Below are 115,343 nucleotides of genomic sequence, written 5' to 3'. Positions count from 1 at the left end.
TCAGCATAAAAATTACCAGCCCCAGCAACGCACCTGTACCGCCCGGTGCAATCCATAAATCATAAAATTGCTGAGTGAAGATGTGTGGGATCGGTTGGTTGTGTTGAAACGCCTCAAGATTTTCACTCATGTTCGACAACCAAACCGGCTGAATAAACACCAGCACAATGGCATCGCCGTGCAATCCCAACGTCCACAGAATACCAATCAGCAGTACTGAGAAAATCATTCCAGGCAGCGTACCGCCGACGTGATGCATCGGCAAACCAATGACGGTGGCAATCAGATTGTTGATATCGCCAAACGGCGATGCCTCCACCACCAGACGAATCACCAGCACCACCGCCAGCACGCAGAAACCAGGCACCAGCGCGAGGAAGGATTTCGCTACCGCGGGCGGCACGCCTTCTGGCATCTTAATCACCAGATTACGACCATGCACAAAGCGGTAAATTTCGGTTGAAAGCAGCGCAATCACAATTGCCACAAACAATCCCTGGCTGCCAATCAACGAAATTGGCAGCACGCCCGTCACCAGCTGCGTGGGCGCACCTTCAACGGGAGCGAACAGCGTTTGCTGCGGAATGGTCATCACAAATGCTACTAAGGCCATCGCCCCGCTGGTCAGCGGATCGAGGGTGCGGTATTTCTCCGCCAGGCGATAGGCAATACCGAAGCTGGAGATTAGCGCCATGATGTCGTAGGTGGCGCGCACCGGATACAGCAGTTTGTTGCGCCACGTGTCGCCAAACAGATCCGCCATCAAATGGCCCCATGCCGGAATCGGCAAATAGGCGAAGATCAGGAAGAAACTGCCAATTAGCATAAACGGCATATTAAGAATGATGCCGTCACGCACGGAGAGCACATGCTTCTGACCGGCAACTTTCAGCGCGGCGGGCAAGACATAACGGTCTATAAAAGTATGGTTAGACATAGGTATACCTCTGGCTCAATGGCGCAACAGACTATGGCGTGGCGAACTGCGGCAGCCACGGCTGATTCAGGGTGAGCACTTCTTCCAGCAACGCCTCGGCCGTGGTGACATCACCGACCAACGGGTTGCCAACCAGCGCCAGCAGCGCCTGTTGGCGATCGCCATGCACCGCCGCTTCAATGGTTAAGCGCTCAAAGGATTTGATTTGTTGCGTCAGGCCATTCATCAGCGGTGGCAGTTCACCAAATACCAGCGGATGAGCGCCCTGAGCATCCACCAGGCAATTGACTTCCACCACCGCATCCTCTGGCAGACCATGAATCGCGCCCGCATTACGGCAGTTCACTACCAAATTTTTGCCGCTGTTGTTGTGAATGGCGCTGATCAGTTCGACCGCCACTTCCGAGTAATATGCACCGCCACGAAAACTGAGCTGCTCCGGTTTATGCGCCAGCTGCGGGTCGGCATACAGGGCAAACAGCTCGGCTTCCACTTTCATCACCTGCTCGGCGCGCGTGCCTTCATGCCCGTTTTGCGCTTTCTCCTGCTCCTCCGCCAGCATTTGCGGTGTTTGCCAGTAGTAACGATGATACGGGCACGGAATGGCCTTGAGGGCTCGCAGGAACTGCGGTGACCACGGCATATCTTTGATGTTATTCATGGTTAGCGATTGGCCGTCGCACAGCTGCTCAATCACCTGGGCGGTAACATCCTCACCGCGACACGTCACCTGATGTACCCACACCAGATGATTCAGCCCAGCAAAGCGCAGCTGCACATCATCCCAAGGCGCGTTGAGCATGCTGGCAATCATGTGATGCATGTTGACCGGCACGTTACACAGGCCAATGATCTTCGCCTTGCTATAGCGCGATACCGCTTCGGTAACGATGCCTGCCGGATTGGTGAAGTTAATAATAAAAGCATCAGGCGCCAGCGCTTCGACTTTGCGCGCAATGTTGAGCATCACCGGAATGGTGCGCAGCGCTTTCGCAAAACCCCCAACGCCGGTGGTTTCCTGCCCAAGGCGACCATATTTCAGTCCCAGCCGCTCATCCGCAGCGCGCGCGGCTAACTGGCCAACGCGCAGCTGCGTCAGAACAAAACTGGCGCCACGTATCGCCTCATCCAGTGCAAAATGCACGCTGACTTTTACCTGTTCCAGTCCGTTTTGCTGCAGCATACGACGCGTAAGATCGGCAATAATCTCGACCTTTTCACGCCCCTGCTCCACATCCACCAGCGCCAGTTCGGTGACCGGCAATTGCGCATAACGATTGATAATCCCTTCTACCAGCTCCGGTGAATAGCTGCTGCCACCACCAATAATTGCCATCTTAAGCATCTATTCCTCCTGCCGCAGTGCGGCGGTAGAGTTCAATGATTTCGCCCGCCAAATCCTGTATCAACATGGCGTTCATCAGATGATCCTGGGCATGCACCAGGATCAGGGTTACCGGCAGTTTGCCGCTGCCTTCATCCAGACTTATCAACGCGGTTTGCTGCTGATGCGCAGCGCTGATGCTCGCGTTCGCTGCCGCCAGCTGCTGCTGTGCTTCGCTAAACAGCCCTTCCCGCGCCAGACGCAGCGCGCTGATTGCTGCGCTGCGCGCCGCACCGGCATGCACCAACAGCAGCATAATTTCTTCTTCAAACTCGATTGCCACGGTTTCAGACATGCAAAATCCCCCACAGCACTGGGCCGTGTCATAACAGTCGGATTGGGTAAAACGGAAGGTTAGGAGGCGTGTAACGCCAGCGCTTTATCGAGCACCTGCTCGCCACGCATCATGCCGTAATCCATCATGTCGATGACGGCAACAGATTTGCCCAACGGTGCGGCGATAGCGCTAAGTCTGGGCGCTTCAAACTGGACCTGTGGGCCCAGCAAAACTACGTCGGCATCCGGCAGAATACGTTCAAACTCCGCTACCGGTACCGCTTTGATATCAATTTTCAGCCCGCGTCCTAGCGCGGCGCTCTGCATTTTATTAACCAGCATGCTGGTCGACATACCTGCAGCACAGCAAAGTACGATGCGCATATCTTCTCCTCCGATTATTCGTCATGGGCATTTAAGACCTGTCTCAGAGAGGCTGTAAAGTGGTTGGAGGCAGAGGATTTTCTAATGAAAAATATTTTAAGCATTAATATTCAATTGGTTAATCATTAAAATGACATGAAAATATTTTTCATCAGTGTGATCTGAACCGTAAATTAACAGTCGAAATGCCCTTAGTTGCTTAATGGCCTTCCGGAAAGATGAAAAAAACCTCAACATGAAAAATAATTTCATGCATGATGGGCATTCGCTATTGAGGGAGTGATGATCTGATGGATATTGTCTGGCAGTTGCGGCAGCAGTCGGAGCGCGCGGATGCGCCGGAATCGAAACTGGCGCGTTTTATTCTGGCAAACCTAAAAGCCAGTGCGCACGTCACCATGGATGACCTTGCCGCACAGGCGGGCGTCAGTCAGGAAGTGCTGCGTCGTTTTGCGGCGTCGGCGGGTTGTCGCGATCTCGATGATTTTTTGCATCAGGTGCGTAAAGCGAGCCAGCAGCAGGACAGTGAATTTATTACCGTCATCCGTCAGCGGCATGCCTCGCTCAGTCAGCAGGAGAAGCGCGTCGCCGAAACGATTTTGGGCGACACGGCGTTTGCGGCTTCAGCCACCATCGAGCAGCTCGCCACACGCGCCGAGGTGAGCGCCGCCACCATCACCCGCTTTGCTCGTTCACTGGGTTGCGAAGATATCCGCGATTTACGCATGCGATTGGCACAGGCTTCGCAGTTACGTAGCACCCAGGCCATTGCACCACTTGAGGCAATCAATCAGGCACTGATGCAGCAATACGCGCTGGCAGACACCACCACCTGGCAGCGTGCGGCGGATACGTTGCACCGGGCCAGAAGCGTGTTACTGATTGGTGCATCGGGGCCACAAACGCCGCTGGTGGCTGAAGTTCATCAGCGACTGCATCAGGCCGGATTGGCCATTGCATGGATTCAGGATGACAATTTGCTCAGCATGACGCTAAGTCTTTTGCAGCCGGATGACCTCCTGCTAATTCTCGCGCCTGCCGCCGTAAACAGCCACATGCTCAGTGCGGTACACCATGCGCATATTCAAAAAACAACGGTGATTGCGCTCTGTTCAGCATCGCTGGATCTCGCCAGTCAGGCTGATATCTGGCTACCGCTGCCCGCTACGGAAAATGCGCGTCGCTACGGTATTTTATTTGCGCTGGATCGGCTGGAAGCTGGACTGCAAGACATTCTGTAGTTGGTAAAAAAAGAGGCGATAATTCGCCCCTTCACGCTTACTGCAACGCCGTTAAAATCTGCATCGCGGCTTTTACCCGCTCGGTGTTCGGGTAATTTTTATTGGCCAGCATGACGATACCTAACTGCTTCTCTGGGATAAAGGCGACATAAGCGCCGAAGCCGCCAGTGGCGCCGGTCTTGTGTACCCATGATGCGTTCACGCGCGGATGTGGCTTGGCATCTAATACCGGCTGCGCGCCGAGCGCTACCTTATTGTCTGCGCCCTTCTCAGTCATTGCTGCCTGACCTGGCCAATCCAGCATTTCCCAGCCCAATCCCTGATAGAGAGCCGCGGTGCGGTAAAAACGCGTTTGCGCTAGCTCGAGAGCCTGCTGCAAGGTTTTGTCCTCAACCTGCTGCGGATCCATATTGGCCTGCATCCAGCGCGCCATATCTTTTATCGACGATTTTACGCCATAGGCTTCGGCGTCCAGCATGCCAGGCGAAACGCGCACCGGCTTGCCGTCGCGATAGCCCCATGCATACCGTTTTTGCTCTTTTTGCGGCACGCTGATAAAGGTGTGATCGAGCTTCAGCGGCGTCAACACGCGTTGTTGCATCGCCTGTTCAAATGACAGCCCGCTGGGTTTCACCGCCAGTAAACCAAACAGACCGATGCTGCTATTGGCATATTGTCGGGTGGCGCCGGGCTGCCATTGCGGCTGCCACTGTTGATAGAAATTCACCAACTTATCTTCGTCAGTGACCGCATCAGGAACCTGTAACGGCAAGCCGCCTGCGGTATAGGTCGCCAGTTGCAATAGCGTGATAGGACGCCACTGCGGTGCATTAAGTGCCGGCCAGTATGTGTTAGCAGCATCGCTAAGCTTAATTTCGCCTTTGGTTACGGCCACGCCGCCCAAGACACCGGTGAAGGTTTTACTTACCGATCCGAGTTCAAACAGCGTGTCTGCCGTAACCGGAAGCGGGTATTGTGTATCCGCCTGACCCCAGGTGAAAAAGTAAGGCTGGCCTTTCACTATCACCGCTACGGCCATGCCGGGAATCGCTTGCTGTTGCATTAGGGGTTTGATGATCTGGCTCACGCTGGCTTCAACCTCAGGTTGGGCGGCCATGCTGATTGCGCTAACTGATGCCAGCAGCGACGCTAGCAGGGTGCGAGAAATCAATTTCATATTATTAGTCTTCCGGGTGGTTATTTCGCCTGCAGTTTGCCCAATTTGACAGCGGGCAACAAACGGTTAATTTTAGTGGCAGATAAAAGAAAATCTTACAGGTAAAGCCGTGACTCGCCCTTATATCCCACTTAATGCGCTGAGAGCCTTTGAAACCGCCGCACGTCATCTAAGTTTTACTAACGCTGCAATTGAACTGCACGTTACTCATGCGGCGGTGAGCCAGCAGGTAAAATTACTGGAGCAGCAGCTCGGCTGCCCGCTGTTTGTCCGGGTTTCACGCGGCTTGATGTTGACGCCGCAAGGTGAGAGTTTGCTGCCGGTGTTGAACGACTCTTTCGATCGCATTGCCGATACGCTGGATCGCTTTTCAGCGGGTAGAATGCGTGAAAAATTAAAGGTCGGCGTAGTGGGCAGCTTCGCCACGGGTTTACTGCTGCCGTGCCTGAATGACTTCAATCAACGGCATCCCCATATTGAGCTGCAGCTCTCCACCCATAACAATCGCGTCGATCCAGCAGCAGAAGGTCACGATTACACCATTCGCTTTGGCAGCGGGGCGTGGCACAGCACCGAGGCTAAGTGTATTTGCCCCGCCCCGTTGTCACCATTGTGTAGCCCGTCCATCGCCCGGCAGTTGCAGCAACCTGCTGATGTGCACAAATTCACCCTGCTGCGATCTTTTCGCCGTGATGAGTGGAGCCAATGGTTGCAAAGCATCAACGAGCATCCACCTTCTCCCGCTCATCCAGTGATGATTTTTGACTCGTCATTAACCATGATTGAAGCGGCGATGCAGGAAGCCGGCGTAGCGTTAGCGCCGGTGAACATCTTCAGTCACTTGCTCCAAACCGGACGGCTGGTGCGCCCCTTTAATGCGGAGATTAATCTGGGAAGCTATTGGCTTACGCGATTGCAGTCGCGCAGCGAAAGCGCCGCCATGACGGCGTTTTCAGTCTGGCTGGGCGAACAGTTTGGTCAGCATAAACAAAGCATTTACAAAGCTTAACCTTCAACCTGCTTTGTCTTCGCCAGCGTGCGGGCGAGTAATGAGGAATAGAGCGGTTTACCGCCAAAAAATTGGGCGGCTAATGTTGCCCCCAGACAGGTAATGATCATCGGCAAAATCAGCTGATAGTTATTGGTCATCTCAAGCACCAGCACAATGCCGGTTAGCGGGGCGCGAACCGAAGCGGCAAACAGTGCGCCCATACCGGCCACGGCAAACGTTGCCGGTTCCAACTGCAAGCCAGGCAACCACTGCATACATAATTGCCCGTAACAGGTGCCTAATAAGGTGCCCAATGTCAGCATCGGTGCAAAAATGCCGCCGGGAGCCCCGGAGGAGAAGCAGCAAATAGTGATTAGCGTACGCAGAGCAAAAACAACAAACAGTGCCAGCGCACTGTAACTGCCGCTGGAGAATTCCGGAATAAATGTAACCCCACCGTTAATCGCTTGCGGCAGCACGAGGCCAATTAAACCACAGAGGCCGGCTAACAAGCTCCCCCACATTACCCACGATGCAATGCGCCCTTTATGTAATCGCTGAAATTGGTCTTGCGCGAGAAAAATGGCGCGGTTGAATGCCACGCCAACGCCACCAAACAACGCGCCTAACACCAGATAGAGCCAAAGCGTATTGGTTGGGGCATCCCGTAACTGACCGATATTGATGATTACTTCATTGCCATTACAGATACGAAAGACAACACTGGATACGATAACGCCGACAAACACCGCTTTGATTGAAATCAGGCTATAACGAAACTGTGGTCGCATCTCTTCGATGATGAAAAGAATCCCGGCCAAAGGCGCATTGAAAGCCGCTGATAAACCCGCGGCGGCACCGGTTGCCAGCAATGTATGCCGCGACTCAGACGAGCGAACGCGGAAGAGATCGACACACATGCCGCCGATATTACCGCCCAGTTGCACCGTTGGTCCTTCTCGCCCCAATACCATGCCGGAACCTAATGCGCCCATCCCACCAAAGAATTTAACCGGCAGCACTCGCCACCAGCGCACCGGACGAAGCTCTTCCAGCGCGCCTTCAATTTCTGGTATTCCTGAGCCACCGGCTTCAGGCGCATAACGTCTCACCAGAAAATATCCTATTCCACCAAGTATTGCTGATAACAGAAAAGCGCCGATAAAGGTAAGAATCGGACTGCCGCTCAGGCCATCAAGCAAGCTCAATCGCATCTGCACCACATAATTGACCGCTTTATCAAAGGCAACCCCCACCAGCCCGGTTAACATTCCAACCAGCGCCGCCAATGACAGTAATGCGACAGGCGTTTTATCGCGGCGTAATAGTTTCTGCATCAGCAAGAAGCGCCCTGCGCGTAAAAACGTTTTGGGCTCGGAGACGTGTTCTTTAGCAGGCATGTAAATCCTTAGTTCCGACAGCAGTAATTGAATTGTGCTTTAGAAAATAAGGATTAGCATACTGAGATTAAGGGAGTTATTAACGCATTAATTCGCAAACGAATTTTTCAACTGGCTGATTAGAATTTGGGTACTCACTTGAGCGTTGCGGTGGCAACCTTGCCATCCGCGTTGAATGTCATCAACACGTGCCACGCTGAACGATCGGTAATTTTGAAATAATCGCCATCATTTTCACGCATGAAACCCTGTTCCACCAGTGCCGCAAAAGCACGCGCTTTAGGTTGTGCCACAACATGTGATTCCAGAAAGGAAACGATCTTGCGGCGCTCAGCTTCCTGCGTATTTTTTATCTGCTCAGCAGCAGGACGATTAGCCTCATTCTGCGCTTTGGTTTTGTGAATATCGCACCAGGTTGCCTCTGTTTGCATGTCGCACCCCGAACGTTCAAGGGCAGAACGATGCGCAGCGCTGATAGCCTGTGCCGGGCTAACTGCAATAATCGCCATCAGCAGCAGTGCACCCCGTAAAAATTTTGTATTGATCACTCTTCTCACTCCCGTAGTCATTGCGTGCCAACCGGGTTGACATTTCTTTACGAAGCGTAAAGTAGGCTACCCGCTGTTGCCATACCTTGATCTGAATCAGGCTTTACCGGAAGTTTATTTAAGACGTGAAATAAGGATATGCCCAGTAATGCCGTTAAGATCGCGCAAGTAGCGGAGATGGAACATAGATAGAGTCAATGAGAGGGCTGTCATTAGCAGCATGCGATGTTTGAAGCGTCGAGGGTTTAATCTAAGGCAAGAAGCCTCACGCAGAGGTGCGTAAGGCAAGCTATCTTCACTAAAATCACTCTTGCTCTTCAGCAATCAGCGTCAGTTTTTCGTCGGTGGCTTTTTCTTCTTCCAGCGTTTCACCCAGCAACTTAGCCGCATCCTGATAATCGAGTTTCAGCGCTAATGCGCGTAACGTCCCGTAGGTAGCGATTTCGTAATGCTCGACTTTTTGCGCAGCGCCAATCAGGCCAGCATCTCTCACCGGGCCCTGTTCAACTTCATCAATAATTTCCTGCGCCTCTTCGGCTAATCCTTCCAGCGCATGGCATTTCATGCGTTTAATCTGCACACCTTCGGTAAGCTCAACCAATTGATCAATACGTTCAATTTGACCACGCGTCTCTTCCAGATGCTGTTTAAACGCAGCGACTAGATTAGGATCGGTCGCCGCGCGAATCATTTTTGGCAGCGCTTTAGTGATCTGTTTTTCTGCACTATAAATATCGGATAAATCATGCACGAACAGATCTTGTAATGTTTTAATCGTCATATTATTACCTTTTATAATCGTTAAATCGTCAGATAAAATTGTGGGTGCGGGATAATCTTCATTCCCGCTGGCACATAAGCCTGACTTAATCATGGTTAACAATTGTTAATTCACAAGCGAAGCCTGAAAAATAAACTCGCCACATTATTAAAATTATTGCCAGACTTAGGTAAAGCGAATCTGGAGGCGAACAATGAAAAAGAGTAGCATTCCTGAACTGTGCTGCGAGATCGTTCATGAACGCTCTCTATCGTCACTCAGTTTAATTTCTTTGTATGAAGTTGCCTTTACCAGCGGTAAATATGCCGTGATGCGTTTAGACAATGATCAATCATTTCATCAGGGTGACAAGTTTAAACGTATAAATGACATTTGGTATTGTGATGAGAAATTAATACATCCGCAATCATTTCAATTTGTCGACAAGGCCGAAGCGCAGCGTGCATTTATCGAATATGATAAATAATTATTTTACTGTATTCATATCGTTGGAGGAAAAACCGCTAACTGCTCTGGTTGCGCGGGTGGCAGTGACATCCAGAAAGCGACATCCATACTCACTTCATACTCAGCATGCGATTCAAGAAAAATATGCTCACCGCTACGCGACTGGCCGCCATACAGCCAGCCGCCCTGCACTTCGCCGCTTTCAAATTGCACAATACACTCCTGCTTATAACCTGGTGCTTGTTCATTTAAATCAATCCATTCAAGGATATGGCGCATAGCTTTAACCTTTTCATCAATATTTTGAATACCAGGCCGAATCATTTCATCGATTAACATGCAGAAGTGACGAAGCAATAATATTTATTCTTCCATGATAAATAACGATTTACAGTGCGGGCACAACATTGCCTGACCGCGTGCTTGTTTTATTGAGGATTGTGAGCAAAACTTTTTACACACCGGACATTGCGCTTTTACCTCGCGGCGTCCCAGCGTTTCTAAAAATTGGTTTAACCAGCTCATAATTATTTTCCTTTTTCAGATAACTCATTCTAACACACCAGATTTTTTTCACGCCGACAAACCCTTTACGTTAAGATTAAAACCACTCAACTCCATCAATACGCTCAGTTAAATGTTTTAAATTTAGTTTTACTTTTTAAACCAGACGTTAAATGCATTTAACGCTATACTTCCAATAGAATCATTAATTTCCCTCACCTTCCCTCATGCCGTCAATTTCCTGTTGATAGTGTTGGCTTTTATAATCCATTGGATTTTTTTGTGATGCCATTATGAAAAATAAACTTCCCACCGGGTTGATCATAAACAGTAGTGCGCTGCCGGCAACGGAACGTACCAGTATTGAATTTTTACATGAAAGCGGCATTTATCAGGCGAACCGGCCAGATGTTTTTTCCGAGCAGCAAATGGAAAATTATGGCGCGCGATTAGCAAAAACTCATCACCTCTCTACAGCGAAGAAAAGTTATAAATTATTGCAACGTCTGGCAGAGAACGAGCACGCGCTGATAAAAAGTGCGGAAATATTAAGTACCGGTGATAAGCGTAATCTGACGCCTGCCGGCGAATGGCTATTGGATAATTTCTATATTATCGAAGAGCAGATTCGCATGGTGCGCCAACTACTGCCGACCAAATTTGGTCAGGGATTGCCCGCGTTGACTGAACCTAGCCACACGCTGCGCATTCAGGCGATTGCTGATGAGATGATCAGCCACAGCGACGGTCGTCTGGAATCGGCGGTGTTATCACGCTTTATTCAAGCCTATCAGCGCGTTACCCCGCTGCTAATGGGTGAGCTCTGGGCGCTGCCAGCCATGCTGCGCTTTGCGTTACTCGATAACCTTGCGCGCATTGCCCAGGGCGTAGCCGAAATTCATCTGGAAAGAAGCCAGGCGGGTGCGTGGATTGATGAGATCGTTCATCATTCGGCCAAAGATGCCACCCGCGTCATTCAGGTAATTGCTGAGATGGCGCACAAAAATGAGCAGTTGTCCGGAGCCTTTGTCGCTGAACTGGCGCGCAAGCTCAATGGCCAGAATCACTCACTGGCGCTAACCTGGGTTGAACAACATCTGCTTAATACCGGCCGTAATACCGCGGATGTGATTGAACAATTTAACCGTCAGCTGTCGCTGAGCCAGCTTTCTGTCAGCAACAGTATCACCGGACTCCGTCAGCTGGGTGAAATCAACTGGCAGGATTTTGTTGAATCGCTGAGTCTGGTGGAACAGGTGTTGGTGCAGGATCCGGTGGGGATTTATCCGCAGATGCACTTTGACAGCCGCGATCAATATCGCCATGTGATAGAGGAGTTGGCGCGACAGAGCCAGTTTGATGAGCTTGCCGTCGCCAATCAGGCACTGACGCTGTGTCGTCAGGCTGGATTGCCGCCGCGCCAGCAACATATCGGTTATTTCTTGCTGGATAAAGGGCGCACGCAGCTTGAGCAACAGCTGCAGCCGCGCAGTTCCTTGCTGAGTCAGGCACGCCATCACCTGAGTCAGACGCCGCTTCTCTCCTGGTTAGGCAGCCTGACGCTACTCACCACCGCCTTTAGCGCCGAAACACTGCTGGTCACCCATCACGCCGGTATGTCTGTGGTGCTGTGGATCTTATTAGTGCCAGCGGTGATCTTAATCAGCAGTCAGCTCGCCCTGCAGCTGCTGAGCGAGGTCACGACACGCACCCGCCATCCGGTTCCTTTGCCACGCCTCAATTTCGAACAGGCGGTCCCCGATGGCGACCGCACATTGGTGGTGATTCCCTGTCTGATCAGCACAAAAACCGGCACGGATACCCTGTTACGCTCGCTGGAAACCAGCTATCTCGGCAATGCCCTCGACAACATTTCGTTTGCGCTATTGGCCGATTTCACCGACAGCGTGGCCGAACATGAGGTGCAGGATGATGAAGTCATTGGCTATGCGGTGCTGAAAATTGAGGCGCTGAACCGCCGCTACAGCAGTAAAGCCAACCACGATGTGCTATTTACCCTGCTGCACCGCAATCGGGTACATAACCCGTCGCAGGGCGTATGGATGGGATACGAGCGCAAGCGCGGCAAACTGCATGCGCTGAATCGCTGGCTGCAGGGTGAAGCGGAGATGTTTAACGTCATCGTCGGTGCCAATCAGGCGCAAATGCGCACGGTGAAATACGTCATCACCCTCGACAGCGATACTATCCTGCCGCGTGAAACCGCCCACAAGCTAATTGGCATCATGGCGCACCCGCTGAATGCCCCCGTTTTCGATGAGCGCTTAAACCGCGTGGTGGAAGGCTATGCCATTCTTCAGCCGCGCCTGGCGGAAGAGATTCCACCGTTCGGGCAAGGCCTCTACGCGCGCCTTTCCAGCAGCGTGCCCGGAAATGATGCTTACTCCTCAATGTCATCAGATATCTATCAGGATCTGTTTGGCGAAGGCTCGTTTGTCGGCAAGGGAATCTATGATGTGGCAGCGTTTTCGCGCGCGACGCGTAATACCTGCCCGGAAAATTTGGTGCTCAGTCATGACCTGCTTGAGGGCTGTTATGCGCGATCCGGCGTGGTCAGCAATGTGGTGCTGTATGAACATTATCCTGACAACTATTTGAGCGATGTCGCGCGCCGTTTTCGCTGGGTGCGCGGTGACTGGCAGCTACTTAACTGGTTGCGGCTGCAGGTGCGTCTTGAAGATGGCGGCCATCAGGCTAATCCGCTCAGCGCGCTTTCGCGCTGGAAATTGTTCGATAACCTGCGACGTAGCCTGGTGGCACCGGCATTGCTGCTGCTAATCTGCCTGAGCTTCACCACTGTAGCTAATCCCCTGTTTTGGCTCAGTTGTATCGTCCTCTTCCTGCTACTACCTGGTATTCTGGCGCTGGGCATTGAGGGCATGCGCAAAAGTAAAAAGCGCGCCTGGCAACATCATTTATCTATCCTCGCCACCGATGCATTGACGCGACTGAGCAGAGCAGGACTCACCCTGGCGACCTTACCGCATGAAAGTTACTGGTCGCTGAAAGCGATTATTATCACGCTGTGGCGACTCAACGTGAGCGGGCAATTTCTGAATGAATGGAAAAGCGCCTCGGCTGGCAGTGCCGCAAATGTCCCGACCCTGCGTCATTTCTATCGCGCTATGTGGATTAATCCGCTGGCCGGCGTTGCACTGTCACTTTTGACCGTCCTGCTCAACCCCTCATTGACCGCATTGGTCGTGCCGCTGGCACTGCTTTGGCTGGCAACACCGTGGCTGTTATGGCGCTTAAGTAAACCGGCCGAAGCCCGCCAGAAAAAGCTCTCGGTTGAGCAGCAGCAGTTTTTACGTTCTAGCGCCCGACATACCTGGGCGTGGTTTGAAGATTTCGTCACCGCCGAGCATAACCACTTACCGCCGGATAATTTCCAGGAGGTGCTGCAGCCCACCGTGGCGCACCGCACGTCGCCAACCAATGTTGGCCTGTCACTGCTTGCCACGTTAACGGCCTGGGATTTTGGTTACGTGACGCAGAAACAGGTGATTTCGCGCACCCTCGCCACGCTCGACAGTCTTGATCGCATGGAGCATTTTCGGGGTCATCTCTACAACTGGTATGACACCTACACGCTTAAACCGCTGCAGCCGCGCTACGTCTCCACCGTGGACAGCGGCAACCTTGCGGCGCATCTGGCAACCTTGCAGGCTGGACTGGCGCAGTGGAAACAGCAGCCGCTACTGTCATTGGCGATAATCATGGCTGGCTTAAACGACACCTTATTACTGGCTAAAACGCAGCTCGGTGCCGAACGCAATGACCGCTGGGATGAAGTGGCCGAACAGTTTGTGGTGCTGCAACAGGCTGCACCTGCTGCCATCACTCATCAGCTCTCCGCCCTGATTACGCTGAGTGAAATTTTGCTGGCGCAGATGAAGATGCCGCCGCTGCAGGTGAAATGGTTTGAATTGTTCATCCGTCAGCTTCTCGATTTTCAGCAAGAGTGGGCGCTGTTTTTCAGCTGGATCACTCCTGAACATACGCTGCCTGCCACCTTGCCTTCACTTCTGTGGCTGAGCGAATTAGGTACGCACTATCCTGAGCTGGACGCGCAGCAATCAGCTCCGGTGATGTGGGCGGCGCGGGAACGTATGGCGACCTTACTGGAATTGGAAGGTCGACTGGACGATCACGCCAAAATGGATTTCCGTTTTCTCTATGTTGAGAGCACCGCGCTGCTCAGCGTCGGTTATAGCCTCGACAGCGGCCTGCTCGATAAAGGCAGCTATGACCTCTTCCCCTCCGAAGTGCGGCTTACACATTACTTTGCGATCTCAGCCAATCAGCTTCCGGTAAAAAGCTGGTTCGTATTGGGCCGTTTATTCACGCAGCTTGATAACCAACCGGCGGTGATGTCGTGGAGCGGATCGATGTTCGAGTATCTGATGCCGCATCTGGTGATGCCGGTGTACCCGGATACGCTGCTGGAAAAAATGGCGTTATCCGCAGTGAAGCAACAAATCGCCTCTGGCGAAGCCGCGCAGATTCCGTGGGGGGTGTCAGAATCGGCTTACGCCGCCTTTGATGATAGCCAGAACTACCAATACAAAGCGTTTGGTACGCCGGAACTGGGCCTGAAGCGCGGCCTGAGCGATGATCATGTCGTTGCGCCCTACGCGTCGATGCTGGCGTTAATGGTGCTGCCGCTTCAGGCCATCGATAACCTGATGAAGCTGAAAAAAATGGGTGCCTGCGGTAAGTACGGATTTTATGAGGCGCTCGACTTTACTGCTCATCGGTTGGCGCGCGGTCAGCAATTTGTCGCCGTTAAAACCTACATGGCGCATCACCAGGGCATGGGATTACTGGCGATTTCGCATCTGCTACTCAATGCGCCGATGGTGGCGCGTTTCATGTCGAGTGCACGCTTCCAGTCCTCATACTTACTGCTGCAGGAGCGAGTGCCGGACGACATTGAGCTCTATACGCCGCGTCGTCAGTTTGTCGACAACTCAGATAATAAGCCGCGCTCTGACGCGCCCGAACTGCGCGAATTTAGCGGTGCGGCCGCACATCTGCCGCAATTGCAACTGCTGTCGAACGCCAATTACCACGTGATGGTCACGCAATCCGGCACCGGCTATAGCCTGTGGAAAGGGCTGGCGTTAACCCGCTGGCGCGCGGATGGCACCTGCAACCAGCATGGTATCTTCTGCTATATCCGCGATCGCCAGTCCGGCGAGGTAATTAGCCCGACATTCCAGCCGAGCGGCGTTATACAGGCGCAGCATCTGGCGCGTTTCACCAACGCCGGCGCGGAGTTTGAAGCGCGCAGTGAAAGCCTCAGCGCACGTCTACATGTGGTGGTATCACCGGAAGATGATGTGGAAATCCGCCGCCTGGTTCTGACCAACCATTCACGCCAGCTGCGCGAAATCGATATCACCAGTTATGCCGAAGTGGTGCTGGCGCCTGCTGCCAGCGATCTGGCGCATCCGGCGTTCAGCAACCTGTTCGTGCAGACCGAGATTGTTGCCGAGCTTGAGGCGATTCTAACGCATCGCCGCCCGCGCGAAGCCAAAACCGATCCGGTGTGGATGTTTCACGCCCTGCTGATTCATGGCGCGAGCGAGCGCGACACGCACTATGAAACCGATCGCGCGCAGTTTATTGGCCGTGGCAATACCACCGCCAATCCACAAGCCGTTGCGCCCGGCGGCGTCCTCAGCGGCAGTGCGGGATCGGTGCTTGATCCGCTGCTCTCCATTCGCCAGAAAATTCAGCTCAGGCCCGGTAAATCCATCACGCTCGATCTGCTGTATGGCGTCACCGAGCAGCGTGCCGCCTGCCTGGCGCTGATTGAGAAGTATCGCAACAACGTCTACGCCAATCGGGTGTTTGAAATGGCGGCGTCGCACAGCCAGGTGGCGCTGCGTCAGCTCAATATCGCCGCTGAAGATGCCAGTTTGTATAACCAACTCGCCAGCGCGGTGATTTTTGCCAGTCCTGAAATGCGCGGCGACAGTCAACGTTTGCTGCAGAATCGTCTGGGCCAGACCGCCTTGTGGCGCCACTCGCTGTCGGGCGATTTGCCTATTGTGCTGGTGCGCATTGAAAACGGTACGCAACTCAGTCTGGTGAGTAACTTGATTAAGGCGCATCAATACTGGCGGCAAAAAGGGCTAACGGTGGATTTAGTCATCCTCAACGGTGAGCAAGGAGGCTATCAGCAACTGCTACAAAACCAGTTGGTTAAGATGATTGCCAGCGGAGATGTCCAGCAGCTCACCGACAAACCTGGCGGCATCTTCATCCGCCAAAGCGATCACCTGGTGTTTGAGGACATCACGCTGTTACTCAGCGTGGCGGCCGTAGTGCTGGAAGGACGTCACGGCAGTTTAGCCGATCAGCTCACGGTGCTATTAAAACCTCAGCCCACGCCGCCATCCGCTCACTTCCTGCCCGCTAAACATGCCGCGCCTGCGCCCGTCAGCCTCACGCTGCCTGACACCCTGCAGCTGTTTAACGGCACCGGCGGCTATAACGCGGATGGCAGCGAGTATCATATTTTGTTGCCTGAGGAGCATCAGACGCCTGCTCCCTGGTGTAACGTTCTGGCCAACAAGCAGTTTGGCAGCGTGATCTCTGAAAGTGGCCAGGCTTACAGCTGGTATGAAAATGCGCATGAGTATCGGCTGACGCCGTGGCATAACGATCCGGTAAGCGATACCTCGGGCGAAGCCTTTTATTTGCGCGATGAAGAGAGCGGCGATGTCTGGTCGCCGATGCCGCTACCGCTACGCGGTAAAGGCGATTATTTAACCCAGCACGGCATGGGTTACAGCCGCTTTGTGCATCAGGAGCAAGGCATTTGTAGCAGCGTCACCACCTTTGTCGCCGGTGAAGATGCGGCGAAAATTACCCTGATTCAGCTCAGCAACCTATCCGGCAGAACCCGTTATATGTCGATTACCGGCTACGTTGAATGGGTGTTAGGTGAACGGGTAAGCCAGTCTGCACGCCATGTACAGACCTCCTCAGCGAACGTTGAGTCTGGCAGCGCCATCCTTGCGGTGAATCCTTACGTCAGTGCTGGCTCGACTCGCACTGCGTTCTTTGCCGCATCGGGCAATCAAATCGCCTTCAGCGGCAATCGTCTTGAATGCCTCGGCCGTAATGGCTCGACGCGTAACCCGGCGATGATGCAAGCGCGCGGACTTTCGGGTAATACCGGTGCAGGCCTGGATCCCTGCGCCAGCCTGCAGACGCTGACCACGCTCATTGATGGCGATACGCGCACCTTCGTCTTTGTTTTAGGCGCGGCAGAAGATAGCGGATCGGCTTTGGCGCTAATGCAGCAGTTCCTGCCGACCGATCGCGCGGAAGCCGAGCTGGAGAGAGTCAAAAGACATTGGCGCGGCCTGTTAGATAAAGTGGCAGTGTTTACTCCCGATCGCGCGGTGAATTTGCTGGCGAATCGTTGGTTGCTGTATCAAACCCTGGCCAGCCGATTACTGGCACGCAGCGGCTATTATCAGTCGGGTGGCGCCTTCGGCTTTCGCGATCAGTTGCAGGATACGCTGTCTCTCACCCATGCCGCACCGCAGCTGCTGCGCGATCAATTGCTGTTGTGTGCCTCGCGACAGTTTATTGAAGGCGATGTGCAGCATTGGTGGCATCCACCTTCAGGACGCGGTGTCAGAACGCGCTGTTCGGATGATTACCTCTGGCTCCCCTTTGCGCTTTGTCATTACATCAGCGCCACGGACGATCTGGCGCTACTCGAACAGCAGGTTGCCTATCTCGAAGCGCCTCCTCTGCCTGCTGAGGAGGAATCGGTGTATAGCCTGCCGAACATCAGCCAACAGAGTGAAAACCTGTGGGATCATGCGTTACGCGCCATCAAGCATGGCCTGAATTTTGGTGAGCATGGGCTGCCGCTGATGGGATCTGGCGACTGGAATGACGGCATGAGCGCGGTCGGCATCGCCGGCAAAGGCGAAAGTGTCTGGCTGGGCTTTTTCCTCTACACCGTGCTTACCCGCTTTGCTGCACTCTCAGAACGCCTTGGGAAAACCGAGACCGCCAGCCTGTGTCAGCGCCAGGCCGATGAGTTAAAAACCGCGCTCAACCAGGTTGCGTGGGATGGCGAATGGTTTCTGCGCGGCTACTTCGACAGCGGTGAAACGCTGGGGTCGCACAGCAACGCCGAGTGCCGTATCGATGCCATCGCCCAGAGCTGGTCAGTGCTGTCAGGTGCGGGCGATCAAGCCAAATCTGCCTCGGCGATGCAGGCGCTCGATCGGCAACTGGTCGATAGCGATAACGGATTGATTAGGCTGCTGACGCCGCCATTTAACGGCGTTGGCCCCAATCCTGGCTACATCCGTGGCTATCTACCGGGCATCCGGGAAAACGGCGGCCAGTATACTCACGGCGCGCTGTGGGCGATCATGGCATTTGCCGAAATGGGCCAGGTCGACCGCGCCTGGGCGCTGCTGGCGCTGATCAACCCAATCAATCACAGCCTGAATGCCGCTGATGTAGAAACCTACAAGGTGGAACCTTATGTGATGGCCGCCGATGTCTACAGCGCCGAGAATCATGAAGGCCGAGGCGGCTGGACCTGGTACACCGGCTCTGCGGGCTGGGCCTATCAGCTCATCATCGAGAGCCTGCTGGGCATCACCCGCCATGGCGATAAGCTGCAGCTGCGGCCGCATCTACCGGCGGCATGGCCGGGCGTAAAAGTGATCTATCGCGAGGGTGAAGGCGTTTATGAGATTGATATCACGCGTGCGTCAGGGGATTACCAACTGTGGCTGGATAATGAGCGTTGTGCCGCCGACCAGATCACCTTGAGCATCGCAGCCGAACACCATCAGGTGAGGATTATCTCGGACGGTAACCATCACTCGGCTCATTAGTTTTTGCCATAGCTAGCAGTGGAAAATAGTGCAGCACGCGCTAAGCGGCTATTTTAGGGTAATTCTCCCCTACAAGGAGAATTAGCCATGAGCATCTTATCTCCCGGAAATCGCCGGGATTTTCTGTCAGCGGGCATGAAGCTTACCGCTGCTGGCACCTTACTCAGTGCCGGCATGAGCAGCGGCGCCCTCGCCGCCCAGACTTGCCAAACCGCCAATCTCAGCCGCATCGATGCCAGCCACTATCTTTTACGCAACGTGCGACTGGAAGAGGCGTTTATACGCAAAAATGAGGTAATTACTGCCACACGCACCGGTTTGTATGACATCGAAGTGAGTGCCGGAAACATTGTCGCCATTCATGCTGCGGGTGTCAGTCGCAGCCTGCCCACGTGGGATGCCGCCGGTTATCTGCTGCTGCCCGCCACGCGTGACATGCACATTCATCTTGATAAAACGTTCTACGGTGAAGGCTGGCGCGCGCCGCTGCCGCGTCACAGCGTCATCGATATGATTCATCAGGAAGAGCAGATTTTGCCTGAGCTGGTGCCCACCTCTGAGATCCGTGCCGAGAAGCTGATCGGTCTGTTGCAATCCAAAGGCAGTAGCGCAGCGCGCAGTCATTGCAATATCGACCCGGTTAGTAAGTTACAAGGTCTGGAACACCTGCAGCAGGCGATTGCCCATCATCGCGACGATTTTCACGCCAACATTGTCGCCTTCCCGCAGCACGGTTTATTGCGTTCAAAAGTGGAAGGCATGATGCGAGAAGCGATGAAAATGGGTGCGCATTATGTCGGTGGACTCGATCCCACTAACGTTGACGGCGCGATGGAGAAGTCGCTGGATACCCTGATTTCAATTGCGCTCGATTTTGCGGCACCGATCGATATTCATCTGCACGAAACCGAACCGCACGGCGTGGCAGCGATTCGCTATATGCTGAAAACAGTTAAGGAAAACCCGCAGCTGAAAGGCAAAGTCACCCTCAGTCACGCCTTCGCGCTGGGCACGTTACAGGGTAACGAACTGGCCGCCATGATTGAGCAACTGAAGGAGCATCAGTTCAGCATCGCCACCACGGTACCGATTGGCCGCGTAATCATGCCCTTGCCCCAGCTGCGTGCGGCAGGCGTACCGGTGTGGTCTGGCACCGACACCATAGCCGATCACTGGCAGCCTTTTGGCAGCGGTAGCATGCTGGAAAAGGCCAACGTTTATTCGCAGCTGTATCGTGGCCCGGATGAGTATTCGCTTAGCCGCGCGTTAGGCATCGCCACCAACGAAGTGTTACCGCTGAACAGCGAGGGCGAGCGGCAATGGCCGAAAGCGCAAGACACGGCGACGATGATGTTAGTCAACGCCAGCTGCTCCGCTGAAGCCGTGGCGCACATCGCACCGGTGATGGCGACCTTCTATAACGGCAAGCAGACGTTTGGTGCGCTAGCGAAGGTGTGAATCTCTGGACAGGTGCGCATTATTGCGCGCATTATTGCGCACCTTATAAATCCTCTAAGGGCGCCATTCATAGCACCAAAGTGAATAGTGAGCATGGGAAAATGCTCTACCTAATCGAGTGTATAAGCATTATGGTGATATTCGTGATATGTGTTATATTAACGCAATAAAATCATTTATATCTCGAATATCATCATTATCACTCTCGGAGGGCGTTATGAAAACTCGCACATCAGCAGGACAAGATAATCGCCGCTTCACCCTTTTTTCCGTGGATGAGGTAATGAACACGGCGCCTACAGAAGCGGTCGCGCTGGAAGATATTCCACACGATGAAGCCAGTGAATATCTACTGGTCCGTTTGCCACGTAATAGCGTGTTGCCAGAGTTGATCATCGCGGTAGAGAGCGCGGTCGCCACGTTAGCGGGCATTAAAGCTCGGGTGCCAGCTGTTGAACACCTGTCGGTTAACAAGGTTAGCCAGCAAGAGAATGACACTTTTGCCGATCGTAACTATCATCGCCTTGAGGCCTTCCGCCGCAAGGTGTTTAACGAAGGTCACTGGTTAACAGCCAAAGAACTTAGCGCATTGCGCGGAGATGCGGCGGCTAAAAGTAATCCGGCAGCGCAAGCTAATCGCTGGAAGAAGGCAGGTAAGATTTTTGCCGTCACCGAGGCCGGTCGGGATTGGTTCCCTTCCTGGGCTTTGGACGAAGGGGGTCAGCCGCTGCCGATAATGAAGCCTATCCTCGCCGTTTTTGGTGACAGTAAATCATCCTGGGCAATCGCTTTTTGGTTCCACGCTCCCAATGGTTGGCTAGGTGGTGCGCGCCCGATTGATCTTTTGGCAAAGCGGCCAAGTGATGTTCTCAAAGCAGCGCAGGCTGAAGCTGAAGGCCCCATCAATGGCTGATTGGGTGGACGTCCCTTTTCCGCCTGAAGATGCCCATCTTCGCCCAACAATCTGGCCTGCAGGCTGTCATTTTGATCGCGTACATGCCCGGCAGTTTGGTGCGGCTGAATTTAATCCCGGTTTTGGTCAGGCGCGCTTTAGCCCGCTGATTCTTCGAGATGGCCGCACTGTGCCAACTTTGTACGCGGGCGAGAGTGTAGCCGTCGCTTTGATGGAAACCCTGTTGAGGGACTTACCCTTAAAATGTGCCGGCTATCCTGTAGATATGCATAGGCTTGAACTAGTGATGCATAGCCGATTATTACCCCGCGAACCTCTCGCACTTCTTGACCTTAATCCTCGTAGTCTCAAGCGACTCGGCATCACGTCCACGCTCTTGCTCGGCTCGATGGCCAATCATTACAAAATTACCCAGCGTTGGGCGGCAGCACTTTATGAAGCCAATCCCAATGCACAAGGCTTGAGTTGGGCTTCACGTCAACATGGTGGTAAAGCGCTGATGTTGTTTGGCGATCGCGTTAATCTGCATGCACTTATGCCTGCCGCATCATCTCTGCCGGCATCGAAGTCACAGCCTTTACTAACCGCACTGGAAGATTTGGCTGATGAAATGGCGTTAGTGTTAATAGACTAAAACAAATCCATCCATCAACTATTCAAAGCTAATTTAGTCATTTGCCTCGCTGTTGGCTTTTCCTTAGCCTGCGATCCTCTAAAGGAGAGGACTTATGACAACATCAACATTACCGGTCGCGATTGTTACCGGCGGCAACAGCGGCATTGGTCTGGAAACCGTAAAACTACTGGCGAGCGATCATCAAGTGTATGCCATCGGACGTAATCCGCAAACGTTACAGGCGTTAGAGTCGATAACCAATGTGATTCCACTGGCGCTGGATATCACGGATTATGCCGCCGTGGCTGGCTTTGCCGCGACGCTTGAGCGGGTCGATGTGTTGGTACATTCGGCTGCCATATCAATTCTCAGTACTACCTTCTCGGCTACGCCAGAACTGTGGCAACAGCACTTAAATATTAACGTCATTGCACCGGCTGAACTCACGCGTGTGATCTTGCCCGCCCTGCGCGCATCTCAGGGTAAAGTGGTGTTTATCAACTCCGGTTCGGGCACGTTGGCGCTGGCCGGACACGTGGTCTATTCTGCGTCAAAATTTGCCCTCACCGCGCTGGCGCATGCGCTACGTAGCGAAGAGAGCGAGCATGGCGTACGCGTGGCAACAGTTGCGCCCGGTCCAACCGATACGCCGATGAATCAGGCTTCACGCGCACGCGCCGGTAACCACGCACCGATCAATCCGCAAGAGTATCTCGACGCCTCATCCGTGGCGCGCGCGGTCAGATTTATCGTCGACAGTCCTGAGGATACGCAAATTGCCGATATCGTTATTCGTCCGCGCCGCGATAAAGCGAAACGGTGATTAGGATCTTAATCCAGGGAAGGATTTGGCATCAAACCGTGACTGATTATCCAGCATAAAGGTAAAGTAGCCTGCTCGATAACTAAGGAATGGTTAAGTGATGTACACAAAATACAAGATTGCAGCGATATGGGGATTGGTTTGCTTTTTATTGCTCTATCGGACATTACTTGCCGAGGTGATTTTGTCGTGGCAGGTCATCCAACACTATGAGATCCCTGGCTGGCAGCTCTTTGTTTCCTATGCCACAAATATAGTGCCTGATTTGCTGCCGTTGGGCTGTTTCATATTACTTACGCGTAACGCTAACTTCAGCAAAATTAAGTCAATTGTTCTGCCGCTCATCGCCTGGTTAATTGGCCGCTTTGTCGTGGTCAGCGTAATGTGGATAATCACTTTTAAAATCAGTAACCCACCGCCTTTTTCCGGTGGAGAGCAGAATATGGTTAGCGAGTATCTGGTAAACCTCTTTTGGTCCATTAACACCTTAACCTCCGCGCTTATTATTCTCGTCTGTGGCTATGCTTTCTGGCGTGAGCGCAGAACGTCTTAAACGGCAGCACGCTCTTTTTTAAAAAAAGTTAGCAATATCTTCACCGCTCATTCGTCTACCTCATCACAAGCGATTATCCGTTAATGTAATGAGGAACAAACAATGAGAGATTTTGATATGCGCAGACACCATCGTGGAGATCATTTTGGCGGACACCGCCTGGCGAAACCGCTATTGCTGGGTGCGGTGATTATCGCTGCGCTTGGTTTGCTGGTGATGTCGCTGTGGAATGCGCTACTGCCGGGTATTGTCGGTGTCAAAAGCATCGGCTTCTGGCAGGCGCTGGGATTGTTGGCGCTGTGCCGCATTTTGTTTGGTGGCTTAGGTTTTCGTCCTGGCATGTTCGGCATGGCGCGTCGTCGCATGCACGAGCGTTGGATGCAAATGACGCCGGAGCAGCGTGAAGAGTTTATGCAGCATCGCCGCGATCGCTTTGGTCACCGTGGACATCACGGACGTTGCGATTGGCACGATCGTCGTGATGATCGCGGCGATCGTCCGCAGCCAGACGCGAATGCCGCCAAACCCAGCGATGCCGAGTAGTTGTGATGGCGCAGGATTCACTGCTGATGTCGGCGATCACCGCCTGTCGTACCAAATTGACAGCGTTTATCCGCGGTCGTACCGCAGTGCGTGATGATGCTGACGATATCTTGCAGGAAGTCACGTTTAAGCTGATGCAGCTGGAGCAGCCGGTGGAGAATGTCGCCGCCTGGCTGTTCCGCGCGGCGCGCAATGAAATGACCGATCGGGCGCGGAAAAAGCGTGAGCTGCCGTTGGCCGATTTTTTCAGCGGCGGCGAAGAGGGCGATTTCCCTGAAGATGAGCTGGCCGAAACCTTATTTGGCGTGCCGCAAACGCCTGAAGATGAGTATCTCAAGGCGCTGCTGTGGGAAGAGCTAGAGGAAGCATTAGCGGAATTGCCCGACGCGCAGCGTGAGGTGTTCGAGAAAACCGAACTGCTCGGTTACAGCTATAACGAACTGGCGCAGGAGAGCGGTTACAGCGTACAGGCACTGTTATCGCGTAAACACAAAGCGGTACTGTTTTTACGCACGCGGCTGCGTAATCTCTACGACGAACTCATCCAATAACCCGATTGCCTGGCAATCGGGTTGCGCTTTTACCACCACTTTTCCGCTTCCTGCGGCTGCAAAAATTGCACGCCCTGCCCAATTTTCGGCATCGACAGTTTTATCTGTTGTTGCTGCGCTAACGCGACGATTTGATTAAGCGGATCGTTCCATGGATGAAACGCCAAATCGAAAGTCGCATTATGAATCGGGAATAACCATTTCGCGTTGAGATCTAAGAAGGCTTTAATCGTGTCTTGCGGCAGCATGTGAATGTCGGCCCAGCGGCGGTCGTAAGCACCATTTTCCAGAAACGCCATATCGAAAGGACCGAATTTATGGCCAATCTGTTTGAAGCCGTCGAAATAACCCGAGTCGCTGCCAAAGAACAGGCGAAATTCCTCACTAATGATGCTCCATGAGCACCATAAACGTTTATTGCCATCAAATATGCCGCGTCCGGAAAAATGCTGGGAGGGTGTTGCGACAAATTGAATACCCGCGATATTTTTGGACTCCCACCAATCCAGCTGGGTGATTTTCTCCGGCGCTACGCCCCACGAGGTGATTAGATCGCCCACGCCGAGCGGCGTCAGGAAATAACGTACGCGATCTTTAAGCTGCATGATGGTGTGATAATCCAGATGATCGTAATGATCATGCGAAAGAATGATCCCTTCAATCGGCGGCAACGCTTCCAGCTGAATGGGCGTTGGCTGGAAGCGTTTCGGTCCGAAGCGTTTAAATGGCGATGCGCGCTCAGTAAATACCGGATCGATGAGCCAATACTTTTCCTGCATTTTAAACAGCAATGAAGAGTGCCCGAGACGATAAACGCTATTATTCGCGGCGGCGCCAAGCTGCTGCGCGTCAAGCTTGATCAGCGGAAGTGCGTCATCGGGGACGGTATTTTTCGGCTTGTTAAAGGTGAAATCCCAGAACAGCTTAATGAATTTCCCCAATCCCAGCTGCTGGCGTGGAACCTTATTGTTAAACCTTTTGCCATCAAACTGCGCCGATTGCGGATAGCTTTTAATATTGCAGCGAGAAATGCTCGAACTATTCAACATTGATCTTTTACCTCTGATCGCGGGTGCTTCAGAATATCCACTTTCATTGCGTTGCACATCGCATATTGGGCGGTGTTGTGCTGGCGTTTAACTGCGGATGACATCAATCCTGCAGACGATTAGAGTGACTGTTTTGCTTGAATTTACGAGGGAAAATGAAACGTTTATTTGTTTACGGAACACTGCAGCCAGGCCACGCCAATGCGCATATTCTGGAAAGTATCGGCGGTGAATGGCTAGCCGGATCGGTTAGCGGGACCTTCTACGCGCGTGGCTGGGGCGCGGCGGCCGATTTTCCCGGCATCGTTTTGCAGCAAAATGGGCCACAGGTGCCAGGTTATCTGTTCATCTCTGAGCAACTTGAACCGCACTGGCCGATGCTAGATGAGTTTGAAGAGGGCTACGATCGGGTGGCCGTTGATGTCACCACCAGCGATGGAAATCAGTTAACGGCGTGGATTTATCAGCTGCAGCCGCAACAGTGAAAAGCTCCAATGTAAATGCAACCATGAGTACTGCCTGAAGATAACGAACTGAAGTTCTTCTTCCCAGTCGCCAGTATTCCAGCGTTGCTTTAATCGCGCCCATGTTGATAAAGGGTCATGCGCCCTTTTCTTTTTCAACTCAAATGCATTGCTTGCAACACATACGATCTGAGTAAGCACTGCTATCCTCCTGATAGGAATTTATCCGTTAACGGAACCCATCACGGAGTTCACTATGATCAAAGTCTGCACAGTATGCAGCACCTCTTATGATGAGCAAGACGTCATCATCGATCGCTGCAAAATATGTGAAGACGAGCGGCAATTTGTACCGCCCGCCGGACAGCAATGGATGTCACTGGAAAGCCTGCTCAGCACGCATCGCAATAAATGGCAGCAGCATCACGCCAACTTATTTAGCCTGCAAACGGTGCCTGCCTTTGCGATTAATCAACGCGCGTTTCTGCTGCGCACGCCGCACGGCAATATTCTGTGGGATTGCATCGCTAACCTGGATGACGCCACTCAGGCGATCGTGACGGCTCTCGGCGGCCTTCACGCCATCGCTATTTCCCATCCCCACTATTACAGCTGCATGCAAGATTGGGCGGAGGCATTTGATGCGCCGATATATCTGCACGCTAACGACCGCCAATGGATTATGCGTGATAGCCCGCATATCAAACTCTGGCAGGATGATGAGCAGGAAATTGTGCCCGCGGTGAAGCTGATACGCCTGGGCGGGCATTTCTCTGGCGGCTGCGTGTTGCATTGGTCGCACGGCAACGGCGTGCTGCTAAGCGGCGATATTGTGCAAGTTACGCCGGGCGCTAATGCCGTGTCATTTATGTGGAGCTACCCGAATATGCTGCCGCTGTCGGCGGCGACGGTGAACGACATCCTGCATCGCCTTGCCCCCCTAACCTTTGAGCAGATTTATGGTGCGTTTGAGCATCGTGAAATCCTCGCGCATGCGCAGCATGTCGTCCGGCAGTCGGCGGAGAGATATCTCTCCTGCCTGCAATAAAAAGGGATGGCTGATCGAATTGTAAGCAAACGCACCGAAGATGGATGTACAGACGTCTAGATATCCACTATAGTCCGTTTCCTACGTTAAGAGGGGATCCGGGCAATGAAGAAAATTTTACTCACGACGCTGCTGGCTGCGTCCGTCGCACTGCTTAGTGGCTGTAATAAAGACGATGAAAATCAAATCAAAGTGGCTATTAATACCGGACCTGATCAGGCGTTGTGGGAAACCGTGAAGCAAGTTGCGCATGACAAATATCAGCTGGATGTCGATGTGGTGGCCTTCAATGATTATGTGCAGCCGAATGAAGCGCTGTTCAATAAAGATGTTGATGCTAACGCCTTCCAGAGCCTGCCGTATCTTGAGATGCAATCAAAAGAGCGCGGTTACCACTTTGCCGTGGTCACTAACACCTTTGTCTTCCCGATCGCCGGCTATTCTCGCAAGATTAAGTCGCTGAAAGAGCTGCCGGATGGCGCCACCGTGACCATCTCCAATGAAGCCACCACGCTGGGCCGCAGCCTGCTGCTGCTGCAGGCGCAGGGTTTAATCAAAGTGAAGCCGGAAGCGGGCCTGCTGCCGACCACGCTGGATATCACCGATAATCCGAAGAAGCTGAAAATCGTGGAAGTCGATACGCCGCAACTGGCGCGCACGCTGGACGATCCGCAGGTGTATGTGTCGATCATCAACAACAATTTTGCCGCGCTGGTTAATCTCTCCGCCTCGCGTGATGGCATGTTTATGGAAGGCAAAGCCTCGCCTTACGTTAACGCCATCGTGGCACGTGATGATAATAAAGACAGCGCCAATGTGCAGAAGCTGAAACAGGCCTTCCAGTCGCAGGAAGTGTTAGATAAAGCCAACGAAATCTACAAAGGCGATATTATTAAAGGCTGGTAATCACCCACTAAAAAGGCCGCGCAAACTGACCTTGCGCGGCTTCCTTAACTTCCAGCCCTCCGCATTAACTTATCCTCCTCACTTTCTTACTGATTAATCAGCTACGCTCAGATCATAAAATGAGCGGCAATATAAAAATGGCGTAAAAATATCGGCCTGCGGCGTAAAAATGCTGTCTATTAATTCGCCGCCCCCTGTTCGCTCAGGTCGCAAACAGGTATGTTCGCCCTCATTAGCCACAAACCTGATCATCAACAGGAAATTTATGAGTCAGAGCGAAAAACAGTCCTTGCCTGCGGGCATGCTGGCGGCTGCGGGGATCGTGTTTGGCGACATCGGCACCAGCCCGCTGTATACCCTCAAAGAGTGCCTTTCAATTTTACCTAATGGCGCGGTGTCAACCACGGCGGTGATGGGCTTCCTGTCGCTGATTTTCTGGGCCTTAACGCTGATCGTGACGCTGAAATATGTCTGCTTCGTGATGCGTGCCGACCATGATGGCGAAGGCGGCGTGCTGACGCTGATGTCTCTGGCTCGCCAGCATGTTGGCCCGAAGGCAGCCCACATCATTGTACTGGCCGGATTAATCGGCGGCGCGTTCTTCTACGGTGATGGCGTCATCACGCCGGCGATTTCCGTGCTATCAGCGATTGAAGGCATAGAAGTGGTTTCTCCGGCGCTGAGCAAATATGTAGTGCCGCTGGCGGTAGTAATTCTTACCTTACTGTTCATGATTCAAAAACACGGCACCGAAAAGGTCAGCAAGGTATTCGGGCCGGTGATGTTTGTCTGGTTTGTTTCGATTGCGCTGTTAGGCATTCGCGGCATCTTGCTCAATCCTGACGTGCTTTACGCGCTCAATCCTTCGTATGCGCTGACGTTCTTGCTCAGCCACAAAGCGCTGTCGTTCGCTGCGCTCGGCATGGTGGTGTTGGCGGTAACCGGTGCGGAAGCGCTGTATGCCGACATGGGGCATTTAGGCAAGGCGCCGATTCGGCTGGCCTGGCTGGTGATCGCTATGCCCGCGTTGGTGCTCAACTACTTTGGTCAGGGCGCATTGGTCATCGCCGATGCACAGGCTCTCAATAATCCGTTCTTCAATCTCGCGCCAGCCTGGGGACAGATTCCGTTGATTGTGCTGTCGACACTGGCAACGGTGATTGCGGCCCAGTCGGTGATTTCCGGCGTGTATACCTTAACGCATCAGGCGATTCGTCAGGGATTCCTGCCGCCGATGCGCATCATCTTCACCTCGCATACCGAATCCGGTCAGATCTATATTCCGGTAGTCAACTGGTTGCTGTTCGTGGCGGTGACGGTGATTGTGTTGGCCTTCCGACAATCGTCGGCGCTCTCCTCTGCTTACGGCATCGTGGTGACCGGAACCATGGTGATCACGGCCTGTCTGGCGGGCGTGGTGGCGCTGCGTAACTGGAAGTGGCCGCTGCCGATGGCGCTGATTTTTCTGTTGTGTATGTTGAGTATTGATGTGCCGTTATTCGGCGCCAACCTAATGAAACTGCTCTCTGGCGGTTGGGTGCCGGTGTTACTGGCGCTGAGTATGATGGGATTAATGCTGGTGTGGAGCAGCGAGCGTAATCGTCTGATCCGTAGACTGAATAACGATCCTGACAGCCTGCTGGCGCTGGTGCGGTCGCTGGAAACCAATCCACCCAGTCGCGTCGCCGGTACGGCCATTTTTCTGGCGCGCAAAGAGCATGAGATTCCACAGGCGCTGCTGCACAATCTCAAACACAATCGTGTGCTGCATAAGCGCGTGGTGCTGCTGCATATCCGCACCACCGATACGCCGCGCGTTTACAATCAGAAGCGTTTAAGCATCAAGCCGCTGTCGCCGTCGTTCTGGCAAGTCACCGCTGATTATGGCTGGCGCGAAACGCCGTCAATGGCAGAAATCCTGCATCTATGCGGGCTGGAAGGATTTGGCTGCACCGTGAATGAAGCCTCTTTTTTCACTTCACACGACACGCTGGTGATGAAAAAACGCAAAGGATTGATGCGGGTAAAAGGCGGTATCTTCCACTTTTGCCAGCGCAATGCGTTACGTGCGCATGAACAATTTAATATTCCACCAAATAGGGTGATCGAGTTGGGTGGGCAGCGCGAGTTTTAATACCAGAATGTTTAGCTCGCGCTCGCTTTTTATGGGTCGCCATGAATGGCGACCTTACAGCTGATGTTCGCTAATTTCGTAGGGTCGCCATTCATGGCGACCATTTTTTTAATCCGCCAAATGTAACCAGATGAAAAAATATTCGCAGACTTTGCGTCAGTTGTGGCTGAAGATTTCTTAACATCTAATTAGCAATTAAAGCTAAAACGCTTAACCTCAAAAGGTGTTTATTAGCTCTACCGGCAATCATCACCTGCCGTGAGCATTGAGGGAATGTGAAGCGCTTTATCAACAATTGAACAACTCGCAGCTTTAGCCATTGGCTCAGCTATTATTTCCGAGGAGAATGGCCATGAAACAATTAATTAATGACGTAATTTCTATTTTTACACCGCAATCTGTTAAACCCGTTTTAATTCGCGCTGATTTAACCCATCGTGAACTTTCTTCGATTCATCCGGTAGGATTTACGTCCGTCAGCTGGGCCACCTCGATGGAAGAGTTGAATGACGCTTTCGTGCAAAAAGCCCTTGCTGCTGGCGCGGTGGGTTATCACATCACCGACGTCGAGTCACACGAACCGGCGCACGATGGTCAACATGTTATGGCAGCCACAGCGACTCTCTATCATATCAATAGCAAAGTGGCTTATGGCTAATCCCCGTCTTTCTTCAAGCTGCAGGTGCGTTGGTCGCGTATGCTCACCCCGGTCACTTACTCAAGTAAGCTCCCGGGGATTCGCGTTCTTGCCGCTTTCCTGCATCTGGAATTATTTAAGGTATTAACTCTTAATCTTTCATCATCGGCAGGCTTTTTTCTGCAAAGTAATCAGCGAGAAAATCAATAAAGATCTTAATGCGCGGTGATTCAGAAGCGCGTTGGGTATAAACCGCCCAGATATTTGCTTCCTGATACCACTGTGGTAAAACGTGCACCAGTTTATTTTCGGCCAAATAGGGCGCCACATCCCAGGCAGAACGTAATGCAATGCCGTGTGATTTTAATGCCCAGTTGAGAATGACTTTTCCGCTATTTGATGCGTAATGGCTATTCAGCCGACAAACGATTTTATTATCGCCATCGGTTAAGGTCCAATGACCAAAGGTATTGTTATTTTCATTAATGATAAGACAGCTGTGATCGATTAAATCATCCAGCGTCTCAAGCGGACGCGATTGCGCTAAATAGCGGGCGGATGCACAAAGAATACGCCGATTCGACGCCAGTTTTCTGGCGATATAGGCGTGATTGATATCATCACCCACGCGAATATCCACATCCGTTCCTGATTGCAATAAATCGATATCGCGATCGGTGAGAATCAGTTTGATGTTAAGCGAAGGATGGCGCGTCATGAATTCTGCCACCGCATCGGATAAATAATCCTGCCCAAAGCCAAATGAGCAGGTGACGGTCAAATCGCCGGTTAATTCTCCGCGCCACTGCTGGAAGTTATTCAGGAAAGCATCCATCTCGTGCACCACCTGCAGCGCGCCTTCCAGCGCCTTTTCACCTTCGGGCGTCAGGCGCATCACGCGATTGGTGCGGAAAAACAGCCGGGTTTCCAGCTGCTTTTCGAGGATGGCAATACGTTTGCTGATATACGATGGCGACTGGCCCAGCTCCGTGGCGGCTCGGCCAAAGCCCTCATAGCGCGCCACGCTGATAAACACATACAGATCTTCGACCGAAGGCCAGCCCTGCAGCGGCTTCTGATAACTCTTCCCGGCAAGCAGTATCTTCATAACCATCACAGCGTTAGAGAAATTTTGCTGGTTATAACACAGAATCCAGAAAGCACTGAAGCTGGCTTAAAAACAGTTCCGGTACTTCTTCGTGCGGTGAGTGGCCGCAAGGTAAGGCGTGGCCTTGCACATGACGCGCTTTATCTCGCCAGGTATCAACCACGTTAAAGAGCTGGCCCACCGTGCCCTGCTCTCCCCATAACAGCAATAACGGCGATTCAATCCGTTTATCGCTGTCTTGCGCATCGTGCTCTAAATCAATGGTGGCCGCCGCGCGATAATCTTCACACACCGCATGAATCATCGCTTCATTTTGATAACAGCGCAGATAATCGTTAAAAATTTCTTCTGACGTCGCGCCCGGCGTTTTTAATTGGCCATTAATATGCTTACGCAGGAATAAAGCCGGATCGTGACCGATCATGGTCTCCGGTAATGGCGAAGGCTGAATCAGAAAGAACCACCAAAAATAACGCGTGGCGAACTCTTTATTAGTTAACGCATACATGGTGGCGGTTGGCGCAATATCGACAAATACGCAGCTGGAGAGTTGTTCCGGATGATCGAGCGCCAGGCGATGACCCACGCGCGCGCCGCGATCGTGGCCAACAAAGGCGACGCGTTCCAATTCTAACGCATCAATCAACTGGCTGATGTCTTCTGCCATCACCCGTTTCGAGTAGGGACGATGCGTCTCGTCGCTCGGCGGTTTGTCGCTATCACCATAACCACGCAAATCCGGCAGGATGACACGGTATTTTTGTGCCAGCTGCGGCGCAGTTTTACGCCACGCCAGATGATTTTGCGGATGACCGTGCAGCAACAGCAAAGGTGGACCTTCGCCCCCCATCGCGACGCGCAAAGTTATGCCGTTCGCTAAACGCACATCGCTGAGCGTAAAGCCTGCGATAAAAGGTGAATCGCCGCGCGCTGTTATCTCACTCATGCTGTTCATCCTTCACTGTATTGCCGCGTTTGAACCACGGACGTTGTGCAAAGTGTTGTGCTTCAAACTGCGCGATATCCGCTTCATACTGCAGCGTCCAGTCCACTGCACTGCCACCGCCCAACAACATTTCGCGTTTCAAGGCGCTAACCGAGAATGCAATGCGTTGATTATTGAAGAGGATCGCCTGCTCTTCCAGCGACACGGTAATGCGGTTGTTAGCAGGATCGTTCGCCACCTCGCTTAGGCGCTGATAATCTTCTGCGCTTAACGCCAGCGTCAGAACGCCATTGCGCTGACAGTTGTCGTCAAAGATGCCGGCGAAACTGGTACCAATAATGGCGCGAATTCCCAGCTGATTCAGTCCCCACACCGCGTGTTCGCGGCTGGAACCACAGCCGAAATTGGCACCCACCAGCAAGAAAGAGGCTTTTTCCCAGCCGGGCTGATTGAGGATGAAATCGGGATTCGGGCTGCCGTCAGGCAAAAACCGCAGATCGAAGAACACACCACGATCCAAACCCTGACGATCGATGCCTTTGAGAAACTGCTTTGGCATGATCACATCCGTGTCAATATTGGCCGCCGGTAACGGCGCGAGCGTGCCTGTTATGTGGTTGAAAGCTTCCATATTAAACCTCTTCTGTCATGAAACGACGGACATCAACCAGATGACCGGCAATTGCGGCGGCGGCAACCATCGCCGGACTCATTAAGTGCGTACGGGCACCCGCGCCCTGGCGGCCAGGGAAATTACGGTTGGTGCCAGAAGCACAACGGTCGCCGGGCGCTAATACATCCTCATTCATTGCCAGGCACATTGAGCAGCCCGACTGGCGCCATTCGAAACCGGCATCAACGAAAATCGCGGCCAAACCTTCTGCTTCCGCCTGCTGACGTACCTGAGTTGATCCCGGCACGATAATCCCACGCACATGCGGCGCGATTTTATGTCCTTCAACAATCGCGGCGGCGGCGCGTAAATCTTCAATGCGACCGTTGGTGCAGGAGCCGATAAAGGCGTGGGTAATGGCAATTTCCGCTAACGGCGTGCCGGGTTCCAGTCCCATATATTTCAGCGCGGTACGCAGCGTTTGCTGTTTAACCGCATCTTTCTCCTGCGCGGGATCGGGAACGCAGCCGGTAATCGCGCTGGCTTGATCCGGGCTAATCCCCCAGGTCACTTTGGGTTCGAGATCGCTACAGTCGATGGTGATGCGGCTGTCGAACTGTGCATCAGCATCGCTGCGCAGCGTACGCCACTCCGCGAGGGCTTGCTGCCACAATGCGCCCGTCGGCATCTGCGGCTTACCCGCGATGTAGGCAAAAACTTTTTCATCCGGCGCAATAATCGCGCCACGCGCTCCGGCCTCAACCGCCATGTTGCACAGCGTCATGCGCCCTTCCATGCTCAGCGCCTCAATCGCTGCACCGGCAAATTCGATGGCATAACCGGTCGCGCCTGAAGCACCAATCTCTTCAATCAGCGCCATGATGATGTCCTTCGCCGAGCAGCCAAACGGCAGCTCGCCGCTCACCGTGACGAGCATGGTTTTCAGGGTGCGATAAATCAGGGTTTGCGTGGCAAGCAGATGTTCGATTTCTGAGGTGCCGATACCGAAACCGAGTGCGCCAAACGCGCCGTAGGTAGTGGTATGACTGTCGCCAGCGGCAATCACCATGCCTGGCATCACCAAACCTTGTTCGTGTGCCACCACATGTTCAATCCCCTGGCGCGGGTCCATCACATCAAACAGTTCGATACCGAAATGCGCGGCGTTTTGCCGGAAGTAATCAACCTGTAATTGCCCGCCGGCATCGGTCATCGCTTCATCACGCGCGGGGCGCGTGGGGTTAACGTGATCAACATTGAGCAGAATGGTGCCCGGATTACGCACCGGACGCTGGTGATCGCGTAGGCCGCTAAACGCCTGCGGGCTGGTGTATTCATTCAGAATCGAGCGGTCGATGTAGAGCAGCACATGCCCTTCATTATCTAACTTGCGAACCAGATGCTGATCGATCAGCTTTTCATACAGTGTTTTGTTAACCATGTCGTTGCCCACGCGAAAGTATAAAACAAGTCATTAGAGACGTTAGGGTAATACAGTTTGTCGGCGGGGAATGAACACGCTCCGTGGAGTGATGTTTTATGAAATGTGCAGAACGACTGACAATCGCCTTGAATCATGTTGGGCCGTCATTCATAGCGGCTTAGTTAGCGGCTCATCAATGAATTTGTCTGAGGGTTTTATTTGACCTAAGTCGCGTCTATCGATATAAAGAATAACCGCGCTGCTTAAGCGGTTTATCCCCGTTTTATTTCCTTTTCTGCCTATATTTCACGCTATTTTCTTTTTTGTAAGTTAATTAATTAACACCAATACTTTATTAACTAAAAACAAGTTAATCATTTCGTAACAATCTCTTAATGTGCAAACCGAATTTTTAACGTTCACCTGCATTGCATAATAAGTAGGACTGGAATGACTCACACCAAAAAGATCGTGTCTGCCCTTTCGCTGGCAGCGCTGCTTGTCTCTTCAGCGGTACGTGCTGAAGATGCACCGGAAAAAACTGACGTTCTGCTGATCGGCGGCGGTATCATGAGCGCCTCGCTCGGTACCTGGCTGCAAGAGCTGCAACCGGGCTGGAAACAGCTGATGGTTGAGAAGCTCGACGGCGTAGCGCTGGAATCGTCCAACGGCTGGAATAATGCCGGTACTGGTCACTCTGCTAACATGGAGCTGAACTACACGCCTGAGCGTGCAGACGGTTCAATCGACGTTAGCAAAGCGCTGGAAATCAACGAATCCTTCATGATTTCGCGCCAGTTCTGGACTTCACAGGTGCAGCGCGGCGTATTGCACGATCCACGCTCGTTCATCAACTCGACGCCGCACATGAGCTTCGTCTGGGGCGACAAAAACGTCGAGTACCTGACCAAGCGTTATGATGCGCTGCAGAAAACCACCCTATTCCAGGGCATGAAGTTTTCTACCGATCATCAGCAGATCCAGCAGTGGGCTCCGCTGGTGATGGAAGGTCGCGATCCGAATCAGAAAGTTGCAGCCACCTGGACGCCAGTCGGCACCGATGTTAACTACGGTGAAATCACCCGTCAGCTGATCGGTAGCCTGAAAAAAGATCAGAACTTCAAGCTGGAAACCTCTGCAGAAGTGACTGATTTTAAGCGTAACGGCGACAACTCATGGCACGTGACCATTAAAGATGTGAAGAGCGGTGATAAGCGCTCGGTTGATGCGAAATACGTGTTTATCGGTGCGGGCGGCGGCGCGATCAAGCTGCTGCAGAAAACCGGTATCCCGGAAGCAGACAACTACGGCGGCTTCCCGGTCGGCGGCTCATTCCTGATGACCGAAAACCCAGAAATCGCTAACCGTCACCTGGAAAAAGTGTACGGTCAGGCTTCTGTGGGTGCGCCACCGATGTCTGTTCCCCACATCGATTCACGTACCCTCGACGGTAAGAAAGTGGTGCTGTTTGGCCCGTTCGCGACCTTCTCTACTAAGTATCTGAAGAACGGTTCGCTGTTCGATCTGCTGAGCGCGACCACCACCAGCAACATCATGCCGATGACGCATGTTGGCATCGACAACTTTGACCTGGTGAAATACCTGATTGGTCAGGTAATGCTGAATGATGATGACCGCTTTGCGGCGCTGAAAGAGTACTACCCGAACGCACGCAAAGAAGACTGGAAACTGATTCAGGCCGGTCAACGTGTACAGATCATCAAGAAAGATGCAGAAAAAGGTGGCTTGCTGAAGCTGGGCACTGAAATCGTGACCGATCAGCAGAAAACGCTGGCCGCTCTGCTCGGTGCATCACCGGGTGCATCAACTGCCGCGCCAATCACGCTCGATGTGATGAAAAAGCTGTTCCCAGAACAGTTCGCTTCACCGGAGTGGCAGCAGAAGATTCGCGCTATCGTGCCAAGCTTTGGCCAGAAGCTGAACGGCAACACCGCGTTGACGCAGCAAGTTTGGGATAACACCGCAGCCACGCTGCAGTTGACCAAACCGCCAGTGATTGACATGGGCGACCAGACTGTTGCACCGACGCAGGCTAAACCGCGTACGGAATCAGGCAAGCAGGATATGGCGCTGTAATTCACGCCAGAACGAAATCAAGCCGGACAATGTCCGGCTTTTTTGTATCCACAAATCGCCAGGCGTGGAACGGGTTATTGCGCGTTTAACTTAGATAAATGCCCAGAGCACCCAGGTCAGAGCGAAACCGCTAAGCCCCATAATCGTCGTCAGTACCGTCCAGGTTTTCAGACCATCCGCCACCGACAAGCCAAGATAGCGCGTGACAACCCAAAAACCCGAGTCATTAACGTGCGATAAGCCCAATGCGCCAAAGCAGGCTGCAAGCGCGAGCAATACCAACTGCATGTCGCCCAATCCTACTGCAGCCGTGCTCAATAATCCGCAGGTGGTGACGATGGCCACGGTGGCTGAACCCTGTGATGCGCGCAACGCTAAAGAGAGAATAAACGCAGCAGGAATAAGCGGCAGATTAATCGTTTGCAGCGATCCGGCAAGCGCTTTACCTACTCCAGATTCCACCAGGACCTTGCCAAACGCGCCGCCCGCGCCAGAAACCAGAATGACACCCGCCGCCGTCGAAATAGCGTTATTGGATAAACTTTCCAGTTTGTCTTTGGTCCAGCCACGACGAATACCCAATAACCAGCCCGCTAACGCCACGGTCACTAACAGTGCAATGCCCGGAGAGCCGACCAGCGTTAAGGTATTGAGCAACATGCTATCAGGAGCCAGATATGGAGGAAGTAATGTGCCCAGCGTAATCAGGATTATGGGCAAGACAATTAATCCGGAAATTAACAGCGCGCCAGGTACGTTTTGCTTAGCTTCAACGGCTGGCTTCTGGTCGCAGGATTCCGTTAGTTGCAATTGCTCGAGCACCTGCACCGATAAATTATATTTTTTGCGATTAATCGCTTTGGCAGCGAAATAGCCCACCACCCCGACCGGAACAGAAACCGCAATGCCCAGCATCATTAACCAACCTAAATCCGCATTCAGCAGCGTAGCGGCCGCTGCAGGACCCGGATGCGTGGGTACAGTGACATGCACCATCAACATCATACCGGCCATCGGCAAACCAAATTTCAGGGTTGATACACGCAGCACCTTGGTAAAGCCATAAATCAGCGGGACTACAATGATAAAGCCGACATCGAAAAATACCGGTAATCCAAGAATAAAGGCCACGGTAGTTAACGCTGCTACCATTCTTTGCGGACCGCACAGCTTTGCAAAACGGTTTGCCAGAGCGTCTGCGCCCCCTGAGGCTTCAATAATGGCCCCCAGAATGGCACCCAATACAATGATCAGCGCAATGTTACCTAATAAACCGCCCATACCGCCCAGGATCACTTTCATAATATCGCCAGCCGGGATGCCCGTGGTTATTGCTACGAATAGGCTGGAAACCAGCAAAGCAATAAATGGATGAACTTTGGCTTTTATCACCAGTATTAACAGCAGTAAGACGCTTGCCAGCGCGATGGATAAGAGCAATGTGGTAGACATCTGATAAACCTCTAATAATTTTATTCTGCAGGTAACTATAAAAAAATGGTGTTGGCGTAATGACAGACAAAGCGACGCACACCGATTGGCTATAAATCGATGTGATCAATAATATTTTTAATTTTGTGTGTGAAAGATTGGAAATGGATGACTCTTCGCGTGTGAAGTAGGTAAATCCAGGGTACGTTTCAGCATTATCAATCCTTGATAGTTGGCATTTTATTCGATGATTCTTCTCACCCTGCGCCGTTCAGATGCAGGGTTTCAGGAACAACCATCATGTTAAAATAAGTTAATATTTGTTTGTTAGTGTTAACTTTGCCAGTTCTTCGCGTTAATAAATGCGCTGCAAATCACATTAAATGGACAAAGTTGCTAAATACAACAATTATTCACATAACATTTCATATCTTCACAAATGGGAGTTGGTGAGCTAATCAGGCTGCCGGTCAATAAAGTTTTTTGCGGAATGGAGAGTGTGTGTGCAGAGAGCGAGTAACGACAAGGCGGTTACCTATCCCCAGCAAGGCGGATAGGTGGTGAATTGGCAGCGTTATGCTCCGGTTCCAGCAGGAGGGGTGGCGGGAATGCGTTTCCCTTTCAACATATTTCTCAACGCTGGTTCGGCGTATTTAGTGATTAAGAAAGCGATGTAATACAGCACGGTAGCCACCACAATTGGCATCAACATCATGACAAACTCATTTTTAATATGCACGTTGAGCTTAATCAGCGTAGCGATCATCAGATTTTCATGGATGAGATAAAACGCGTAACTGGCGAAGCCGACTGCCGTGAGAAAACGTAGCGAGAGAATGCGCTCCAGCTGCTTAGAGTAGAAACTCACAATAAAGAACAGCATCACCAGCACCAAAGGAATAAGCGTGATGACTCCCGCATTCTTAACGAAGTAGCTGAAATTAATCAGCAGCGCCAACCCTACAATGGCGTAATGAAACAGTTTATCGCGTGCATGCATGCGCTCATAAACCAGGCAGCCAACCATAAACCACGCATAATGAATGAAGCCAAACTTGGATATAATGTCGATTAACAGCGGGTGGCCTAAGGATTTAAGAACCGAGGACGCGGAAAGCAGCAACATCGGTACTAATAATGCCGGCAAACAATATTTCCTGCCCAGCGTAAAATAGACTGCACCGATAATCAGATAGAAAACCGCTTCGACATACAGCGACCAAAACGATCCCGCCATTGATTTAAACTCAATCCCGGTTAACTGCGTCAGGGTTTCTGGATTGGTGAATATCAGCCCAGGCAACAGATTCCTGACATACGGTGTCATCACCGACCATTCCGGGAAGAAGCCACCCACCGCGAACAGCAGCATACTGGCAATAAACATGGCGGGGAAAAGGCGCAGCCAGCGTTTCTTTAGAAAACTGAGGTAGCTCTCTGATTTATCCAGGGTCATAAAAATGACAAAACCTGAGATCATGAAAAATAACTCTACGCCGAGCCAGCCGTAGTTAAATATTGGAAAATGTTGAGTTGCCGTGACATAGGGTAATAATTCCGGCCATCGCGCATAAGCATGATAACCAATAACCAGCAGAATCGCTAAGCCGCGCATTCCATCAAGATGCGTTATACGTGCGTGCATAATTCCCTCAGGAAAGATGACCGGAAAAAGATAACTCAAATTAACCTGACGCAGTTTTACAAGCAATAAGACTAATTCTGATTAACGACATCATGAATAAACAGCAGACCTAATAAATAGGCTTAGTTATTCACACTAAAAAGTGGCATTGATAAACTTCTTTTTATGGCATCGAATTGAGAAGGCTCATTGCATTTAAATGATTTTTTTCTAAGATAGCGAAAATAAAATAGGCCATTTATGAGTTAAGCATTAGATGGCCTGGAGAGAAATATCGCCTGTAAAATTAATCCCTGCGGAATTTCTACTTTAACTATCACAATTTGTTATGAGGGCCGGGACCTACCGATTCACGCACCATCAACTCACCCGTAAAGGTTTTATCATTACGCATTTCGCCACCATCCAGCATTGAGATCAGGCGTTCGATAGTTTCCTGAATCATCTCGGTCACCGGCATCTTCACGCTGGATAGCGCCGGAATGGTAAACGGAGCCAGCGGAATATCGTCAAAGCCCATTACCGCGACTTGTGCCGGTACGGCAATGTGGTGATCGGACAACGCTTTCATCGCCCCCACCGCCATATCATCGTTACTCGCCACCAGCGCACTAAATGCACGCCCCTGTGCCAACAGGTGTTCCACCGCCGCCATGCCGTTTTGCGCCTGCCATTTGCCTTCGACGATTAACGCCTCATCAACCGCAATACCCTGTCTTTCCAGCGCGGCTTTGTAACCCGCCAGTCGTTCGCGTCCCGTCGGGGAATCGAGCGAGCCGGTGATAAAAGCTATCTCGCGATGTCCGAGGCCAATCAACTGCTCAACCGCTGCGGTGCTGCTGCGCTGCTGATCGGAGTAGATGCAATAGCTGTGGTGCTGACGCAGGCGACGATTGATCACCAGGATCGGGTGTTTGTGCTGTGCAATGATGCTATCCATCTCATCGGTAGTGAGAAAACGCGGATAGATAATCACACCATCGCAGCGCAGATCGAGCAGGAACTGGATCGCGGCGCGCTCCTCCTCGGCGCTGTGTTTGCCATCAACCAGTAACAACTGCCGCCCCTGCTGTTCCATCAGGCGTGCGGAGTGCTGCATCAGTTCGGTGAAATAGCTGCCGGTATACAGGGTATTGGTGATCACCAATCCGATAGTTTGGCTGGATTTGGTCGCCAGGTTTCGCGCCAGCAAATTAGGGCGAAAATCGGTTTCGGCGATGGCCTGGTACACCTTCTCGCGCTTTTCCTGGCTGACATAACCGTTGCCGGACAGCACCCGGGAAACCGTCGCTTTCGATACACCTGCTACTTTTGCCACCTCAAGTATGGTCGCCATGTTTCACTCTTTTTCCATGCTGATGGCATCAGTTTACCTAAGCTGCGAATTATTCGGCAATTTTTCTACCCTCACGGATTCATGCCCTGCCGCTGGTAACGATCTACTTCACACTTTCATCCAACAGTTTTTTAAATTTCTTGCCTGATGCATCTGGCATCTTCATGATTTTGTGAAACCGGTTTCTCATGGCGAACAAGCGCGCAGAAAACCGCTGTACCTCTACTTAAAAAAATCAGAGACCCAAAATCCATGGCTAAAAATTATGCGGAAGTCTCACGCGCCATCGTGGCTGCGCTCGGCGGCTTAAACAATATCGAAGCGGTGACGCACTGCATGACGCGCCTGCGTTTCGTGGTGAAAGACAGCAGCCAGATCGATAACGCCAACCTGAAAGCGATTCCCGGCGTCATGGGCGTGGTGCACACCGACACACAGTGTCAGGTGATTATTGGCAACAACGTTAACCTCGCCTATCAGGAAGTGCTGAAGCTCGGCACGCCAAACAGCGATGGCGCCGCGCCGGTGAAACGCAAAATCACCCTGCGCAGCATCGGTGCTGGCATTCTTGACGCGTTGGTTGGCACCATGTCGCCGCTGATTCCAGCCATTATCGGCGGATCGATGGTGAAGCTGCTGGCGATGATGCTGGAAATGAGCGGCGTGCTGGAGAAAGGTTCATCGACGCTCATTATCCTCAACGTGATTGGCGACGGTGCCTTCTTCTTCTTGCCCATTATGGTGGCAGCTTCGGCAGCGTTGAAATTCAAAACCAATATGTCGCTGGCCATTGCCATCGCCGGCGTGCTGGTGCATCCAAACTTTGTTGATTTGATGGCCAAAGCGGCGCAAGGCCAGGCGGTGGAGTTTGCCGCTATCCCGGTAACCGCGGTGAAGTACACCTACACGGTTATCCCGGCGTTGGTCATGACCTGGATTTTGTCACACATCGAATACTGGATTGATCGCATCACACCTGCGGTGACCAAAAACTTCCTTAAGCCCATGCTGATCGTGCTGGTGGCCGCGCCAATCGCCATTGTGCTGATTGGCCCGCTCGGCATCTGGATTGGTAGCGGTATTTCCGCGCTGGTGTATACCATTCACGGTTATCTTGGCTGGTTATCGGTGGCGATCATGGGTGCGCTGTGGCCGCTGCTGGTAATGACCGGCATGCATCGCGTGTTTACCCCCACCATTATTCAGACCATCGCCGAAACCGGCAAAGAAGGCATGGTGATGCCTTCGGAAATCGGTGCCAACCTGTCGCTCGGCGGCTCTTCCCTCGCGGTGGCGTTTAAAACCAAAAACCCTGAGCTGCGCCAGACGGCATTTGCCGCCGCGGCTTCGGCGATTGTCGCCGGTATTTCCGAGCCCGCGCTGTATGGCGTGGCGGTAAGGTTGAAACGCCCGCTGATCGCCAGCCTGATCAGCGGCTTTATCTGCGGCGCGGTGGCCGGTATCGGTGGACTGGCCAGCCACTCAATGGCTTCGCCCGGATTGTTTACCAGCGTGCAATTTTTTGATCCCGGCAATCCGATGAGCATTGTCTGGGTCGGCGGCGTCATGGTGCTGTCGGTGGTGCTCTCTTTCATTCTCACGTTGATTCTTGGCTTCGAAGATATTCCGGTCACGGATGCCGCACAGCCAAAAGCGGCCGTCGATGAGACCAAGCCAGCCAACGTTAAATTATCCAAGGTGTAATTTTATGTCTGAAGTGACATTTCCAGCAGGATTTTTGTGGGGCGGCGCGTTAGCCGCCAATCAGTCAGAGGGGAGCTATCTGGCAGACGGTAAAGGCTTAACCACGGTGGATATGATTCCGCACGGTGAGCACCGCATGCCGGTAAAACTGGGACTGGAGAAGCGTTTTGCGTTACGCAGCGATGAATATTATCCCAGTCATGACGCCATCGATTTTTACCGTCGTTATAAAGATGATATCGCGCTGATGGCAGAAATGGGCTTCACCGTATTTCGCACTTCCATTGCCTGGAGCCGCATTTATCCGCAGGGCGATGAAGTAGCCCCGAACCCGCAAGGCATCGCCTTTTACCGTAGCCTGTTTGCAGAGTGTCAGAAGTACGGCATCACGCCGCTGGTCACGCTAAGTCACTTTGACGTGCCGATGCATCTGGTGACGGAATACGGCTCGTGGCGCAATCGTAAAATGATTGAGTTCTTTAGCCGCTACGCGCGTACCTGCTTCGAAGAGTTCAATGGCCTGGTGAAATACTGGCTGACCTTTAACGAGATCAATATCCTGCTGCACAGCCCATTCTCTGGCGCCGGTTTGGTGTTCGAACCGGGCGAAAATCCGGAGCAGGTGAAATATCAGGCAGCGCATCACGAGCTGGTCGCCAGCGCGCTGGTAACGAAGATCGCCCATGAGATTAACCCCGACAATCAAATTGGCTGCATGCTGGCGGGCGGTAATTTTTATCCGTGGTCATGCAAGCCGGAAGACGTCTGGGCGGCACTGGAGAAAGATCGCGAAAATCTGTTCTTTATCGATGTGCAGGCGCGCGGCGCTTACCCCTCTTATGCGGCTCGGGTATTTCGCGAAAAAGGCGTTGAGATCGCCATGGAGCCGGAAGATACCGCCACGCTGCGGCATACGGTCGATTTCGTCTCCTTCAGCTACTACGCCTCACGCTGCGCATCGGCAGAGATGAATGAGCAAAATAGCAGCGCCGCCAACGTGGTGAAATCGTTGGCCAATCCGCACGTTAAGCGCAGCGATTGGGGCTGGGGTATCGATCCGCTCGGCCTGCGCATCACCATGAACATGATGTATGACCGCTACCAAAAGCCACTATTCCTGGTGGAAAACGGTTTAGGCGCCCACGATGAAATCAACGCCGACGGCGAAATTAATGATGATTACCGCATCAGCTATTTGCGACAGCATATTCAGGCGATGGGTGAAGCGATTGCCGACGGCATTCCATTGATTGGTTATACCACCTGGGGCTGTATCGATTTAGTGGCGGCATCGACCGGAGAGATGAGTAAGCGCTACGGCTTTGTCTATGTCGATCGCGACGACAAAGGCAACGGCAGCCTGCAACGCATTCGCAAAAAATCGTTCTGGTGGTACAAGCAGGTGATCGCCAGCAACGGACGTAATCTGGAATCGATTTAATTACGGGTATAAACGAGGATTTTGTAGGGTGCGCATTAATGCACACCTGGTGGCCATAAATAGCACCCTACCGATCCCGATTATGACCACCCACCGACAAAACGTTGTCGCTGCAGGATTTCCGCCTGGCGCGGCGTGGCAATTGGCCAGGCTTGCTGCGGGAACAGATACAGCCGAATACTGAACAGATGAAACAGCGGCGTTAGTATCCGTTCATCGCGCTTCGCTAGCTGCTCCAGCATTAGCAGCAGCAAATCCAGTTCATCCTGTAAATCCGCATGCGGCGGCGTTTGTAGCGATTTCAGACGTCGCTTCAGAAACAGCGCCAGCTCATGAAACATCTGTCCGCTATCCAGCTGATAGTGCTGCAGCAGCGCTTTATGCCGTGCGTAATAATCAAAGCTGTTGACGCCTAGCCACACTTCTTTGAGCAACATCCCGGCTGAGCGCATATCCGGATGCGGATCAAGCCGTAAACGCGGCAACACCACGTTAACCTTATCCAGCATCAGGCTAATAAAACGTTGTCGTCCCAACAGGGACGAACCATTACGCTCGGTCTCTTTAATAAAGCGCAGCAGCTCGCGCAGACCTTGTCGCACCGCACGGCGCGCGGTCCAGGACGGCCGTTTATTGCGCATAATGGCGGTGACGATCACGGCGATCAGCACGCCCGCCATCGTGGCGATGGCATTGTTGATCAGTAAAATCAGATCGGGTTTCAAATGGTGACCCAGCCCAATAAAGCCGGGAATTTGAATCGCTACGCTTAGGCCAATCATATTGGTGGAGGGACGGGCGATCATCAATGCAAGCATCATCAGGCCCGGCGCGAGGCAGATCATCAACGCTTCAAACGAGGTGGCCTGTGGCAGCAACAGCGCCACATAAATCACGCTGATAATAATTGCGACGATAACGCCACGTACAAACAGCTTCATCGATGTCAGTGGCGTATCCTGGCTCGCCAGCAGCGAGCAGAGAATCGCCGCCATCACCGGCGCTGATGCGCCATCACGCCAACCCGACGCCATCCACAACAGACAGGATCCAAAGGTGGCGCAAAACGCGGTTAACGCCGAAAGTCTAATCAGCCCTTTGTCGAAAAAGCGGTGGGTGCGTTTGCCGCGCGCCAGCGTGGTGTCGCCAGAAAGATCGCTCACCAATCCCCCGACACTTTGATACGCCCCGGCAATACGTACGAAATCCGCCAGCCGCTCCATTAATCCAGTGAACAGCAGCCAATTTTCCGTGGGCAACGCGCCCTGCTGCCATGCGGCGTTGAGTTCAGCCTGGCAGTCGCTCAGCGTCTGCTGGATCGCGCTGGTTTCCCCTACCGCTTCGCCGTCGTTAAGCCAGTGCAGAAACAGTTGGAAAGTGTGCGCGACGTTTTCGGGAAAGGTGATTTGCAGGGTGGATAGGCGCTGCAGGCGCATCTCGATCGCCGTCAGCGTCGGAATTAAATAGGAGAGATGCTGGTATTGCACGCTCACCAAACGAATCAGCCGCCGTGCGGCATCTCCCTCATACACGCAGTGCGTAATCAGCACTTCCACCTGCTGTGGATGAGTAGCCATACGAATCAGGATGTCATCGCGCTCGGGCGAGTTATCGCCTGGAATGCCGGACAGCAGGTCGCTGCAGAGCTTGCGCGCATTGAGATACCAGTGACTGACGCTCTGCTCCAGCAGGCTGCGCATCGATACCGGGAACAACAGCGCATGCACCAGGCTGCTGCAGACAATGCCGAGCGTGATCTCTTCGATGCGTGATATCACCGTACTGGTGATGGACAGCGGCGTAGCGACTTCCGGGAAACCCATGATCGCCGCGCTGTAACCGGCGAGCATAAACACGTAACTTTTTGGCGTACGGTCATGCAGCGACAAATATAAGCAGACGCTGACCCATAACGAGACGCAGAAACAGAACAGCAACGGATGCTGTACCGTCGGTGGAAAAATAAAGAAGATGAATACGCCGCCCAATAAGGTGCCCAGCAGGCGAAACACCGATTTAGAGATGGTCGAGGCTGAATAGAGCTGAGAAGCCAGCAGCACGGTAGTGACGGCCCAGGCGGGTTTATCCAGGTTGAGTTCAAGGGCGAGATAGAGTGCCAGAAAGGCGGCCAGACAGGTTTTTACAGCAAAAAAAACGGCGTTTTTTGAAAACCACTGCATGACACAAAGACCAGGATGTACTGAATGTTGCGTATCCTGCCAGAATGTAAAAAACCCTCACCCCGATAAATACGTCAAATTGTTTCGTAATCGAAAAACATGTTCATCAACCGCATTGTTAGCACGGATGAAACGTAAGCGTGGCTAATGGAGTTAGCCTGATGAGCCCCGTATTTCCGGCTAAAATGCCCACTACCCGCCGATTCACCTGTGGGAAACAGGGATCAGTTATCAGGCAAATAAATGTGTACTGGATCACACTTTGCTGCAACCCGCCCTGTTGTTCTGGTTATCCATAAAATAATTTCGCGCATAAATCTCCCTGGTAAAAGCGATAGCGCAGCAAGAACGTTCGCCAGTAATGGCAAACGGAAGCATCAGTACATTTTTAAGCGCAGCGATGTTAATATTTACGCGCTTAATCAGGCGCTGATCCTTGCGAAGAACTTTCGGGAACGCAGTATGTTATGTAAACAACTTCATCATCGGCAAGCTGACTTGCTCCTCTCCCTGCTTCACGCCTGCAAGATTTTAATTAATGCCGTTTTTGTGCTGTTGTTTATTTCTCATGCGGCTTTTGCTGAAATAAAAGACGATAAAGCCAACCGTATTGTCAGCGGCATTATTAGCTTTACCCATTGGCCGGAATTAACCCGTGCCCCGCAACTCTGCGTATTCTCTTCGGCCCAGCATCTCTCCTTGCTGCCCAAAGCTGCGCCTGCGGCAACACCCTTCAGCGTGGTCTATTTGACCAATGAAAGCGAACTGGCGTTACAACACTGCGACGCGGTCTATTTCGGCGACCAGTCGCCGCAGCAACAGTTAGAACTGGCGAAACAATTCCAGGGTAAAGCCGTACTGACGCTCGCGGAGAACAACGCAGACTGTACTGTTGGCGCCGCGTTCTGCCTGATCTTCAATACCGATCACACGCTGTTCTCCGTTAATCTTGATTCGCTTGCCCGCAGCGGCGTCAAGGTGAGTCCGGATGTGCTGTTGCTGTCGCGCAATGGAAGCAAATAAGATGAAATTCGAAAAATTAAGTCATGAAAAATCATCGATCCGCAATACGCTGCGCAAAATTAGCACCATTAACTCTGCGGTTATTTTACTGCTGTGCTGGCTGTTGCTCTCGTCTACTTCCCTGCTGTTTATTAAAAGCTACGAGAAAAGAAATCTCGAGTTGATTGCCGCCACGCTCAGCACTACTTTGACTGCCGCCACGGTATTTGAAGACAGCTACGATGCGCATAATAAAATCGCGCGATTGGGCAATGAAGGGATGTTCGACTCGGCGAAACTGGTGACGGACGATAACACCGTGCTGGTCGACTGGCATGATCAACAAGAACAAACCGGCTGGTTCTCGCGTTTATTGCGCGAGTGGATTTATCTCAAACCGCTCACCGTTAATATCAACCACTCTGAAGCCACCGTCGGCATGCTGACGCTGGAAGGCACCGTGACCGGCGCTGCCGAATTTATTCGCTACTCTCTGATGATTTTGACCAGCGGTATGTTGTGCGTTTTAATTATCTCCTTCCTGCTGAGTGAATTCCTCCATCGCGGCATTCTCGCCACGCTGCGTAACATCACCAGCTCGATTCATTACGTGATTCAATCTGGCGATTTTTCTTTACGTATTCCGGAGAGCCCGACCCGCGAATTCCAGCTATTTTCCGATGACCTCAACTCGCTGCTGAGCGAAATGCAGACGCTGCAGACCTCGCTAATGCGGGATAATCGCTCGCTGGCCGCCAAAGCGCTGGAAGATCCGTTAACCGGTCTGGCGAACCGCACGGCGTTTGTCGCTCAGCTCACTCGATTACTCGATCAACAATTTGCCAAAGAGCGCTTTGCCTTGCTGTTTCTTGATGGCGATCGCTTCAAAAGCATCAACGATAACTGGGGCCACGCCGCCGGCGATGAAGTGCTGAAAGCCATTGGATCTCGCCTCTCCTCTTTGGCTTATCAGCAGGATTTGGTCGCCCGCTTAGGTGGAGACGAGTTTGCCATGCTGGTAAGCAGCCGGGCCAGCGAGGCACACCTGCAACTGCTGATGCAAGAGATTCATGAAAGCATCAAGCATAAGATCGTGATTGCGGAAGGCACGCCAATCACCACGTCGGTGACCATTGGCTACGCCTGGTCGCAGCACGGCGACACGGTCGAGTCGATTCTGGAGCGCGCCGATATGAACATGTACAAAAACAAGGGAATGAGTAAGGTACGGATATGAAGATAAGAATTTTGCTGTTGATGGCGATGTTGGCGCTGGTCGGCTGCCAGTCAAAAGGACGTTTTACTGATGCGCAGATTGCGGCAATGCGTGATGCCGGTTTCAGTGAAAATAACGAGGGCTGGGGATTGGGCTTATCGGACAAAATACTGTTTGGCGTCAACGAATCGGAACTGACGCCCGCCAGTAAAAATACCATTCAGACGATGGCAAAAAATCTGGCGACAACCGGCATTACCCATGTGCGCATTGATGGCCACACGGATAATTACGGTAAAGCGGATTACAACCAACAGCTATCGTTGAAAAGAGCCAACGCCGTGGCAGCGCAGTGGGCGCAAGGCGCATTGATTTCGCGTGACACTATCGTTACGCGCGGCTTAGGCATGAGCGCGCCGGTCACCACGAATAATAGTGCGCAAGGCCGCGCCCAAAACCGCCGTGTAGCGATTGTGATTACCGCGCCGTAATCAATTGGCGCTCGAGCGCATAGTGATATAAACGGTCGCGCGCCAAATTCTTCATTTTTACTTCGCACATTATATCGAACGCATTAAACGACAGCGCCCAATCATTTAACGTCTGATTAAAGTAGTAATCAGAGTGTGCGCGAAGTTTCGACTTCGATATGGCTAAATCCTGCTGATCGGGAAAGCCGTGATCGGGGATGATGCCTTCCTGAGCAATTGAATAATGCAGCACCGGTCGCACACCGCGCCATGACTCGTTGATCAGTGCGATGCGTTCATCATCCGCCTGAATATAGTGGTTCTCTTTCACCCAATGATGGTGAATATCCAGCACCACCGGGCAGAGATCGCGCGCCTGTAACACATCATCCAGCGAGCAGGATATTTCATCATTCTCCACCGTCAGCATATTGCGCGCTTCCGGACTCAGGCGGAGAAACGCCGCGCGAAATCCATCAATGCCCTTTTTACCGTTCATATGGATGTTGATTTTGAAATCCTGGAACTGCCGACCAAAGCCCATTAACACCGCGCAAGTGGCGTGATACTCCACATCCTCTATTGCCCGATCAACCACGCCCTCATTATCGGACGCCAGCACCGTATATTGGCCGGGATGAAACGAGAGACGGATATGATGACTGCGCGCCAGATCACCGCAGCGGCGCAATAACGGCGTGAGTTCGGCTAACAGTTCGCCATACAGCTGGGTTGCTTCAGGCACGGTATAGAGCGGCAACAGATCGCTGCCAATACGCATCATGCGGAGAGCCTCAGGTTCTTTCGCCAGCTGCTCAAGTGTCAGGTATAGGTTTTGTAGATTGTTTTGCGCCAGCAGGTTCAGCAGCGTGATGCGTGCATCATCATCCAGACTGAGAAAGCGCGTGCGGGTGGTACTTTTAAAGGGATACGGCTGTTTAGCCTGTTGATCCAGATACTTACAAGCAAAGCCTAATTTCATTTTATCCCCCATTTAATCAGCTTGAAAGCTTAGCTGTGATTGGGGAATGTGCCAGGTGCAGGATGAAGCTGCACCTGGCGCAAAGCGTAGGTCACCATTTATGGCGACCACCACAGGTTACACGTCCGGGAAAGTCATGCTACTGCCCGGCGCTTCGCGATGCAGATGGATAAAGTTCAGGTGACGTTCGTACTGATCGAGAATATCGATGATCACCTGCTCTTTGTTGTAATCCATCAAATCATTGCCCTGGCTGCCTTCCAGCAGGAAGGTTTCGAGACGGTAGTAGGTCGATTTACCGCTGCGAGCGCGGTAGGTGAAGCCCGGGACCGAATACTGCTGAGGCCAGATCTGATAGACGAAGTCCTGCTCTTCACCCAGCAGCACGCGCAGATCAAGGTGGCCCAGCGGCTGCGCTTCATCGGGTTCAACGCGCTCCAGCGAAACACGTCCGCCGCGTAGTTCCAGCTCTTTCGCCACATCCTGCATCGCCGGGAACAGCACCTCTTCCATCATTTTCTGCGTATAGCGCGTACCCGGATAGTTCATCAGGCGCGACAGGCGCTTCTTCCAGCTCAGACGATCGTTACTCGCCGGAATGTAAGGCGCAGTATCGCGGCTGGCGCTGGCGCGACGATGATCTTCGACCTTGAGCGATTTATACAAGCCGGCCATCACAAAGAAGATCACGAAGCTGAACGGTAAGCCCATGATCACCGTGGCGTTCTGCAAGGCCGAAATGCCGTTGGTCATCAGCATGCCCATGGTCAGCACACCAATCGCTATCGACCAGAAGATACGCAGCCAGTTTGGCGCATCGCTATTGATGTCTTTCAGCTTCGAAGTGAAGTTACCCAGCACCAGCGAGCCCGAATCCGCCGAGGTCACGTAGAACAACATACCGGTGATGGTGGCAACCGAAGCACTGAGTTTAAACGCCGGATACTGCGCCAGCAGGCTGTAAAAACCACGCTCAGCATGCGCCATCACTTCCTGCGCAAAGCCCGCATCGCCGTGAATAATTTCATACAGCGCCGCGTTACCAAACACCGACAGCCACAGCAGCGTAAAGGTGAACGGAATAATCAGCGTGCCCAATACGAACTCACGAATGGTACGGCCGCGCGAAATACGGGCGAGGAACAGACCGACAAACGGTGACCATGCCACCCACCAGGCCCAGAAGAACAGAGTCCAGCTGTTCATCCACTCTTTCGGTTGATCAAAAGCAAAGGTGTTGAGCGTCATGCCCATAAAGCGATTGACGTAGTCGCCGACGTTCAGCACCAGCGCGTTGAGCAGGAAATCCGTTTTGCCCATAAACAGCACGAACAGGATTAAGCCCAGCGCCAGTGCGACGTTGAGTTCCGACAGAATACGAATGCCTTTATCGACGCCGGAGGTTACAGAAATGGTGGCGATAATCACCGACAGCACAATCAATGCCGCCTGGGCGGTGAATCCTTCGGGGATATCAAACAGCACGTTGAGGCCGTAGTTCAGCTGCACCACACCAATCCCCAACGTGGTCGCGATACCAAAAATGGTACCGATAACCGCGGCGATATCTACGGTATGGCCAATCGGGCCATTAATGCGTTTGCCGAAAATGGGGTAGAGCGCCGAGCGGATGGTGAGCGGCAGGTTGTAACGATAGCTAAAGTAGCCGAGCGCAATACCCATCAACGCATACATCGACCAGCCGGTAACGCCATAGTGGAACAGCGTCCACACCATCGCCTGGCGCGCGGCTTCCATGGTCTGCCCGGCCCCTTCCGGCGGCTGCATGTACTGCGTTACCGGTTCGGCAACTGAGAAGAACATCAGGTCAATCCCGATGCCAGCGGCAAACAGCATTGCTGACCAGCTCAGCAGGCTGAATTCAGGTTTGGATTGCTCCGGTCCGAGCTTGATCGCCCCATAGCGTGAGCACGCCATATAGACCACGAACACGATATACACCGTGGCAGCGAGCATGTAGTACCAGCCAAACGTGGAGGTGACCCAATTCACGGTGGTCTGGATCCAGCTGGCAGCTAATTCGCTGTAAAAAATCGTGACAAGTGAAAATGTCAGAATCAGTCCGGCTGAGGTGAAGAACACCACAGGATTGATTCTGTCTTTTTCACTGGCAGGTGGATTAATCATCGATTACCTCTGGTTAATTTCCTGTAATTCATGCCAATAAAGCCCGTTTTAGTCGCCATTGATGGCGCTCCTACGCGGGAAAGTGCGGTTTTCGTAGGGTGCGCGTTAATGCACACCTGCTGAGTTCCTTTCAACTCACCGCTCCGTTTTTGTAACAAACGAAGCACAGCATCCTAACAAATTTCTTTTTTATATTGAACGTGCAATCAAAAAAAGTTTTAATAGTGTCCTTACATTGCGGTGGAGCTGGAGTTTTATGCCAAAGGTGGGAATGCAGCCGATTCGTCGTCGGCAACTGATTGATGCGACCCTGAGCACCATTAACGAAGTCGGGATCAACGACGCCACCATTGCGCAGATTGCGCGCCGTGCTGGCGTATCGACGGGCATCATCAGCCACTACTTCAAAGACAAGAACGGTCTGCTGGAAGCGACGATGCGCGACGTAACGCGTCAGCTGCGCGATGCGGTCGCAGCAAGGTTGAAGCCGCTGGCCGATGCCAGCACCGAAGCGCGTCTGGTGGCGATTGTGGAAGGCAACTTTGATGATTCGCAGGTGCACAGCGCCGCGATGAAAGCCTGGTTAGATTTTTGGGCCAGCAGCATGCATCAACCACAGCTCGGACGCCTGGAACGCGTCAGCAGTCGTCGACTGTTTTCCACGCTGGCAGCCGAGTTTCGTCGCGCAATTCCCCGTGAGCAGGCGCGTCTGGCGGCACATGGCCTCGCCTCGCTGATTGATGGCCTGTGGCTGCGCGCCGCGTTAAGTGGCAAACCGTTCGATTTGGCCATCGCCAGAAGGCTTACCACCCAATTCATTCGTCAGCAGTTGGCTGACCAGAATCACTGAGGAAGGAGAAATCATGTCCCGATTCACCGAGCAACACCTTTATATCGATGGCGCACGCGTTCCGGCTGCAGCTGGCAACACATTCCAGACCATCAACCCGGCAAACGGCGAAGTGCTGGCCGAGGTTCACGAAGCCGAGCGCGCGGATGTTGATCGCGCTGTCGCCGCGGCGAAAAAAGGCCAGAAAATCTGGGCGGCGATGACCGCAATGGAACGTTCACGCATTCTGCGTCGTGCGGTGGATATTCTGCGTGAGCGCAATGATGAACTGGCTGCGCTGGAAACCCTCGACACCGGTAAACCGCTGAGCGAAACCCAATATGTCGATATCGTCACCGGTGCCGATGTGCTGGAGTATTACGCCGGCTTGACTCCTTCGCTGGAAGGCCAGCAAATCCCGCTGCGCGACACCTCTTTCGTCTATACCCGTCGTGAGCCGCTGGGCGTGGTGGCCGGTATCGGCGCGTGGAACTACCCGATTCAGATCGCCTTGTGGAAATCGGCACCCGCGCTAGCTGCCGGTAACGCGATGATCTTCAAACCAAGCGAAGTTACGCCGCTGACCGCGCTGAAACTGGCAGAAATCTATACCGAAGCGGGCGTGCCGAACGGCGTGTTTAACGTGGTGAACGGCCGCGGCGCGGTGACCGGCCAGCTGCTGACCGACCATCCGGGCATCGATAAAGTCTCCTTCACCGGTGGCGTGGCCAGCGGTAAGAAAGTGATGGCGAATGCCGCGGGCTCAACGCTGAAAGATGTCACCATGGAACTGGGCGGTAAATCACCGCTGATCATCTTTGATGATGCCGATCTCGACCTCGCCGCAGATATTGCCATGATGGCCAACTTCTACAGCTCCGGCCAGGTTTGCACTAACGGTACCCGCGTCTTCATCCCAGCCAAACTGCAGTCGGCATTTGAAGCAAAAATCGCCGAGCGCGTGGCGCGCATCAAAGCGGGTGACCTGAATCATCCTGACACCAACTTCGGTCCGCTGGTCAGTTTCGCGCATCGCGACAACGTGATGCGCTTTATCGAATCGGGTATCAGCGAAGGTGCGCGTCTGCTGTGCGGCGGTAAACGCCTGAGCGGCGCAGCATTCGACAAGGGTGCGTGGGTAGAACCGACCGTGTTCACCGACTGCCGCGATGAGATGACCATCGTGCGCGAAGAGATCTTCGGGCCGGTGATGTCAATTCTGAGCTACGAAAGCGAAGAAGAGGTGGTTCGCCGCGCGAACGCCACTGAATTCGGCCTGGCTGCCGGTGTCGTGACGCAGGACCTTAACCGCGCGCACCGCGTGATTCACCAGATTGAAGCCGGTATCTGCTGGATCAATACCTGGGGTGAATCCGCCGCTGAGATGCCAGTCGGAGGCTATAAGCACTCTGGCGTTGGCCGCGAAAATGGCCTGATGACGCTGCAAAATTACACCCAGGTGAAATCAGTGCAGCTCGAAATGACCCGTTTTCAATCCGTATTTTAATTTTGGCTTTTTAACCTGAGGAACGACTAATGGAATTTGATTACATCATTATCGGAGCCGGATCCGCAGGGAACGTTTTGGCGACAAGACTGACCGAAGATAGCAGCGTCAATGTGCTGCTTTTAGAAGCGGGCGGCCCAGATTACCGCTTCGATTTCCGCACGCAAATGCCTGCGGCGCTGGCTTTCCCATTACAGGGCAAACGCTATAACTGGGCATACGAAACGGAACCTGAGCCGTATATGAACAACCGCCGCATGGAGTGCGGACGCGGCAAAGGTTTGGGCGGCTCATCGCTTATCAACGGCATGTGCTACATCCGCGGTAACGCGATGGATTTGGATAACTGGGCGAAAGAACCTGGCCTCGAGAGCTGGAGCTATCTCAACTGCCTGCCCTACTATCGTAAATCTGAAACGCGCGATATCGGTGCCAACGATTATCATGGCGGCGAAGGCCCAGTAAGCATCACCACCTGCAAACCCGGCAACAATCCGCTGTTTGCTGCGATGATTGAAGCGGGCGTGCAGGCCGGTTATCCGCGCACGGACGATCTTAACGGCTATCAACAGGAAGGTTTTGGTCCAATGGACCGCTTTGTGACGCCGAAAGGTCGCCGTTCCAGCACCGCGCGCGGTTACCTTGATACCGCGAAAACGCGTCCGAACCTGAAAATCATCACCCATGCCACCACAGACCGCATTCTGTTTGACGGTAAACGTGCGATTGGCGTGCAGTATCTGCTGGGTTCCAGCAATACCTCACATAAAGTGCAGGCGCGTCGTGAAGTGCTGCTGTGCGCGGGTGCGATTGCATCGCCACAAATTCTGCAGCGTTCCGGTGTCGGTTCGGCTGAGTTAATGAAGCAGTTCGATATCCCGCTGGTACACGATTTGCCGGGCGTGGGCGAAAACTTGCAGGATCACCTCGAAATGTACCTGCAATATGAGTGCAAAGAGCCGGTTTCGCTCTATCCGGCACTCAAATGGTGGAACCAGCCGAAAATCGGTGCCGAGTGGCTGTTTAACGGCACCGGTGTCGGCGCCAGCAACCACTTCGAAGGTGGCGGCTTTATCCGCAGCCGCGAAGAGTTCAGCTGGCCGAATATTCAGTATCACTTCCTGCCAGTCGCGATTAACTACAACGGCTCGAATGCTGTAGAAGCACACGGTTTCCAATGCCACGTTGGCTCAATGCGCTCACCAAGCCGCGGCCATGTGCGCCTGAAATCACGCGACCCACGTCGCGATCCGGCGATTCTGTTCAACTACATGTCGCACGAGCAGGATTGGCATGAATTCCGCGATGCGATTCGTATCACGCGCCAAATCATTAATCAGCCGGCGCTGGATAAGTATCGTGGCAAAGAGATCAGCCCAGGCCTGGATTGCCAGACCGATGAGCAGTTGGATGAATTTGTGCGCAACCACGGCGAGACCGCTTATCACCCGTGCGGCACCTGTAAAATGGGTACCGATGAAATGGCAGTGGTAGATGGTGAAGGTCGCGTGCACGGACTGGAAGCCCTGCGCGTGGTGGATGCCTCGATTATGCCGTTGATCATCACCGGCAATCTCAACGCAACCACCATTATGATTGGTGAAAAAATCGCGGATAACATTCGTGGTCGCCAACCGCTGCCGCGCAGCGAAGCGGATTACTTTGTCGCCGGCGATAAACCGGTGCGCGCTGAACCGATGCGCGGATAACTACGCCGTTCGCAGGGTAACGTTCTGTTACCCTGCTCTTCTCTTCATACCTACCAAAATCAATCAGTTATTACGCCGTCTGGCTATGCTATGTCTTAGCCGTTACCATGTCTGCAAAAGTAACTTTGCACAGTGATTGACGGAAAGTGATATGACTTCAGTGAATAGCGATCATCATGATTTAGCCGATACGTTCGCCTCGTTTTCTTTTCATCAGAGCATGCTGCTTAATCTGCTGGCGGTGATGGCGCCCTTATCGAAAACGGCGATCATGGCGGCGTTAAACGCTTTTGACAGCAAACCCTGTCGTATCAATCATCCCGAGTTAGATGCCTTATTGGAGGAGTTTCAACAAGCGGGTTTGATTGCCCTGGTGGAACAACGCTGGCAGCTCACTAAAAACTACGAAAATAAGGTTGTTTTGCAGCTGTTACGCCATCCCGAAGTCCTACACGCCGTTCTTGATCATTGCAGTACCTATCGCACCAAAGTCGTCGATATTCATAAGACACTTATGTGGATGTCTGCGCTGGCGGGAATGATGGATCAGCTCACAGAACACACTATCCGTTGGCGCTATTACGGAAATTTCCAACTGGACGATCATCCTGCCATTAAACTGATTGCGGATGAGGCGGGAAGAGAGGCTTTTACCCTGCTGCATCACGATGTGCAAATCCTGCTGCTTTCCACCGCGCTTAGTGATGCCAGCGAGCAATTCAAGGTCAGCCCGCAACTCTGGCAGTTCGCACGTAACTTCGCCGCAGCGTTACCGAACATTCCTGGGATGATGATTGACGCCTTAGCGCTTGAAGCACTCTGGCGCGACGATCGTGACTTCCTGAAAACCGAATTACCTTATGCAGCTCAATGCTGGTTGGCTTTGTATCAGGGAGAAACTCAGTCAGCGATGCAAGCCTGGCAGCTACTGGTAAAACAGCTGCGTAAGCTTACCGGCAAACGCAAACTGCAGCTGCCGCCGGAATTGGCGATATTAGCTGCCATCACCCTGTTTTCCCGTACTGAACCGCAACAGCCGACCGAATTACTTGAACTCACAGAACAGAGCAAAAATGACAATATTGCCTGGTGGTTATTTGAAGGATTAATCACTAAGCGATTTGGTATCACGCCTAAACAGCGCAGTTTTGAGTACATCGATAAGCCGCTCATCGGCATAGCCGGTATGTTTCAGGCCCTGATTCTGTACTGGCTTGGCGATATGCAGCACCCCGAGCAACAGCGTTCGCGCCTGCTGGAATTTGCGAAACAACTGGAAGAACGGGGTTATACGCTTCCCGCATTTGAAATGCGTACCCTTTTACATCATCAGTTCGCTGAACCTGCGCCTGAAAAACCCCGCCAGCGTCAGGCGATTAGCCAGCTTTGGCAACGCAAAGAGACATGGGAATACGCGCTGGAAGCACTGGCGCAACTTTCGCCAAAGAGTAGCGAAAGCACGTCACGCCTCGCCTGGCTCTTGTCGCATAACGGCTATGGGATTGAGATGATTCCCGTGGAACAGAAACGGAATCAGCAAGGCTGGAGCAAGGGACGCTCCATCGCGTTAAAACGCCTGCGCCACGAATCCGATAAGCTGACGTGGCTGGTGGCGCAGGATCGCCAGGTCGCCAAACATATCATTTCGCACTACAACTATTACGGTTCGGATAGATATGAAGTTGACGCCAACAAAGCGCTGCCGCTGCTGGCCGGACATCCCGCTGTTTTCTGGCAAGATGCGCCGGATGTCCGCATCGATGTTGAGTCAGGACAAATCCAGCTCTCGATCAGCGAAAAGCACGGCCAACTTTGCCTTAGGCTCAACCCGACTTTCGACAGCCGCGATCAGGTGGTGATCGTTAATGAAACGCCGACCCGATTAGTCGCCTATGTGGTGAACGAAGCACACAGAAAAATTGCTGCGGTACTCGGCGAAGAGCTGCGAATTCCCGCAACCGCGCGCGATAAAGTTTTGCGTTCGATTACCGCCGTTGCGCCGTTGCTGCCTATTCAGGCCGATCTGCCTGAGTTCACTGCCCACATTCCACACGTCGATGCAGATGAAAAAATTTATGCGCAGCTATTGCCGCTGGGCGAGGGTTTACGCTTGCAACTGCTGGTTCGCCCTCTCGTCAACGGCAGCTGGCTGCCGGTAGGTCGTGGCAATGAGATTGTGCATGGTAAGCAAGACAAGCAAGCGGTGCAGACCCGACGCGATTTGAAACGCGAAGAGGCCAGCATGCAGCAAATTTTGCAAGCCTGCCCCCTATTGACGGAAACGGAGCAGGACAATCAGGAATGGCAATTTAACCAGACGCAGGATGCACTGGAAATGCTGAGCCAATTGCGAAGTGTCGATGGCAATTTACTCGAATGCGTCTGGCCCGAAGGTGAGCGGATGCGCTTTACCGGCCGCCGTGATATGCGTGCGTTAACGCTTAACGTGAAGCGTCAGGGAGAATGGTTCGCGTTATCCGGCGAGTTGAAGCTGGATGACGGTAAAGTGCTAAAACTGCGTGAACTGTTGAAACTGGTTGAGGAGAGCGAGGGACGTTTTATTCGCCTTGGCGATCAAGAGTGGCTGGCACTGGATCATCAGCTGCGCCAACGTTTGCAACAGTTAATGCTGATGGCGGTAAAAGACAATAAAGCGCTGACGGTTAATACATTAACCCTACCGTTTATCAAAACGCTCGCTGAAGAAGTCGGCGATTTGCGTGGCGATAGCGATTGGCTGCAGCAGTTGCATGAATTGAAGGCCAGAGAGGAACATCTGCCTGTCCTACCGAGCACGCTCAAAGCCGAATTACGCGATTATCAGCTGGAAGGATTCTATTGGCTTTCACGTCTGGCGCATTGGGGTGTGGGCGCCTGCCTGGCGGATGATATGGGACTGGGGAAAACCTTGCAGACGTTAGCGCTGCTGCTGGAACGTGCTCCGCATGGCCCACAACTGGTTATCGCCCCCACATCCGTGACCTACAACTGGCTGAGCGAAAGCGCCAAATTTGCGCCAACGTTGCAGATGCGCGATTTTCGCTATCACCGTGATATCTCTGATATCGGCGAATTTGATGTCGTGGTTGTCAGTTACGGCATGCTGCTGCAGGAAGCTGAACGCTTTGCCGCTACGCAATGGCACAGTGTGGTTTTGGACGAAGCTCAGGCGATCAAAAATGCGCAGACCCAGCGCGCAAAAGCAGTGATGGCATTGAAGGCCGATTTTCGCTTAGCGCTCAGCGGCACGCCAATTGAAAACCATCTTGGTGAGCTGTGGAGTTTGTTCCGTTTCATTAATCCACGTTTGCTGGGCGATCAAAAATCCTTTAGCCAAAAATTCACAGTGCCGATCGAGCATGGCAGCAAGCTCGCCGCTTCGACGTTGAAGCAACTGATAAAGCCGTTTGTCCTGCGCAGAACCAAAGCTCAGGTGCTTGACGAGCTTCCGCCGCGCACAGATGTTCTTCATCAAATTCCCCTGAGCGAGAGTGAAAAACATTGGTACGAGGCGCTGCGCCAGCAGGCCATCGAGAACCTGCAAGAAAGCAAAGACCTCAGTACCATTCAGGTGCTGGCGGAGATTACGCGCCTGCGTAGATTCTGCTGCAACCCTTCACTGGTTCTGCACGACGTTTCGCTGGAGAGTAGCAAGCTCAAGGCCTGCCTTGAAATCGTTAATGAATTACGCGAAAACCACCACAAAGCTTTGGTGTTTAGTCAGTTTGTTGACCATCTTGCCCTGCTGCGCGCAGCACTCGATGAACAGAATATCGCTTATCAATATCTGGATGGTTCAACGCCTCCGGCTGAGCGGAAAAAGCGTGTAAATGATTTTCAGGCGGGTACGGGCGATCTGTTCCTCATCAGTTTGAAAGCCGGTGGTACCGGACTTAATTTAACCGCGGCAGATTACGTTATTCATCTCGATCCGTGGTGGAATCCTGCGGTAGAAGATCAGGCCAGCGATCGCGCCCATCGTATCGGTCAGGATCGACCTGTGACTGTCTATCGGCTGGTAATGGAAGGCACGATTGAGGAACAGATTGTTGGCCTGCATAACCGTAAACGTCAGCTGGCAGCCGACTTACTGGAAGGCAGTGATAGCGTGGGGAAAATGAATACCGAGACATTGTTGGCGGTGTTGCGTGGGGATTAAATAAGATGCTCATGGGCATATACCACCTTATATGCCCATTTAATTCTTTATAGAGCGGCCGCAACAGAATCCAACGTCAATTTCGCTGATTGAAAGACCACAGCAATGTCGCTAAAGCCCGGATCAAAAAATCACATTAAAGTATGTTGTAACTACAATCGTTAATTTGCCTCGTCGCATTTAGTAATACAAAGCCGCGCCCACCTGCTGGCTTTTCTGCTTCAATGGGCCTCCCATTTCATGAGGATCCACCATGAATCGCCGCCATTTTTTATCCTGCCTTTCGCTTTCGGCGCTGGCCATGCGCAGCGGGATGACGTTTGCTGCTACCACGCAAGTAACCACTAAAATTTTATCGCTGTGGTCCGATTTACCGCCAGGTGGCGGCGGCCCTTCTGGCAATGTGGTGATCTCAGACAAAGGCGCCCAACGCAATATTGTGCAGCCCACGCTTACGCTATTAACCCCTGCTAAACCCAATGGTCGCGCGGTCTTAGTTGCCGCAGGTGGCGGCTATACGCGTATTGAGATGGGTAAAGAAGCCTGGCCCGCCGCCGCCTGGCTGACGGCACGCGGCTACACCGCCTATGTGCTGAGTTATCGCTTGCCGCATGAAGGCTGGAAAGATGGCGCGATAGTTTCATTGCAGGATGCACAGCGTGCGTTGCGCATGGTTCGGCAGCGTGAAAAGCATGTCAGCGTGCTGGGATTCTCGGCTGGGGGACATCTGCTCGGCATGGCCGTGACCCGCGCGGATTTTCGTTCTTATAGGGCAACCGATGCGTTGGATAACCAACCGGCTACAGCCGATCGCGCAGCGCTCATCTATCCGATTATCACGCTGGAGCCGCCCTACACGCATACTTCAACCCATAAGATTCTGGTCGGCAAAAAAAAACCCACCAGTGAAGATGCACGTTGGTCAGTGCAGGAGTTCGTGAATCCGCAATCTCCGCCCTTCTTTCTGGTGCAGGCTGAGGATGACCCGATCTCCGATCCCCACAACACGCTGATCATGGCCGATGCCTGTCAGCAGCAGCATGTACCGGTTGAGATGCATAGCTACAGCAGTGGCGGACATGGCTTTGGTATGGGCAGGCCCGGCACACCCACCGTGGCGTGGCCGGAGCACTATGAAAAGTGGTTGAGGCGTTAACTTACCTCAGCCGCTTGTTTGCTGGCTAACCCGGCCAGCAAGGTCTGTGAACTGGCAACCGCGCCAAAAATCCCGCCCTGCATATGAATCATGCTGAGTGCCGCTTCGTGATGCTTTAATTCGGTCGCGGCACAGCAATCGGACAACACCAGGCACTCGAAACCGCGATCGTTGGCTTCGCGCAGCGTGGTATGTACGCACACATCGGTGGTGATACCGCCGATGATCAGATTGCGAATACCGCGACTGTGCAGGATGAGCTCCAGATCGGTGGCGTAAAACGAGCCTTTCCCCGGTTTATCAATGATGATTTCACCCGGCAGCGGCGCCAGTTCCGGAATAATTTCCCAGCCAGGTTCGCCGCGAACCAGAATGCGCCCGCACGGACCCGGCGCCCCAATTTCCGCCTGCATGCGTTTCGAGCGCCAGCGCTTGTTGGCCGGAAGATCGCTGAGATCCGGCCGATGCCCTTCACGGGTATGAATGATCGGGAATCCTAACTCGCGCATCTTCGCCAGCACCTGCTGTAGCGGCTTGATTGGCGCGCGCGTCAACGTGATGTCGTAACCCATGCTGTCGACATAACCGCCCTTGCCGCAGAAGTCGGTTTGCATATCAATAACCACTAGCGCAGTATCCTGCGGGCTGCAACGACCGTCATACGGCCACAAGTAAGGAGTTGAATCAATCGCATAATCAGGCATTTTTTTCCTCCATCACCTTCACTACGCTTTCACGTTTGAATTTGACAATCAGCGTGTAACTGGCCGCGGCAGTGACCAAACCAATCACCGCTTCACCGAACTGCGGGAAGGCAATGTGCGCAATTACCGCACACAAACTCCCTATCGCCCAACCGGCGAAGGCGCTACCACGCAGACGGCGCGCCTTACGCTGCTCGCTGATTTTGGCCATAAAGATCAAATCGACGATCATCACCGCGCCAAACGGCGGTACCACAATGCCAAGCAAACTTAGCCATTCAAGGAAGTAGGACCATACGCCAGCCAGCGCCAGTGCCCCGCCGATGACGCCGAGAATCACCGTCCACAGACGCATCTTGCTGCTGAACAGATGGCTGAAGCCCACCGCGCCGTTATACAGGCAGTGCGTACACACCGAACCGAGGTTGATGAATACAAATAGGAAGGCGATGACTGAAAGCAGCATGCCGTGACCCATTAACATCGGCAGGAAGTTGCCACCGTTGCTCGCCGGATCAACTGCCGCGCCGACCGCGACAATCACTACGCCAAACAGGTAGGAGATGACGTTCGCCATCGGGAAAGCCGAAAACGCCGCGATCACCGCTGATTTACCGTCTTTTGACCAGCGGGTAAAGTCAGCAGTCATGGTACCCGAATCAGCGAAACCGGCCACCACCATCGTCACCGCAGTGCCCATACTCATCACGCCCACCGCGCCGCTGCCCCCTTTAAACTGTGTAATGGTGCTGAAATCATGATGCTGGCCAATCAGCCATAAAGCCACTAAACCCAGCACCACAAACAGCGGCGCGGCGATAAGGCCGAGCACCGACAGCGCGCGCACCCCGAGAAACGTAATCGCGGTATACAGCACCATGGCGAACGCCGTCACCGCCAACGCATTCCAGCCAAAAGTTTGATTGATCACCGTGCCCGTTAAGCCGGTCTGGAAGGCGTACCAGCCAATCACCACCGTCGACAGGAAGCCAGAGACTAGGATGTAACCTTTAGTGCCGAAGGTACGCTTCGCCTGTAGCGCGAAGTTCATGCCGGTATTGCCAGCAAACCAGCTCAGCGCGCCGACATAGGCAAACAGCACCAGGTTGCCCAGCAAAATCGCTATCAACGCGGGCCAAAAACCGAGATGCCAGGTAATGATGCCGCCGAACAGCGCGTTGGTGAGGATCATGGGAAAACCGAACCACACTGCAGATACCGAGCCGGTGGAGTGGCGATGGCTGAGCGGTACCGGCTCGTGTTCGAACTCCTGCTCCAGAGCAGGTGAATTTTTGTTAGTCATGGGCAACTCCGATTGAAACAGGATGAAGGTGATTCCAGGGTTGAATGCGCTCGAATGCGGCACTGGCCGCCAGCACCAGGCCATCGTCCAGATGACGACCCACGATTTGCATGCCAATCGGCAGGCCGCTGGCGGTGAAGCCCGCAGGCACGGACGCCGCCGGTTGGCCGGTAAAGTTGAACGGGAAACAGAAGGAGAGCCAGTGATCGCTGCGCACCATGCGGCCATCAATAATCTCCGGCCCCTGCATATTGAGCGGGAACGGCGGTACCGCCAGCGTCGGTGACAGCAGCAGATCGTAGTGCTGCATAAAGCGCCACATCTGATTGCACAGCTTCTTGCGCATGGTATTGGCATCAGTAAAGTTTTCGGCACGCCAGTCGCGTTGCAGCATGGCGCTGAGGTGTGGCGACATGCGCGAGCCAAGTTCAGCGTGCATCTTGCGCATGCCGGTCAAATCGCTTTCAAAAGCCACCAGCGCGGCGAACGTCGCACCTTCATCGGCGATGCCGGGATCGACTTCATCCAACTCGGCACCCAGCTCCTGCGCAAAGCGTCGTGCCGCCTTAGTGACAACGTCACGCACTTCTGCATCCACGGCGATATAGCCAAAGTCAGCGCTAAAGGCGATGCGCAGTCCATTGAGCGGCTTGTCCAGAGACGCCAGCCAATCCACATCACTGCAGGGAATTGAGTGGCGATCACGCATGTCTGGCCCCGCCATCACCGACATCATCAGCGCGCTGTCACGCACGCTGCGCGACATCGGACCGATGTGCTCTAAGGATTCCCAGCTGGATACGCCGGGATAGCGCTCGTCGCGACAGCCCGGCCAGAGCGGCACGCGCCCCATTGATGCTTTCAAGCCAAACACGCCGCAGTGGGCAGCAGGAATACGTACCGAACCGCCGCCATCGCTGCCTAGCGCAATCGGACACAGGCGCGCCGCCAGGGCAGCACCGGAACCGGCGCTGGAACCGCCCGGCGTTTTGCTCAGATCCCACGGGTTGCGCGGTGAAGGGAATAACGGATTGTGTCCCACGCCGCTATAGCCAAACTCCGGCGCGGTGGTTTTGCCCAACAGCACGGCATCGGCAGCTAACAGGCGCTCAACGGTAATGTCATCTTCTTCCGGGACGAACTCGGCATAAGCATGCGATCCGGACGTGGTTTTTACCCCTGCGGTGCAAATCAGATCTTTCACCGCCAGCGGCACCCCCGCCAATGCACCCAGGGTTTCGCCGCGTGCGCGTTTGGCATCAATAGCCGCCGCCTGCTGCAGCGCCAACTCCGGCGTGGCGGTGCAAAAGGCCTGAATCTGCGGCTCGCGCAGTGCCATGCGATCCAACGCGGCCTGCGTCAACTCTTGCGCCGTTACCTCCCCGCTACGGATCAACGCCGCCAGCGTCGTGGCATCTTCATCCAACAGTGCATCAAACATGCGAATACTCCCGATTTATCAACTAACGGGGATATTGCAGATTACGTGCCAATACTTTCCAAAAAATGACGCGTTTGAGCCAAAGCCAGATGGGATACGCTCTTGGATACAAGATCGAATACTTATGTTTCTTTACAATGCAGGCCGGGATGCGCAAAGCACAACAATGGCGCAACGCTGCGCCATGTTGAGGTGCAGACTTTGCCAAAATTGCGATGGAAATTAATCCTGCATCATTGATGAGAAAAACCGCGCACTCGCTATATAATCCCTTGCATATCGAAGCAAGGAGCGTTTTATGAATACCACTTACAGCCGACTTCTTCTCGCCGGCTTACTCACTTTTACCGCGCTATCCAGTTACGCCAGCCGTGTAGTGACCGATCAGATTGGTCGCCAGGTGACCAATCATGGTTTTATGCCCCGCACTTAAACCGCAATGGCGAACAGCACCACGCATAAAAGCGCCACGTACACCCGGGCATGCCACACATCGGGAACGGCCGGAATGCATCGGCGAGCAAACATGATGCCGCTAAAGCCGGCTATCACCAGCAGCAACAGGATTTTCAGGCTGATAAATCCCAGATAGCCGCTAGCGGCTATCTTTTGCCAACCGCTGATGGCGTAAGTGATAGCACCACAAATGGCCACCGGCAGTGACAGCGGATTGGCCGCGCTGACGCAATCGCGCATTGCGTAGCCGTGTCGGCGCAGTAGCGGCACGGTCATCACGCTGCCGCCAACGCCCAACATCGCGGCGATGATACCCATCGCCGTGCCACCAGCACTGGCGGTCAGACGAGAGAGCGATCGCGGCGTGCTACGGCTGAAGAACCCTTTGCGCAGCAGACAATCGGCGATGGTTACCAGCATGTAGATGATAAACAACCTGCGTATCCAGTTATCATCCATTTCGCCAGCCAGCGACGATCCGATCACCGCACCCAGCGCGATGAACCACAGCAGTGGGAGCAAGGTGGCTTTATTCAACTTGCCGCCGCGCCAGTTGTGGTAGCTGGCCCAACCGGCGTTGAAGATCATCACTGCGGTCGAGGTGGCCACTGCTATGTGCATCGCGTCTGCCGCCAGCAGCGGTTGTTGCGCCAGCAGCTGGTAGACAAATGGCACAACGACAAAGCCGCCACCAAAACCAAATAGCACCGTGGTAATGCCGGTAGCAAACCCCGCCAGCACAATAATTAATAGCTCATTCATTACCGTTCTCAGCATCAGCAAATAAGTTACGCAGCTTACGCAGCCACCTGCCCGCTTCCCATTTGTGCAGCGCTCAATTAACCTTGCAAACCGGTCAATCTGAGACAGATAGCTAACATGCGGAATGGTCACATAGATGCATTCGATCAACTGGAGCGTGATGTGGTGGCGCTTGGCAATGACTATGCGCAGGGCTTTGTGCTGCCAGAACATCGCCACCGCCGTGCACAATTACTGTATGGCGCAACCGGGCTGATGCACGTTGCCACTCAGGCGGGAGAATGGGTAGTTCCGCCGCAGCATGCAGTGTGGATCCCGCCGAACACCGCGCACAGCGTAAAGTTCGTTGGCGTCTCGACGCGCAGTTTGTACATCGAACCGCAGTGCGCGGCAACGTTACGCGCCAACGATCGCTGCAGCGTGCTTAGCGTTTCACCGCTAATGCGCCAGCTGCTGATTGAAGCCGTTGATTTACCGCCGTTATATGCATCCGATCGCGATCGATCGCTAATAACATTACTGCTGCTAGAGCTGGCCGCGATGCCGACACGTGAGTTCGATATTCCGCTGCCGCAGCAGTCCGCGCTGCTGGCGCAGTGTCAGGCTTTTCTTCAGGCTCCGAGCATTCATGATGCCGCCGAACGCTGGGCCAGCGCGCTGTTTATGAGTTCCAGCACCTTCCGCCGCCATTTCCTGCAGCAAACCGGCTTGTCTTTCTCCGCCTGGCGGCAGCGCGCCTGCGTTGTGACAGCGTTAGCGATGCTGGTCGCCGGGAAATCGGTGAACGAAGTGGCGCTGTCGCTGGGTTACGATAGCAGTTCGTCATTCTCCACCATGTTCCGCCGGGTTACCGGGCAGGTGCCGTCCTTTTACATTGACAACCGCTGAGTGAAATTTCGCCACCCTCTGGCGATTTCAGGCTGAAAACCCTGAGTTTCGAGCCGGAATAATCACCCTAACCTGCTGTTAATCATCGCTTTCCACGTTTATTGCAAGCTTGTCGACGTTTTAGGTCATTAACTGCTGCTGCACCGCAGCTAAAAAGGCGCGCAGCGCAGCGGGTTGCCGTTCGCGCGACATATAGAGGCCATAAATCGCCAGCGTTTTGGCCTGATAGTCAGGTAGCACGGTTTGCAGCTGTCCGCTGGCGATGCCGTTACGCGCTTCCATTTCCGGCACCATTGCCACACCGCATCCGGTGATGGCCGCGTCACACAGCACTGACGAAATGCCGGCGCTGAAATTGCCGCTCACCGCCGCCGAAACTAACTCGCCCTGCGCATCGTAAAACTGCCAGCTCTGCCCGGCGAAGCGGCTGTAGTGCAGGCAGTTATGCTGCGCCAAATCTTGCGGCGTCTGCGGCGTGCCGTGTGTCTGCAGATAATCCGGCGACGCGCACACCACAGAAACACACTCGCCCAAACGCCGTGCTATCGCCCCCGGTTCAGGATCGTCTGTAATACGTACAGCCACATCAATGCGCTCACCTATCAGACTTACCGGCTGGTTATTGATTTCCAGCTCAATGCGCACGGCGGGATAACGCGCCAGGAATGCTGGAATCATCGGCCCCAGAATATGCGTCGCGGTCGAGTGCGCACAGGCGATGCGCAACGTGCCATGCGGTTCGCCATCAGCACCTTGATCGGCGATCTCTTCAGCCAATCTGGTCAGCGCCCGCGATTTAGCGAGGATCTTTTCTCCGGCAGGCGTGATGGTCAATTTGCGCGATGAGCGGTGCAGCAAGCGTGCACCGGCCCATTTTTCCATCTCATCCAGATAACGACTCACCATTGGCCGCGAGATATCCAGCGCACGCGCGGCGGCGCTTAAGCTGCCCAATTCACAGATGCGGTTAAAAACCGCTGCTGCCGTTACTCTGTCCATCGCCACTCCATCTGATCGTTTTACGAAACTGATCATATCCAGTTTCGGGAATTCTACCAGTCGCGAATATCCCTACAATAGAGCGCTCAAGCACGGCGCACCGCCGGAGAAAGGAACACATTCGATGAAAGTAAAAATTCTGTCGCTGGCACTGGCCGTCGCCGCCCTGCCAGCATTCGCTGCGCCACTGCAGTTGCAGGTCTATAACCCGCAGGAGAACGGCATTTTCCCGGTCTCCTCGACGCTGGTTTCCGGTCCGCATGAAGCTATGCTGATCGATGCACAATTCAGTACTAAAGATGGCGAAAAGTTGGTGCAGATGATCAAGGCGAGCGGCAAAAAGCTGACGCAAATCGTCATCACTTCTGGCGATCCTGACTTCTACTTTGGGCTGGAGCCGATTGTTAAAGCCTTCCCTGACGTGAAAATCGTGGCAACGCCAGAAGTGGTTAAGCATATCGCAGCCACCAAAGTGGCAAAACTGGCCTATTGGGGCCCGCAAATGAAGGATGGCGCGCCGCAGCAGCTGTATGTACCGCAGGTCACGCAGGCGACCCGCTTTACGCTGGACGGCGAAACGCTGGAGCTGCGTCACGCCAATGATTACGCCGCCTACATATGGATTCCTGCCAACAAAGCCATTGTAGGTGGCACCGGCGTGGCTTCCGGCATTCATGTGTGGACCGCCGATACGCAAACGCCCGCCATTCGTCAGCAATGGCGCAAGGTACTGACAGAAATGCAGCAGCTGCAGCCAAAAGTGGTGATTCCGGGTCATTATCTGGGTACGCGCCCAGCGGGCGATGCAGCGATTAGCTTTACGCTTAACTACCTGCAAAGCTTTGAAAAAGCGCTGCAGTCGCACAAGAGTTCTGCCGCCGTAATTGAGACTATGAAAGCCGCTTACCCCAATCTGCCCGAGGAGAGTTCGCTGGATTTGAGCGCCAAAGTAAACACCGGCGAAATGAAGTGGTAGTGACTGTTCCCGGCACCTGAGCTTGCGCAGCGGAAATACCGGTGCTGCAAGAACAATACAAAGAAGCGTTGATTTGATAGGATTTTGGCCCGAATTGACAAACTAAGGTTACGGGCCATGCCCCCAAAGAGAGCGACACTGATTGGCTTGATGGCCATTCTGCTGTGGAGCGCGATTGTAGGTCTGATAAAGAACGTCAGCGAAGGCTTCGGTCCGGTTGGCGGTGCTGCGCTTATCTACAGTGCCAGCGCATTTCTGCTGCTGTTGTGCGTCGGCTTTCCTAAACTGCGCACTTTTCCGCGCAGCTACCTGATCATCGGCAGCGTACTGTTTGTCTGTTACGAACTGTGTTTGTCGCTGTCATTGGGCTTTACCCATAGCGGCCGCCAGGCGATTGAAGTTGGCATGGTCAATTATCTGTGGCCGAGTATCACCATCGTGTTGGCGGTGATCGTTAATCGACAAAAAACCAGCCCACTGATTATTCCCGGCGTATTACTTGCCGTAGCAGGGATTTGCCGGGTGCTGGGCGGCGATCAGTTTTTTTCATTGAGCGAGATAGCGAACAACGTGCGGGATAATCCGCTGAGTTACGGCCTGGCGTTGAGCGGCGCAATCATCTGGGCGGTGTATTGCGTGGTAACGAAAAAAATTGCCAACGGCAGCAATGGCATAACTCTGTTCTTTATTCTCACCGCATTGACGCTATGGGTGAAATTCCTGCTTTCACCACAGCCGCCGTTTATCTTGTCCGCGGAGGTTTGGATCAGTTTAGCGCTGGCTGCCATGGCGATGGGCTTTTGTTACGCCGCGTGGAATGTTGGCATTCTGCATGGCAACGTGACAATTTTAGCCGCGGCGTCTTACTTCATCCCGATAATCTCGTCGCTGCTGGCGGCCTTTATCCTGCGCTCGCATCTGACTCTCCCTTTCTGGCAAGGCACCGCGATGGTCAGCCTTGGATCGTTGATCTGCTGGTGGTCAACGCGTGACCAGCAAGCATAATGCTTATCCACAGAACAAAATTAACTCATTGATCATTTCCTGCACAACTTGCTTACCGTTGCTATTATAGCGACGCAACACACAGCAATGCGTTGCTACGAGAATGTTCAGATTGGTAACGTTTACCTGGCCCGCTTTGCGGGCTTTTTTTTGCGCGTTATAAATATTTGGGTTTCTCAGTACGGAATCCCAGACCAATTAAGCGGCCAAACAGATGACGCAAAAACGGAAAGCGCCCGATAATCTGCGGAACTTTACTCGGCGTACTGCGCTTACGTTTGTTGCTGCTCATCTTGATCTGCAGGAATTGCGTGGCAACCGTCGGGAACTGGCGGCGCTGCTGCACTTTTTGCAGATCGCGCAGTGTGACCTTGCCCTGCTGAAGCGGCCTCGTCAGCATGTTCGCAGCGGCGACCGCATCCTGAATCGCCAGATTGACGCCAACGCCACCAATCGGTGACATCGCGTGTGCCGCATCGCCGATGCAAAGCACCCCAGGCTTCATCCAGTGGTCGAGGCGGTCGATACGTATCGACAACAACTTGAGCTTCTCCCACGCATCCACTTCCGCCATGCGTTCTGCGCTAAAGGGTGCAACTTCCGCAATGCTGCTTTTCAACGCAGCCAGGCCCGCCAGCTTAAGCTCATCGAATTGGTTTTTCTGGATGGTGTAACCGCACTGCCAGTAATCACCGCGATCGATGACAATAAAGTTTTGCTTCGGCCCTTTATGGCCCATGCCCAACTGCGGATCGTCCGGCTGTTTCTCCAGCCGAAACCACAGCACATCACGCGGCGATCCAAAGCTTTTACCGGTCAATCCGGCTTTGGTTTTAACCTGAGAGTTACGTCCGTCGGCACCAATTACCAAGGCGGTGCGGATGATCGTTGTTTCGTTACCCTGTAACGTTTTCACGCCGCAGACCACCCCATTTTCATACAGTAAGTCGTCAAATTCGGTGGATTGCAGCAGCGTAAAGCCCGGAAACTGTGCCGCCTTTGCGGCAAGGAAGTTGAGGAAATCCCACTGCGGCATAAAAGCGATAAAGCGGCACTGTACCGGTAAACGTGAAAAATCAGCCATAGTGATCTCCTCACCGGCGACTTCTGCCTGTAGCTTCTCCGCCCGCTGATGTGGCAACGCCAGCAACGCATCCAGCAGGCCGAGCTCTCGCATAATTTCCAACGTTGAGGGATGAATGGTGTCACCGCGAAAATCGCGCAGAAAATCAGGATGCTTCTCAATGACCACCGCGCGTAGTCCAGCGCGCGCCAGTAGATAGCCCAGCATTAAACCGGCTGGACCGCCGCCGACGATACAACAATCCGCCTGCAACTCCTCTCCCTGTACTGCCTGCATCGTCTACCTCAGTTTAAAAATGATAATGGTTATCATTTATAGCATACGCTGATTTTAATGTGATGAAACAAACGGTGAAGCCTGATGTGCGGGTGGCACGGCAAAATTACGCTGCATACGTCTGATCTCTTCCGCTGGCGGCAAACCAAACAGCCGCTTGAATTCGCGATTAAACTGCGAAGCGCTCTCATAACCTACGGCGTGGCAGGCCGCAGCGGCTGTCATCTCCTGACGTACCATCAACATTCTCGCCTGATGTAAACGCACCGATTTCACATACTGCATTGGCGGTTGATGGGTGATGTTTTTGAAATGGGTGTGAAAGGTTGGCACGCTCATGCTGGCCACTGCCGCGAGCTGGCCTAGCGTCAATGGCTGAGCATAGTGCGCATGAATATGGCTGAGCGCTCTGCCCACTTTGCCAAACTGCCCTTGTAACGTCAGAGCCGATCGCAGCGCGCTGCCCTGAGGACCGGTTAACACGCGATAATAGAGTTCACGTACCAGCGAGGGACCGAGCATGTGTGCATCTAACGGATGGTTTAACGCGGTGAGAAATCGCAGCACGGTGGCGCGTAACGTCTCATCCATCGCACTCGACATCATGCTCTGCGCCGCTTGCGCCGCAAACGCCACATCCTGCTGTTCCAGCTGCAGCATTAATTCAGTCGCGACGTTGAAGTCCAGATGCATGTAGATCGCCAGCAACGGATGGTCTGCGGATGCGGCGGTTTCCATGGTAAAGGGCACCGGCACGGAAACCGCCAGATAATGTTGCTCATCATACAGATAAACCTGATCGCCAAAGAAACCGCGCTTGGTGCCCTGACAGACAATCACGATGCCGGGATCGTACAGCACCGGCGTGCGCGCCAGCGGACGGTCGGAACGCAGCAGGCGCACATCGGGCAATGCGGTGAGGTTGTATCCCTCATGCGGCGCTAACCTTTCGAGCAGATCGACCGTCTGCTGCTGTAAACTCGCCGTCAACGTCATAACCGCTCACTCATAAGATTAGGCAACAATTAAAGCAGATAAGGCCTTACCGACCTAACATCCCGAGAATATTATGCATCTTCCACTTATTCGGGGAGTTCGGCAAATGTCTAGATTAAAAACGTTAATGATTACCGGCGTAAGCAGCGGATTTGGCCGCGCGTTGGCCGAGGTCGCACTAAGCCGTGGCTATCAGGTGGTTGGCACGGTGCGAAATGCGGCTGCCAAAGCGGATTTTACTGCTCTGCATGCGGAAAATGCTTACGCTTATCAATTAGACGTCACCCATTTCGCAGCGATTGCGGATGTGATCAATGATATTGAGGCCAATCTCGGCCCAATTGATGTGCTGGTAAATAATGCCGGTTATGGGTATGAAGGCGTAATGGAAGAGTCCTCATTGGATGAGATGCGTCGCCAGTTTGACGTTAACGTGTTTGGCGCGGTGGCGATGAGCAAAGCGGTGTTGCCATTCATGCGTGAGCGACGTCGGGGACATATCATCAACATCACATCGATGGGCGGTTTTATTACCATGCCCGGCATTAGCTACTACTGCGGCAGCAAATTTGCGCTGGAAGGCATCTCGGAAACCCTGAGCAAAGAGCTGGCGCCCTTTAACATCCACGTGACCGCTGTCGCACCCGGATCGTTTCGGACCGACTGGGCCGGGCGTTCGATGGTTCGCAGCGCGCAGCATCGCTGACTATGATGCTCTGTTTGATCCTATTCGTCAGGCGCGCGAGGAAAAAAACGGTAAACAACTGGGCGATCCGCTTAAAGCGGCAAATGCCCTGCTGCAACTGATCGAAAGCAATCATCCGCCTGCGCATCTGTTGCTGGGCAGCGATGCATTGGGCCTGGTACGACAGAAACTGCAGGCGTATAGCGAAGAGATTGACCGCTGGGAAGCGCTAACGCGCTCGACCGATGGTCACAACGGCTAATTAAAAAATAAGGCATAGCGTGGATTATCCATACTGGATCATCCTTCGCTATGCCTGAAGCTATTTAAGCAAGTTAGACTTTACGGCTTCACTATTAGAAGCGATATTGCAAACCGACCGTCACAGTATAGTTTTTGTTAGAAATACCGGCTGCATCGCCGCCAAATGACGCTGATTGACCGCTGGTGGTATCAATAACCTGAGTGCCGCCTTTGCCTTCTTCATATTTGCTGTAGCTAAATTCGGCAAATACTTTCGCATTCGTGGTCACATAATAACCCGCATCGACCGTGGCACCGTAATAACGCGAATTCGAAGTCTTCTCACGGAAAGTCAAATCACGCATATAGTGTTCGTCATTATCATGCGCGCGTACCCAATCACTGAATTTAAACAGCGCATTAAATTCGAAATCATTAATACGGTAGCGACCAACCAGACCAACATAAGGCATGGAGAAGCGCTGGCTATAACCAATACCGCGCGAGCCGTTCGGGAAATTACCCACGAAATTGCCGTTATCGTAATCATAAGAACCGCCATACGCCGTCCAGCTAAAGCGAGTTTCTTGATAACCGGCTACTGCACCAATTTTATAAGCATCATCCTGCAGGAACCAACCCTTAACATTCAGATCATATTCGTTGGCATGGTTCAAATCGGTGTTTGGATGCGAAGAGTGATCGGTCCAGCTAGACTGGTTGCTGTTCTGCCAATCGTAATCATCCATGTGGCCAGAACCTGATGCCAGCGACGTCCAGCCGCGCGCGTTCAGGGTCAGGAAAGAGAACGCATCCCATGAAAAATCGCCTTTAAGAATGGCGACGTTTTTAATTTTCCAGTCAAGCTGGCTAATTTTACGCCCGTTACTGGCGTCATAAACCAGCTCTTTCGATTTGCCACCCAACATCCCGACAGATGTTGCCACACTTACGCTGTCAGAGGAGAAGTTTGGTGCGAAATCTGCAGAAGCGGCAGACGCCGTTCCTGAAAGTGCGGCCATCATCAATACCGCAACAGTACTCTTTTTCATTATTTATCCCGTGCTGAAATTAAATTAATCCCTAAACTGCGGGCACAGACTAAAGCGCAGGAAATTGTCAGGCAAGTGTAAATTTATCGCTAAAATAATAGCATTAAGAGTTTACGAAAATTAATTAATGAATCTGGCAAGGCGGTCGATAATGGCTGATTGCGCTTTCAGCCATGGCGAAGAATAGGCAGTCAGGCGATCAAGATTGGCCGATTCTACAAACTTTCGGAGAAAATAAACCCGCACCGCCGTATCAGTAGCAGCGCTCATTTATTCTGGCAGCGAATTAATTAAACTTAACTCAATTTAATTCGGATGCCACATTGGCTTATTGCGCGCATAAATTTGAGTTAATTTTATATTGCATAATTTTCACACAAAAAAATAAGTTCAATCTACTATCGTGAAATATTTTCAACCTGATCCTTAAGTGCAATTTTATCTGCTCGATACTCTCATTAAAAGCTGGATTCTTTCACATCGTTGGCAAGACTTTGCGCCTTTGGAGCCAGTAATGGATAAGCTGTTGTTAACAATAAGTTAGCACTTTTGGCCAAATTCACGCCAAAATGATTCTCCATATTCCTGTACAGATTAATTTATTTTGTATAACTTTACTGGGCACAAAGGTCACACGTTAACCTTGAAGGATGGAACCATGCGTCAGGATCGTAACTCTTCTTCGGCGTCACAGGCTATTGCACGCTACTTCAAAGAAGCTTCATTGCCTTCGCAACAGGAAACCTTAGGACAAATTGTGGTTGAAATCCTGCGTTCTGGACGGACGCTAAGCCGCAAAACGCTCTGTACTAAATTGCTTTGCCGCATGGAGCAGGCGCGAGGTACGGAAGCAGAAATTCACTATCAGCAATTAATTGGGCTGATGTTTTCCGTAGAACGTGAATCGTAAAACAGGCGCTGCCAACCTGAAATTAACCAAGTGGTTTCCGCCTCATTAGACTTGTCGCGTTAGACTGAATCCACTTTGTTATCTGCCAAAGGTCAGCCGCGATAACCAGAGAGTATCTATGTACAGAAGTGATGAAGAACGACTCACCGACATCATCATGGGCGATGCTATTTTACAGCTGCTGAAAAAATCCGGGCCAGTTTCTACCCGCGCCCTGCTTGATAAACTGCGGATTATGGCGTCACTCGAACGTGATCCGCCGCGCCAGGCCGCCCTCAGCCGCGCGATGACGGAAGTGATGCACCATATCGACGTGCCCCAGGCGAGCGGTGTGGCGCTTAAAGATACCGATAACGTCACCCACATTTTCCGCAACCGCGATGGCTCGGGTAACGGCACCAAGCATTAATTTATCGGCGGGATGACGGCCTGCTAACGTCATCCTGTCCTTACAATACGCAGTCAAAATCCGTCTTGTTTTCTCACCTTACTCTGTTAGATTCAGAGTTCGCACTCTCTCTTGTGAGCTTTTATGTCTTATTTCAACGCATTAACCACAACAAGCACCACCACCACCGCTTATGGCGGCGGCGTGCGTGTTTCTGTGGCGAAGACATAAGCTTTCAGATTCCCCAGCCCCGTCAGTTGAAGAACGGGGAATAATCTCCGTTCATAGCATGCAGAAAGGAGACGCATCATGCAGCAACCCCATTCCAAAGCACTGTTGATTATTGATATGCAGCAAGGGTTATTTCATGGCCCGCAAGCGCCGTTTGCTGCAGCATTGGTGTTAGCCAACATCAATCAACTTATCGATCGTGCCGACACCGCCGATGCGCCGATTTTTCTCGCACGCCACACCGGCCCAGAAGGCTCGCCCTTCGCCGAGAGCAGTCCGTTAACCCAGCTGATTCCTGAGTTGCACTACAAGGCGGATCGCCACCGGGTATTGGTGAAAAAATACCCTAACTGTTTTCGTGATACTGAACTGCTGACAGCGATGAAACACGACGGCGTTGAAGAAGTGGCCATCGTAGGGATGAAGAGTGAATATTGTGTGGATACCACCTGTCGCGCTGCAGCAGATTTAGGGTTTCGCGTAGTGCTGATTGAGGATGGGCATACTTCTGTCGATAGCGGCCTACTGAGTGCAGAGCAAATTGTTGCGCACCATAATCAAACCCTGGCTGGGCCATTTGTAAAGCTGGCTAAGAGTGCAGAGTATATTTTCTGAGTGCTAACAAAGAGGGCTAACACCCTCTTTTTTTGTTCCATAACTACATGAGCTCAATGCCAAAGCGTTTAAGTAGTGTCGCCCAGAGAATAAATAACAGGATGGTCAGCAGACAACTCGCCACCAGCGTGGGCCAAAATCCCCAGCGCTGATACAGAAATGGGAAGGCGATAAACATCGGCAATGTCGGCACCACATACCAGAAGGTGTACCACGCATGGCTGGCGATTTTGGCCTGACTCTGCCCTTCCAGCTTCATCCATATCAGCACCAGAACCGTGACTAATGGCAGAGCGGCAGTCAGTCCGCCGAGCCGATCGCTACGTTTTGCCACTTCAGAAATCAATACCACCATGCCCGCCGTGATGGCGTATTTGGCGAGAAGCCATAACATCCCGTTATCCTTGCTGCATTAATGACGAATCGCGCAGCCGCACTGCGACATTTCGCCCGGCACATGTTTACCATGATGCGAATGACGCACCTGCAATTCACCTTGCTGCCACGCATTGCTGTCATCGCTTCGGTTATCCAGCAGACGATTGAGCGCTTCGGCCACCAGCAGATCACGGCGCTGCGCCCAGCTGGTCAGATGCCAGGTCGAGGCGCGCGCTTCATCGACATCATCAAACCCCACCACCGCGACATGTGCACCCTGCGCGAAATCGCGCACCGCTTGTAACGCGCCAAACGCCAGTACGTCACTTTCACAGAACAGCGCATTAATGCGCTCGGCAGCACGCGTTTTTTTCAAATATGCCATCATCGCCTGATAGGCCATTTCGCGATCGTTATTTCCGGCGCTGAGCTGAACCTGCAACGCCTTCTGTTCGGCTTGCAGGCTGGCGGCAAAGCCCAGCATCTGGCGCGCTGGCGTCGCATTCTGCTGGCTATGCATAAAACCAAAGCGTTGATGTCCTTGCGATAACAGCAATAATCCCATCTCTGCGCCCGCACCATAACCATCGGCAATCACCACGTTGGCATCGCCACTGGCGCTGTGGCACAGGTGCACCGTCGCCACCTGCGGCAGAATATCCGCTGCTACGCTGAGTTCATCGGCAAACAGCGACGTCAGAAATACCAACCCGCCAATGTTAAGCGGTGCCAGATTGCGCAAAGTTTGTTGATAGCTTTCGCGTGAAGTCACATTCAGTAGCACAGTGATAAAACCACGCTCATTAAGCTGACGCGTCACCTCATTCAGCAGCTTTACACTATTTGGATTGATGAATTCATCGCTGACAATGCCGACGATATCGGAATTAACGGACATGGACTGACTCTCCTGCAACTTAGCGTGCGGTGATTATTTGTAGGTAGGTAGATAAGCATTCCACGTTACCCGAATAATCTGCTATCGCCAATCACCGCTGCGATGAGCACGCATTGCGCCATCGCCCGTATTCAGCCGCTACAGTAAATAGAGGAACCGCCCAGTTAAATGGAGAGATAAACATGAATGCACCCGTTATGCGCGTTGCCAGACCCGTTACCGAACTGGCGCGAAGCCGGGAGATGTACTGTCGCGGATTAGGTTTGACCGAGATAGGATCGTTTGAAGACCACGCCGGGTTTAGCGGCGTAATGCTGGGAAAACCGGGCGTGCCGTGGCATCTGGAATTTACCCTCTGCAGTGCACATCCCGTGGAGCCGCGCCCCTCAGAAGAGGATTTATTGGTGTTTTATCTGCCGGAAAAAAGTGAATGGCAGCGTATTTGCCAGAGCATGATCGCCGCCGGCTTTATGCGCGTTACATCCTTTAATCCTTATTGGGAACAGCAAGGCCAAACTTTCCAGGATCACGATGGTTACTGCACGGTGATCCAGTGTCAGCAATGGCCGTGATCGGTAACATTCAGGTGCGCAACAATGCGCACCTGATAGCTACTCCTCCAGCAATATCGCAAAACCACCATAAATCATGCGTTTGCCATCGAAAGGCATATTTTCACCCAGCGCTTTCATGCGCGGATCGGACATCATTTTGGCGTTGGCGGCGTCGCGCACCTCTTTCGACGCATACTCAATCCAGCTAAACACCACCGTTTCGCCCGCCTCAGCTTTCACCGCACGATAGAAATCGGTCTGCGTACCTTCAGGCACATCATCCGCCCAGCACTCGACGATACGCGTGGCGCCGAACTCCTTAAACAGCGGCGCGGCTTTGGCCGCCATGGCGCGATAATCCTCCTTATTCGCTTCCGGCACCGCTACGACAAAACCATCAACGTACGACATAGCTTGTTACTCCGTCGTCATTTACGCGGTCAGTAATAACCGCACAGTAATTGTATAAATGATGTGCAACAACAGCCGATGTTGAGATGCAAAATTGCGCACTTACTCGCAGATTCTGCGCGCGCCTGACGAATTACGTTACACTGACGCCTTTGATCGTTACGTCAGCGAGAAATTTATGCGCATTACCCTTGAACCGGCCGATCAGCCGTTTATTCACCGCTTACTGGGTGAAGAGATTGACAATATTGACACCGCATCACCCCATGCAACGCAGTTACACCAGGCGCTCAACAGTGCACGTCAGCAAAAGAATCATGAAGCCGACCTCGATTGGAAGCGCAACGCGCTGTTTCTGCTGTTGTTCGTTTTTTTGTATGCCGCACTAGGCGCCTCATTAACGCTGGACCTTACCCCGCAGGTTTCCAGCCATAAAAGCCTTGCCTACGCGCTGGAAGCGGTGCCGGTGCTGATCGCGTTCTCCGGCTTGTTTATATCGTTGCTCTATCTATTTCTCACCCGCAGCGGTGCACGTCGGCTGCGTAATTGGGAGCAAGGTATTTTTACGCTGGAGAAATACAGCGGCGTGAATCTCAGCCGGCAGATTAATGAGATGGGTGCGCGAACCACCAACTATTCGCACTCGGCGATTAACGTGGCGCTGGCACTGTTTATTTGCGTGACCTGGGTGGTGATGTACAACTATTTCACCTTTACCACCAGCGGCGTGATTGGCAGCGTGATTTCACTGTTTATCACCACCATGACTTACGTGATTCTGGATATTCAGCTGCTGAAATCGAATTCATCCATCGCGATTGATGAGCCGCTGATTCCGGCAGAAGATGAGAAAGAAAAGCCTTAAATCGTCTGCTTCTAATTGAGGCATAACAGGCCGAATGCAGACCGGTTAAAACGTTTATAGCGGCGCTATTTATCGCGTAATAAACAGCGCCGCTACGATGCGTGCATCAAGTCATATCAGTAGTCATACCTTAACTGAGCTCACTGCCATTGCTGGCAATGACCCGACGATACCAGTCAAAGCTTTTCTTTTTCAAACGCGAAAAATCACCGCTGCCATAATCATTTTTATTGACGTAAATGAAGCCATAGCGCTTGCTGTATTGCCCGGTAGTGAAAGAGACACAGTCAATACATCCCCAGGGCGTATATCCCATCAGATCAACGCCGTCTTCCATCACGGCTCGCTTCATCTGCTCAATGTGAGCACGCAAATAGTCAATGCGATAGTCGTCATTGACCTCGCCCTTTTCATTTATCTGATCGACTGCACCAAATCCGTTTTCCACAATAAACAGCGGTTTTTCGTAACGTTCGTAGAGAATATTTAGAACATAGCGCAGTCCGACTGGATCGATCTGCCAACCCCAGTCCGAGGCTTTGACATGCGGGTTCGGCACGCTGCCCTCAAATCCAGACAGTGCCGTACCGCTGCCGGCATTTTCTTTGCTGACGGCATTACTCATGTAATAACTCAGCCCGATATAATCGGCACATCCCTCACGCAGGATTTGCGCATCACCGGGCTCCATGACAATGTGGTATCCCTTACGCTGCCACTCGTTAAGAATATAAGCCGGATAATGACCGCGCATATGAACATCACTAAACAGGAAGCGTTCCCGCATGGCTTCCTGCGCATACATGACGTCATCCGGATGACAGGAAAATGGATACAGCGGCACCATCGCGATCATGCAGCCAATTTGCAGTTCAGGATTGATGTCGTGACCCAGCTTCACCACCTGCGCACTGGCGACAAATTGATGGTGCAGAACCTGATACATGCACTCTTCGGGATTTGGCTCCTGGGTAAAAATCACCCCAGAGCAGCAGTAGCCGAAAAGCGGGGTTTTCCAGTTGCGCTGATTATTAATTTCGTTGAAGGTCATCCAGTATTTTACTTTGTGCTGGAAGCGCTTAATCACTACCTCACTGAAGTGCACAAAAAAGTCTACTACCTTTCGGTTTTTCCAGCCGCCATATTCGGTTACCAGCAAATTGGGCATTTCAAAATGGGACAGCGTAATGACCGGCTCTATCCCATATTTCAATAGCTCATCAAATAATGCGTCGTAAAAACGCAGCCCCTCTTCGTTCGGCTCTGATTCATCGCCGCGGGGGAAAATACGCGACCAGGCAATCGATGTACGAAAGCAGCGGAAGCCCATTTCGGCCAGCAAAGCGATGTCTTCACGATAGTGATGGTAAAAGTCTACTGCCTCGTGATTCGCATACCGGTAGCCTTCTTGCACACCGTCAGTAATGATGCGTTCAACGCCGTGCGCCCCGCTGGTTAGGACATCGACGATGCTCGGACCTTTCCCCCCCTGATTCCAGGCGCCCTCAACCTGATGAGCCGCAACCGCGCCGCCCCACATGAAATTGTTCGGAAATGGGTTATTCATATTCACTCTCTCAATTAATTCAGATGGTACCTGGCTGAGGCATGGCGCGAACGTCTGCTTCGCTCTGTTCTTTGAATCCTGCTACCCAGGTGAACAGAATGCCCAGCATGAATGCCACGACTATCGATACCAGGAATCCGAGAAACTGCGTCATATGCCCTTCTTTGAAGAACACCGGTAGAACGGCAATGCCAGGAATACAGTAGCTCCAGGACACCGCGTTGAAGGCTCCGGCAATGACGCCGCCAGCAGCACCGGCCAGGCAGCCACAAATCATCGGCCGCTTAAGGCGCAGTGCAACACCATAGATGGCGGGTTCGGTTATGCCAAACAGTGCGGTCACGCCCGCCGATAACGCCATACGCTTAAGCTCAGCATCCTTCGCTTTCAGGTAGACACCCAGCACCGCGCCCGCCATGCCAAATACCGCGGAAGCTTGCAGTCCAGTAAAGGTGTCGTAGCCCAAGGTTGCGTAGTTCCCGACGGTAACGGGCGTGATCCCCCAGTGCACGCCTAACGTCACCAGAGGCATCCACAGGGCACCCACAACAAATCCAGCAATAGCGGGGCTCAGGTGATAAAGGGTGTTGTAGACCCCGCCGATAGCGCCACCAATCATGTTGCCGATGGGACCAAATGCCAGCAGCGTCAGCGGCACCATGATGGCGATGCAGAACATTGGCGTGAACAGGTTTCTGATCACCAGGGGAAGGACACGCTCAAAGAAACGCTGAACATAAGACATGCCCCAGACCATCAAAATGATCGGGATAACGGACGAGGTATAACTCAGATACTGTACCGGCAACCCCATAAAGGTCAGCGGTGCGGCATCAAGCGGAATGCCGGCAATCTCAACCAGCACCCTGGAGATGGCGGGATTTTCCACCGCGCTCTTCATTAACGCCTGCACTGTGGGATCGGCCGAGTTAGCTGTCAGGATTTTGTTGGCCGTCAACATATTCAGGTAATCCGGCGACACCAGCGCACAGGCGGAAATCACTGCCGTGAACGGATTTACATTGAATTTTTTTGCCGCCGTAAAAGCAACCATTACCGGAAGGAAGGTAAAGCCGGTCCAGGAAACATAATTAAGGATGCGATAGGTGCCACCCGCTGGATCCATTACGTCGATGGCGGTAAGAAGTGAAATAATGCCCTGCAACACGCCACAGGCGGCCAGCGGATAAAGAAAAGGCGCGAATATGCTGGAGATAATATCCATGATGCGGCTGACAATGCCCACGTTGGGAGGCTCTATCGCAGCATTTTCATCAATGGTGAGTAAATTCTGAACCTCACGGTAAGCATCACCGACGTGATTACCGATCACCACCTGCATCTGGCCGCTAGCCTGCATGGCGGTAATCACCCCTTTTACCCGCTTCAGTGATTCGACTTCAACCTGAGAATAATCTTTAAGCACAAATCTCAGACGCGTGGCACAGTGCGTGATACTTATCACATTATTATCGCCACCAATCAGTCTTACGATCTCTTTCGCAGAATCCGCATAATTTATTGCCATGTTATTTTTCCATTGCCAGAGGGAAATTTGCCCATCAGGAGCGAACTAATCCGGCAATGTTAGAAAAACGCTTCGGCAATGTCACCTGGTCACAATATGTTGTTGCGGGTCTTTAATTACAAAAATGTCACACCACGTGACAGCTCACTGACATTATTTACCACTAATTTTCGACCAATGGATTCAAGAATAAAAATAACCGGAACCTGAGTCGTAATATCGTATTCATTGTCAACCAAAATGCGCGACACGTGATAGGGAATAATAAAGTCTGACAGCTTCGCCAGGGTTGAATCAGCCTTACAGGTAATAGCAATAACTTTGCACTTATGAATAACAAACTGTCGGGCAAGCTTCAAAATTTCAGGGGTTTCTCCGGAAACGGAGAGCACGATGGCTACTGAACTCTGTACCATATCGGTACTCACAGGATAATAGGGATCATCAATGTGATTACTGAACTTGCCAATATTTGAGAAAAAACGCGCACCATACCTGCCAAGCGTCCCGGAGCTGCCTGCGCCGGCAAAGAACACCCGCTCGGCATCACGAATGTGTCCTGCCGCATGGGTAATCAGCTCTTCAAACTCATCGTTTCTAATGCTTTTAAAGAACGTCATTATTTCTTCAGCACCATGAGGAATAAGTAAGGTGCTGTTTTTGCGCAACTGCAACTTCATGCTCGCTTTAAGTTCCGAGTAACCTTTGAAATCCATTTTTTTACAGAATCGCAGAACCGTCGCGGTAGAGACACCAGAATTATCTGCCAACTCCCGTATCGTCATATAAATAACCGCGTTAATGTTCTTGATAATATAGTTGTGCACGCTACTTTCAAGCGCGTTTAGCTGAGAGAGTTTTTTGGCGTCGAACATTTATTTAAATATCCTGATGCGATAACTATGATGCCTATCATGTCACAAAGCGTGACATATCTACCCCCTTTAACGCTGAAAGCGTCATGCTCACTAAAAAGAAATTTCATTAAATGTGATAGTTAGCACATTTTGGCGCAAGGACGGCGCGAGAAGCCCCATGCTTAATGACTCACAAAGAAGTTATGGTACTGGAAAACAGGTACAGCCCCGTTATCATCGGCCCATCTTTTCACTTACTGATAACTAAGGAGGATTACTATGCTGCCGTGAGTATTGTTTATTTACTCACACTTTTAAAGGCTTCAAATAACCAAGCAAGCCATTGTTTTAAAAGCATAATCCATCATAAACCCCCAGGTTAATACCCCTTTGCGATATCGCCAATCATTTAAACATCAGTATGTTAGTTGTCATTTGTAGAAAAAATCGGTTGATAATCAATCAAAAAATGACATCCCTAAATCAGTTAATTCGCATATGCAATCTGTATTAATAGTACGTTAAAAATAAGCAGCTACATTTATAGCCGTGAGGGATTTTTATTTTAATAAAGCAGGAGGTTAATGATTTACAATATAACTTCGGTCTGCTCAAGCCAGGCCATTGCATCAAGGATTGATGACCATCCCGTTGACTTTGTAAAAGGGTAATTTAGTACCTTCATTCCATTATGCAGGTAGATATCACACGTTTTAGAGCTCACATCTAGTTTAATATCTTTAATTATGTTTCGTGCTATTGCCTGACTCTTTCCTGTCCGTTATATTCAAAACATTCAATGCAGCAGTTTGTCTGAAATCGCTATCGCTTTGTATATCAGCCATGGGATTTTTTAAAGAGCTTATCTCAGCCGACAGTTCCGAAGCTCTTTGTGTTAATTCCGTGACATCCGGTGCCAGTTCAATATTTCAGCCATTCCTCAATTAGCTTCTTTTGTCTTCTGACTGAATCGCCCTGAACCTGCTCTAGAAATGAAAACCGAAGGTACGCGATTGCCCTTTTCATACTTTTCTCCGTATAATTTGAAAGATTCAAATATACGCCGCACCTTGTTAGAGACATATGTGAATGAAAAAATCAGTAAGTCGTTATACATCGGTCAGAAAAATGTTGTGAACTATGCTGTCAAAAACATACCTTATAACATCGACTTGCGCGTTTTTTTCATTCCGATGAGATCTTTTAGTCCAAAAAAATGAACAAAAGTAATTTAGTGCTAAACTTCTGATCACTGCTACAACATTGACATTCAGACTGGAGGCCAGTGATGCGGTATCTACTATTGTCCGCCCTTACAACTGTTTTAATTATGATTATTATTTTCCTTATGCAGACCCAGTGGAGCCCTTCCCCATGGTAACATTCTGATAAGCCATTACTTCAACATCATTTTTTTGCATACCCTAATTAGTCAGATTTTTACTTATAAAGCTTATGGTATGGGTGCTCATTGGGTGACTTATTGTAGACACATCCAGCCACAGTTGAATAAGCAGAACCCATTATCATATTCACGGCTTCAATGTTTACGTGCGTTGGATTTAATCAAACTTGCTAATAAATCATCACCTGCTAAATACTCTACATCTAAGTATGAAATGAAATTAGATATCTGACATGCCTTTCCTCACTAAGAATGATCATTATATAAAACATAAGGCAATATGACTCTCATCTTATATAAGTGGTAATGATAATTTAACACACGCTGAGAAAACACATTAAGTGATGTTGGAAGAAGTGTTGATTTTAACTTACTGCCGTTCCAGAAATCGTTAATGTCTAACACGCATTTCGTGCCAATTGTCATTTTAGAATCAATCATTACTGTCTTTCATGCTCAATCCCTGTATGGGTTTTTGATCAATACTTTACATAGCTGGGCATTCATCATGGCAACAGGGTTTTAATAAATATTGATCATTATTCACTGCCTCCAAACTGAACAATCCTGGTGCTCCTACCACCGAGTGAGTGAAAAGAAGCATGCCTGGTACGGGCTTTCGAATTGAAAAAGCTTGTTTTTTGAAGAACCATCGCGCTTAGTTTCACGCATTAACGATTGTCTGTTATGAGCGAAGACCTGACGTTCCTACCCTAAAGGGAATGCCTGCGCTTCCACTCATCAACCATGAAACGGCGAACGTTTTGTGTGTTTTTGTAGTCTTTATCCACGATTGTATAACGTGTTAATGAAGAACTATGCCAGTCGATCTTCACCTGTTAACTCCTGTTTTAAACAAACGATAGCAGCGTTCAAATTTAACACGCTGACTTTGAAATGCCCGCTTTTGGCACCAAGTCGTCGGCAACGATGAAATCAGAGGCGTTAATCTAGAGAGGAAACAACAACTGTGGCGGCACCTCATGAAGCTAATGCATGGATACCGCTGATAAAGCTTAATCGCGCCCTTCCGGTAGATGTAGTGCATCGAGCATGTCAGATAATGTCTCAACGCTAAGCTGACCCGGCGCTAATGCGACACCCTGACTGGCAAACGTTAAATTACTGCCAAATAGTTCGCCTGCCGCGCGTGATAGCTTGCCGAGATCGCCCATGGACATGGTCAGCAGCGGTTTATCGGATTGCTCTCTCATTTGCCTGGTAACCTCAAGCAGTCGGATGACATCTTCGGACGAATGCGGCATAGCTGCGATTTTCAAAATATCTGCACCCTGAGCATCCTGCCATTCAAGACTCTCCAGAAGCGCTGGCGAGGGAGGCGTCGACTTAAAATCGTGAAATGAGATGATAACGGCAACATCCCGGCGGTGGGCTTCGTCGATAATTTCCCGGGTTATGCGTTCGCCTGTGCGCATTTCGATGTCAATGAGATCAGCAAATCCCACCGCTAACCATCGCTTATAAAGCGCCAGGTAAGCCTGATCATCAACCTCACAATTTCCCCCTTCTTTGCTGGTGCGCAATGTCAGCAATAAAGGCTTTCCATGGAGGCGATCGCGTACAGCTATTCCAAGTTGAGCGATCTGGTCTGCATCTAATGCATTCTGGTGAGTATCAACGCGCAGTTCTGCTATTTGAACATGTTGATTGTTAGCGAGTTGGCTGGCCTGGTTTAATAGCGTTTCGTCATCTTCACCGGTTAATGACACGATGATAGCCGGTTTGCCGTGCTTGATAGTGAGGTTTCCTACTGAAAGTGGCTTTACACGCATATCGTCAATATTAACTATTGTTTCATTTTCACTGGATTTGTCAGGTGTTACTGCCTGGAACATGATTTTCCTCCGTGAATAAATTTAATTCTCCCTGTTATGTTTTAGTTCACTTTTTTAATCCCGACAAATTTCTGTATAATTTTGATGAACAAGTAAATTGTAATCGAGTGAAATGATATTTGTGAATTCCTATTATAACGTGCTGCATGGGGAAGAGTGAATTTTACATATTAAAATGGAAGTTTTATATAGTGTGTATTAATGAATTTCATTTTTTAATGATAAAGGTGTTGTTATCTTAAGTCAGAGGAAACCAATGCTCAAACTGAACCTATACTGTTTATTCGGAGCCCCTACGATGAATCCCTGCAAACAGAGAGGAATATAATGGTTACATTACATCACGCTACAAAAATATCAGCTAGCCGCCATGACGTTTATACCTCACTCACTGACCTGACAAGAATGGCTGCCTGGCATGGCGGCAAGCTAGAGGGACAGATTGAGGCAGGAGAAGTTCTCACGCTGCAAGCGAGACCGGAAACACATTTCGATTACTAATCCACTTGAGTTCGCATAAAACGGTGTCACATATGATTCATTTTATAGACAACAAAATTGAAAAAAATCAGAACTGGCCATATTATAAATTCTTCATACAAGCGGTATGTGTATGTACATCGTGGAAAATTCATAAACTTAGCCACTACATAGAGATAATATGAGGTCGTTATGTCAAGCGAATCAGTAAACGATATATCAACAGATTTATCTGCATTTGTCGGAACTCATTTTGTTTATACATATGACAATGGATGGAAATACGAATGGTATGCACGTAATAACAATACCTGTGATTATCGTATCCACCAGGGATTAGTTGGTGGAAGATGGGTGACGAATCAGAAAATGAATGCCGTGCAGTTTGCGCCAGGCATTTATAAAGTCGACTGGCATGAACCGACAGGAACCTGCGTGAGTCTGTTATTTGACCTGGAAAGAAAAATTATCCATGGCACCATCTTCTTCCCTCAATGGATTGCGGGCGAAGGCCAGCATCCAGAAAAAACCATTTGTTATCAAAATGAATTTATTGAAGATATGCATCGTTTCCGTGATGAGGGTCCGGCCTACCCTTATGTTGTTATCCCTGAATTCGCCCGGGTAACCTATATGAAAAACGAAGGGCCTGATAATGATGCTGTGATCAATATGCCGCCGGGCCAACTTCCAGATGATTTTTTTGAGGGAAAATAGTCAATTGCTGCACCAGGGAAGGTGCCTATCTTTGGTGTTAACTACAATGGGAAACCTGCGCTGATAAGAAATAGTTTTACGTATATTCGCTTATAATCACGGCGATGTCTCCACATACAGCTTCAAATTGCTACGGTTTAATAGGACCTTCCTCTATGTGGCAGAAGGAGCAATCGGGGCGGGGAATAACAGGCTCGTAAAAGGTGACGGTTTATGTAGCGATACGGATCTTACAGAGATAACAGCCCTGGCACGATCGATTCTGGTCAGCTTTCAATTCAAGCTGATTGCTGAAGCCGTTATGGTGGGTTTAATCAGCGGTAAATAATCCTACCCCGGTAACTTTAATGAGTATGACCGGGAGCAACGCAACGCGTGTCAGTCAGCTTGCTCGCTCAGCTTCTCACGCATAAATTCAATAAACACCTGAGTTTTCGCCGGTAGCAGTCGCGTTTCAGTGAGAGCATAAATCGTGACAGCTTCAGCCTTCCAGCCAGGCAAAACCCGGGTCAGTTTATTATCCGTAACGTCTTCCCAGACAATTTTGTCAGGCAGAATCGCAATGCCTGCTCCAATGGAGGCAAAACGACGCATCATACCAATGCTGTTCATCTGAAAACGCCCGGAAATTCTAAGGCTAATTCGACTTTCTTCGCGATGTAATTGCCAGTAACCGGGCTTATCCTGCCTCATACCAATACATTCATGATCCTTCAGCTCATCAGGGCTGCCGGGAGTGCCATTCTGAACCAGATAGTCGGGGGATGCGTAAAGGCTACGCGAAAGCGATCCGAGCTTACGCGCAATGAGGCCTGAATCGGGCAGGCTCCCCATGCGAACAGCCAGATCATAGGGCTCCGACACCAAATCAACATTTCTCGGCGTTAAATCAAAATCAAAGCTGATACCCGGATAAAAGTCTGCGAATTCTTTAATAAAGGGCGCAAGAGTAATCACCGCAAAATCGGCCGGTAAAGAGACCCTCAACATGCCCTGTGGCTGAGCCAGGAGGGAACCCAGCTGTTCATGCGCCAGACGCGCTTCATCAATGATGCGCCGGCTTCGTTCGTAATAAATCTGACCGGCTTCAGTCAACTCAATCTTACGCGTTGTCCTGTGTAATAGTCTGAGGCCAATAAACTTTTCAAGCTCGTTAATTTTACGGGACAGCGTGGAATTAGGCATGCCGAGGGCTTCAGCCGCACCACGAAAACTGTGAGCTTTGACGACCTCGACAAAGTAAGACATGTGATTGAGAAGTTCCATCTTAATTGTGCCATATGTGGAATATTCAATTCTGATATTAGCTATTTATCCCAAAAAACAACAGGATATAATTTAATCATTCGCAGGAGAGATGAATAAAACCCTGCATTAATCCTGATAAAAGTATTAATTATCAGGTGCTTAAACTAAATCTACAGGATAATTATCATGAGCTTTGAAAAATTCACTGCTGACAATGCTGCCATGCTGTTAATTGACCATCAGGTCGGCACTATGGGCTGGGCCAAATCTATGCCTTTTGAAGAGTTAAAACGTAATGCGCTGATGCTGGCCAAATCTACTGCAATTCTTAAAATGCCGGTGGTGCTGACCTCAAGCATGGAAGAGCATGCGCAAGGTCCGCTGGTTGAAGAACTGAAAACCATTCTGCCGGAAGAGTTTGAAGCTCGAATCAAGCGTCTGGGAATCGTAAACGCCATGGACGATGAGAACTTTGCCGGCGCGGTTAAAGCCACCGGCAGAAAGAAGCTGATTATTGCGGGTGTCACCAATGACGTCTGTACGGTATACCCGGCACTGACACTGGTTGCAGCTGGCTTTGACGTGCAGGTCGTTGCTGATGCCGGTGCCTCACCAACCAAAATGGCTGATGACATTGCGCTCCGCCGTATGGACAAAAATGGTATTACCCTCACCACAACCAACCAGCTGATTGCTGAGCTGGCAGGAAGCTGGGCAACACCTCAGGGAGAGAAACTGGTCCAGGTATTAATGGAATCCTTTCAGTAAAGAATAAACCAAGGGCCCGTTCGGCAGCGTTTTGCGCCCTCCGTGCGGGTCTGCGTTCCCGGACATAAGGGTAATGACAATGCTTAAAATAGAAAACAGCAGTAAACATCAGCATGGCTCCGGCGGTTTCGGTATCGATATTCTCTGGCCGGGCATGGTGCAGAATTCAGGCGACAGTGGTATTGGTGCAATAGGACGTATTGATCAAGCAAACGTCAAAGCCGGAACGGTAATTTCAATGCATCCTCATAAGGATGATGAAATTCTCACCTATATCCGTAAAGGCAGAATGCTGCATCTGGACACGGTCGGTAATGAGGAAGAAATTTCTGATAGCCGGCTGATGCTCATGAACGCAGGGCATACCTTTCAGCATGAGGAGCGCATTCTGGGTGAACAAGGCGAGTCAATGCAGTGTTTGCAGATTTTCATTCGCCCCTCAGAACCCGACCTGACACCACAGGTTCAGTTCCATGACTTTGGTACGCCTTACAGTGACAATATCTGGCGGCTGATTGCCGGCCCTGAAAATGCGCCGTTAACTTTTCGTTCTCAAACGTGGGTACAGGACGCACGGCTTGGTGAAGGTGGCGAACTGAAGCTGCCGGCTGTCCCGGTCAGTAACGTGGTGCGCCTGCTATATGTCTTTCAAGGCGCAGCAAGGATAGGTGAAACCCCTCTTAAAACGGGTGAGAGCATTATAATCGAAGGCGACGACGTTCACACCGTCACCGCGCTGAAGACCACTGATCTTGTGCTCTTCACCACTGACCCGGCGGCAAAAATTTTTTGTGGTGGTATGTTCAGTGGAAATACGCGCCCGCGCCTGTAATAGCATTTATAAAAAATCACAGGGAGCTCATTCATTTTTTTCATTTTAATGGGTGAGCAGAGCATTTTTAATTTTTTACTTACCGACGCTGGATGATTTTTAACACGCTACATCCGGGATTATTTTTCATTTCGATGTAAAAAAATATAGATGAAGTTATTTGCGTGACCATGCATCACGGCAGAATATCTGTATTAATTTTATTTATTAATACAGCGCTGTTTTAGCACCCTATCCTCTTAGCAGGCACAGGAAAAGAAAAATGGATAAATTATTTACCCCGCTCAAACTTGGGCATTTAACGCTGAACAACCGTCTGGTGATGGCTCCCATGACCCGAAGCCGTGCGGAATATGATGGCACGCCGGCTGAGCTTGCAGTTGAATACTACGCACAGCGCGCCGACGTGGGTCTTATCGTTGCAGAAGGGACGCAGCCCAGCGATGACGGACAGGGTTACTTAATGACGCCCGGTATTTACACCGACGCGCACGTGGCCGGCTGGAAAAAAATTGTTTCAGCCGTTCACAATAAGGACGGGCATTTGTTCATCCAGCTCATGCATACCGGCCGTATGAATCATCCTGACAATACGCCACACCATCGTCAGGGCGTGGCACCTTCTGCTATTGCCCCCGGCGTGCAGATTTTTACTGCTACCGGCATGCGGGATATTCCGGTGCCTCGCGAACTGACAACGGACGAAATCCACAACACGATTGCTGATTTCCGCTATGCGGCACGGCGAGCTGTTGAGGCCGGTGCCGACGGTGTGGAAATCCACGGCGCTAATGCCTATCTGATACACCAGTTTTTAGCGGCCAGCGCCAACCAGCGCAGCGATGAATATGGCGGCTCGATTGAAAATCGTGCACGTTTTGCGCTGGAGGTGGCGGCAGCCATTGCAGAAGAGATTGGTGCAGACAAAACCGCCATACGTCTTTCCCCCGGCAGCCAGATTTGGGGTATTAATGAAGGTGAAGAAGGTCCGGCGCTTTATCGTTACCTGGTTGCTGAGCTGAATAAGCTCGGACTTAGCTACCTGCATATTATGCATATGGGCAATGAGACATTGTTGGGTGAATTGCGGGCGTTATGGACTCAGACGCTGATACTGAATCGCCCAGGGAACAGCAGAGAAAGGATTGGCGATGATATCCAGTCGGGACTTGCCGAACTGGAATCTTACGGCCAAATGATTCTGGCTAACCCGGACTTCGTCAGCCGTATTAAAACAGGGGCTACACTAAACAATGCAGACACGGCGACCTATTATGGCGGTGGTGTCGCAGGATATACGGATTATCCCGAGATAAAGTGATTTATATTTTTTCAATAAAGAGGATGAAACTTTAGGTATATCCTCTTTTTATTTTTATCACCACACCATATTTCTTTTGTCTTGCGGGGTTCGGGTATTACTTACTCATCAATATCCTCCATTATTAAGACTGGATACATAACTTGATATATTGATTACTCGGGTCGTCGATCACGTCCGCTTTAACACAAAGCGGCCTTCCCCACGTTCTTATGATCTGCCATCTATGAAAATTCCAAGTCTAAAATCTGCTCAATTTTCAACCAGTTTTGCAGAAGAGTTTTGCTGGAGTTTTGCAGAAGACATCTGACGCCGATTTTTACCGACCGGGCTCATTATCGATGCCTGCGCCCTGTCCGGTACGTCATAGCGAGCGCCACCACACTTCTGGTATTTTTGACTGGAAAGTGCCGCTTTTCGCCACTATTATCGGCCCATCTTTTCACTTACTGATAACTAAGGAGGATTACTATGCCCGCGTGTGAATTGTTTATTTACTCACACTTTTATAGTAATTGGCCGCGCTCAGGCATTGCCGCACTCGTGCTGCGATAATCCGCCCTGAGCGAAGTTTTCTGAATATCTTTACTCTCTGGGTTGTCGTCAGCTTTTCTATGACGTCAGGCTTTTTTGCGCCTGCAACTTATGAGTAAGCACATGAGCACTCTACTTTCCGCCCACGCTGTCGGCTTCGATAACGCCTTCGGTGCCCTGTTTCACGATATCCATTTCAGCCTAAAAAAAGGCGACCGCATCGGTTTGCTGGGTGATAACGGCACCGGCAAAAGCACCTTGCTAAAAATCCTCAGCGGCGAACTGGCAGCCAGCCACGGCAGCATTACCCAGTCCAATCACTGTTTGCTGGCGCGTATTGAGCAGCATCTGCCTGCTGAACTGCATACTGCTTCACTGCTCGATGCCGTAATGGCGCGTTTGCCAGAACAGCGCGATGGCTGGCGCGCCGAAGCGCTGCTCGGCAGCCTCGGTTTTAGCGAGCAGCAACAGTTACAAACCGTCGCCGCGCTGAGCGGCGGCCAGCATATGCGTTTGCTGCTGGCGCGGGCGCTGGTCCTCCAGCCGGATCTGCTGCTACTGGATGAACCCAGCAACCACCTTGACCTGCCAACACTGCTATGGCTGGAAAACTTTCTTACCCGTTGGAGCGGCAGTTTTGTGCTGGTTTCGCATGACAGCAGCTTGCTGGATAGCGTTACCAACTGCAGCTGGATTCTGCGTGATAAGGGACTGCAACTCTTCCGCCTGCCCTGCACGGCCGCACGTCAGGCGTTACTTGAACAAGATGCAGCCGACGCGCAACGCTTTCAGGCTGAGCAGAAGGAGATCGATCGCGTCGAGAAAAGCGCCAAACGTCTGGCGATTTGGGGACGCACTTACGATAACGAAGGTTTGTCACGCAAAGCTCAGCAAATGGAGAAGCGCGCCAGTTGGTTGAAAGAGGCGCAAACCACGCTGAGTGAAGGATCCTTGTGGCGGCTGCAGCTGCACGGTGAAGCGCTGGAGGCCGATCGCGTGCTGGCGCTGCCTGAGATGACGATTCGGCCTGCCGCAGACGCGCCTGCGCTGTTTTCGTTACCGCTGCTGCAGGTGAAAAGTGGCGATCGCGTGGCGATTGTCGGACGCAACGGTTCGGGCAAATCATCGTTGCTGCGGCACTTATGGCGGGAATATCAGCAAACCGACAGCGCGCTGTTTCATCCGCGTGCGCGTCTTGGCTACTACGACCAAGGTCTACATCAGCTGCGCGATGCGGATACGCTGAGTGACGCGCTGGCTCATTTCGCGCCGCTCAGCGACGAACAGCGCAAAATGGCGCTGATCGCGGCTGGATTCCCCTATCTACGCCATCAACAGCTGATTGGTTCACTGAGCGGCGGGGAGCGTTCGCGGCTGATGTTTGTTGGATTAACCCTGGCGCGTTATTCGTTACTGTTGCTGGATGAACCCACCAACCATTTGGATATGGTGGGCAAGGAGGAGCTGGCGGAAGCGCTAACTCAGTTCGACGGCGCAGTTTTGCTGGTATCACACGATCGCCAGTTAATCGCTAACAGCTGTAATCGCTTTTGGTTGATTGAAGATCGGCAACTCAGCGAGTGGCATGATTTTGAGGCGGTCACCTCGCGCCTGCGGGCTGAGCAAGCGGAAATCACCTTTGCGCCTTCTCAGGCTGACTTACGGGAAATATCACAGGCAGCGGATGAGGATGCTCTGCTGCTGGCGCTGCTGGAGGTCGAAAGCAAGCTGGAGGAGGATCTAACGCGCAAACCGAAGCATCAAAAACCAGCGTTACAGGCGCTGTGGCGTGAGGAGATTGCGATGCTTAAAGCCCAGCTCGGCCTGTAAGTTATGAACAGGTAAATCAGGTCGCCATGGATGGCGTAATGATCGTCTTTTAAGCGGCGAGCAACTTCATTATCGCCTTCATCATTTTTCCTCACGGAATGGCATGTAACACCGAGTTGTCCTGAGTCAAAAGTGGCTCAGATAAGCTGTAAACAACTCAGCGGGGGTTTCTATTCGGTAACGTAGAAAAATAACGGAAAATTTACTCCTGATTATTGCCGTAAGTGATTATGATTCTCACTTCATAAAAGGGACGCTTATGCTGACTATTTCTAAAAAGTGGCTTTTAGCCGCACTCGCTGCTGTCATTCTCCTGCTACTGATCTGGCATTTCTCTGGGTCGCGCAATAAACCGAATACCGTCGTCACCGCCGTGGTGCGCCAGGGCGATATCGAAAACGTCATTGCTGCAACCGGCAAAATGGACGCGGTTGAGCGCGTTAATGTCGGCGCGCAGGTTTCTGGTCAGGTAAAAAAGCTCTATATCAAGACAGGCGATAACGTCACTAAAGGCCAGCTGATCGCCGAGATAGACGATCAGCCGCAGCGCAGCGATTTGCGCAATGCACAGGCGGCACTCAGCGTGGCGCAAGCTGATTTAGCGACGCGAGAAGCCACGCTGTTACGGCAGGACGCACAATTCAAACGTCTGCAACAGATGATTAAAACCAATGCGGTATCTCGCCAGGATTTTGATCAAGCGGCGGAAGCCTGGAGCATTGCGCAGGCGGAGCTGACGGCACAGAAAGCGCGCGTGATTCAGGCACAAATTGAGGTTGATAAGAAGCAGCTCGATCTCGGCTATACGCGCATCATGGCGCCGATGGATGGCACCGTGGTCGCTATTGTCACCAGGCAAGGTCAGACGGTGAATGCGGTACAAACCGCGCCAACAATCGCCAAACTGGCGCAGCTGGGCACCATGACCATCAAAGTGCAAATCTCCGAGGCGGATATCAATAATGTGCAGCCCGGGCAAAAGGCGTGGTTCACCACCTTCTCGAATCCGGACAAACGCTATAACGCCACGCTGCGCAGTCTCGAACTGGCTCCCGAATCGGTGATGAAAGATGATGCGCTGATGGGCAATAGCGAAAGCACGCCGAGCAGCAGCACCAACGCCGCAGTCTATTACAACGCCCTGCTTGATGTGCCCAACCCGGACAATGCGCTGCGCATCTCCATGACCGCGCAGGTCAACCTGCTGCGTGATGCAGCAAAAAACACCTTGCTGGTGCCGGTGCAGGCGACGAAGAGAGATGCCGATGGCAAAACCTACGTCGAAATCCCGGACCAGGATAACAAACCGGTGAAACGCACCATCACCACCGGCATTTCCGACAGCGTGGACATTCAGGTGTTGAGCGGCTTAAAAGCCGGGGAAAAAGTGATCCTTGCCACCCAGACTGCGGGCGCTGACAAGGTGCTAATGTGAATATTATCGAACTGAAAAACATCCAGCGCAGCTATGTTAACGGTTCGCAATCCCTGCATGTGCTGAAAGACATCAATCTGAGCATCGCCAGCGGTGAACTCGTGGCGATCATCGGCCCGTCCGGTTCGGGAAAATCCACGCTACTGAATATTCTCGGCTGCCTGGATGCGCCGGACAGCGGCGACTATTTGATCAGCGGGCAGAATACCGCCAGCTTGTCGCCGGATGCGCTGGCGAAAGTGCGTCGTGAGCATATTGGCTTTATCTTCCAGCGCTATCACTTGATGCCGGACCTCAGCGCGTTGAGTAACGTTGAAATCCCGGCTATCTACGCCAATCTTCAGGGCAAGGCGCGCCAGCAGCGTGCGGCAGATCTGCTGGCACGTTTAGGCTTACAGGGCCGCGAACACCACAAGCCGGGCGAACTCTCCGGCGGCCAGCAGCAGCGCGTGAGTATTGCGCGTGCGCTGATTAACGGTGCCGAAATTATCCTCGCCGATGAACCCACCGGCGCGCTGGATTCACACTCTGGCGAGGAAGTGCTGCGCATCCTGCACGATCTCAATCGCGAAGGTCATACGGTGATCATCGTGACGCACGACATGAAAGTGGCGCAGCACGCCGATCGTATTATCGAGATTCAGGATGGCGAGATTTTTGCCGATAGCGGCCGCAAACAGGATGCCGCGCGCGCGCGTTACGTCCCTGCTGCCCGCAAAAGTCACAGCAAACTGCGCGGATTGATTGACCGCTTACGCGAATCGTTGCGCATGGCGCTGAATGCCATGAACGCCCATCGGCTGCGTACCGCATTAACCATGACCGGCATTATTTTTGGCATTGCGGCGGTGGTGACGGTGGTGGCGCTCGGCCAGGGCGCGCGGCAAAAAACCCTCGAGAGCATTTCCGGGCTCGGCACCAACGTGGTGTCGGTGTATGCCGGCGGTGATTTCGTTGAGGATGAGGCGCATCCGGTGCTAACGCTGGTGATGGCGGATGCGGAAGTGATCGCGCGTCAGCAGTTTGTCGCCGCGGTAAGCCCGGAGATGATCGCCAGCCAGCCGATTCGCTATCTCTCCAACTCGTCGAAAACCTCGGTGTACGGCGTCGGCAAAGACTACTTCCAGATTCAGGGCATTAAGCTGCTGGAAGGCAGCAACTTCAGCGACGAACGGCATGCGCGCCAGGAGATCATCATTGATACCAACACGCGCAATAAGCTGTTTGGCGAACAGGCTGATAGTCCGGTTGGCAAGATGATCGTGCTGGGGTCGGTGCCAGTGCGCGTAATTGGCGTGGCGGATAATAATGATGGCATGTCGCCTAATCGCCTTAGCGTATGGCTGCCATGGAGCACCGTGATGTATCGCATCAGCGGACAAACCGCGCTTACCAGCATCAGCATTAAGTTAAAAGAGGATGTGGTGAGCGGCCCGGCTGTCGAATCGCTGACGCAACTGCTGACGGCACGTCACGGCACTAAAGATTTCCTGATGTTCAACCGCGACAAATATCGCAAAGCCATCGAGGATGCGGCGGCAACGCTTACCTTGTTAATTCTGCTGGTGGCCTCAATTGCGTTGATGATCGGCAGCATTGGCGTAATGAATATTATGCTGGTGTCGGTAACGGAGCGTACCCATGAAATCGGCGTGCGCATGGCGGTGGGCGCGCGACGCGGCGATATCATGCAGCAGTTTATGATTGAAGCGGTGTTGGTGTGTTTAGTCGGCGGATCGCTCGGCGTGGCGCTGGCGTTGGTGATTGGCCCTATCATCAGCTTGCTGGCAGGTGGCATGATCACCGCGATATTCTCATGGCAATCGGCGGGTGCAGCGTTTGCCTGTTCCACTATCATCGGCATGATTTTTGGCTATCTGCCCGCCCGCAAAGCCGCGCGGATGGATCCGGTCGCGGCGTTAGCGAGCGAGTGATTTGAAACGGTGCGCATAAATGCGCACCCTACAAGTTCGAAGGGTCGCCATTCATGGCGACCGTCAAGCATATAACTCAGATCAGCATCGGCAAGGTTGCGCTGGCCGTTTGCTGGCTGGCCGCCAGGTAACGCGCATCGTGCGTCATTAATTCATTAATCAACACTTCTACCAGCATCATCGCGCCCACTTTGCCGCTCAACGCGCCCGCGTTGAATGGCCCTTCCGGACGCGCCGCCACCAGCAACATATCGGCTAAATTGCCCATCGGACTGCGCAGCGTATTGCTCAGCATCAGCACGCGCGCATGCTGCTTTTTCGCCACTTTCACCACGTGCATCACATCCTTCGTCGAGCCAGATGCCGAGATAGCGATGACCAAATCGCCCTCTTGCAGCGTCGAAGCATTCATCGCCGCGCGGTGCATGTCACCAAATAATTGCGCCGATTTTCCCAGGCGTAAAAGACGATAATGCAGATATTCACCGGTAATCGCGCTGGCCGCCACGCCATAAATCTGGATGGTTTTGGCCTGATGCAGCGCCTCCACCGCGTGCTGCAGCACCTCGCGGTTGATGAATTTTCCGGTATCACGCAGCGCCTGCACCGTCTCCTCAACCAGCATATCGATGCTGTCACCGCTGGCCATCGCTGCTGGCTGATTGTGCTGCACATCCAGCGCCAGCGCCATTTTGAATTCGGTATAGCCCTTGCAGCCCAGATGACGGCACAAACGCGTCACGCTGGCTTCACTGGTTTCCGTTTCGCGCGCCAGCTCGGTAATGGTGAGATACAACACTTTTTGCGCATCGGTGAGAATAAAATCGCCCAACTTTTGCAGCGTTGGGCTATAGCCCGGCAACGCCTGGCGCAGGTGCAGCAAAATGTTTTCATTGTCCGTCATGGCGACCTTCCTTCTACACGTCATTTATGCGGCACAGTGTGCAGCAGATTAGGGCATAAGTGAAAGCTATCACAATAATGATGGAAATTTTCAACAGATGAATTAGATTGTGGTAATAATTTTTACCACAAACACACTTCAGGGATAAAAATTTATGTCATCACTGTTCAGCGCTACCTCTTCAGGCGGTTGGTTTGAAAAAGCCCAACGCTTTGGCAAATCTTTTATGTTGCCTATTGCCGTCTTACCCGCCGCCGGTTTGCTGCTGGGCATTGGCGGTGCCCTTTCCAATCCTAATACCATTAAGGCTTACCCTTTTCTCGATGTCGCCTGGTTACAAGGCGTTTTCACCATCATGGCGAGTGCCGGTTCCGTGGTGTTCGCCAACCTGGCGGTGCTGTTTGCGGTGGGTGTCGCAGTTGGGCTGGCGAAAAGTGACAAAGGCACCGCAGGACTTGCCTCTCTGCTGGCCTATCTGGTGATGAATGCCACCATCAATGCGCTGCTGACGCTGACCGGCGTGCTGGCGCAGGGCAATCTCAGCGCGGTGGGACAAGGAATGGCGCTCGGCATTCAGACGCTGGAGACCGGCGTGTTTGGCGGCGTGGTCATCGGGCTGGTGACCGCCATGCTGCATAACCGCTACAACAAGATTGCCCTGCCGCAGTTCCTCGGCTTCTTTGGCGGTTCGCGCTTCGTGCCGATCATCAGCTCGTTCGTCGCTATTCTGGTGGGTGCGGCGATGACCATCGTCTGGCCGCATTTCCAGAAGTTGATTTTTGGCCTTGGCGGCTTAGTTGATGCCACCGGCTATTTTGGCACCTTTATCTACGGCTTCGTGCTGCGCATGCTCGGCCCGTTCGGCCTGCATCACATCTTTTATCTGCCATTCTGGACCACCGCGCTCGGTGGCAGCGAAGTGATCAATGGGCAGTTGGTGGAAGGCACACAGCGCATCTTCTTTGCCCAGCTGGCCGATCCCGCTACCCAGCAATTTTACGTTGGCACGTCGCGCTTTATGTCGGGGCGCTTTATCACCATGATGTTTGGCCTGATTGGCGCGTGTCTGGCGATGTATCACACCGCCAAACCGGAAAACCGCCAACGCGTCGCTGGCTTGTTGCTCTCTGCGGCGCTGACCTCCTTCCTCACCGGCATAACTGAACCGATCGAGTTCTCATTCCTGTTTGTCGCGCCGGTGCTGTATGTCATTCACGCGCTGTTCGATGGCCTGGCATTTATGATCGCCCACATCCTGCACATCACCATTGGCCAAACTTTCTCCGGCGGATTGATCGATTTCATCCTGTTCGGCGTGTTGCAGGGCGAAGCCAAAACCCATTGGTGGTACGTCCCGCTGGTCGGCGTGCCGTGGTTCCTGCTCTATTACTTCATCTTCCGCCTGCTGATTACCCGCTTCAATTTCAAAACGCCGGGCCGTGAAGATGCGGTGCTTGAAAGCGCGCCGATGGTGGCCGGCGAGCGTCCGCAACAGGTGATCGCTGCACTGGGTGGCAAAGAGAACATTAGCGAACTGGATTGCTGCGCCACGCGCTTGCGTATCACGCTCATTGATAGCAGCAAACTGGATGAGGTCGGATTGAAAGCCACTGGCGCACGCGCCGTGATCCAACGTGGCAAAGGCGTACAGGTCATTTACGGCCCGCACGTCACCATTATCAAAAATGAAGTAGAGGAGTTACTTGCGCTATGAAAGCACCGATGCTGGCACAGATTAAAGGAAAACTGGTGGTCTCGTGTCAGGCTCTGGAAGATGAGCCGCTACACAGCCCCTTTATTATGTCGCGCATGGCATTAGCCGCGATGGAGGGTGGCGCAGCAGCGATTCGCGCCAACAGCCTGATCGACGTGCAGCAGATTATGCAAACCGTGGATCTGCCGATTATCGCCATCATCAAACGCGATTATCCCGGCAGCGATGTCTACATCACCGCCACCTTACGCGAAGTGGATGAGTTGATGGTGGCCAATCCAGCAATGATGGCGCTGGATGCCACGCTGCATGCACGTCCCGGCGAGTTGCAGCTGCCAGAATTGGTGGCGGCGATTCGTCAGCGCTATCCGCAGTTACTGTTGATGGCCGACATTGCCACCGTGGATGAAGCGCGTCAGGCCTCGCAGTTAGGCTTTGATTGTGTCGGCACTACGCTGCACGGTTACACCAGGGAAACCCAAGGCTGCTATTTGGCGGCCGATGATTGCCGCTTCCTGCGCGAGGTACTGGCAGCGGTAACCGTGCCGGTGATTGCCGAGGGGAATGTTGAATCGCCAGAAATGGCGGCGCATTGCCTGGCGTTGGGCGCGCACGCGGTGGTGGTGGGCGGCGCGATTACCCGCCCACAGCAGATTACGCGCCGCTTTGTGAATGCCATCAGTGAATAACCATAAGGTGTCCATCACTGGGCACCTTAACGGGTTACTGCGTGGTTTTCTCATTCACCACGGCGGCAACTTCAGACGGTGCCATCTGATTTAGATCTTTATACAGACTTGCCATATACAGCACGATAACAAGTGAGAACGGCAATCCACACAGCACTACCGCGGTTTGCATCGCACTGAAGCTGCCCGCATACAGTAAACCGGCACACACCAACGTGGTGACGCATGCCCAGAAGATACGCAGCCACGCCGGTGCATCGTCGCTCACGCCGCCGCCTTTGCTTGATAGATTGGCAATCATCAGCGTGCCGGAATCCACTGGCGTCAGGAACAGCACGAAGCTGATGAGGATGGTGAATCCGGCGACCAACTGGGTAAACGGCAGATACTCAAACAGTTTGAACACGGCCATTGGCGGATCGCTCAGCGCCACCTGACCAAGAATGGCATGACCGCCCTCCAGCACCAGACTGATCGCGGTATTACCAAACAGCGACAGCCATGCGAGAGTAAAGCCGAGCGGAATCAACAGCACACCGAAGATCAATTCGCGAATCGTACGGCCTTTGGAAATACGCGCTATGAACAGACCAACAAAGGGCGCCCAGGCAACCCACCACGCCCAGTAGAACAGCGTCCAGGCGCCCTGCCACTGGCGAGCTTTACCATACAGGTAGAGATTGAAGCTCTTGCCGACAATCGAGGTCAGATAATCGCCGACGTTTTGCATCATGCCGTTGACCAACGTCATCGTCGGTCCGGCAACGAACACAAACAGCAACAGCAGGCAAAGAAAACCGACGTTGATGTTGGATAACATCGCAATCCCTTTCTCTACTCCGGTCACTGCCGCCAGCGTCGCCACGACCATCATCAGCACGATTAATATCATCAACACGTTAGTGTTTTGCGGAATGTGGAAGAGATAGTTGAGGCCGGAGTTCACCAGCAGCGCGCCGATGCCGAGGTTGGTCACCATCGAGATCACCGTCACCAGGATGCCAAAGCTATCAACCAAATGCCCAATCCAGCCATGAATCCGCTTACCAAACAGCGGATAGAGCGCGGAACGCAAGGCGAGCGGTAGATCGCGACGATAGGCAAACCACGCCAGCGCCGTGGCGATTAAGGCGTATAGCGCCCAGCCATGCAGGCCCCAATGTAAGAAGGTAATCGCCATCGCCTGACGCGCCGCTTCAACCGTTCCACCCTGACCTTCCGGCGGTTGCAGGAAATGGTCGAGCGGTTCATAAGCACCGTAATAGACCAGCGCGATACCAATGCCCGCCGAGAACAGCATGGCGACCCACGAGGCATAGCCAAACTGCGGTTTTTCATCGTCATGGCCGAGTTTGAGTTGACCAAAGCGGGATAGTGCCAGCCAAAAAACAAACACCATACACACCACCATCAGCAGCATGTAATACCAGCCAAACATATCCGCCACCCAAAGTTGGGCGTGGTTTAGCCATTTCTGACTCGCCGAGGGATACAGCACGATCATAAAGGCCAGCACCAGAATCACGCTGGCTGAACTCAGAAACACCGCGAAGTTAACGCGGATCGGTTCTTCTTCTACTTTGATGGGGCTATGACTCTTCACTGTCATGGTTCTCTTCCTGGTACAGGTAAACAGCGGTTCCGGATGGCAACATATAGTTAACATTCGACCACATTTATTTGACATTTATGCAGCATAAAGTACATTGATTGAACGTTCAATCAATCAATAAACATTCCAATAAAAACAAGCGGAGTCTTGACGGTGCGCAAAGAAATTCCCGAAAAACGCAAAGAGCAGCTGATTAACGCCGCATTTGAAACCATCGGCGACATAGGGCTGGCGGGAATCACCCTGTCGCAGGTGGCCAAAGAGGCCGGCATGTCTACCGGTATCGTTAGTCATTACTTCGGTGACAAAGAGGGATTGTTAAACGCCACCATGCGCAAGATCCTGCGCGATCTGCGCGATGGCATTGCGGAATGCCGGGCCAACGCCCCGAGGCAAGATGTTCGCGCGCAGCTTTTTGCCATCATCGATGCCAACTTCCATCCCAGCCAAACCAGCGCCAATTCAATGCGCGCCTGGCTCGACTTTTGGGCTGCGAGTATGCACAACAGCGAACTGCGCCGCCTGCAACGCCTTAACGATCGGCGTCTTTACTCGAATATTTGCTGGCAGTTTCGCCAGGTGATGTCGCCAGAGCTGGCGCGCAAATCGGCACGTGGACTGGCGGCGTTAATTGATGGCCTGTGGCTGCGCGGCAGTCTGACCGGAAAGGATTTTGATGTAGAGCAGGCATGTTCGATCGCCCGCGACTATGTCGAGGAAAAACTGGCAATGCTGCCAGTTGCGTAACAAAAGAGCCAAAAGCTAAGGAACAGACAAGAATGGCAAAGTATCCCCTACAACAACTCTACATTGATGGTCAGTTGACCGATGCCAGTGGCAAAGAGACGTTTGAAACCATCAACCCCGCCAACGGCGAGGTGCTGGCACAGGTACAACGTGCCACGCAAGCCGACGTCGAACGTGCGGTAGCCAGTGCTGAGCGCGGCCAGCGTATCTGGGCGGCAATGACCGCCACCGAGCGCTCGCGCATTCTGCTGCGAGCCGTTGCTATCCTGCGTGAACGCAATGACGAACTGGCGGAGCTGGAAACCCTCGATACCGGCAAACCCTACTCTGAAACCTCCGCCGTGGATATCGTCACCGGCGCCGATGTGCTGGAGTATTACGCCGGACTGGCGACCATCATCGAGGGTGAACAGTATCCACTGCGCGACACCAGCTTCTTCTATACACGTCGTGAGCCGCTGGGCGTCACGGCGGGTATCGGCGCGTGGAACTATCCGATTCAGATCGCGCTGTGGAAATCTGCACCGGCGCTGGCTGCCGGCAACGCAATGATCTTCAAGCCAAGCGAAGTCACGCCGCTCAGCGTGTTGAAACTGGCCGAAATCTACACCGAAGCCGGCCTGCCTGACGGCGTATTTAACGTGGTACAAGGCGCCGGGCGTGAAGTGGGCCAATGGCTGACCGAACATCCGCGCATTGCGAAAATCTCGTTCACGGGCGGCATCGAAACCGGCAAAAAAGTGATGGCGAGTGCGGCAGGATCAACGCTAAAAGACGTAACCATGGAGCTGGGCGGCAAATCCCCGCTGCTGATTTTACCGGATGCCGATATTGAGCAAGCCGCAGATATCGCCATGATGGCGAACTTCTACAGCTCCGGCCAGGTGTGCACCAACGGTACACGCGTCTTCGTGCATCGTTCGCAAAAAGCGGCGCTGGAACAAGCGTTGCTGGTGCGCGCTCAACGTATCCGTCTCGGTCAGCCAATGGATGCCGACACCAATTTTGGTCCGCTGGTGAGCTTTGCGCATATGGAAAATGTCCTGCGCTACATCGAACTCGGTAAGCAGGAAGGCGCTAACGTCCTGATTGGCGGTGCGCGCGAAACGCAGGGTGCCTACGCGCAAGGCGCATGGGTACAGCCGACCATTTTCACCGATTGCGAAGATCATCACACCATCGTCAAAGAGGAGATCTTTGGCCCGGTGATGAGCATCCTGACCTATGACGACCAAGAGGAAGTGATTCGCCGCGCGAATGATACGCACTTTGGCCTGGCGGCGGGTGTGGTAACCCGAGATCTGGCCACCGCACACCGCGTGATCCACCGCCTTGAAGCGGGCATCTGCTGGATCAATAGCTGGGGCGAATCCCCGGCGCAAATGCCGGTTGGCGGTTATAAGCAATCCGGTGTTGGCCGCGAAAACGGTATTTCAACCCTTGCCCATTACACCCGTATCAAATCTATCCAGGTTGAACTGAACCCGTTCAGCTCCGTGTTTTAATCGAAGGAACGCATGATGAGCATCACCAGGGAGTATGACTACATTATTATTGGTGCCGGTTCAGCCGGTAACGTGCTGGCCACGCGCCTGACCGAGGACGCGAACGTCAGCGTGCTGTTATTAGAGGCCGGTGGCCCGGATTACCGTCAGGATTTCCGCACGCAAATGCCTGCGGCCCTCGCCTTCCCTTTGCAGGGACGCCGCTATAACTGGGCGTATCAGACCGATCCTGAACCGCATATGAATAATCGTCGCATGGAGTGCGGACGCGGGAAAGGACTTGGCGGTTCGTCGCTGATCAACGGCATGTGCTACATCCGTGGCAATGCAATGGATTACGATAACTGGGCGAAGCAACCGGGTCTGGAAAACTGGAGCTATCTCGACTGCCTGCCCTACTTCAAAGCCGCAGAGCGCCGCGATATTGGTGGCAATGATTACCATGGCGATTGTGGCCCTGTAAGCGTAACCACCCCTAAATCCGACAATAACGTGCTGTTCCACGCGATGGTGGAAGCCGGCGTGCAGGCGGGCTATCCGCGTACCGATGATCTGAACGGTTATCAGCAGGAAGGGTTCGGTCCGATGGACAGAACAGTGACGCCGAAAGGTCGTCGCGCCAGTACTGCGCGCGGCTATCTCGATCAGGCCCGTTCACGTCCCAACCTGACGATAGAAGTGCACGCGCTGACCGACCGCATTGTGTTTGATAACAAGCGCGCCTGTGGCGTCAAATGGCTGCAAAAAGAGGTGCCGCATGAGGCGCGTGCGCGTCGTGAAGTGCTGTTGTGCGCGGGAGCGATCGCCTCACCTCAGGTGTTGCAGCGTTCGGGCGTGGGTCCGGCGGACTTATTGAAAAGTCTGGATATTCCGCTAGTTCACGACCTGCCGGGCGTGGGCGCCAACCTGCAGGATCACCTGGAAATGTATCTGCAATATGAGTGTAAGCAGCCGGTTTCACTGGCGCCTGCGCTTAAACTGCACAATCAACCTGCGATTGGTGCCGAATGGCTATTTAATGGCAGCGGTATCGGTGCCAGCAATCAGTTTGAAGCGGGTGGATTTATTCGTTCTGACGAAGAGTTCGAGTGGCCGAATATTCAATATCACTTCCTGCCGGTAGCGATTAATTACAACGGCTCGAACCCGATTAAAACGCACAGCTTCCAGGCGCACGTCGGTTCAATGCGATCGCCCAGCCGTGGACGCGTTCACGTCACGTCGAAAGATCCTAACGCGCATCCGAGCATCTTGTTCAACTACATGTCGGACGATCAGGATTGGCGTGAATTCCGCGCAGCGATTCGTCTTACCCGTGAAATTATCGCTCAGCGTGCCCTGGATCCGTTCCGTGGCCGCGAGATATCGCCGGGTTTGGCGGTACAAAGTGACGAAGAGCTGGATAAATTCGTGCGCGAACACGCAGAAACCGCTTATCACCCGTCGTGCTCGAATGCCATGGGCTATCACGACATGGCCGTGGTGGGTAATGACGGTAAAGTGCATGGCGTTGAAGCTCTGCGCGTGGTGGATGCCTCGATCATGCCGCAAATTACTACCGGTAACTTAAACGCGCCGACCATAATGATCGCCGAGAAAATTGCCGATATGATTCGTGGTCGTCCTGCTTTACCGCGCGTAACAGTGCCTTACTACGTTGCCAATGGCGCGCCGGTGCGCCGCCAGCCGCAGTAATCAAATCAAGTTGAAAGGGTTCATTGAATATGAACCCTTTTTTCTGCGGATTGGTCCGCCTTCCACGTAAAAAAACCAACCACTCAAGGTTATCCACAATCCCCGTGCGTAGAGTCGACGTTATCCTGTGGATAAAACTCGCATCACTGCATACAGCGCTCGATGCACGCATGCGGTCATTTTTCGCACGATTCATTAATCAGAGGGAGGATGTCCGACCAACTTTGCCCATGGCAAAAACGTTGATTGCCGCGAGCACCGCCGCCGCCACAAAGGCGCTGGCGAAGCCACCGGGCAGCCAGGCCATGAATGCCGCGAGAAACTGACCAGAGAAGATTGCCATCGATAAACGTGCCAGCTGACGCCCCCTTGCGTGTGGCTGGCTGATGTTCACCGTCATATGATTAACCAGCGGAATCGACAAGCCGAACCCCATCCCCAGCAATATACCGCCCGGAATAAACAGCACCATGTTAGGAGCCGCGGCAAACTCCAGATGTGCCAGCAGATAACAGACAAATGCCATCACTAACGTCGTATAACTGCCGAATCGCTGCGCGACATCCGGCATGATCGCGGCCGCCAGCACCGCCACCAACGAAACAAACGAGAGAAAATAACCAATGTGCGCGGCATCAATCCCCATCATGGCAAAGCGCTGCGGCAGCATAATGACGGCGGTAAAAAAGCACATCATCGAACAGAGCGCGGCCAGCAACACCGGGCGCAGTTGGCGATCGCTGTTCTGCGCTGAATGGTTAATCTCCAGAGAAGCTGGCGGCTGCGGCGGACGCGGCACGGTGATCACCACCATTAGCAACATCAGCCAGGCAAAAAGATAGAGAAAATAGGGCCAGCGCCAGCTGATGGAAGCCAGAATGCCGCCCAGAAAAAGAAACAGTACGCCGCCTAACTCTATGGCCATGCCCTGCCGCGCCATCATGGCTAAGCGAGTCTCTCCCGCGTAGAAACTGGCAATCAGGCTGGTGCCCGCCGCCATCACGACCGCCGTGGCGCCTCCCAGCAATAAACGGTCGATAATTTGCAGCCCGGCGCCTGGTAACCACGCGCCGGCGACACCGAGCAAGCCATAACAGAGCAATCCGATCAGCAAAAGCGTATAAGCGCCCCAGCGATCGATGGCGCGGCCCGCGAACGGACCCGCCAGCACCACGCCGAGTGAAGGGAGTGTGACCAGCCAGTTGGCCATATTACTGACGCCAAGCTGTGCGGCGATTTCGCTAAGGCCGGGCACGATGACACATCCCACCATAATCGTCAGGCAGCTGACCGCCAGCAGCGAAAAGGCGCCGGTTCGTTTAATGGATGACACACATTCTCCTGATGTCCGAATAATGGACACAAAACCAAATAATGGACAACAGTGTTGGAGGAATTGCTAGCGCTGTCAATCACCGCACCGCAACATGCTATAGTGATGCCAGCTAAAATCGCGCGGAATGATAAAAAATGAGTGTGGAAACAGAGAGTAATGGATCACAAGTTATTGCGCGCGCTGCAACCATTCTGCGGGCGCTGGAAGATCGTCCGGCGGGGTTATCGATCGCCGCGTTAGCGAAGATCACCGACCTGCCGCGCACTACGGTGCATCGGCTGGTGTCTTCATTGATCGCGCAGCAGCTGTTATTGCAGGATAGCGACGGCATCAAACTCGGCCCGGCACTGGCGCGTCTTGCCGCCTCAGCACATACCGATATTATTACGCTGTCGCAGCCTGCGATGGCGACGCTGGGACGCCGCACGCGCGAAACGGTTGACCTCTGCGTCTGGCGCGGCACGCATACCGTGCTGGTGAGTCAGGTGGTTTCGGATCAGGAGTTGCGCGTGGCCTCGCCGGTCAGCACCGCATTTCCTTCGCACTGCGCGGCGCATGGCAAAGCATTACTGGCGGAGGAAGCAGAAGATACGCTGCAGGCGCTGCTGCCACAGTTGCAGGAGGTTCGAACCGGGAAGACGATGCAGGATCGTAAGCTGCTGCTTAAAGAGATAGCGATTATCCGCCAGCAGGGTTATGCGGTTGATCGCGAAGAACATGCACGCGGAGTGTGCGGCATCAGCGTGGCGCTGCAAACCGGCGTCGGCGAGCGCTATGCCTTAGCCATTGCCGCACCGGCATTACGTTTTGATGAGCAGTTTGCGCATTTACTGGCTGCACTGCTACAAGCAAAAGCGGAAATTGAGGCGCTGCTGGCGCGTTAGACCGAATCTTCTTTTTCAATCACCAGAACGCGTGCTTCTCCCTGCGGATGTGCCACATGCTCAGTACCGATGCTGGCGTAAAAGATGTCGCCCGTATTGAGCAGCACTTTCTTCACGTCACCGCTTTCGCGGTAATGCATTTCCACCGCGCCATCCAGCACCGCGAAGACCTCTTCGCCATCATTGATATGCCATTTGTAAGGTTGATTCGTCCAGTGTAAGCGCACGCTGGTGCCGGCGAAGTTAGCGATGTCTAAGGCTTGCCAGGCTTTGGACGGGGTGAAGTTTTTAGTGATGATGGTTTTCATGCGATGTCCGATTAAGTAAGTGCTGCGTTGATGATACACACAGTATTGAGCTGTCGCGGGACACACGCAGACCATTTACGGACATTCAGAAACAGCAAAGCCGCCCGTAGGCGGCCTTAACACAACTGCTTGTGTAGCTAACTTATTTGTACAGCTCTGCAGTCATGTGTACGCGGTTGTTGGTGTTCGCTTCAGTAATTTTGTACTGAGCGCCCTGCTCTTGTGCCTGAGCAGCAATTTTGGCTTCAGCACCGTCAAGGGTAGAAGACTCAACGGATACGCTCTGTGCAAAGCTGGCAGCAGACATCATTGAAAGAGCAGCAACAGCGGCGATAGACAGTGTTTTGATGGTTTTCATGGTCATAATCCTTAGTGGTTTAAATAAGAAGGCTGTGTGCCTTCGATGGAAACAATAATAACTCTAGTTATCGTTTCAAGATTAACCATTAGTGCGATCACGATAACTTACGTAACTATACGCTTGTATGGGTTTCATATACAAAAAAGGCCGCCCGTAGGCGACCTGTTCTGGCATATCCGTATGCAACCATCCGTTATTTGTAAAGTTCAGCAGTCATATGCACAACATTACCGTTGCTGGCTTCCAAAATTTTGTACTGCTCGCCATTCTGTTTAGCCTGCGCAGCAATTTTAGCTTCAGCACCATCAAGAGTAAGTGAAGTGGCTGAAACAGTTTGTGCGAAGCTAGCAGCAGACATCAGTGAAAGAGCAGCGGCAGCGGCAATAGTCAGTGTTTTAATCGTTTTCATGGTCATATTCCTTTGGTTGTTTGATGTGAAGGCTGTGCGCCTTCGATGGAAACAATAATAACCATTGAAACTATTATCAGATTAACTATTAGTGCGATCACAGTTAATCAGCTAACTATAACTATGCCAAATCCAGCTTCGCGATCACTTTTTGTATCTCTGCCACATCCGCCGCCGTCAGCGAGCGCAACGGTCGCGGTAAACAATTCGTCTCAGTTAATCCCAGGATGCCCGCTGCCGCGGCGATGACGCGCAAACTGCCGCCGTGTTGGGTAAATAGCGCCCAAAGCGGATCCAGACGCTGCGCCTGGGCAGCAACGGCCGCGAAATCTCCAGTCATCGCAGCATCAGCCAATGCTTTGGCGGTACGCGGGAACAGTCCACCACATACCGAATACCACAGGTCACAACCGGCGATCAGGCCGGGCCCCGCAAACGCATCGCCGCTGACGCCAATCGTGACGCTGGCGGGTAATTGAGCGCGCAGCGACTTTACACGTTGCGTGGCGGCGGCAATATCTGCCGGTACGCCAGGAATTTTGATTGAGGCGATATTGGGCAGCGTAGCGATTCGCGCATGCAGCGCATCGGAAAACACAACGTGGGTGGTACCAGGATTGTCGTAAATGCAGATCGGCAGCGAAACCTGCCGCGTGACGTCCTGATAAAGCCCAAACACCTCTTCATCACTGAGTTTCTGGTAAGAAAGCGCCGGTAATAATAACGCGCTGGCACCGGCCTGCTGCGCATCATCGGCCAGTCGCAACACTTCATCTGTGCTCATCGCGCCAATGCTCACCATCACCGGAATATTATCCGCATGCTGCACCGCCAGCGTCGCAATACGCTTGCGCTGTTCACGCGTGAAATAGGCATAACTGCCGGTTGAACCCAGCACGCCGAGCGAATCCACTTTCGCATCGGTTAAGCGTTTGAGGATGTTGAGAAACGCTTTTTCGTCAATACCTGAAGCATTCAGCGGAGTTAGTGGAAACGCACTCAGTCCTGTAAACATAGCCAGCGCCTTATAGAGATAAAAATGAGAAAAATCATATCCAGCAAGGTTATAAGCCATCAGAAACAAAAATGCCCTCTTCCGAGGGCATGATTTTACGCTGAAACTAAAATCTTATTTCAGGGCGATACGTGCAATCTGATCCTGGCCTTTGGTTGAGGAGTCTTTGTTGAACTCCGCTTTCAACGTGACATACAACGTATTGTTATCTGGGCCAATCAGCAGGCTGTTTGGATTATTATCAAACGACCAGCTGTTTTTCACTGCGTAAGTTGTCGCATCAAGCTGCAACACTTTCTTCGATTCGCGCTGGCTGATGTAGATCTCATTACGCTTGGCGTTGAACTTGATACCCAGCGCATCACCTTCAATACGTTTAATCACTTTGCCGGTGCGCTCATCAAACACCAGCGTAGCTTTGCCTTTGGAATCGTCGGTGACAAACAGACGACCGGTTGCAGGATCTTCCGCCATATTCAGGAACAGGTACTCTTTGCCGTCGCCTGCAGTCCAGCGCTTCTCAATCTTGTGGCTACGTGGATTGATCACCAGAATCTCGCCCGCGCCGTTGGTGGCGTAAATGCGTTCAGTCAGCGGTGAATAGATGATGCCGGTTACCCATTTGCCCGCATTCTGGATGGTGGCCTTCAGCTTGAAGGTTTTCACGTCAACTACCGAGATATAACCCGGATCGGCCACGCGACCAACGTACAGCTCATTGCCATGCCACAGCACTTCACGTGCGCCTGCCGGATACCCTTCTTTATCTTTCTTGCCCGGGAAGACTAAACGTTCGAGCACTTTGCCGCTGTTCGCATCCACTTTAGAGATCGCGCCGTCCAGCGAGTTGGTGGTGTAGAACACGCTACCTTGCTCATCAATCGCGGTGCCGAAGTTTTTCAGATCGGTATGCGTTACGCCCTTCGTCTCTAATGAAGTGGGGTCGAGACGATAAATCACGCCACCGTTGACGTCTTTAAAGCTCTGCGCGCTGGCAACGTATAACGCTTTCGCAGCTGGCGAGTACGCCATTTCATACAGGCCATCGCCTAAAGTGCGTTGGGTCAGCGCAGTATCAACCGGCTTAGCGGTGGCGGCTGGCGCTTCAGCTTTTTTAGCAGGGGCCTGGCATGCGGTCAGGCTGCATGCGGCGACGATTGCAGCGGCAACGGCGGCTTTGCGCGGGCTAAATAACGATTTCATGCTCAACTCCATCAATGGATGAACGGCTCCGCTACGCGTCTGCGCGCACGGAAGAATACAAGAAGAATGAGAATCATACGCATTAGCATGAACTTAGCAACTTTCTCGTCGCTTATAGCCGTCCTGCGTTATTTCTTGCGCAGGCTAACGCCCTTTCTCAACCAATTTTTGCGCTAAAACTTCCTGTATTTGCCAGCAATATAATGAAAACGTGAGTTATTAACGGGTTATATCTGCGCTTATCTCATTGATATAAGTCATGTTTACATATTATTACAATTACAAATGAAACCTTCCGAGATTCTTTAAAGCAAATGATTATCATTGGCCTTCTCATTAAATGCGTAGTGGCATCTTACGCGACCTTCATTCTGCCCTCTTAGGCTGATGCGTAAGGACGCACACCATAAAAAACTGAAGCGAATCAGCTTCATATAACTTGCGTTATCTACAGGAATTTTTATGTCAGGCATCAGGAAAACCTTCACCGTCTCCATGCTGGCTATGGCGATTCATGCCCTGCTTAATCCAGCATTGGCGCAGGCCGCAGCCAGCAGCAGCGAGAATCAGCAAGATTTAGTGGTCGATGCCTCCGCCGCTGGCGAGGGTGATAACAATGAAAAACAGGATTACGCAGTGAAAACCACGCGAGCCGGCACCAAGATGCTGCTGACTCCGCGTGATGTTCCGCAATCGTTGAGCGTGGTAACGCAGCAGCGTATGCAGGATCAGAATCTGCAATCGGTAAACGATGTGCTGACCAATGCCACCGGCATCTCCACCAATCTGATCGACAGCGAACGTTCGGAATACTATTCACGCGGCTTTAGAGTCAGCAACTTCTCTTTCGACGGCATCCCAACCTCGGTCAATGACACCTGGAATTACGGTGATGCCGCGTCTGATACCGCGATTTACGATCGGATTGAGATCGTGCGCGGCGCCACCGGTTTGATGAGCGGCGCGGGAAGCCCGTCAGCCTCGATCAACATGGTACGCAAACACGCCGACAGCAAAACCTTTACCGGCAGCGTAAGCGCCAGCTATGGCAGCTGGAATAAACAGCGTTACGTTGCCGATCTCTCGGCACCGCTGAATCAGGATGGTAGCTTACGCGGGCGCGTAGTAACCGGTTATAGCGATGAAGACAGCTGGCTTGACCGCTACCATAAAACCAAAAAATTCCTTTACGGCGTGCTAGATGCCGACATCACCGAGCACACCACGCTGTCGCTGGGCTATGACTACGAAGATGCCAACACCGGCAATCCTACGTGGGGCGGCTTACCGATGTTCTATAGCAACAACGCCACCACGCATTACGATCGTAGCCTCAACTCCGCGGCAAACTGGGCGCGCTACAACACCAATTCACGCAAAGTGTTCGCCGACATCGATCATAACTTTGATAACGGTTGGAACATTCACGTCAATGGCACGCACGCGGAAAACACCTTCAACGATAAGTTGCTGTATGTGACGGGCAGTGCCGATCAGGATAGCGGTGCAGGCACCACCGGTTACGGCAGCATGGATCGCGGCAAACGTCAGATGGACTCCTTCGACGGTTACGCCAGCGGCCCGTTTGAACTGCTTGGTCGTCAGCATCAGTTGATGGCGGGCGTCAGCTACAGTCGCCAGCATAACGCGACCTACAGCCAGGATGGCGTTACCGATCTGGAAAACTATGATATCGCCACAGGCGATATGGGCATTTTCAATAACAGCTGGAACGGCAATATCGCCGAGCCACAGTGGCAAGGTTGGTACCAGAATGCGGACGATACTATCCGCCAGAAATCGGCCTACACCGCCGCGCGTTTCTCGCTGGCCGATCCGCTGTCGCTGATTATTGGCGCGCGCTATACGCAGTGGAGCACCAACGGCAGCAGCGGCAACATGACCAAAAACAACACCACGCCATACGCCGGGTTAGTGTATGACATCAACGACACCTGGTCAGCGTACGGCAGCTATACCTCGGTCTTCCTGCCACAAACTTATCGCGATACCAGCGGCAAATATCTGTCGCCGGTCACCGGTAAAAGCTATGAAACCGGCCTGAAATCCGCCTGGTATGATGGTCGTTTAACGGCAACGATGGCGGTATTCCGTATCGAGCAGGACAACGTCGGTGAGGCGATTAATGGCGTCTACCTGAGCGGCAACGAACAGGCTTATGCGCCGGCGAAAGGTGCGGTGAGTAAAGGTGCGGAGTTTGAGCTAAACGGTGCGCTAACGGATAATCTGCAACTCACTTTTGGTGCGACTCGCTACGTGGCACGTGATAAAGATGGCCGTTTCAACAGTTATCAGCCGCAAACTTCCTTCAAACTGTTTACGCGTTATCAACTGCCGATGTTGCCGGATCTCACGGTCGGCGGCGGCCTGAACTGGCAGAATCGCGTGTTTGAAGATACTACCAATGCCAGCGGCGATACCGTACGCGTTTATCAAGGCAGTATTCCACTGGCATCACTGTTTGCGCGTTATCAGGTCACTAAACAGGTGGCGGTCCAGGCAAACGTGGATAACCTGTTTGACCGCGAATATTACAGCTACATGAACAGCTACGTTTATGGCGCGCCGCGCAGCTACTCAGTCAGCGTTTCGTATCAGTTCTGATCATCCGGGTCGCCATAAAGGTACGACCGGGCACATAGGTAACAGATCAGACCGGGCACATAGGTAACACATTTGTGCTCAGTCTATCCGGATAATACGTTTTTCTGCCTGGTCATAATACGCCAGTA

At 52.4% G+C, this 115,343-nt stretch carries 96 protein-coding genes and 2 pseudogenes (1 of these 98 running past the window's edge); 51 read left to right on the top strand and 47 right to left on the bottom strand.

Annotation, left to right across the window (positions count from 1 at the left end):
• The 4 genes in view from celB to WFL93_RS05700 are tightly spaced (at most 59 nt apart) and all read right to left on the bottom strand, a layout consistent with a single transcriptional unit that may run on beyond the window.
• Positions 1 to 937, bottom strand: the 5' portion of a protein-coding gene (gene celB / locus WFL93_RS05715; protein WP_336777474.1) for a PTS cellobiose transporter subunit IIC. Its footprint begins 416 nt before the window's first position; 937 of the gene's 1,353 nt are visible here — the first part of the coding sequence; the start codon lies at positions 935 to 937; its stop codon lies off the left edge, out of view.
• A gap of 31 nt (positions 938 to 968) precedes the next feature.
• Entirely contained in the window at positions 969 to 2,282 is a 1,314-nt protein-coding gene (locus WFL93_RS05710) for a 6-phospho-beta-glucosidase (RefSeq protein ID WP_336777473.1), read from the bottom strand.
• Complete coding sequence (locus tag WFL93_RS05705; protein WP_180823808.1) at positions 2,275 to 2,616, bottom strand: PTS lactose/cellobiose transporter subunit IIA; 342 nt, start codon at positions 2,614 to 2,616, stop codon at positions 2,275 to 2,277. The genes WFL93_RS05710 and WFL93_RS05705 overlap by 8 nt, the downstream gene beginning before the upstream one ends.
• A gap of 59 nt (positions 2,617 to 2,675) precedes the next feature.
• Positions 2,676 to 2,981, bottom strand: coding sequence for a PTS sugar transporter subunit IIB (locus WFL93_RS05700; RefSeq protein WP_049851631.1), 306 nt, complete (start codon positions 2,979 to 2,981; stop codon positions 2,676 to 2,678).
• Between the two features lie 290 nt (positions 2,982 to 3,271).
• Here WFL93_RS05700 and WFL93_RS05695 point away from each other — a divergent pair, with 290 nt between their 5' ends.
• Positions 3,272 to 4,222 carry a MurR/RpiR family transcriptional regulator gene (locus tag WFL93_RS05695; RefSeq protein ID WP_336777472.1) on the top strand — a complete coding sequence of 317 codons (951 nt, stop codon included), beginning with the start codon at positions 3,272 to 3,274 and terminating at the stop codon, positions 4,220 to 4,222.
• A 37-nt stretch (positions 4,223 to 4,259) separates the two neighbouring features.
• On the opposite strand, the gene ampC is transcribed toward WFL93_RS05695, so the two are convergent.
• A complete protein-coding gene (gene ampC, locus WFL93_RS05690; RefSeq protein ID WP_442955880.1) occupies positions 4,260 to 5,399 on the bottom strand; it encodes a class C beta-lactamase in 1,140 nt (379 codons plus the stop codon).
• A gap of 109 nt (positions 5,400 to 5,508) precedes the next feature.
• Here ampC and ampR point away from each other — a divergent pair, with 109 nt between their 5' ends.
• A complete protein-coding gene (gene ampR, locus WFL93_RS05685) occupies positions 5,509 to 6,408 on the top strand; it encodes a LysR family transcriptional regulator AmpR (protein ID WP_336777471.1) in 900 nt (299 codons plus the stop codon).
• On the opposite strand, the gene clcA is transcribed toward ampR, so the two are convergent.
• From clcA to WFL93_RS05670, 3 genes are all read right to left on the bottom strand, one after another.
• The gene (gene clcA / locus WFL93_RS05680; protein ID WP_336777470.1) at positions 6,405 to 7,790 is read right to left on the bottom strand and encodes a H(+)/Cl(-) exchange transporter ClcA; all 1,386 of its coding nucleotides are present in this window, start codon (positions 7,788 to 7,790) and stop codon (positions 6,405 to 6,407) included. The two genes, ampR and clcA, sit on opposite strands and share 4 nt — an antisense overlap.
• Positions 7,791 to 7,924: 134 nt before the next feature.
• Positions 7,925 to 8,359 (bottom strand): hypothetical protein, encoded by a 435-nt coding sequence (locus tag WFL93_RS05675; protein WP_336777469.1) that lies wholly within the window; start codon positions 8,357 to 8,359, stop codon positions 7,925 to 7,927.
• 283 nt (positions 8,360 to 8,642) lie between these two features.
• Positions 8,643 to 9,119, bottom strand: a complete 477-nt coding sequence (locus tag WFL93_RS05670; RefSeq protein ID WP_009128031.1) for a YciE/YciF ferroxidase family protein — start codon at positions 9,117 to 9,119, stop codon at positions 8,643 to 8,645.
• A gap of 193 nt (positions 9,120 to 9,312) precedes the next feature.
• Here WFL93_RS05670 and WFL93_RS05665 point away from each other — a divergent pair, with 193 nt between their 5' ends.
• The gene (locus WFL93_RS05665; protein WP_009128033.1) at positions 9,313 to 9,585 is read left to right on the top strand and encodes a hypothetical protein; all 273 of its coding nucleotides are present in this window, start codon (positions 9,313 to 9,315) and stop codon (positions 9,583 to 9,585) included.
• Between the two features lie 14 nt (positions 9,586 to 9,599).
• Here the strand turns inward: WFL93_RS05665 and WFL93_RS05660 are convergent, their stop codons facing one another.
• A complete protein-coding gene (locus WFL93_RS05660; RefSeq protein ID WP_336777468.1) occupies positions 9,600 to 9,905 on the bottom strand; it encodes a hypothetical protein in 306 nt (101 codons plus the stop codon).
• 24 nt (positions 9,906 to 9,929) lie between these two features.
• On the bottom strand, positions 9,930 to 10,091 hold the full coding sequence (locus WFL93_RS05655; protein ID WP_162838739.1) for a YnfU family zinc-binding protein: 162 nt from the start codon (positions 10,089 to 10,091) through the stop codon (positions 9,930 to 9,932).
• 272 nt (positions 10,092 to 10,363) lie between these two features.
• Between WFL93_RS05655 and WFL93_RS05650 the strand changes: the two genes are divergently transcribed.
• From WFL93_RS05650 to WFL93_RS05615, 8 genes are all read left to right on the top strand, one after another.
• Positions 10,364 to 18,979, top strand: a complete 8,616-nt coding sequence (locus WFL93_RS05650; RefSeq protein ID WP_336777467.1) for a GH36-type glycosyl hydrolase domain-containing protein — start codon at positions 10,364 to 10,366, stop codon at positions 18,977 to 18,979.
• Positions 18,980 to 19,066: 87 nt separating this feature from the next.
• Positions 19,067 to 20,437: an amidohydrolase gene (locus WFL93_RS05645; protein WP_336777466.1), complete on the top strand. Its 1,371-nt coding sequence runs from the start codon at positions 19,067 to 19,069 to the stop codon at positions 20,435 to 20,437.
• Positions 20,438 to 20,654: 217 nt separating this feature from the next.
• The gene (locus WFL93_RS05640; RefSeq protein ID WP_336777465.1) at positions 20,655 to 21,350 is read left to right on the top strand and encodes an antitoxin Xre/MbcA/ParS toxin-binding domain-containing protein; all 696 of its coding nucleotides are present in this window, start codon (positions 20,655 to 20,657) and stop codon (positions 21,348 to 21,350) included.
• Positions 21,343 to 21,984: an RES family NAD+ phosphorylase gene (locus tag WFL93_RS05635; protein WP_336777464.1), complete on the top strand. Its 642-nt coding sequence runs from the start codon at positions 21,343 to 21,345 to the stop codon at positions 21,982 to 21,984. Before WFL93_RS05640 ends, WFL93_RS05635 begins: the two co-directional genes overlap by 8 nt.
• A 94-nt stretch (positions 21,985 to 22,078) precedes the next feature.
• Positions 22,079 to 22,789: an SDR family oxidoreductase gene (locus WFL93_RS05630; RefSeq protein ID WP_336777463.1), complete on the top strand. Its 711-nt coding sequence runs from the start codon at positions 22,079 to 22,081 to the stop codon at positions 22,787 to 22,789.
• A 97-nt stretch (positions 22,790 to 22,886) separates the two neighbouring features.
• Positions 22,887 to 23,342, top strand: coding sequence for a hypothetical protein (locus WFL93_RS05625; protein ID WP_336777462.1), 456 nt, complete (start codon positions 22,887 to 22,889; stop codon positions 23,340 to 23,342).
• A gap of 102 nt (positions 23,343 to 23,444) precedes the next feature.
• Entirely contained in the window at positions 23,445 to 23,885 is a 441-nt protein-coding gene (locus WFL93_RS05620) for a hypothetical protein (protein ID WP_336777461.1), read from the top strand.
• A 5-nt stretch (positions 23,886 to 23,890) separates the two neighbouring features.
• Positions 23,891 to 24,436 (top strand): RNA polymerase sigma factor, encoded by a 546-nt coding sequence (locus WFL93_RS05615; protein WP_336777460.1) that lies wholly within the window; start codon positions 23,891 to 23,893, stop codon positions 24,434 to 24,436.
• A gap of 29 nt (positions 24,437 to 24,465) precedes the next feature.
• Here the strand turns inward: WFL93_RS05615 and WFL93_RS05610 are convergent, their stop codons facing one another.
• A complete protein-coding gene (locus tag WFL93_RS05610) occupies positions 24,466 to 25,485 on the bottom strand; it encodes an MBL fold metallo-hydrolase (RefSeq protein ID WP_336777459.1) in 1,020 nt (339 codons plus the stop codon).
• 155 nt (positions 25,486 to 25,640) lie between these two features.
• On the opposite strand from WFL93_RS05610, the gene WFL93_RS05605 reads away from it, so the two are divergent.
• From WFL93_RS05605 to WFL93_RS05585, 5 genes are all read left to right on the top strand, one after another.
• On the top strand, positions 25,641 to 25,970 hold the full coding sequence (locus WFL93_RS05605) for a gamma-glutamylcyclotransferase family protein (protein WP_049851643.1): 330 nt from the start codon (positions 25,641 to 25,643) through the stop codon (positions 25,968 to 25,970).
• A 235-nt stretch (positions 25,971 to 26,205) separates the two neighbouring features.
• Complete coding sequence (locus WFL93_RS05600; protein ID WP_336777458.1) at positions 26,206 to 26,997, top strand: MBL fold metallo-hydrolase; 792 nt, start codon at positions 26,206 to 26,208, stop codon at positions 26,995 to 26,997.
• 105 nt (positions 26,998 to 27,102) lie between these two features.
• On the top strand, positions 27,103 to 27,903 hold the full coding sequence (locus tag WFL93_RS05595; protein WP_009128061.1) for a MetQ/NlpA family ABC transporter substrate-binding protein: 801 nt from the start codon (positions 27,103 to 27,105) through the stop codon (positions 27,901 to 27,903).
• Positions 27,904 to 28,168: 265 nt separating this feature from the next.
• Positions 28,169 to 30,037: a low affinity potassium transporter Kup gene (kup, locus tag WFL93_RS05590; protein WP_336777457.1), complete on the top strand. Its 1,869-nt coding sequence runs from the start codon at positions 28,169 to 28,171 to the stop codon at positions 30,035 to 30,037.
• Positions 30,038 to 30,389: 352 nt separating this feature from the next.
• Positions 30,390 to 30,695, top strand: a complete 306-nt coding sequence (locus WFL93_RS05585; RefSeq protein WP_007890096.1) for a DUF1471 domain-containing protein — start codon at positions 30,390 to 30,392, stop codon at positions 30,693 to 30,695.
• 130 nt (positions 30,696 to 30,825) lie between these two features.
• Here WFL93_RS05585 and WFL93_RS05580 read toward each other — a convergent pair whose 3' ends face one another.
• From WFL93_RS05580 to leuC, 4 genes are read right to left on the bottom strand one after another with little or no spacing between them, the layout of a single operon-like run.
• Positions 30,826 to 31,782 carry a LysR substrate-binding domain-containing protein gene (locus WFL93_RS05580; RefSeq protein ID WP_336777456.1) on the bottom strand — a complete coding sequence of 319 codons (957 nt, stop codon included), beginning with the start codon at positions 31,780 to 31,782 and terminating at the stop codon, positions 30,826 to 30,828.
• Positions 31,783 to 31,813: 31 nt separating this feature from the next.
• The gene (locus WFL93_RS05575) at positions 31,814 to 32,728 is read right to left on the bottom strand and encodes an alpha/beta fold hydrolase (RefSeq protein ID WP_336777455.1); all 915 of its coding nucleotides are present in this window, start codon (positions 32,726 to 32,728) and stop codon (positions 31,814 to 31,816) included.
• Entirely contained in the window at positions 32,721 to 33,359 is a 639-nt protein-coding gene (gene leuD, locus WFL93_RS05570) for a 3-isopropylmalate dehydratase small subunit (protein ID WP_336777454.1), read from the bottom strand. Before leuD ends, WFL93_RS05575 begins: the two co-directional genes overlap by 8 nt.
• A gap of 1 nt (position 33,360) precedes the next feature.
• Complete coding sequence (gene leuC / locus WFL93_RS05565) at positions 33,361 to 34,782, bottom strand: 3-isopropylmalate dehydratase large subunit (protein ID WP_336777453.1); 1,422 nt, start codon at positions 34,780 to 34,782, stop codon at positions 33,361 to 33,363.
• Between the two features lie 432 nt (positions 34,783 to 35,214).
• Between leuC and mqo the strand changes: the two genes are divergently transcribed.
• Positions 35,215 to 36,861, top strand: a complete 1,647-nt coding sequence (gene mqo, locus WFL93_RS05560) for a malate dehydrogenase (quinone) (RefSeq protein ID WP_049851650.1) — start codon at positions 35,215 to 35,217, stop codon at positions 36,859 to 36,861.
• Positions 36,862 to 36,951: 90 nt separating this feature from the next.
• On the opposite strand, the gene WFL93_RS05555 is transcribed toward mqo, so the two are convergent.
• The 3 genes from WFL93_RS05555 to WFL93_RS05545 form a co-directional block, all read right to left on the bottom strand.
• Positions 36,952 to 38,313 (bottom strand): GntP family transporter, encoded by a 1,362-nt coding sequence (locus WFL93_RS05555; RefSeq protein ID WP_336777452.1) that lies wholly within the window; start codon positions 38,311 to 38,313, stop codon positions 36,952 to 36,954.
• A 553-nt stretch (positions 38,314 to 38,866) separates the two neighbouring features.
• Positions 38,867 to 39,937, bottom strand: a complete 1,071-nt coding sequence (locus WFL93_RS05550; protein WP_336777451.1) for an acyltransferase family protein — start codon at positions 39,935 to 39,937, stop codon at positions 38,867 to 38,869.
• Positions 39,938 to 40,253: 316 nt separating this feature from the next.
• Entirely contained in the window at positions 40,254 to 41,273 is a 1,020-nt protein-coding gene (locus WFL93_RS05545) for a LacI family DNA-binding transcriptional regulator (protein WP_336777450.1), read from the bottom strand.
• A gap of 252 nt (positions 41,274 to 41,525) precedes the next feature.
• On the opposite strand from WFL93_RS05545, the gene ascF reads away from it, so the two are divergent.
• Entirely contained in the window at positions 41,526 to 42,977 is a 1,452-nt protein-coding gene (gene ascF, locus WFL93_RS05540; protein WP_336777449.1) for a PTS cellobiose/arbutin/salicin transporter subunit IIBC, read from the top strand.
• Positions 42,978 to 42,981: 4 nt separating this feature from the next.
• Positions 42,982 to 44,418: a 6-phospho-beta-glucosidase gene (locus WFL93_RS05535; RefSeq protein WP_336777448.1), complete on the top strand. Its 1,437-nt coding sequence runs from the start codon at positions 42,982 to 42,984 to the stop codon at positions 44,416 to 44,418.
• 80 nt (positions 44,419 to 44,498) lie between these two features.
• Here WFL93_RS05535 and WFL93_RS05530 read toward each other — a convergent pair whose 3' ends face one another.
• Entirely contained in the window at positions 44,499 to 46,598 is a 2,100-nt protein-coding gene (locus WFL93_RS05530) for an FUSC family protein (protein WP_336777447.1), read from the bottom strand.
• 243 nt (positions 46,599 to 46,841) lie between these two features.
• Between WFL93_RS05530 and WFL93_RS05525 the strand changes: the two genes are divergently transcribed.
• From WFL93_RS05525 to WFL93_RS05515, 3 genes are read left to right on the top strand one after another with little or no spacing between them, the layout of a single operon-like run.
• Positions 46,842 to 47,621, top strand: coding sequence for a YfiR family protein (locus WFL93_RS05525; protein WP_336777446.1), 780 nt, complete (start codon positions 46,842 to 46,844; stop codon positions 47,619 to 47,621).
• A 1-nt stretch (position 47,622) separates the two neighbouring features.
• Positions 47,623 to 48,837 (top strand): diguanylate cyclase domain-containing protein, encoded by a 1,215-nt coding sequence (locus tag WFL93_RS05520; protein WP_007890109.1) that lies wholly within the window; start codon positions 47,623 to 47,625, stop codon positions 48,835 to 48,837.
• Complete coding sequence (locus WFL93_RS05515) at positions 48,834 to 49,307, top strand: OmpA family protein (protein ID WP_336777445.1); 474 nt, start codon at positions 48,834 to 48,836, stop codon at positions 49,305 to 49,307. The genes WFL93_RS05520 and WFL93_RS05515 overlap by 4 nt, the downstream gene beginning before the upstream one ends.
• Here the strand turns inward: WFL93_RS05515 and uvsE are convergent.
• Both uvsE and WFL93_RS05505 read right to left on the bottom strand, forming a co-directional pair.
• A complete protein-coding gene (gene uvsE, locus WFL93_RS05510) occupies positions 49,294 to 50,268 on the bottom strand; it encodes a UV DNA damage repair endonuclease UvsE (RefSeq protein ID WP_336777444.1) in 975 nt (324 codons plus the stop codon). The genes WFL93_RS05515 and uvsE overlap by 14 nt on opposite strands.
• Positions 50,269 to 50,385: 117 nt before the next feature.
• Positions 50,386 to 52,416 (bottom strand): choline transporter, encoded by a 2,031-nt coding sequence (locus WFL93_RS05505; protein WP_007890112.1) that lies wholly within the window; start codon positions 52,414 to 52,416, stop codon positions 50,386 to 50,388.
• Positions 52,417 to 52,672: 256 nt separating this feature from the next.
• On the opposite strand from WFL93_RS05505, the gene betI (WFL93_RS05500) reads away from it, so the two are divergent.
• The 5 genes from betI (WFL93_RS05500) to WFL93_RS05480 all read left to right on the top strand — a co-directional run bounded on the left by betI (WFL93_RS05500) (position 52,673) and on the right by WFL93_RS05480 (position 61,776).
• The gene (gene betI, locus WFL93_RS05500) at positions 52,673 to 53,266 is read left to right on the top strand and encodes a transcriptional regulator BetI (RefSeq protein ID WP_007890113.1); all 594 of its coding nucleotides are present in this window, start codon (positions 52,673 to 52,675) and stop codon (positions 53,264 to 53,266) included.
• Between the two features lie 13 nt (positions 53,267 to 53,279).
• Complete coding sequence (betB, locus tag WFL93_RS05495) at positions 53,280 to 54,752, top strand: betaine-aldehyde dehydrogenase (protein ID WP_336777443.1); 1,473 nt, start codon at positions 53,280 to 53,282, stop codon at positions 54,750 to 54,752.
• 29 nt (positions 54,753 to 54,781) lie between these two features.
• On the top strand, positions 54,782 to 56,461 hold the full coding sequence (gene betA, locus WFL93_RS05490) for a choline dehydrogenase (RefSeq protein ID WP_049851663.1): 1,680 nt from the start codon (positions 54,782 to 54,784) through the stop codon (positions 56,459 to 56,461).
• Between the two features lie 151 nt (positions 56,462 to 56,612).
• Positions 56,613 to 60,620: a DEAD/DEAH box helicase gene (locus WFL93_RS05485; protein ID WP_336777442.1), complete on the top strand. Its 4,008-nt coding sequence runs from the start codon at positions 56,613 to 56,615 to the stop codon at positions 60,618 to 60,620.
• A 253-nt stretch (positions 60,621 to 60,873) separates the two neighbouring features.
• On the top strand, positions 60,874 to 61,776 hold the full coding sequence (locus WFL93_RS05480; RefSeq protein ID WP_336777441.1) for an alpha/beta hydrolase: 903 nt from the start codon (positions 60,874 to 60,876) through the stop codon (positions 61,774 to 61,776).
• Here the strand turns inward: WFL93_RS05480 and biuH are convergent.
• Genes biuH through WFL93_RS05465 form a run of 3 tightly spaced genes read right to left on the bottom strand, consistent with a single transcriptional unit; the run spans position 61,773 to position 65,224 of the window.
• Positions 61,773 to 62,480, bottom strand: coding sequence for a biuret amidohydrolase (gene biuH / locus WFL93_RS05475; protein ID WP_336777440.1), 708 nt, complete (start codon positions 62,478 to 62,480; stop codon positions 61,773 to 61,775). The two genes, WFL93_RS05480 and biuH, sit on opposite strands and share 4 nt — an antisense overlap.
• Positions 62,473 to 63,783, bottom strand: coding sequence for a purine-cytosine permease family protein (locus WFL93_RS05470; RefSeq protein WP_049851666.1), 1,311 nt, complete (start codon positions 63,781 to 63,783; stop codon positions 62,473 to 62,475). Before WFL93_RS05470 ends, biuH begins: the two co-directional genes overlap by 8 nt.
• Positions 63,776 to 65,224 carry an amidase gene (locus WFL93_RS05465; RefSeq protein ID WP_336777439.1) on the bottom strand — a complete coding sequence of 483 codons (1,449 nt, stop codon included), beginning with the start codon at positions 65,222 to 65,224 and terminating at the stop codon, positions 63,776 to 63,778. Before WFL93_RS05465 ends, WFL93_RS05470 begins: the two co-directional genes overlap by 8 nt.
• A gap of 298 nt (positions 65,225 to 65,522) precedes the next feature.
• On the opposite strand from WFL93_RS05465, the gene WFL93_RS05460 reads away from it, so the two are divergent.
• Entirely contained in the window at positions 65,523 to 65,657 is a 135-nt protein-coding gene (locus WFL93_RS05460; RefSeq protein ID WP_336777438.1) for a hypothetical protein, read from the top strand.
• On the opposite strand, the gene WFL93_RS05455 is transcribed toward WFL93_RS05460, so the two are convergent.
• The gene (locus tag WFL93_RS05455; RefSeq protein WP_336777437.1) at positions 65,654 to 66,442 is read right to left on the bottom strand and encodes a sulfite exporter TauE/SafE family protein; all 789 of its coding nucleotides are present in this window, start codon (positions 66,440 to 66,442) and stop codon (positions 65,654 to 65,656) included. The genes WFL93_RS05460 and WFL93_RS05455 overlap by 4 nt on opposite strands.
• A 117-nt stretch (positions 66,443 to 66,559) precedes the next feature.
• On the opposite strand from WFL93_RS05455, the gene WFL93_RS05450 reads away from it, so the two are divergent.
• Positions 66,560 to 67,330, top strand: a complete 771-nt coding sequence (locus WFL93_RS05450; protein ID WP_336777436.1) for an AraC family transcriptional regulator — start codon at positions 66,560 to 66,562, stop codon at positions 67,328 to 67,330.
• Between the two features lie 120 nt (positions 67,331 to 67,450).
• On the opposite strand, the gene WFL93_RS05445 is transcribed toward WFL93_RS05450, so the two are convergent.
• On the bottom strand, positions 67,451 to 68,329 hold the full coding sequence (locus tag WFL93_RS05445) for a LysR family transcriptional regulator (RefSeq protein ID WP_336777435.1): 879 nt from the start codon (positions 68,327 to 68,329) through the stop codon (positions 67,451 to 67,453).
• Positions 68,330 to 68,453: 124 nt separating this feature from the next.
• On the opposite strand from WFL93_RS05445, the gene WFL93_RS05440 reads away from it, so the two are divergent.
• Entirely contained in the window at positions 68,454 to 69,305 is an 852-nt protein-coding gene (locus tag WFL93_RS05440; protein ID WP_336777434.1) for a Vmh family MBL fold metallo-hydrolase, read from the top strand.
• Positions 69,306 to 69,422: 117 nt separating this feature from the next.
• Positions 69,423 to 70,310 carry an aromatic amino acid DMT transporter YddG gene (yddG, locus tag WFL93_RS05435; RefSeq protein WP_336777433.1) on the top strand — a complete coding sequence of 296 codons (888 nt, stop codon included), beginning with the start codon at positions 69,423 to 69,425 and terminating at the stop codon, positions 70,308 to 70,310.
• A 157-nt stretch (positions 70,311 to 70,467) separates the two neighbouring features.
• On the opposite strand, the gene WFL93_RS05430 is transcribed toward yddG, so the two are convergent.
• Together WFL93_RS05430 and WFL93_RS05425 are read right to left on the bottom strand one after the other, a co-directional pair.
• Positions 70,468 to 71,670, bottom strand: a complete 1,203-nt coding sequence (locus WFL93_RS05430) for an FAD-dependent oxidoreductase (RefSeq protein ID WP_336777432.1) — start codon at positions 71,668 to 71,670, stop codon at positions 70,468 to 70,470.
• 54 nt (positions 71,671 to 71,724) lie between these two features.
• On the bottom strand, positions 71,725 to 72,666 hold the full coding sequence (locus tag WFL93_RS05425) for an AraC family transcriptional regulator (protein ID WP_336777431.1): 942 nt from the start codon (positions 72,664 to 72,666) through the stop codon (positions 71,725 to 71,727).
• 106 nt (positions 72,667 to 72,772) lie between these two features.
• Here WFL93_RS05425 and WFL93_RS05420 point away from each other — a divergent pair.
• Positions 72,773 to 73,613 (top strand): annotated as a pseudogene (locus WFL93_RS05420) (oxidoreductase).
• Positions 73,614 to 73,707: 94 nt separating this feature from the next.
• Here WFL93_RS05420 and WFL93_RS05415 read toward each other — a convergent pair.
• Complete coding sequence (locus WFL93_RS05415) at positions 73,708 to 74,646, bottom strand: omptin family outer membrane protease (RefSeq protein ID WP_007890128.1); 939 nt, start codon at positions 74,644 to 74,646, stop codon at positions 73,708 to 73,710.
• A 658-nt stretch (positions 74,647 to 75,304) separates the two neighbouring features.
• On the opposite strand from WFL93_RS05415, the gene ycgZ reads away from it, so the two are divergent.
• The 3 genes from ycgZ to WFL93_RS05400 all read left to right on the top strand — a co-directional run bounded on the left by ycgZ (position 75,305) and on the right by WFL93_RS05400 (position 76,790).
• Positions 75,305 to 75,556 carry a regulatory protein YcgZ gene (gene ycgZ / locus WFL93_RS05410; protein WP_049851677.1) on the top strand — a complete coding sequence of 84 codons (252 nt, stop codon included), beginning with the start codon at positions 75,305 to 75,307 and terminating at the stop codon, positions 75,554 to 75,556.
• A gap of 118 nt (positions 75,557 to 75,674) precedes the next feature.
• Positions 75,675 to 75,965: a hypothetical protein gene (locus WFL93_RS05405; RefSeq protein WP_180823769.1), complete on the top strand. Its 291-nt coding sequence runs from the start codon at positions 75,675 to 75,677 to the stop codon at positions 75,963 to 75,965.
• Positions 75,966 to 76,253: 288 nt separating this feature from the next.
• Positions 76,254 to 76,790 (top strand): cysteine hydrolase family protein, encoded by a 537-nt coding sequence (locus WFL93_RS05400; RefSeq protein WP_336777430.1) that lies wholly within the window; start codon positions 76,254 to 76,256, stop codon positions 76,788 to 76,790.
• 43 nt (positions 76,791 to 76,833) lie between these two features.
• On the opposite strand, the gene WFL93_RS05395 is transcribed toward WFL93_RS05400, so the two are convergent.
• Together WFL93_RS05395 and WFL93_RS05390 are read right to left on the bottom strand one after the other, a co-directional pair.
• On the bottom strand, positions 76,834 to 77,184 hold the full coding sequence (locus WFL93_RS05395) for a DUF3147 family protein (protein ID WP_336777429.1): 351 nt from the start codon (positions 77,182 to 77,184) through the stop codon (positions 76,834 to 76,836).
• Between the two features lie 18 nt (positions 77,185 to 77,202).
• On the bottom strand, positions 77,203 to 78,066 hold the full coding sequence (locus tag WFL93_RS05390) for a substrate-binding domain-containing protein (protein ID WP_336777428.1): 864 nt from the start codon (positions 78,064 to 78,066) through the stop codon (positions 77,203 to 77,205).
• Between the two features lie 182 nt (positions 78,067 to 78,248).
• Here WFL93_RS05390 and WFL93_RS05385 point away from each other — a divergent pair, with 182 nt between their 5' ends.
• Positions 78,249 to 78,638, top strand: a complete 390-nt coding sequence (locus WFL93_RS05385) for a VOC family protein (RefSeq protein WP_336777427.1) — start codon at positions 78,249 to 78,251, stop codon at positions 78,636 to 78,638.
• Between the two features lie 39 nt (positions 78,639 to 78,677).
• Here the strand turns inward: WFL93_RS05385 and WFL93_RS05380 are convergent, their stop codons facing one another.
• On the bottom strand, positions 78,678 to 79,031 hold the full coding sequence (locus WFL93_RS05380; protein WP_007890135.1) for a DUF1428 domain-containing protein: 354 nt from the start codon (positions 79,029 to 79,031) through the stop codon (positions 78,678 to 78,680).
• Positions 79,032 to 79,209: 178 nt separating this feature from the next.
• On the opposite strand from WFL93_RS05380, the gene WFL93_RS05375 reads away from it, so the two are divergent.
• Complete coding sequence (locus WFL93_RS05375) at positions 79,210 to 79,896, top strand: RipA family octameric membrane protein (protein WP_180824280.1); 687 nt, start codon at positions 79,210 to 79,212, stop codon at positions 79,894 to 79,896.
• Between the two features lie 130 nt (positions 79,897 to 80,026).
• On the opposite strand, the gene WFL93_RS05370 is transcribed toward WFL93_RS05375, so the two are convergent.
• The 6 genes and pseudogenes from WFL93_RS05370 to aroD form a co-directional block, all read right to left on the bottom strand.
• The gene (locus tag WFL93_RS05370) at positions 80,027 to 81,463 is read right to left on the bottom strand and encodes a 6-phospho-beta-glucosidase (protein WP_336777426.1); all 1,437 of its coding nucleotides are present in this window, start codon (positions 81,461 to 81,463) and stop codon (positions 80,027 to 80,029) included.
• Between the two features lie 19 nt (positions 81,464 to 81,482).
• Entirely contained in the window at positions 81,483 to 82,991 is a 1,509-nt protein-coding gene (locus WFL93_RS05365; RefSeq protein ID WP_336777425.1) for a PTS transporter subunit EIIC, read from the bottom strand.
• Between the two features lie 116 nt (positions 82,992 to 83,107).
• Positions 83,108 to 83,866 (bottom strand): MurR/RpiR family transcriptional regulator, encoded by a 759-nt coding sequence (locus WFL93_RS05360; protein ID WP_336777424.1) that lies wholly within the window; start codon positions 83,864 to 83,866, stop codon positions 83,108 to 83,110.
• A 909-nt stretch (positions 83,867 to 84,775) separates the two neighbouring features.
• Positions 84,776 to 84,874 (bottom strand): annotated as a pseudogene (locus WFL93_RS05355) (hypothetical protein); the annotation flags it as partial.
• A gap of 1,092 nt (positions 84,875 to 85,966) precedes the next feature.
• Positions 85,967 to 86,089 (bottom strand): DUF6434 domain-containing protein, encoded by a 123-nt coding sequence (locus WFL93_RS05350; RefSeq protein WP_442955879.1) that lies wholly within the window; start codon positions 86,087 to 86,089, stop codon positions 85,967 to 85,969.
• 180 nt (positions 86,090 to 86,269) lie between these two features.
• Entirely contained in the window at positions 86,270 to 87,109 is an 840-nt protein-coding gene (gene aroD, locus WFL93_RS05345; RefSeq protein ID WP_336777423.1) for a type I 3-dehydroquinate dehydratase, read from the bottom strand.
• A gap of 672 nt (positions 87,110 to 87,781) precedes the next feature.
• On the opposite strand from aroD, the gene WFL93_RS05340 reads away from it, so the two are divergent.
• A complete protein-coding gene (locus tag WFL93_RS05340) occupies positions 87,782 to 88,306 on the top strand; it encodes a phenolic acid decarboxylase (RefSeq protein ID WP_336777422.1) in 525 nt (174 codons plus the stop codon).
• Positions 88,307 to 88,684: 378 nt separating this feature from the next.
• Here WFL93_RS05340 and WFL93_RS05335 read toward each other — a convergent pair whose 3' ends face one another.
• Positions 88,685 to 89,572 carry a LysR family transcriptional regulator gene (locus tag WFL93_RS05335; protein ID WP_336777421.1) on the bottom strand — a complete coding sequence of 296 codons (888 nt, stop codon included), beginning with the start codon at positions 89,570 to 89,572 and terminating at the stop codon, positions 88,685 to 88,687.
• A gap of 168 nt (positions 89,573 to 89,740) precedes the next feature.
• On the opposite strand from WFL93_RS05335, the gene WFL93_RS05330 reads away from it, so the two are divergent.
• The 6 genes from WFL93_RS05330 to WFL93_RS05305 all read left to right on the top strand — a co-directional run bounded on the left by WFL93_RS05330 (position 89,741) and on the right by WFL93_RS05305 (position 98,208).
• Positions 89,741 to 90,322 carry an isochorismatase family protein gene (locus WFL93_RS05330; RefSeq protein WP_336777420.1) on the top strand — a complete coding sequence of 194 codons (582 nt, stop codon included), beginning with the start codon at positions 89,741 to 89,743 and terminating at the stop codon, positions 90,320 to 90,322.
• Between the two features lie 79 nt (positions 90,323 to 90,401).
• Complete coding sequence (locus WFL93_RS05325; RefSeq protein WP_336777419.1) at positions 90,402 to 91,154, top strand: pirin family protein; 753 nt, start codon at positions 90,402 to 90,404, stop codon at positions 91,152 to 91,154.
• A 262-nt stretch (positions 91,155 to 91,416) separates the two neighbouring features.
• Positions 91,417 to 92,475: an alkene reductase gene (locus tag WFL93_RS05320; protein ID WP_336777418.1), complete on the top strand. Its 1,059-nt coding sequence runs from the start codon at positions 91,417 to 91,419 to the stop codon at positions 92,473 to 92,475.
• A gap of 657 nt (positions 92,476 to 93,132) precedes the next feature.
• Positions 93,133 to 94,839 carry an ABC-F family ATP-binding cassette domain-containing protein gene (locus WFL93_RS05315; RefSeq protein WP_336777417.1) on the top strand — a complete coding sequence of 569 codons (1,707 nt, stop codon included), beginning with the start codon at positions 93,133 to 93,135 and terminating at the stop codon, positions 94,837 to 94,839.
• A gap of 259 nt (positions 94,840 to 95,098) precedes the next feature.
• Entirely contained in the window at positions 95,099 to 96,274 is a 1,176-nt protein-coding gene (locus tag WFL93_RS05310; protein ID WP_336777416.1) for an efflux RND transporter periplasmic adaptor subunit, read from the top strand.
• Positions 96,271 to 98,208, top strand: a complete 1,938-nt coding sequence (locus WFL93_RS05305; protein ID WP_336777415.1) for a MacB family efflux pump subunit — start codon at positions 96,271 to 96,273, stop codon at positions 98,206 to 98,208. The genes WFL93_RS05310 and WFL93_RS05305 overlap by 4 nt, the downstream gene beginning before the upstream one ends.
• 76 nt (positions 98,209 to 98,284) lie before the next feature.
• On the opposite strand, the gene WFL93_RS05300 is transcribed toward WFL93_RS05305, so the two are convergent.
• Positions 98,285 to 99,112, bottom strand: a complete 828-nt coding sequence (locus WFL93_RS05300; protein ID WP_007890143.1) for a MurR/RpiR family transcriptional regulator — start codon at positions 99,110 to 99,112, stop codon at positions 98,285 to 98,287.
• A gap of 154 nt (positions 99,113 to 99,266) precedes the next feature.
• Here WFL93_RS05300 and WFL93_RS05295 point away from each other — a divergent pair, with 154 nt between their 5' ends.
• Both WFL93_RS05295 and WFL93_RS05290 read left to right on the top strand, forming a co-directional pair.
• Positions 99,267 to 100,826 carry a maltose/glucose-specific PTS transporter subunit IIC gene (locus tag WFL93_RS05295; RefSeq protein WP_336777414.1) on the top strand — a complete coding sequence of 520 codons (1,560 nt, stop codon included), beginning with the start codon at positions 99,267 to 99,269 and terminating at the stop codon, positions 100,824 to 100,826.
• Complete coding sequence (locus tag WFL93_RS05290; protein ID WP_336777413.1) at positions 100,823 to 101,515, top strand: N-acetylmannosamine-6-phosphate 2-epimerase; 693 nt, start codon at positions 100,823 to 100,825, stop codon at positions 101,513 to 101,515. The genes WFL93_RS05295 and WFL93_RS05290 overlap by 4 nt, the downstream gene beginning before the upstream one ends.
• Positions 101,516 to 101,549: 34 nt before the next feature.
• On the opposite strand, the gene WFL93_RS05285 is transcribed toward WFL93_RS05290, so the two are convergent.
• Positions 101,550 to 103,124, bottom strand: a complete 1,575-nt coding sequence (locus tag WFL93_RS05285) for a BCCT family transporter (protein ID WP_049851694.1) — start codon at positions 103,122 to 103,124, stop codon at positions 101,550 to 101,552.
• Positions 103,125 to 103,280: 156 nt separating this feature from the next.
• Here WFL93_RS05285 and betI (WFL93_RS05280) point away from each other — a divergent pair, with 156 nt between their 5' ends.
• Genes betI (WFL93_RS05280) through betA (WFL93_RS05270) form a run of 3 tightly spaced genes read left to right on the top strand, consistent with a single transcriptional unit; the run spans position 103,281 to position 107,074 of the window.
• Positions 103,281 to 103,874: a transcriptional regulator BetI gene (gene betI / locus WFL93_RS05280; RefSeq protein WP_336777412.1), complete on the top strand. Its 594-nt coding sequence runs from the start codon at positions 103,281 to 103,283 to the stop codon at positions 103,872 to 103,874.
• A 32-nt stretch (positions 103,875 to 103,906) separates the two neighbouring features.
• Positions 103,907 to 105,379, top strand: a complete 1,473-nt coding sequence (gene betB, locus WFL93_RS05275; RefSeq protein ID WP_007890148.1) for a betaine-aldehyde dehydrogenase — start codon at positions 103,907 to 103,909, stop codon at positions 105,377 to 105,379.
• A gap of 15 nt (positions 105,380 to 105,394) precedes the next feature.
• Positions 105,395 to 107,074, top strand: coding sequence for a choline dehydrogenase (betA, locus tag WFL93_RS05270; RefSeq protein ID WP_336777955.1), 1,680 nt, complete (start codon positions 105,395 to 105,397; stop codon positions 107,072 to 107,074).
• 199 nt (positions 107,075 to 107,273) lie between these two features.
• Here the strand turns inward: betA (WFL93_RS05270) and WFL93_RS05265 are convergent, their stop codons facing one another.
• Positions 107,274 to 108,407 carry an MFS transporter gene (locus WFL93_RS05265; protein ID WP_336777411.1) on the bottom strand — a complete coding sequence of 378 codons (1,134 nt, stop codon included), beginning with the start codon at positions 108,405 to 108,407 and terminating at the stop codon, positions 107,274 to 107,276.
• A 137-nt stretch (positions 108,408 to 108,544) separates the two neighbouring features.
• Between WFL93_RS05265 and WFL93_RS05260 the strand changes: the two genes are divergently transcribed.
• The gene (locus WFL93_RS05260) at positions 108,545 to 109,294 is read left to right on the top strand and encodes an IclR family transcriptional regulator (protein ID WP_336777410.1); all 750 of its coding nucleotides are present in this window, start codon (positions 108,545 to 108,547) and stop codon (positions 109,292 to 109,294) included.
• Here WFL93_RS05260 and WFL93_RS05255 read toward each other — a convergent pair.
• From WFL93_RS05255 to WFL93_RS05235, 5 genes are all read right to left on the bottom strand, one after another.
• A complete protein-coding gene (locus WFL93_RS05255; protein ID WP_336777409.1) occupies positions 109,291 to 109,602 on the bottom strand; it encodes a cupin domain-containing protein in 312 nt (103 codons plus the stop codon). The genes WFL93_RS05260 and WFL93_RS05255 overlap by 4 nt on opposite strands.
• A gap of 142 nt (positions 109,603 to 109,744) precedes the next feature.
• On the bottom strand, positions 109,745 to 109,960 hold the full coding sequence (locus tag WFL93_RS05250; protein WP_007890153.1) for a YdgH/BhsA/McbA-like domain containing protein: 216 nt from the start codon (positions 109,958 to 109,960) through the stop codon (positions 109,745 to 109,747).
• Positions 109,961 to 110,156: 196 nt separating this feature from the next.
• The gene (locus WFL93_RS05245; protein ID WP_007890154.1) at positions 110,157 to 110,372 is read right to left on the bottom strand and encodes a YdgH/BhsA/McbA-like domain containing protein; all 216 of its coding nucleotides are present in this window, start codon (positions 110,370 to 110,372) and stop codon (positions 110,157 to 110,159) included.
• A gap of 121 nt (positions 110,373 to 110,493) precedes the next feature.
• Entirely contained in the window at positions 110,494 to 111,387 is an 894-nt protein-coding gene (locus WFL93_RS05240) for a dihydrodipicolinate synthase family protein (protein WP_336777408.1), read from the bottom strand.
• A 114-nt stretch (positions 111,388 to 111,501) separates the two neighbouring features.
• Positions 111,502 to 112,590, bottom strand: a complete 1,089-nt coding sequence (locus tag WFL93_RS05235) for a YncE family protein (protein WP_007890156.1) — start codon at positions 112,588 to 112,590, stop codon at positions 111,502 to 111,504.
• Between the two features lie 462 nt (positions 112,591 to 113,052).
• On the opposite strand from WFL93_RS05235, the gene fhuE reads away from it, so the two are divergent.
• On the top strand, positions 113,053 to 115,215 hold the full coding sequence (fhuE, locus tag WFL93_RS05230) for a ferric-rhodotorulic acid/ferric-coprogen receptor FhuE (protein ID WP_336777407.1): 2,163 nt from the start codon (positions 113,053 to 113,055) through the stop codon (positions 115,213 to 115,215).
• Positions 115,216 to 115,343: the final 128 nt, after the last annotated feature.

It is taken from the genome of Pantoea sp. USHLN256 (assembly GCF_037149875.1).
GTDB classification, from domain to species: Bacteria; Pseudomonadota; Gammaproteobacteria; order Enterobacterales; family Enterobacteriaceae; genus Pantoea; species Pantoea nemavictus.
The sequence above is the reverse complement of the archived record's forward strand: the minus strand, read 5'-3'. Positions and strand labels throughout refer to the sequence as shown.

Bases quoted from the DNA above. Each gene is read 5' to 3' on its own strand.
- WFL93_RS05710 (WP_336777473.1), bottom strand. From the start codon at position 2,282: ATGCTTAAGATGGCAATTATTGGTGGTGGCAGCAGCTATTCACCGGAG.
- WFL93_RS05705 (WP_180823808.1), bottom strand. From the start codon at position 2,616: ATGTCTGAAACCGTGGCAATCGAGTTTGAAGAAGAAATTATGCTGCTG.
- WFL93_RS05700 (WP_049851631.1), bottom strand. From the start codon at position 2,981: ATGCGCATCGTACTTTGCTGTGCTGCAGGTATGTCGACCAGCATGCTG.
- WFL93_RS05695 (WP_336777472.1), top strand. From the start codon at position 3,272: ATGGATATTGTCTGGCAGTTGCGGCAGCAGTCGGAGCGCGCGGATGCG.
- ampC (WP_442955880.1), bottom strand. From the start codon at position 5,399: ATGAAATTGATTTCTCGCACCCTGCTAGCGTCGCTGCTGGCATCAGTT.
- clcA (WP_336777470.1), bottom strand. From the start codon at position 7,790: ATGCCTGCTAAAGAACACGTCTCCGAGCCCAAAACGTTTTTACGCGCA.
- WFL93_RS05675 (WP_336777469.1), bottom strand. From the start codon at position 8,359: ATGACTACGGGAGTGAGAAGAGTGATCAATACAAAATTTTTACGGGGT.
- WFL93_RS05670 (WP_009128031.1), bottom strand. From the start codon at position 9,119: ATGACGATTAAAACATTACAAGATCTGTTCGTGCATGATTTATCCGAT.
- WFL93_RS05665 (WP_009128033.1), top strand. From the start codon at position 9,313: ATGAAAAAGAGTAGCATTCCTGAACTGTGCTGCGAGATCGTTCATGAA.
- WFL93_RS05660 (WP_336777468.1), bottom strand. From the start codon at position 9,905: ATGTTAATCGATGAAATGATTCGGCCTGGTATTCAAAATATTGATGAA.
- WFL93_RS05655 (WP_162838739.1), bottom strand. From the start codon at position 10,091: ATGAGCTGGTTAAACCAATTTTTAGAAACGCTGGGACGCCGCGAGGTA.
- WFL93_RS05650 (WP_336777467.1), top strand. From the start codon at position 10,364: ATGAAAAATAAACTTCCCACCGGGTTGATCATAAACAGTAGTGCGCTG.
- WFL93_RS05645 (WP_336777466.1), top strand. From the start codon at position 19,067: ATGAGCATCTTATCTCCCGGAAATCGCCGGGATTTTCTGTCAGCGGGC.
- WFL93_RS05640 (WP_336777465.1), top strand. From the start codon at position 20,655: ATGAAAACTCGCACATCAGCAGGACAAGATAATCGCCGCTTCACCCTT.
- WFL93_RS05635 (WP_336777464.1), top strand. From the start codon at position 21,343: ATGGCTGATTGGGTGGACGTCCCTTTTCCGCCTGAAGATGCCCATCTT.
- WFL93_RS05630 (WP_336777463.1), top strand. From the start codon at position 22,079: ATGACAACATCAACATTACCGGTCGCGATTGTTACCGGCGGCAACAGC.
- WFL93_RS05620 (WP_336777461.1), top strand. From the start codon at position 23,445: ATGAGAGATTTTGATATGCGCAGACACCATCGTGGAGATCATTTTGGC.
- WFL93_RS05615 (WP_336777460.1), top strand. From the start codon at position 23,891: ATGGCGCAGGATTCACTGCTGATGTCGGCGATCACCGCCTGTCGTACC.
- WFL93_RS05610 (WP_336777459.1), bottom strand. From the start codon at position 25,485: ATGTTGAATAGTTCGAGCATTTCTCGCTGCAATATTAAAAGCTATCCG.
- WFL93_RS05605 (WP_049851643.1), top strand. From the start codon at position 25,641: ATGAAACGTTTATTTGTTTACGGAACACTGCAGCCAGGCCACGCCAAT.
- WFL93_RS05600 (WP_336777458.1), top strand. From the start codon at position 26,206: ATGATCAAAGTCTGCACAGTATGCAGCACCTCTTATGATGAGCAAGAC.
- WFL93_RS05595 (WP_009128061.1), top strand. From the start codon at position 27,103: ATGAAGAAAATTTTACTCACGACGCTGCTGGCTGCGTCCGTCGCACTG.
- kup (WP_336777457.1), top strand. From the start codon at position 28,169: ATGAGTCAGAGCGAAAAACAGTCCTTGCCTGCGGGCATGCTGGCGGCT.
- WFL93_RS05585 (WP_007890096.1), top strand. From the start codon at position 30,390: ATGAAACAATTAATTAATGACGTAATTTCTATTTTTACACCGCAATCT.
- WFL93_RS05580 (WP_336777456.1), bottom strand. From the start codon at position 31,782: ATGAAGATACTGCTTGCCGGGAAGAGTTATCAGAAGCCGCTGCAGGGC.
- WFL93_RS05575 (WP_336777455.1), bottom strand. From the start codon at position 32,728: ATGAGTGAGATAACAGCGCGCGGCGATTCACCTTTTATCGCAGGCTTT.
- leuD (WP_336777454.1), bottom strand. From the start codon at position 33,359: ATGGAAGCTTTCAACCACATAACAGGCACGCTCGCGCCGTTACCGGCG.
- leuC (WP_336777453.1), bottom strand. From the start codon at position 34,782: ATGGTTAACAAAACACTGTATGAAAAGCTGATCGATCAGCATCTGGTT.
- mqo (WP_049851650.1), top strand. From the start codon at position 35,215: ATGACTCACACCAAAAAGATCGTGTCTGCCCTTTCGCTGGCAGCGCTG.
- WFL93_RS05555 (WP_336777452.1), bottom strand. From the start codon at position 38,313: ATGTCTACCACATTGCTCTTATCCATCGCGCTGGCAAGCGTCTTACTG.
- WFL93_RS05550 (WP_336777451.1), bottom strand. From the start codon at position 39,937: ATGCACGCACGTATAACGCATCTTGATGGAATGCGCGGCTTAGCGATT.
- WFL93_RS05545 (WP_336777450.1), bottom strand. From the start codon at position 41,273: ATGGCGACCATACTTGAGGTGGCAAAAGTAGCAGGTGTATCGAAAGCG.
- ascF (WP_336777449.1), top strand. From the start codon at position 41,526: ATGGCTAAAAATTATGCGGAAGTCTCACGCGCCATCGTGGCTGCGCTC.
- WFL93_RS05535 (WP_336777448.1), top strand. From the start codon at position 42,982: ATGTCTGAAGTGACATTTCCAGCAGGATTTTTGTGGGGCGGCGCGTTA.
- WFL93_RS05530 (WP_336777447.1), bottom strand. From the start codon at position 46,598: ATGCAGTGGTTTTCAAAAAACGCCGTTTTTTTTGCTGTAAAAACCTGT.
- WFL93_RS05525 (WP_336777446.1), top strand. From the start codon at position 46,842: ATGTGTACTGGATCACACTTTGCTGCAACCCGCCCTGTTGTTCTGGTT.
- WFL93_RS05520 (WP_007890109.1), top strand. From the start codon at position 47,623: ATGAAATTCGAAAAATTAAGTCATGAAAAATCATCGATCCGCAATACG.
- WFL93_RS05515 (WP_336777445.1), top strand. From the start codon at position 48,834: ATGAAGATAAGAATTTTGCTGTTGATGGCGATGTTGGCGCTGGTCGGC.
- uvsE (WP_336777444.1), bottom strand. From the start codon at position 50,268: ATGAAATTAGGCTTTGCTTGTAAGTATCTGGATCAACAGGCTAAACAG.
- WFL93_RS05505 (WP_007890112.1), bottom strand. From the start codon at position 52,416: ATGATTAATCCACCTGCCAGTGAAAAAGACAGAATCAATCCTGTGGTG.
- betI (WP_007890113.1), top strand. From the start codon at position 52,673: ATGCCAAAGGTGGGAATGCAGCCGATTCGTCGTCGGCAACTGATTGAT.
- betB (WP_336777443.1), top strand. From the start codon at position 53,280: ATGTCCCGATTCACCGAGCAACACCTTTATATCGATGGCGCACGCGTT.
- betA (WP_049851663.1), top strand. From the start codon at position 54,782: ATGGAATTTGATTACATCATTATCGGAGCCGGATCCGCAGGGAACGTT.
- WFL93_RS05485 (WP_336777442.1), top strand. From the start codon at position 56,613: ATGACTTCAGTGAATAGCGATCATCATGATTTAGCCGATACGTTCGCC.
- WFL93_RS05480 (WP_336777441.1), top strand. From the start codon at position 60,874: ATGAATCGCCGCCATTTTTTATCCTGCCTTTCGCTTTCGGCGCTGGCC.
- biuH (WP_336777440.1), bottom strand. From the start codon at position 62,480: ATGCCTGATTATGCGATTGATTCAACTCCTTACTTGTGGCCGTATGAC.
- WFL93_RS05470 (WP_049851666.1), bottom strand. From the start codon at position 63,783: ATGACTAACAAAAATTCACCTGCTCTGGAGCAGGAGTTCGAACACGAG.
- WFL93_RS05465 (WP_336777439.1), bottom strand. From the start codon at position 65,224: ATGTTTGATGCACTGTTGGATGAAGATGCCACGACGCTGGCGGCGTTG.
- WFL93_RS05460 (WP_336777438.1), top strand. From the start codon at position 65,523: ATGAATACCACTTACAGCCGACTTCTTCTCGCCGGCTTACTCACTTTT.
- WFL93_RS05455 (WP_336777437.1), bottom strand. From the start codon at position 66,442: ATGAATGAGCTATTAATTATTGTGCTGGCGGGGTTTGCTACCGGCATT.
- WFL93_RS05450 (WP_336777436.1), top strand. From the start codon at position 66,560: ATGCGGAATGGTCACATAGATGCATTCGATCAACTGGAGCGTGATGTG.
- WFL93_RS05445 (WP_336777435.1), bottom strand. From the start codon at position 68,329: ATGGACAGAGTAACGGCAGCAGCGGTTTTTAACCGCATCTGTGAATTG.
- WFL93_RS05440 (WP_336777434.1), top strand. From the start codon at position 68,454: ATGAAAGTAAAAATTCTGTCGCTGGCACTGGCCGTCGCCGCCCTGCCA.
- yddG (WP_336777433.1), top strand. From the start codon at position 69,423: ATGCCCCCAAAGAGAGCGACACTGATTGGCTTGATGGCCATTCTGCTG.
- WFL93_RS05430 (WP_336777432.1), bottom strand. From the start codon at position 71,670: ATGCAGGCAGTACAGGGAGAGGAGTTGCAGGCGGATTGTTGTATCGTC.
- WFL93_RS05425 (WP_336777431.1), bottom strand. From the start codon at position 72,666: ATGACGTTGACGGCGAGTTTACAGCAGCAGACGGTCGATCTGCTCGAA.
- WFL93_RS05415 (WP_007890128.1), bottom strand. From the start codon at position 74,646: ATGAAAAAGAGTACTGTTGCGGTATTGATGATGGCCGCACTTTCAGGA.
- ycgZ (WP_049851677.1), top strand. From the start codon at position 75,305: ATGCGTCAGGATCGTAACTCTTCTTCGGCGTCACAGGCTATTGCACGC.
- WFL93_RS05405 (WP_180823769.1), top strand. From the start codon at position 75,675: ATGTACAGAAGTGATGAAGAACGACTCACCGACATCATCATGGGCGAT.
- WFL93_RS05400 (WP_336777430.1), top strand. From the start codon at position 76,254: ATGCAGCAACCCCATTCCAAAGCACTGTTGATTATTGATATGCAGCAA.
- WFL93_RS05395 (WP_336777429.1), bottom strand. From the start codon at position 77,184: ATGTTATGGCTTCTCGCCAAATACGCCATCACGGCGGGCATGGTGGTA.
- WFL93_RS05390 (WP_336777428.1), bottom strand. From the start codon at position 78,066: ATGTCCGTTAATTCCGATATCGTCGGCATTGTCAGCGATGAATTCATC.
- WFL93_RS05385 (WP_336777427.1), top strand. From the start codon at position 78,249: ATGAATGCACCCGTTATGCGCGTTGCCAGACCCGTTACCGAACTGGCG.
- WFL93_RS05380 (WP_007890135.1), bottom strand. From the start codon at position 79,031: ATGTCGTACGTTGATGGTTTTGTCGTAGCGGTGCCGGAAGCGAATAAG.
- WFL93_RS05375 (WP_180824280.1), top strand. From the start codon at position 79,210: ATGCGCATTACCCTTGAACCGGCCGATCAGCCGTTTATTCACCGCTTA.
- WFL93_RS05370 (WP_336777426.1), bottom strand. From the start codon at position 81,463: ATGAATAACCCATTTCCGAACAATTTCATGTGGGGCGGCGCGGTTGCG.
- WFL93_RS05365 (WP_336777425.1), bottom strand. From the start codon at position 82,991: ATGGCAATAAATTATGCGGATTCTGCGAAAGAGATCGTAAGACTGATT.
- WFL93_RS05360 (WP_336777424.1), bottom strand. From the start codon at position 83,866: ATGTTCGACGCCAAAAAACTCTCTCAGCTAAACGCGCTTGAAAGTAGC.
- aroD (WP_336777423.1), bottom strand. From the start codon at position 87,109: ATGTTCCAGGCAGTAACACCTGACAAATCCAGTGAAAATGAAACAATA.
- WFL93_RS05340 (WP_336777422.1), top strand. From the start codon at position 87,782: ATGTCAAGCGAATCAGTAAACGATATATCAACAGATTTATCTGCATTT.
- WFL93_RS05335 (WP_336777421.1), bottom strand. From the start codon at position 89,572: ATGGAACTTCTCAATCACATGTCTTACTTTGTCGAGGTCGTCAAAGCT.
- WFL93_RS05330 (WP_336777420.1), top strand. From the start codon at position 89,741: ATGAGCTTTGAAAAATTCACTGCTGACAATGCTGCCATGCTGTTAATT.
- WFL93_RS05325 (WP_336777419.1), top strand. From the start codon at position 90,402: ATGCTTAAAATAGAAAACAGCAGTAAACATCAGCATGGCTCCGGCGGT.
- WFL93_RS05320 (WP_336777418.1), top strand. From the start codon at position 91,417: ATGGATAAATTATTTACCCCGCTCAAACTTGGGCATTTAACGCTGAAC.
- WFL93_RS05315 (WP_336777417.1), top strand. From the start codon at position 93,133: ATGAGCACTCTACTTTCCGCCCACGCTGTCGGCTTCGATAACGCCTTC.
- WFL93_RS05310 (WP_336777416.1), top strand. From the start codon at position 95,099: ATGCTGACTATTTCTAAAAAGTGGCTTTTAGCCGCACTCGCTGCTGTC.
- WFL93_RS05300 (WP_007890143.1), bottom strand. From the start codon at position 99,112: ATGACGGACAATGAAAACATTTTGCTGCACCTGCGCCAGGCGTTGCCG.
- WFL93_RS05295 (WP_336777414.1), top strand. From the start codon at position 99,267: ATGTCATCACTGTTCAGCGCTACCTCTTCAGGCGGTTGGTTTGAAAAA.
- WFL93_RS05290 (WP_336777413.1), top strand. From the start codon at position 100,823: ATGAAAGCACCGATGCTGGCACAGATTAAAGGAAAACTGGTGGTCTCG.
- WFL93_RS05285 (WP_049851694.1), bottom strand. From the start codon at position 103,124: ATGACAGTGAAGAGTCATAGCCCCATCAAAGTAGAAGAAGAACCGATC.
- betB (WP_007890148.1), top strand. From the start codon at position 103,907: ATGGCAAAGTATCCCCTACAACAACTCTACATTGATGGTCAGTTGACC.
- betA (WP_336777955.1), top strand. From the start codon at position 105,395: ATGAGCATCACCAGGGAGTATGACTACATTATTATTGGTGCCGGTTCA.
- WFL93_RS05260 (WP_336777410.1), top strand. From the start codon at position 108,545: ATGAGTGTGGAAACAGAGAGTAATGGATCACAAGTTATTGCGCGCGCT.
- WFL93_RS05255 (WP_336777409.1), bottom strand. From the start codon at position 109,602: ATGAAAACCATCATCACTAAAAACTTCACCCCGTCCAAAGCCTGGCAA.
- WFL93_RS05250 (WP_007890153.1), bottom strand. From the start codon at position 109,960: ATGAAAACCATCAAAACACTGTCTATCGCCGCTGTTGCTGCTCTTTCA.
- WFL93_RS05245 (WP_007890154.1), bottom strand. From the start codon at position 110,372: ATGAAAACGATTAAAACACTGACTATTGCCGCTGCCGCTGCTCTTTCA.
- WFL93_RS05240 (WP_336777408.1), bottom strand. From the start codon at position 111,387: ATGTTTACAGGACTGAGTGCGTTTCCACTAACTCCGCTGAATGCTTCA.
- WFL93_RS05235 (WP_007890156.1), bottom strand. From the start codon at position 112,590: ATGAAATCGTTATTTAGCCCGCGCAAAGCCGCCGTTGCCGCTGCAATC.
- fhuE (WP_336777407.1), top strand. From the start codon at position 113,053: ATGTCAGGCATCAGGAAAACCTTCACCGTCTCCATGCTGGCTATGGCG.